Consider the following 113,583-nt stretch of genomic DNA (forward strand, 5'->3'; position numbering starts at 1 on the left):
GCGCTGCCGCGGCCGTAGGCGGTGTGGCCGTCGCCCTCGTAGGTGAGGAGGCGGGCCGAGGAGAGCTGGCCGGCCAGGGCCTCGGCCCAGCGGTACGGGGTGGCCGGGTCCCGGGTGGTGCCGACCACGACGATCGGGGCCGCGCCCTTCGCCTCGATGCGCCGGGCCTCACCCGTGGCTCGCACCGGCCAGTACGCGCAGTTCAGCGAGGCCCAGGCGAGGCCCTCGCCGAACACCGGGGACGCCTTCTCGAAGGCGGGGAGCGCGCGCCGCACCTCGTCCGGGGAGTCGAAGGCGGGCGGGAGGTCCAGGCAGTTCACGGCGGCGTTGGCGAACATCAGGTTGCTGTAGTCGCCGTGCGCGTCACGTTCGTAGTAGCTGTCGGAGAGGAGGAGGAGTTCGGCGCCGTCGTTCTCCTTCATCGCGGCCGTCAGCGCCTCGCGCAGTTGCGGCCAGGCGCCCTCGTCGTACATCGCGGCGATGACGCCGATCGTCGCGAGCGACTCGGTGAGCCTGCGGCCGTCGGCGTCACCGGTGGGGATCGGCCGGGCGTCGAGCTTCTCGAAGAACGCCCTGAGGTTGTCGCCGGCCCGCCCGACGCCGGTGCTCCGGCCGCCAAGCGGGCAGCCGCTCCGCCGCACGCAGTCCTTCGCGAAGGCGGCGAACGCCGTGTGGAAGCCCTCCGCCTGCTCGAGGTTGAGCCGCCGCGCGGGCAGCGAGGGGTCCATCGCGCCGTCCAGCACCAGCCGGCCCGCCCGGTCCGGGAACAGCCCGGCGTACGTCGCGCCGAGGAAGGTGCCGTACGAGGCGCCGACGTAGTTCAGCTTCCCGTCGCCCAGCGCGGCCCGGACGATGTCCATGTCCCGGGCCGCCTCGACGGTGGACACGTGGCGCAGCAGCTTCGGTGCGTCCGCCCCGCAGCCCTCGGCGAACCTCTTGTACGACGCGACCAGCGCTCCGGTCTCCTTCGCGTCGTCCGGCGTGACGTCCGTCCGCGTGTACGCGTCCATCCCGGGCCCGTCCAGGCACTCGACGGGGGAGCTGCCGGCGACGCCCCGCGGGTCGACGGCCACCACGTCGTAGCGGGCGCGCACGTCGGCCGGGTAACCGATCCCGGCGTACGCCTGCACGTAGCCGACCGCCGAGCCGCCCGGGCCGCCGGGGTTCACCAGCAGTGAGCCCAGTCGCTTCCCGGGGCCCGTGGCCTTCTTGCGGGTGAGGGCGAGGCGCACGTCGCCGGCCGTCGGTTCGGCGTAGTCGAGCGGGACCTTCAGCGTGGCGCACTGGAAACCGGGGACCCCGCAGTCGCGCCAGGCCGGTTTCTGCCGGTAGTACGGCGTGAGGGCCGCGGGTGTGGAGCGGGGCAGGGGGGCGAGGACCCCCGCCGCCTCCCCCGCCGCCGCGCTGGCCGTACTCGGGCTGTTCCCCGAGGAGCAGCCCGCGATCAGCAGTGCGGAGGCGGCGAGCAGAGCGGCTGCGGTTCCGGTACGGGTCCTGCGGTGGGTGCGCCTTGTGTGCATACCGCGAGCGTAACCGTGTGCGACGGCACGAGTGCGCTGCGCGCACGTCGTGCCTCGTACGGGTGACCGTGTCGGGCCGCTGGGCGGACGCCCTCGGTCAGCCCGCCCTGAGGGCCATCGTCATCGCCTCCACCGCGAGCAGCGGGGCCACATTGCGGTCCAGGGCCTTGCTGCACGCCGCGATCGCCTCGATGCGGCGGAGCGTGGACTCCGGGGAACTGCCGCGGGCCATGCGCTCCAGGACGTCCTCGGCGTCGCCGTTGGCGATGGCGACGCGCGAGCCGAGCTGGAGCGCGAGGACGTCGCGGTAGAAGCTGGTCAGGTCGCTCAGCGCGATGTCGAGGGTGTTGCGCTGCGTGCGCGTCCTGCGACGCTTCTGGTCGGCCTCCAGGTCCTTCATCACGCCTGCCGTGCCGCGTGGCAGTCGGCCGCCCTGGGCCGCGCCGAGCGCCGCCTTGAGTTCCTCGGCCTCCTTGCCGTCCATCTCCTCGGCGAGCTGCCTGGCGTCCTCGGCGGCGGCGTCGACGAGTTCCTGGGCTGCCTTCAGCGCGCCGCCGACGTCCTCGACCCGCAGCGGCAGTTTCAGCACGGAGGCACGGCGTGCGCGGGCGGCCGGGTCGGTGGCCAGGCGACGGGCCCGGTCGACGTCGCCCTGGGTGGCCCGGGCGACGGCGGCGGCGACGTCCGGCTCGATGCCCTCGCGCCGTACGAGCATGTCGGCGACGGCGGCCACCGACGGCGTGCTCAGGTTGAGGTGGCGGCAGCGGGAACGGATCGTCGGCAGGACGTCCTCGAGGGAGGGGGCGCACAGCATCCAGACGGTGCGGGGGGCGGGCTCCTCGACGGCCTTGAGGACGGCGTTGGCGGACTTCTCGTTCAGCCGCTCGGCGTCCTCGACGAGGATCACCTGCCAGCGGCCGTTCGCCGGGGCGGTGAACGACTTGCGGACGGTGTCGCGCATGTCCTTGACCAGGATCTCCGAGCCGACGGCGGCGACCGAGCTGACATCCGCGTGGGTGCCGATCAGCGCGGTGTGGCAGCCGTCGCAGAAGCCGCAGCCGGGGACTCCGCCGAGGGCGCGGTCGGGGCTGACGCACTGGAGCGCGGCGGCGAAGGCACGCGCGGCCTGGTTGCGTCCCGCGCCGGGCGGGCCCGTGAAGAGCCAGGCGTGCGTCATCCTCGACGCCTCGGGCGGGGGCGCGTCGGTGGCCGCCGCGGTGACGAGCGCGTCCGCGTCGCGGGCGGCGCCGGCGAGCTGCTCGCTCACCCGCTCCTGCCCGACGAGGTCGTCCCACACGGTCATGGGTCAGCCCGTCCTTCCGTCACGTCTGCCTTGCCGCATCCATTGTGCGGGTGGGCACCGACAACACCCGCACGACGGACCGGCCGGTCAGCGCCGACGGCCCCGGCGGCCCCGGCCACCGTCCTCGTCGTCACCGTGCCCGTCCTCGTGTTCGCCGTCGCGCGGGCCCAGCAGCTCGTCGGCCAGCGTCGGCAGGTCGTCCAGCGGGGTCTCCTCGGCCCAGTCCGAACGCTGCCGGCGGCGGGGCTCTCCGGGGTCGATCCGGGGCAGCTCGCGCGTGCGGTCGTCGGGGCCGTCGGCTCCCCCGGGTCCGCTCGCCGGGCGCTCGTCCCGGAAGTAGCCCGACGGCGCCCGCCGGTCCGCGGGGCCCTGCTCGTCCCCCCGCACCGGAGGCAGCACCGCCGTCTCGTCCGCCGCGCCCGGCAAAACCGGCGGCTTCGGCAGTTCGGTCGTCACCTCGGCGTCGGACACCCCGGACCGGCCGCCGGAGCGCCGCCCCGCGTCCTCGTCCGGCACCCGGGGCAGCACGGCGGTCTCGTCGACCGGTCCGCCCGACGCGTTCGTCGGCGTCACCACGGGCGTCGGCACGGTCGCCGCCTCGTCGACCGGCCGCCGGCCCGCGGCGCCGGGCGCGGCCGTCGTCTTCGGCCCCGCCTCCGCCGCGGCCGCCGCCTGCTCGGCCAGTCGCCGGGCCTGCTCCGCGCGCAGCAGCGCCTCCTCGGCCTTGCGCTGCTTCTCCAGGCGCAGCGCCTCGGCCTCGGCGCGCAGCCGCGCCTCCTCCTCGGCCTGCTTGCGGCGGCGTTCCTCCTCGGCCTTGCGGCGGGCCTCCTCCTCGGCGCGCGCCTTCTCCTCGGCGAGCAGCCGCTGCCGCTCCTCCTCCGCGCGCCGGTGTGCCTCCTCGGCCCGCTGCCGGGCCTCCTCCGCCTGCCGTTCCGCCTCGCGCCGCTGCGCCTCCTCCAGCTCGCGCCGCTTGCGCTCCTCCTCCTCGGCGCGCAGCCGGGCGAGCTGCTCCTCGCGCTCGCGCTCCAGGCGCTCCTCCTCGGCCTTGCGGGCCGCCTCCTCCTCGGCCTTGCGGCGGGCTTCCTCCTCGGCCTTGCGGCGGGCCTCCTCGCGGGCCCGGATCTCGGCCTCGGACAGCGGCAGCACCTGGTCGAGGCGGTGCCGGATCACCGTGGTGACCGCCTCCGGTTCCCGGCCCGCGTCGACCACCAGGTAGCGGCCGGGGTCGGCGGCGGCCAGGGTGAGGAAACCGGCCCGCACGCGCGCGTGGAACTCGGCGGGCTCGGACTCCAGCCGGTCCGGCGCCTCGGTGAAGCGCTCCCGCGCGGTCTCCGGGGCCACGTCCAGCAGCACCGTCAGATGCGGGACCAGCCCGTCGGTCGCCCAGCGGTTGATGCGGGCGATCTCGGTCGGCGACAGGTCGCGTCCGGCGCCCTGGTAGGCGACGGAGGAGTCGATGTACCGGTCGGTGATGACGACGGCGCCGCGCTCCAGGGCGGGCCGTACGACGGTGTCGATGTGCTCCGCGCGGTCCGCGGCGTACAGCAGTGCCTCCGCGCGGTGCGAGAGGCCGGCGCTGGAGACGTCCAGCAGGATGGACCGCAGCCGCTTGCCGACCGGGGTCGCCCCGGGCTCGCGGGTGAGCACGACCTCGTGCCCCTTGGCCCTGATCCACTCGGCGAGGGCCTCGGCCTGGGTGGACTTCCCGGCGCCGTCGCCGCCCTCCAGGGCGATGAAGAAGCCGGAGGCGGCGGACGCCTGCTCGGGGTCGCTGCCGCCGAGCAGCGCGTCGCGCAGGTCCTGCCGCAGCGGCACCCCGGAGCGGTCGTCGACCTTGGCGAGGACCAGCGCGGCCACCGGCAGCAGCAGCGCGCCGAGCAGCATCAGCGTGAAGGCGGCGCCGCCGTGCGCGAAGACGAACCGGCCGTTCTCCAGCCGGTGCGGGCCGATGACCGCGGCGACCAGCGGGGCGATCACCGCGCCGAGCGCCACGAAGACCCGGACCACCGCGTGCAGGTGCTCGGTCGTGCGGGCCCGCCGCTGGTCCTCGGTCTCCTGGTCGAGCAGCGTGTGCCCGGTGTTGGCGGCGAGCCCCGCGCCGACACCGGCCAGCGCCATGATCAGCACCACGCTGGTGACGTCCGGTACGAGTCCGGCGGCCAGCAGCGCGACGCCCGTGAAGGCGAGCGTGAGCGCGAGCAGCCGGCGCCGGGACAGGGCCGGCAGCAGGGCGGGCGCCGTGCGGATGCCGACGACGACACCGCCGGTCAGCGCGCCCACCAGCAGGCCGTACAGCACGGGACCGCCGCCCAGGTCCTTGGCGTGCAGCACCGACACGGCGACGGCGGCCGACACGGCGGCGGCGACGGACGCGGACGCGAGCACCAGCAGCGGCAGCGCGCCGGTGCGGCCCCTGTCGGCGCCGGCGGCGCTCTTCGGGCGGCGCAGTCCCTCCAGCGGCGACCGGGCGCGCGGGGTGCGGGTGCCGGGCAGTTCCAGGACGGTCAGGACGGACAGCGACGCGGCGAACAGTCCGGCCGCGACGTACGAGGCGAGGGCCGCCTGGTGCGCGCCGAACCAGTCGATCCCGGTGCCGAGCAGGTTGTTGAGCAGGGCCGCGACGACGAGCGTGACGGCCGCGAGCGGTATCGCCACGAAGCCCGTGCGCAGCGACAGGCGGCGCAGCGCGTCCATGTGGTCGGGCAGCGGGCGCACGGTCGCGCCCTCCGGCGGCGGGCCGGGCAGCAGCGAGGGTGCGGCGCTCTCGCGGCACACCGTCCAGAACCGCTCGGCGACTCCGGTCACGAAGGCGGTGACGAGGAGGACGGCCAGTGCGTTCCCGGGTGTCCAGTCGATCCATAGCGGCGCCACGATGAGCAGCGCGGCGCGCAGCCCGTCGGCGCCGACCATGGTCCAGCGGCGGTCCAGCGGTCCGTCCTGCGAGGTGAGCGACGTGAGCGGGCCGAGGAGTACGGCGCCGAACAGCAGCGTCGCCAGGATGCGTACCCCGAAAACGGTCGCCACTGCGAACGCCGCGCCCCGGTAGCCCCCGCCGAAGGATCCCTCGGCGACCGCCGCCTGAAGGGCCAGGAGGACCAGCACCAGGAGGGCGAGGACGTCACCGACCCCGCCCACGAGCTGTGCGCTCCACAGCCGTTTCAGCTGCGGTCGGCGCAGCAGGGCGCGGACGGCACGCTCGCGGGAGTCCGCGACAAGGGTGTCGTCGGGGGCCGGCTGTGGGGCCGTTGGCTGCTCGGCTCGCGTCATGCGTTCAGCCTATCGGCCCGAGCCGACAGCCTGGCGCGACGCGCCTGACATGCCCACGCCCCGACACCGAAGTGTTGCCGGGGCGTTCGCATTCCGAACCCTTGGCGAAGATCGACACGGGTCCGGCGCAGGTCCGCGACCCCTGGCGTCTACCCCCGCGCGGAGGACTCAGTCCTCCGCCGCGTTCGAGGCGGTCGCCTTCTTGGCGGCGGTCGCCTTCGCCGTCGTCTTCTTCGCGGCCGTGGTCTTCTTCGCCGCGGTCTTCCTGGCGGCCGTCGCCTTCGCCGGCGCCTTCTTGGCCACCGCCTTCTTGGTGGTCTTCTTCGCCGTCTTCTTGGCGGGGCCCTTCGCCCGCTTCTCGGCGAGCAGCTCGAAGCCGCGCTCCGGGGTGATCTCCTCGACGCTGTCGCCGGAGCGCAGCGTCGCGTTGGTCTCCCCGTCGGTGACGTACGGACCGAAGCGGCCGTCCTTCACCACGACCGGCTTCTCGCTGACCGGGTCGGTGCCCAGCTCCTTCAGCGGCGGCTTGGCCGCGGCCCGGCCGCGCTGCTTGGGCTGGGCGTAGATCGCCAGCGCCTCCTCCGGCGTGATCGTGAAGAGCTGCTCCTCGGACTGCAGCGACCGCGAGTCGGTGCCCTTCTTCAGATACGGCCCGTAGCGGCCGTTCTGCGCGGTGATCTCCTGGCCCTCGGCGTCCGTGCCGACCACCCGCGGCAGCGACATCAGCTTCAGCGCCTCGTCGAGCGTCACCGTGTCCAGGGACATCGACTTGAAGAGGGAGGCCGTACGCGGCTTGACCGCGTTCTTGCCGGTCTTCGGGGTGCCCTCGGGGAGCACCTCCGTGACGTACGGGCCGTAGCGGCCCTTCTTGGCGACGATGTCGTGACCGGTGTCCGGGTCGGCGCCCAGGACACGGTCGCCGCTCGGCTCGGCGAGCAGCTTCTCGGCCAGGTCGAGGGTCAGCTCGTCCGGCGCCAGGTCGGTCGCGATGTCGGCGCGCTGGTGCTGCTCGGTGTCCTTCTCGCCGCGCTCGATGTACGGGCCGTAGCGCCCGACCCGCAGCACGATGCCGTCGCCCACCGGGAACGACGACACCTCGCGCGCGTCGATCGCGCCCAGGTCGGTCACCAGCTCCTTGAGACCGCCGAGGTGGTCCCCGTCGCCGTTGCCGGCGTCGGCCGCGTCACCGTTGCTCGCGCCCTCGCCGAAGTAGAACCGCTTCAGCCACGGCACCGCCCGCGCCTCGCCCCGCGCGATGCGGTCGAGGTCGTCCTCCATCCGGGCGGTGAAGTCGTAGTCGACGAGCCGGCCGAAGTGCTTCTCCAGCAGGTTGACCACGGCGAAGGAGAGGAAGGACGGCACCAGGGCCGTGCCCTTCTTGAACACGTAGCCGCGGTCGAGGATCGTGCCGATGATCGACGCGTACGTCGACGGGCGGCCGATCTCGCGCTCCTCCAGCTCCTTGACCAGCGACGCCTCGGTGTAGCGGGCCGGGGGCTTGGTGGCGTGCCCGTCGACCGTGATCTCCTCGGCGGTGAGGGCGTCGCCCTCGGCGACCTGCGGCAGCCGGCGCTCGCGGTCGTCCAGCTCGGCGTTCGGGTCGTCGGCGCCTTCCACGTACGCCTTCAGGAAGCCGTGGAAGGTGATCGTCTTGCCGGACGCGCTGAACTCGACGTCCCGGCCGTCGGCCGCCGTGCCGCCGATCTTCACGGTGACGGAGTCGCCGGTGGCGTCCTTCATCTGCGAGGCGACGGTCCGCTTCCAGATCAGCTCGTAGAGCCGGAACTGGTCGCCGGTCAGCCCGGTCTCGGCGGGCGTACGGAAACGGTCGCCCGAGGGACGGATCGCCTCGTGCGCCTCCTGCGCGTTCTTGACCTTGCCCGCGTAGGTGCGCGGCTGCGGGGGCAGGTAGTCGGCGCCGTACAGCTGCGTGACCTGGGCGCGGGCGGCGGCGACCGCCGTCTCGCTCAGGGTCGTCGAGTCCGTGCGCATGTAAGTGATGTAGCCGTTCTCGTACAGCTTCTGGGCGACCTGCATGGTCGCCTTGGCGCCGAAGCCGAGCTTCCTCGAAGCCTCCTGCTGCAGCGTCGTCGTACGGAACGGGGCGTACGGCGAGCGGCGGTACGGCTTGGACTCGACGGAACGCACGGCGAACCGCGTGTTCTCCAGGGCGGCGGCCAGGGCGCGGGCGTTCGCCTCGTCCAGGTGGAGCGTGTTCGCGCTCTTCAGCTGTCCCAGGGAGTCGAAGTCGCGGCCCTGCGCGATCCGCCTGCCGTCGACGGTCTGCAGGCGGGCGACGAGGGACGACGGGTCGCTCGCGTCCCCGGCCCGGCCGGTCGCGAAGGTGCCCGTCAGGTCCCAGTACTCGGCGGAACGGAACGCCATGCGCTCGCGTTCCCGCTCCACCACGAGCCGGGTGGCGACGGACTGGACCCGGCCGGCGGACAGCCGGGGCATGACCTTCTTCCACAGGACCGGCGAGACCTCGTAGCCGTAGAGGCGGTCGAGGATGCGGCGGGTCTCCTGCGCGTCGACCAGCTTCTGGTTGAGCTGGCGCGGGTTGGCCACGGCCGCGCGGATCGCGTCCTTGGTGATCTCGTGGAAGACCATCCGCTTGACCGGGATCTTCGGCTTGAGCACTTCCTGCAGGTGCCAGGCGATGGCCTCGCCCTCGCGGTCCTCATCGGTGGCGAGGAAGAGTTCGTCGGACTCCTTGAGCAGGTCCTTGAGCTTCTTGACCTGGGCCCGCTTGTCCGCGTTGACCACATAGATCGGCTGGAAGTCGTGGTCGACGTCCACGCCGAGGCGGCGCACCTCGCCGGTGTACTTCTCCGGCACCTCGGCGGCGCCGTTGGGAAGGTCGCGAATGTGCCCGACGCTCGCCTCGACGATGTAGCCAGGGCCGAGGTAGCCCTTGATCGTCTTCGCCTTGGCAGGCGACTCGACGATGACGAGTCGGCGGCCGCCCTTCGCGGTCTCGCTGGTCGGGGACAACTTCGCTCTTCTCTCCGGTCGACGCTTGGGGCTCCCCAGGCGGTCTCCCCCGGGGTCGGGTCATGGTGACGCTGCGGAGTGTGACGGTACATCCCGCCCCCGTGTCAAACGGGAAAAGCCCGCAACGGCCACTCGAACGGTAACCCGACTACCACCGTTCCTGCCGCCCGGAGTGTCCAGACTCCGCCCGCGCTTATGCGGAGTGCGATCTACCGGTTACTGGAGGCCGCCGGGGTTCCGCGCCCCTCACAGGCGGGTCAGACACCATGCGCCGAGGGCCAGGGAGATCATCGCGACGAGTCCCGCGACGGTGATCGATGCGACGGGGCTCACACCCTGGGCGACGGGACGGCGCTGCCGCGCGCGGGTCACGGTCCAGGCCAGCAATCCGCCTCCGAACAGGCAGAACACCATCCCCGCGAAGATCGCCGGTCCGCTCTCCATGGTCGCCCGATGCCCTCTTTCCCGTCCGCCGGTACCGGCCCCGGAGTGACGCTGCCACGCCCGGGCGGCGGGCAGGCGAAGCGGAGGTGAACGCGAGGGCCACGGGCCCGGTCACGTGTCCGGGGACCGGTCCGGGGAACCTTTCACGGACATTCCGGATCGACGGGAAAGAGCCGGGGCGGCGGCCGCGACAGGCGTGAAAGATGCGACAGGAGACAGTGACGTGACTCATGGGGCGACCTGCCGGGGTGCCCCATGGGACCGCTCGGGAGACCGCCGCCGCTCGTGTCAGCCGACGGGCTCCAGGAAACCCTGCTCCACGAGCAGCCGGATCTGGGCCGGCGTCCGGTCGCGCAGCAGTACGGGATCCTCACCGAGGAGCTGGGCGATGGCGTCCAGGATCCGGCCCGCGCCCATGGTGCCGTCGCACACGCCGGCGAAGCCCGCACCGATCGTGTCCACCTTGGTGGCCCGGCGCATCCCGCGGTTCTGCCGCAGTACGACGTGCTCCGGGTCCTCGGCGCCGGGCAGTCCGACCTGCTCCTGCACAACCTCGGCGGCCAGCGCGAAGCGCGCTTCGAGGAGCGCCGCGTCGTCGTGCGTCCGCAGGTAGTCGAGCCGGTCGAAGTGCGCCCTGACCGTCTCGCCGAGCGGTTGCTCGACCGGGTGCGGCCACTCCTCCACCGTGATCGACTCCGCGGCGGAGCCCGACTTGCGCAGGGTGATCCAGCCGAAGCCGACCGCCCTCACCTTGCGCGCCTCGAACTCGTCCAGCCACGCGTCGTACCGCGCCCGGTACTCGTCCCGGTCGCCGCGGTGGTCGCCGGCGTCCCTGAGCCACAGCTCGGCGTACTGGGTGACGTCCTGCACCTCCCGCTGCACGATCCAGGCGTCGCACCCGCGGGGCACCCATGACCTGAGTCTGTCCTGCCAGTCCTCCCCCTCGACGTGCTGCCAGTTGGCGAGGAACTGCGCGAACCCGCCCTCGTTCAGCCGTTCCCCCGCCTCCTGAACGATCGTGCGGCACAGATCGTCCCCGCCCATCCCGCCGTCCCGGTAGGTGAGCCGGGCGCCCGGCGAGATCACGAAGGGCGGGTTGGACACGATCAGGTCGTATGTCTCGTCGTCCCGGACCGGGGCGAACAGCGAGCCCTCGCGCAGGTCGGCGGCCGGGACCCCGGAGAGGGCCAGGGTGAGCGCGGTGATGTGCAGGGCGCGCGGGTTGACGTCGGTGGCCGTCACGCGCGTGGCGTGCCGGGCGGCGTGCAGCGCCTGGATGCCGGACCCGGTGCCGAGGTCGAGCGCGGAGGCCACGGGCGTACGGACGGTGATGCCGGCCAGGGTCGTGGACGCCCCGCCGACGCCGAGCACCACGCCTTCGTCCCGGCTGCCGATGCCCCCGGCGCCGCCGACCGCGCACCCGAGGTCGGACACGACGAACCAGTCCTCGCCGCCCGGCCCGCCGTACGGCCGTACGTCCACGGTCGCGGTGAGGTCGCCCGCGCCGGCGCGCGTCAGCCACCCGCTCTCCAGGCAGACGTCGACGGGCAGGACGTCCGCCACGCGCGCGTGCGGCACGGGCTGCTGCAGCAGGAACAGCCGTACGAGCGTCTCCAGCGGTGTGTCCCCGCGGGTGGCCCTCAGGGCGGGCACCGTCTCGCTGCGGGCCAGCGCCGCGTAGGCGGGGGCGCCGAGCAGTTCGAGCAGTCCGTCGGCGGTGAAGGAGGCTCCGAGCAGTGCGTCCCGCAGCCGGGCGGCGGCTTCGGGGCGGTCGGACGAGGGCAGGGGCGGCAGGCTGGCGTCACTCACGCCCTCCATTGTGGCCGCCGCCCCCACCCGGTGCGTCCCGCGGTGTCAGCTCTTGGCGGTCCCCGCCGTCGCGGTGGCCGTCCGGCAGCTGGGCTGCCGGGACATCGCCTCGCCGACCTCGCCCTCCTCCAGCGTGCTGAGGGCGTTGCTGCCGCTCTTGCCGAGCTTGTCCAGCTCGGCGGCGATGTCCTTCAGACCGTCGGCGAACTCCGCCTGGTCGCCCGTGTCGAGGCCGTCGACCTGCTTCTTCAGCGAGGCGTACGACGCGGAGATGCCGTTGAGCTCCTTGACCGCGTCCTTCTGCTTCTTCTCCCCGTCCTCGACGTCCGGCGCCCCGGCCTTGTTCACGGCGGCGCCGATCGCCTTGTAGGCGTCGGACATGTCCTGGAAGGCCTTCGAGTCGGCCTTCTGGACCTCTTCCGGCGTGCTGTTGTCCGAGGTCTCCTTCTGGATCGCGGCGTTGGCCGACTTGATCTTCGCGGCCTGCGGCTGCACCGCGTCGCAGACCTGCTTCGCCCAGGCGTCCAGCTTCTCGTTGCCGTCGTCGCCGCCGCATCCCGTCAGCGCCAGTACCAGTACCGCACCGCCGGACAGTGCGGCCGCGAGCTTCTTGTTCACCGGATTGGTCCCTTCCATGGCCTTCGGCCCCGGAACATACACGCCGGATGGCCTACACCCACCCGCCGAACATCCGGTAAGGGACTTTTGAAGCCATTTGCACCACGCGAGAGAAGGCTCACGGCATGGACCCCGCGGGCGGAAAAAAGAGGGCGGGCGGCGCGTCAATACGCGCCGCCCGCCCTCACCTTGATCCGGTGTCCGCCGCCCGGCGCTAGGAAACCACCGCCGGATCGGTGGACTTGGGTTCCGGCTCGGCGTCATCCTCGTCCTCGTCCTCCACCGCGATGCCGCGCCGCTTGGACACGTACACCGCGCCGACTATCACGAGCAGCGCCAGGACCGCGACGAGCACCCGCAACCCGACGCTCCTGTCCGCGCCGTAGGAGAACTTGACGACCGCGGGCGCGATGAGCAGCGCCACCAGGTTCATCACCTTCAGCAGGGGGTTGATCGCGGGTCCGGCGGTGTCCTTGAAGGGGTCGCCGACGGTGTCGCCGATGACGGTGGCCGCATGGGCCTCGCTGCCCTTGCCGCCGTGGTGGCCGTCCTCGACGAGTTTCTTCGCGTTGTCCCAGGCGCCACCGGAGTTGGCGAGGAAGACCGCCATCAGGGTGCCCGCGCCGATCGCGCCCGCGAGGAAGGCGCCCAGGGCGCCGACGCCGAGCGTGAACCCGATGAAGATGGGCGCCGTCACGGCGAGCAGTCCGGGCGTGGCGAGCTCGCGCAGGGCGTCCTTGGTGCAGATGTCGACGACCTTGCCGTACTCCGGCTCCTCGCTGTAGTCCATGATCCCGGGCTTCTCGCGGAACTGCCGCCGCACCTCGTAGACCACCGAACCCGCCGACCGCGACACCGCGTTGATCGCCAGCCCCGAGAAGAGGAAGACGACCGCCGCGCCCGCGATCAGACCGACGAGGTTGTTGGGCTGGGAGATGTCCATCATCAGGCTCATCGGCGCGCCCTCACCGCTGAGCCTCTCGCCCACGTCCCGCGCGCCGGTGGTGATGGCGTCCCGGTAGGAGCCGAACAGCGCCGCCGCCGCCAGTACGGCCGTGGCGATCGCGATGCCCTTGGTGATGGCCTTGGTGGTGTTGCCGACCGCGTCCAGGTCGGTGAGCACCTGGGCGCCCGCGCCCTCCACGTCGCCGGACATCTCGGCGATGCCCTGCGCGTTGTCGGAGACCGGGCCGAAGGTGTCCATCGCGACGATCACACCGACCGTGGTGAGCAGTCCGGTGCCGGCCAGCGCCACCGCGAACAGCGCCAGCATGATCGACGTGCCGCCGAGCAGGAACGCCCCGTACACGCCGAGGCCGATCAACAGGGCGGTGTAGACGGCGGATTCGAGACCGATCGAGATACCGGAGAGGACGACGGTGGCCGGGCCGGTGAGCGAGGTCCTGCCGATGTCCCGCACGGGACGCCGGGTGGTCTCGGTGAAGTAGCCGGTGAGCTGCTGGATGAGGGCGGCGAGCACGATGCCGATGGCCACCGCGACGAGCGCGAGGATCCGCGGGTCGCCGTCCCTGCCCAGGATCGCCTCGTCGGTGACGCCGTCGAGATCGGCGTACGACGACGGCAGATAGACGAACACGGCGATCGCGACCAGGACGAGCGAGATCAGCGCGGAGATGAAGAACCCCCGGTTGATCGCGCTCATGCCGCTGCGGTCGGCGCGCCTCGGGGCCACCGCGAAGATGCCGGCCATCGCGGTGAGGACACCGATGGCGGGCACCAGCAGCGGGAAGGCGAGCCCGGCGTCGCCGAACGCCGCCGAGCCCAGGATCAGCGCGGCCACCAGGGTCACGGCGTACGACTCGAACAGGTCGGCCGCCATGCCCGCGCAGTCGCCGACGTTGTCGCCCACGTTGTCGGCGATGGTCGCGGCATTGCGTGGATCGTCCTCCGGAATGCCCTGCTCGACCTTGCCGACCAGGTCGGCGCCGACGTCGGCGGCCTTGGTGAAGATGCCGCCGCCGACCCGCATGAACATCGCGATCAGCGCGGCCCCGAGACCGAACCCCTCGAGCACCTTCGGGGCGTCGGCCGCGTACACCAGCACCACGCAGGAGGCGCCCAGCAGGCCGAGACCGACGGTGAACATGCCGACGACACCGCCCGTACGGAAAGCGATCTTCATCGCTTTGTGCGAGACGGCGGTGAGATCCTTTTCCGGCTCGCCCTCGGCCGGAGTCGCTTCGCGCGCCGCCGCCGCGACCCGTACATTGCTGCGCACGGCGAGCCACATGCCGATATATCCGGTGGCCGCCGAGAACGCCGCTCCGATCAAGAAGAACACCGACCGTCCGGCACGCTGGCTCCAGTCGTCCGCGGGCAGCAGCATGAGCAGGAAGAACACGATGACGGCGAATACGCCGAGGGTGCGCAGCTGACGGGCCAGATAGGCGTTCGCGCCCTCCTGGACCGCTGCCGCGATCTTCTTCATGCCGTCGGTGCCCTCGCCGGCCGCGAGGACCTGGCGCACCAGGACGCCCGCGACCACCAGTGCCGCCAGCGCGACGACGCCGATGACCACCACGAGCAGGCGGTTGTCGTCGGTCAGCACGGCGGCCGCGAGGGATGCGGACCGGTCCGACTCTTGTATGAGGGAAAGCCCCGCCATTCGTCCTCCTTGACGCTTGGGCTGAGCTCAAGATGTGGACGGGATTGTAGGTAACGGAAGCCGATCAAAACAGAGCGCGTGAAATGTGAATGTCTTGCACGCACTCTTCCATAATGATCGCCGGATGGCCGACGACCGGAAATCGGTAATGCCTTTGAGGCATTCACGTGATCGCATTTCCATGGCACGGCCGGTCGTGAACGAATTCACGCGATCAACCGCTCGAGACCACTGTAAGCGCGGGCGTCGGCACCCGCACACGACGAAGGGCCCCACGAGGGGGCCCTTCGGAAAAACAGTCGCCGTCCGGGTGAAGCGGTCAGGCGAGGAGAGCGGCCGGCGGCGCGGTGGGCCACCTCATGCGGATCGATCCGCCGTGCTCCCCCGCGCTGACCTCGACGTCGTCCACGAGTCCGCTGATGACCGCGAGGCCCATCTCGTCCTCCTCGGTCTCCGCCGCGTCACCCGGCACCTCACCGGGCGCCCGCTCACCGGGAACCGCATGGGGCGCCTCGTCGCCGACCTCGATGGAGAACTGCTTCTCCTCCTCGATCAGCAGCACCTTCACGGGTGCCGAGATTCCGACGTTCCGGTGCAGTCCCACGGCACGGCTGCAGGCCTCGCCGACGGCGAGTCTGACCTCGTCGAGGACGGCCTCGTCCACTCCGGCCCTGCGCGCCACCGCCGCCGCCACGAGCCGGGCGGTCCTGACGTGCTCGGGCAGCGCGCTGAAGCGGAGTTCGACGGTGGCCATGCATCCCCCTCGCGACTACGGGCGTGCTGTGGAGAGGCCGGGCCGTCACGAGCCCGGTCTCTCCTCTTGATTCTCTTCCGGCTCCCGGGCACGCGGCCCGGGAGCGGGGTGGTCAGTCGGTGGCCGCCACCGCTTCCTCCACCGAGGTGTGGATCGGGAACACCTTGGTGAGGCCGGTGATGCGGAAGATCTTGAGAATACGCTCCTGGTTGCACACCAGGCGCAGTGAGCCCTCATGGGCACGGACGCGCTTCAAGCCGCCGACCAGCACGCCGAGTCCGGTGGAGTCGAGGAAGTCCACGCCTTCCATGTCGACGACAAGGTGGAAACTGCCGTCGTTCACCAGCTCGACCAACTGCTCGCGCAGCTTGGGCGCGGTATATACGTCGATTTCGCCACCGACCCTGACGATCGTGCGATCGCCCATGGTCTCGGTCGACAGGGACAGGTCCACGGATCCTCCAGCACCTAGCTATCGAGCGGTCGCCCTTGGGGCATCTCGGCTCAGCCCCCGGGACGGTTCGCCAGCCGCGATGGCATTCAATCACTTACCGGCAGGCGTGCACGACGCCTTGGCCCCATTGTCCGTCACGCCAGTGACACACTCGGTGCCGATGGCCAAGAATCACCGATCCGATCGACCCCCGACGGACCACCCGTCCGGGCCCGCCCCGGGCGCGGTCCTGGACCGGCTCGCGTCCGGACCGAGCCGGGCTTCGCGCATCACTCATACGGAGCACTTGCCCCCGCGCGAGGGTCGCCATGCCGTTTGGCCGGACCGGATCCGTCCGGAGGTCCTCGCCGCCGTGCGGGCCGCGGGCATCGAACACCCCTGGTCCCACCAGGCACGCGCCGCCGAGCACGCCCTGGACGGCGAGTCCGTCGTGGTCGCCACCGGCACCGCGTCCGGCAAGTCCCTGGCGTACCTCGTGCCCGTCCTGTCCGCGCTGCTGGACGGCGCACAGGCCCCGAACGGCCGCGGCGCGACCGCCCTGTACCTCGCGCCCACGAAAGCCCTCGCGGCGGACCAGTGCCGATCCGTGAAGGAACTTTCACAACCACTGGGCCATTCGGTGCGCGCGGCCGTCCACGACGGCGACACGCCGTTCGAGGAACGCGAGTGGATCCGCCAGTACGCCAACTACGTGCTGACCAACCCGGACATGCTGCACCGGGGCATCCTGCCGTCCCACCCCCGCTGGTCCTCCTTCCTGAAGTCGCTGAAGTACGTCGTCGTCGACGAGTGCCACACCTACCGGGGCGTCTTCGGCTCGCACGTCGCCCAGGTGCTGCGCCGGCTGCGCCGCCTGTGCGCCCGTTACGGCGCCTCGCCCGTGTTCCTGCTGGCCTCCGCGACCGCCGCCGAGCCCGCGGTCGCCGCCCGTCGCCTCACCGGCCTGCCGGTCGTGGAGGTGGCCGACGACGCCTCACCACGCGGTGAACTGGTGTTCGCCCTCTGGGAGCCGCCGCTGACCCAGCTGCACGGCGAGAAGGGCGCACCGGTCCGCCGTACGGCCACCGCCGAGGCCGCCGACCTGCTGACCGACCTCACCGTGCAGGGCGTCCGCTCGGTCACCTTCGTACGCTCCCGGCGCGGCGCCGAACTCATCTCCGTGATCGCCCAGGAACGCCTCGCCGAGGTCGACCGCTCGCTGGCCGGGCGGGTGGCGGCGTACCGGGGCGGCTACCTCCCCGAGGAGCGCCGCGCCCTGGAACGCGCCCTGCACTCCGGCGAACTGCTCGGCCTCGCCGCGACAAACGCCCTCGAACTCGGCGTGGACGTCTCCGGCCTGGACGCCGTGGTGATCGCCGGCTACCCGGGCACCCGGGCCTCCCTGTGGCAGCAGGCCGGGCGCGCGGGGCGGTCCGGGCAGGGCGCCCTCGCCGTCCTGGTCGCCCGTGACGACCCCCTGGACACCTTCCTCGTCCACCATCCCGAGGCCCTCTTCGACCGGCCCGTGGAGTCCACCGTCCTCGACCCCGACAACCCCTACGTGCTCGCCCCGCACCTGTGCGCGGCGGCCGAGGAACTACCGCTGACCGAGGAGGACCTGGCCTTGTTCGGCCCTGCCGCCGAGGACCTGCTCCCGCAGCTGGAGGCCGCGAAGCTGCTGCGCCGGCGGACCAGGGCCTGGCACTGGACCCGTCGCGAGCGGGCCGCCGACCTGACCGACATCCGGGGGCAGGGCGGCCGGCCGGTCCAGGTCGTCGAGGCCGGTACGGGCAGGCTGCTGGGGACGGTCGACGCGGGCGCGGCACACACGAGCGTCCACGAGGGCGCGGTGCACCTGCACCAGGGCCTGACGTATCTCGTCCGCTCGCTCGACCTGGAGGACTCCGTCGCCCTGGTCGAGCGGGCGACCCCGACGTACACCACGGTGGCCCGGGACACGACGTCGATCTCCGTGCTGGAGACGGACACCGAGGTCCCGTGGGGCGACGGCCGCCTCTGTTACGGCTCCGTCGAGGTCACCAACCAAGTGGTCTCCTTCCTGCGCCGGCGGATCGTCACCGGCGAGGTGCTGGGCGAGACGAAGCTCGACCTCCCTCCTCGTACGCTGCGCACCCGCGCGGTGTGGTGGACGGTCACCGAGGACCAGCTGGACCGGGCCGGGATCGTCCCGGAGATCCTCGGCGGTGCGCTGCACGCCGCCGAGCACGCCTCGATCGGCATGCTGCCGCTCTTCGCGACCTGCGACCGCTGGGACATCGGCGGTGTCTCGATCCCGCTGCACCCCGACACGCTGCTGCCCACGGTCTTCGTCTACGACGGCCACCCGGGCGGCGCGGGCTTCGCGGAACGCGCCTTCCACACCGCCCGCGCCTGGCTCACCGCCACCCGTCAGGCCATCGCCTCCTGCGAGTGCGACGCCGGCTGTCCCTCCTGCATCCAGTCCCCCAAGTGCGGCAACGGCAACGACCCTCTGCACAAACGGGGCGCGGTACGACTCCTCACGGTGCTGTTGGAGGGCGCGCCGGCGGAGAAGCCGGAGGACGCGGGGGGCGCTGCCGGGGCACAGCGGGGGCCGGCGCCCGGGGCGGAGGTTCCGCCGGGCCCGCCCGGGCCCTGATCTCCGCCGTGAACGGCCCCCGGCCCGAAGCCACCGACACGTCCGACACCTCGCCGGTGATCACGCACCGTACGAGCCGCGCGCCCTGCGCCCGGGCCACCCGGTCCGCCCGGTCGCAGGCCGCCGTACCGCCCTCCGTCCAGTGGTCCGCCGCCGCGAGCGCCGCCAGGTCCGCGCCGCCGGCCGCCCGGTGCCGGACCACGACGGCGTGCCCCAGGGCGAGGACGACGCCGAACACCACACACAGCACGGCGATCGCACCGACGCTCCAGACGGTCGCCGACCCCCGGTCGGAGCGCCGCGCGCGCCGCCACCCGTCCGTCGGCCCCCGCACCCGGAACCGGGCCCTCACGTCGCCGCCCCCGCCGTCTCCTCCGCCGCGGCGACGGCCTCCTCCCGCAGGTCGAAGGGCAGTCCGCGCAGGACCGGGAGCCTGGCCTCGACGACCACCCGGACCTGCTCGGCCTCCCGGCTCACCGTGACTCTCGCGCCGGGCGGCGCCGCCGCGCGGGTCACCTCGAGGACGGCGTCAGGGGGATCCTGCCGAGCCGCCGCGCGGGCGCCCGCGCGCGCCGCGTCCACGCACCGGATCTGCGCCGCCACCACCAGCAGGCCCCAGACCAGCGCCATCGCGAACATCACCAGCACGGGCAGCACCATGGCCGACTCCGCCGTCACGAACCCGCGGTCCGCACGCCGCTCACATCCGGCCATCGAGCGCCTGCTGCACGATGTTCCGCAGCGCCGCGCCGACCGGTCCGCTGGTGACCACCTTGTAGAGCACGACGGAGAACGCCACCGCCGCCACGATGCCCATCGCGTACTCCGAAGTCACCATCCCGGCGTCCCTCCGTGCCGTACGCACCTTGCACACCAGGGCACGCAGTCGTGCCCGTACCGCCTGATACATCTCGACCTCCATAAGAAGAAACCGCATTGACCTCATGGTTCGTGTCGCTTCCGTCAGTCGTCTCCCGTCAGGCGCCGCCTCCTCCCAGCACCCCGCCCGCGAGCCCGATCACCACGGGCAGCACGCCGACCGCGATGAACGCGGGCAGGAAACACAGCCCCACCGGCGCACTGACCATGACGGCCGCCCGCCGGGCCCGTGCCGTCGCCGCGCGGGCCCATTCCGCACGGGCCTCGGCGGCGAGCCGGGCAGCGGGACCGGCCAGGGGCAGTCCGGAGACATCGGCCCGTTCCAGCAGCCGGGCCAGAGGCCCGGCGCCCGGTACCGACGCCAGCCGGCGCCACGCCGCGGCCGGTTCACCGCCGAGCCGCACCTCCGCCGCGCCCCGCGCCAGCGCCTCCCCGACCGGCCCGCCCAAGGTCTCTCCGACGGCCTGCGCGGCGGCTACCGGGCCCGCGCCCGCCGCGATGCACGCGGCCAGCAGATCCGCGGCGAGCGGCAGTTGACGTTCCGCCCCGGCGGTTTTGGGCTCCCGCGTCTGCGGAGCGGCCGCCGTCCGCCGCAGACGCCACCACCACAGTCCGGCCGCCACGGCCGCCCCCGTCACCGCTCCGGCAGGACCGCCCACCAGCACCCACCCGGCACCCGCCACGCCCGCGTACGGCAGCCGGCTCCGCGCGGCGCGCAGCAGCGTGAGGTGGGGGACGGCCGCCGTCCGTTCCAGGGCCAGCGCCTCGGCCAGCCGCCGCCGCACTCTCCGTCCTCGCCGCGCACGGCTCCACCACCCCGCCGGCCAGACGAGCGCGGACACCGCCCCCACCACTGCCCCCAGCCCCTGGACGAGGTCTCCGCTCATGCCGCCGCCTCCTCGGCGCCCCGCACGATCCGCAGTGCCCACCACAGCCCCAGGCCCTCCAGCACTCCGCCGGCCGCCAGACAGACCAGTCCCGACGATGTGTGCAGCAGGATGTGCAGCGGGTCGGCGCCGAGCGCCGCACCGAGCGCCAGGCCCACGACCGGCAGCCCGGCGAGCAGCACCGCCGTCGCGCGGGCGCCGGCCAACTGGGCGCGCAGGTCGGCCCGCTGGTCCCGTTCGGCGCGCAGCGCCGCTTCCAGCCGGTCGAGCCCGGCGGCGAGCCCGGCTCCCTGGTCCACCGCCACCCGCCAGCACGCGGCGAGTCCCCTCAGCCCTTCGGCGCCCGGCTGCCGTGCCGCCTCCGCGAGCGCCTCCGGGACGTCCCCGCCGAAGCGCGCCGCCGCCAGCACCGTCGCCTGCATGTCGCCGAGCCCGCCCGAGTCCCGCGCGGCCGGCAGCAGCGCCTCTCCCGGCTGCCGCCCGGCGCGCACCTCCCCGGCGAGCGCCCCGCACAACACGATCACCGCGTCGCCGCGGCCCTCCCGTGCGCGACGTCGCCCGGCGGCCCGCCGCACCCGCCGCAGCAAGGGCACCCCGGCCGCCCCCGCGACGACCGGCAGCGGCGACGCACCCAGCACCGCCAGCACCAGCCCCGCGGCAAGCGACCACCACTCGGCCCGCAACCGTCCGCACGTCCGTCCCCACGCCCGGGCCACCCGGGGCCACCCCGGCGGCCCGCCGCCCACCGTCTCTCCGCCGGCCAGCAGCAGTCGCGCCCGCCCGGCCCCGGCACGCCCGCCGCCCAGCAGCCAGGCCGCGGTCCCCAGGCACGCCACGGCCGCGCCCGTCGACACCTCGGTCGTCCCGTTCATCCCCCGACCCCCTCGCCCGGTCCGCCGGTGTTCGCGTTCCGGAGCAGCTCCCGCAGGCGCTGCCATCCCCGCTCCCGGGTGAAGGCCTGCGGGCCCCAGCGCAGCGCCGGCACCGTCCGCACCAGCCCCGTCGGGTCCCGCTCCAGCACGTGCACCTCCGCGATCCGCCGCCGCCCGCTCCGGTCACGCACGAGGTGCAGCACCACCGAGAGAGCTGCCGACACCTGGCTGTGCAGGGCGAACCGGTCGAGTCCGGCGGCCGTACCGAGCGCCTCCAGCCGGGCCGGCACGTCGGTGGCGGCATTGGCATGGACCGTTCCCGAACCGTCGTGGCCCGTGTTGAGGGCGGCCAGCAGATGGACCACCTCCGGGCCGCGCACCTCACCGACGACCAGCCGGTCCGGCCGCATCCGCAGCGCCTGCCGCACCAGGTCCTCGAGGGTGACGAGGCCCGCGCCCTCCTGGTTGGCGGGTCTGGTCTCCAGGCGCACGACGTGCGGATGATCGGGCCGCAGTTCCGCGGAGTCCTCGGCCAGGACGATGCGCTCGTCCGGCCCGGCCAGCCCCAGCAGCGCGCTCAGCAAGGTCGTCTTGCCACTGCCGGTGCCCCCGCTGACGAGGAACGACAGCCGCGCGGCCAGCAGCGCCCGCAGCACGCGGTCCCCGCCCGGCGGGACCGTCCCGGCCGCCACGAGCTCGTCGAGGGTGAAGGCGCGCGGTCGTACGACCCGTAGCGACAGACAGGTGCAGCCGACGGCCACCGGGGGCAGCACCGCGTGCAGTCTGGTCCCGTCGGGCAGCCGCGCGTCGACCCAGGGCCGGGCGTCGTCCAGGCGCCGGCCGGCCACGGCGGCGAGCCGCTGGGCGAGGCGCCGGACGGCCGTCTCGTCGGGGAAGGCCACCTCGGTCAGCTCCAGCCCGCCGCCCCGGTCCACCCAGACCCGGTCCGGCGCCGACACCAGCACGTCGGTCACCGAGGGTTCGGACAGGAGCCGCTCCAGTGGTCCGCTGCCGACCAGCTCGGACCGCAGTTGCTCGGCCGCCCCGAGTACTTCGGCGTCGCCGAGCACCCGCCCCTGGTCCCGCAGCGCCTGCGCGACCCGCGCGGGCGTCGGCTCGGCCCCGCTCTCGGCCAGCCACCGCCGGACCCCGTCGAGCAGACCGGGAGGCATGACCGCCGCACTCGTCGCCTGCCTCCTCATGCCGCCCTCGCCTCCACCAGCACCCGCTCCCAGAACTCCCTGCAGAAGCGGGCCAGCGGTCCCCGGCCCGAGGCCCCGGGCGGCCGGCCCACCTCGTACGGGCGTCGCAGGGCGGGTTCGCCGGGCACGTCCCCGGCGAGGGGCAGCCCGAGCAACCGGGCCACCTCACGGTCGTCCAGTCCCGGCGCGTACGGCCCGCGCACCGCCACCCGCAGATCACGCAGGACCATGCCCACGGCGGAGGCGACGCGGCCCGCCGCCGCGACGGCACGCAGCTCCGCGGGGACCACGAGGAGCCCGAGGTCGAGCTGGGCGAGTACCTCGGCGACCCCGTCGTCGACGCGGCGCGGCAGGTCGACCACGACGACGCCGCCCCCGCGCCGCGCCGCGGCGAGCACCGCGCGTACGGCCCTGGGCGGTACGGCGAGACAGTCGCCGCGGTCCCAGCTGAGTACGCGCAGCGAGTGCAGCTCCGGCAGTGACTCCTCCAGGGCGCCGCCGCCGACCCGGCCGTGTGAGGCGGCGAACGCCGGCCAGCGCAGCCCTTTGGCCGTCTCGCCCCCGAGGGCCACGTCGAGTCCGCCGCCCAGCGGATCGGCGTCCACCAGGAGGGTGCGCAGTCCCTCACGCGCGGAGGCGACGGCGAGCGCGCACGCGAGCGTGGACGCTCCGGCACCGCCCCGGCCGCCGATGACGCCGACCGTCAGGGCGGGCCGTCCGACGCCTTCCGCCACGTCGGCGATGCGATCGACCAGCCACTGCTCGCCGTCGGGCAGCATCAGGACGTGGTCGGCGCCGATCTCGACGGCCCGCCGCCAGACCCCGGGATCGTCCTGATCGCGGCCGACCAATACCACTCCCGGCCGGCGCGCCGCCCCTCGCACCCGTCGCGCGGCGTCGTCCCCGACCAGGACGAGCGGTGCGGTCTCCCAGCCGCCCCTCGGCTCCGGCACCGTGTGATGGACCTCCGGCGTGGCGCCGGCCGCCGCGCACAGGCGCAGCAGGTCGTCGAGGAGCCCGGCGTCCTCGGTGACGATCAACGGTGCGCCCGGCCGGCCTCCTCCGGTGACCGGCGGCGGATCGTGGGTGATGGTTCCGGACATGTTCGTCCCCTTTGCCGCATCTTTCGCGCAGCCCCTGCGGCCCCGCGATTCCCAGACGTGTGAAGAGCCGACAAGCGGCCTCCCTTTGCGCGGCCGACGGAAACCGGCCACAGGCGACCCGGCAAACGGAACCGGATGTGAACTCACGGCGAGCGGGACGCGCTGGAATCACGATGCGGCGATGCGGAAAACCATGTGGATCTTGGTCAATAACTGTGGACGAGGTGGAGGCTGTGAATATCGCGGCCACTCATACCGGTGACTCCCGCACACCCCCTGTGCGGCTCCCGCAGAGCAGTCCGACAGCTACCATGAGTAACATCTCATGCGCATGACAAACAAGAATGCGCCCGACGCCGGTGAGGTGCGCCCACCACGAAGAGAAAGAGGAAAACCCACCCGGACATGCGACGACCCCCGCCGGGGGGGAGAGCGGGGGTCGTCCCCACGGCCGACTCGGGGGGGGAGGAGTCGGACCGGGTTAGACACGGTCGCGAACGATCCGTGACTTCCATGGTGTACCCGAGAGCCCTCTCAGGCAAACCCACACGCCCCACCTTACGCCGAATGGGCTGCGCCTATGCTCAGGGACGTGGAAAACCACTCGATGCCCCGCACAGCCGCCTTCTTTGACCTGGACAAGACGGTCATTGCGAAGTCGAGCGCGCTCACGTTCAGCAAGTCGTTCTATCAAGGCGGCCTGATCAACCGCAGGGCCGTCCTGCGCACCGCGTACTCCCAGTTCGTGTTCCTGGCCGGCGGCGCCGATCACGACCAGATGGAGCGGATGCGCACGTACCTGTCCGCGCTGTGCCGCGGCTGGAACGTCCAGCAGGTCAGGGAGATCGTCGCCGAGACGCTGCACGACCTGATCGATCCGATCATCTACGACGAGGCCGCCACCCTCATCGAGCAGCACCACACCGTGGGACGCGACGTCGTGATCGTGTCCACGTCGGGTGCCGAGGTGGTCGAGCCGATCGGCGAACTGCTCGGCGCGGACCGAGTGGTGGCCACCCGTATGGTCGTCGGCGACGACGGGTGCTTCACCGGCGAGGTGGAGTACTACGCGTACGGCCCGACCAAGGCCGAGGCGGTCAGGGAGCTGGCCGAGTCGGAGGGCTACGACCTGGCCCGTTGCTACGCCTACAGCGACTCGGTGACCGATGTGCCGATGCTGGAGTCCGTGGGCCACCCGCACGCCGTGAACCCGGACCGCGCACTGCGCCGGGAGGCCCTCGCGCGGGAGTGGCCGATCCTCGACTTCCACCGGCCGGTACGGCTCAAGCAGCGCTTCCCCGCGTTCTCCGTACCGCCGCGCCCCGCCCTGGTCGCGGCGGCCGCCATAGGCGCCGCGGCGGCCACCGCGGGCCTCGTCTGGTACGCGAGCCGGCGCCGCACGACGGCGGCCTGACCGCCCCCCGCGCGAGCCGCTCGCCCGTCGGCGGCCGCGCCCCCGTCGACGCCCGTTCGACACGCCTTCGAGCACGGAAGCAAAGAAACGGTGCGAGGACTTCCTCTTGCTCCGAACCCGGAGTACAAAGGACTTAACGGCCCGCGAGACCAAGGGCATCCGCGAGGATCACCTTCATCAACGCATGAGTGGCCCCACGGACCGAGCATGAACACCGGGAACCCACGCGACGTCGACCCGTCGATTACGGGCCAGCCGCACCAGGTGACGGGCGAAGTCCCCGACCTGATGGGCACATATCGAGGACGCTTGGTAACGCGGTGGACGTGCCAGCGGCGGTACGAGTACTCGTACCGCCGCATTCACGCCCGGTTCCCGTCCGGCCCCTTTTACGCGGCCCCGCGCTGGAGCGCCTCGCACACGGCCGTCGATTCGCGCGCGCCCAGCTCGACCGCGCGCCCGCAGTGGGCGATCCAGGCCGCCACACCCTCGGGAGTACCGGAGACGTAACCCTCCAGCGCCTTCAGATAGGCCTCCCGGCCCAGATCGGCGTGGCCGACCTCGGCCGGACAGACCGACTTGGGGTCTAGACCGCTGCCGACCAGGACGATGCGTTCGGCCGTACGCGCGACCAGACCGTTGTGGGAGGTGAAGGGACGCAGTGCGAGGAGTTCGCCGTGCACGACGGCGGCCGTCACCAGCGCCGGGGCGGAACCGCCCGCGATGATCAGCTCGGACAGCCCGTCCAGCCGGCCGTGCGCCTCCGCCGCACTCGGCGGATGACCGGCTCGCCCTCCTGGCGGGGCCGTCCGACCCGCTCGGCCTTGTCGGCCGCCGCGACCAGGTGCAGCCGGGCCAGGACCCGCAGCGGCGACTGTCGCCAGACGGACAGCAACTGCCCCGCCTCGGCGGTCAGCCGCAGCGCCGCGCCCATCGTGCGGGCGCCGTCGTCGCCGCTGAAGTCACTGCGCCGCCGCACCTCCTCGAGGGCCCAGTCCGCACCCGACAGCGCCGCCGAGCCACGGGCGCCGCGCAGCGCCGCTTCGGAGGTGATCTCGTTGCTGCGCCGCCGCATGACCCGGTGTCCGTAGACCCGGTCCACGGCCTTGCGCACGGACTCCACGGAGTCGGCCACCCCGGGCAGGGAGCCCAGGGCGGCGAGCGGGTCGGCGGTCGCGCCTGTCGTACTCATGAGTACGACACTACGCACCCCCGGCACCCACCCCACGAAGGAGTGGTCTTCTTCACGTCCGACTGCCACATGCAGCGATCACTCCATTACGCTTGGTGAACATGAAAATTGCTTTCGTGGGAAAGGGCGGCAGCGGAAAGACGACCCTGTCCTCCTTGTTCATCCGTCATCTCGCGGCCGCCGGAGCCCCGGTCGTCGCGGTGGACGCCGACATCAACCAGCACCTCGGGGCCGCGCTGGGCCTGGACGAGGCGGAGGCCGCCGTGCTGCCCGCGATGGGCGAGCACCTGCCGCTGATCAAGGACTATCTGCGCGGCACCAATCCGCGCATCGCGTCCGCCGAGGTGATGATCAAGACCACTCCACCCGGTGAGGGCTCCCGGCTGCTGCGGGTGCGCGAGGACAATCCGGTCTACGACGCCTGCGCGCGTCCGGTGGAACTCGACGGCGGGACCGTCCGCTTGATGGTCACGGGCCCCTTCACCGACGCCGACCTGGGGGTCGCCTGCTACCACTCCAAGACCGGGGCGGTGGAGCTGTGCCTGAACCACCTGGTGGACGGCCCCGGCGAATACGTCGTGGTCGACATGACGGCCGGCTCGGACTCCTTCGCCTCCGGCATGTTCACCCGCTTCGACATCACGTTCCTGGTGGCCGAGCCGACCCGGAAGGGGGTCTCCGTCTATCGCCAGTACAAGGAGTACGCCCGCGACTTCGGCGTCACCCTGAAGGTCGTCGGCAACAAGGTGCAGGGCCCGGACGACCTCGACTTCCTCCGCGCGGAGGTCGGGGAGGACCTGCTGGTGACGGTGGGGCACTCGGACTGGGTCCGCGCCATGGAGAAGGGCCGGCCGCCCCGGTTCGACCTCCTGGAGGAACCCAACCGGCACGCGCTGCGCCAGCTGCGCTCGGCCGCCGACGCGACGTACGCGTCGCGCGACCATGAGCGTTACACCCGCCAGATGGCGCACTTCCATCTGAAGAACGCCCGGTCGTGGGGCGACGAGCGCACCGGGACCGACCTGGCGGCCCAGATCGACCCCGGTTTCGTGCTCGGCGAGAACGTCACGGCGTCCGCCTGACGCTCATCCCTTCCCGGCCGGGGCCCCGGGCGCCCCCTTGGGGGCCGGCGCGGAACCACCGGCCAGGAAGGCCTCCCAGCCCTTCTTCGGAGCCTCGCCGACGCCCAGCGTGCGCAGTTTCGCCAGGGTCTCCGGGTCCTGGGCGTCCAGCCAGTCCACCAGCTGCCGGAACGAGACGCAGCGCACCTCGGACTTGGTGCACACCTCCTCGATGACCTCCTCGACGGCCCGCATGTAGGTGCCGCCGTTCCAGGACTCGAAGTGGTTGCCGATGATCAGGGGCGCCCTGTTGCCCTCGTAGGCCCGCTCGAAGCCCTGGAGGAGGCCGTCCCGCATCTGGTCGCCCCACATCCCGTGCTTGGCGGGGTCGCCCTGGGTGGTGGTGCCCGACTGGTTGACCATGAAGTTGTAGTCCATGGTGAGCTGCTCGAAGGAGTGCCCGGGGAAGGGCACGAGTTGCATCGACAGGTCCCACAGACCCTGCTTCTTCTTCGGCCACACCTGGTTGTCGACCCCGCTGGTGTCGTAACGGAAACCCAGGTCGCGGGCGGCCTTCATGAAGTTCTCCCGCCCTTCCAGGCAGGGGGTGCGGGCGCCGATCAGCTCCTTGTCGTAGTCGAAGGGCAGCGGGGCCGAGTCCTTCATGCCGGTGTGGGTCTTCCAGGTCTTCACGAAGTGCTTGGCCTGGGCGATCTCGTCCTTCCAGTCCGCCACCGACCATTCGCCGACGCCACCGCCGCTGCCGCAGAAGTGCCCGTTGAAGTGGGTGCCGATCTCGTTGCCCTCGAGCCAGGCGAGGCGCAGCTGCTTCACGGTGTCGGCGATGCCCTCCCGGTCGTTGAAACCGATGTCGGAGCGACCCGGGGAGTGCTGCGGCGGGCGGTACAGATCGCGTTTCCCCTCCGGCAGCAGGTACACGCCGCTCAGGAAGTACGTCATGGTCGCGTTGTTCTCCTTGGCGACCTTGCGGAAGTGCGAGAAGAGCTTCTGGCTGTCCTCACCCGCGCCGTCCCAGGAGAAGACCACGAACTGCGGGGGCTTCTCGCCGCGCTTCAGCCGCTCGGGCCGGGGCAGGTGCGGCTGTGCCCCGGTGTACGCGGTGGAGCCGTCGCCGATCAGCCGGACGACGTTCTTCGGCGCCGGGGCCGGCTTGGCCTTCTCCTGGTCACGCGCCCGCTCGCCGGTGCCGTCGGCGCCGCTCCCGCAGCCGGCGAGCGAGGCGGCGCAGAGCGCGGCGATCACGGTGCCCGTGGCGATTCTGTGGGTGGCGGCCATCCGCCCACCTTCTTCCTTCTCTCGGGCCGAGCTCGATGAGGGCTTTGCGTGGTGCTGTGCCGGTCCACGCCGACAGCGCCGTCAAAGTCGCATGGAACGAAGAAGGAATTAATACGACAAGCCGATGAAATAGCTACATCACTCCCTGGAGTGACTTATTCACCCATTCACCCGGAAAGTCTATGCCATCCCTTTACTCTCGATTACGATCCGTTTACGGATTGTTGATAGGTGAGAGAGGGGAAACCATGTCAGCCTGCGTTCCCGCCCGCGCCGTCGACTCGGATCGGACCGAACGGGCCCACCCTCCCCACAGCCCGCCGGCGCGCCCCCCGCGTCCGCGTCTCGCGGGAGCCGATCTGTCGGCCTCGATCGCGGTCTTCCTGATCGCCCTTCCGCTGTCCCTCGGCATCGCCCTCGCCACCGGCGCGCCGCTCCAGGCCGGCCTGGTCGCCGCCGCCGTGGGCGGAATCGTCGTCGGGCGGATCGGCGGCTCCCCGCTCCAGGTGAGCGGTCCCGCGGCCGGACTCACCGTCGTCACCGCCGACCTCATCCAGCAGTACGGCTGGCGGACGACCTGTGCCATCACCGTCCTCGCCGGAATCGCCCAGCTCGGCCTCGGCTGTCTGCGCGTGGCGCGCGGCGCGCTCGCCGTGAGCCCCGCGATCGTGCACGGGATGCTCGCCGGCATCGGGGTCACCATCGCCGTCGCCCAGCTGCACATCGTCCTCGGCGGCACCCCGCAGAGTTCCGTCCCCGACAATCTCCTCGCCCTTCCGGCCCAGCTGGCGAACCTGCATCCCGCGGCCCTGTCGGTGAGCCTGCTGACCCTGGCCCTGCTGCTGCTCTGGCCCCGGCTCCCGGGCCGCGCCGGACGCGTTCTCCGTATGGTTCCGGCAGCGCTCGTCGCCGTCGCCGGAGCCACCGCGGTCGCCTCCGCGGCCGGCCTCGTCCTGCCCAAGGTGGATCTGCCGTCCTGGCGCAACCACGCCCTGGCCGGGCTGCCCGAGGGGCCCGTGCTCGGCCTCGCCGCCGCCGTGCTCACCACGACGCTGGTGTGCAGCGTGCAGTCGCTGCTCGGCGCCGTGGCCGTGGACAAGCTGGTGTCCGGCCGTCCCGGTCCCGGCCATGTCGGGCGCTCCGATCTGGACCGTGAACTGCTCGGTCAGGGCACGGCCAACATCGTCTCCGGCTCGCTCGGCGGACTCCCGGTGGCCGGAGTGGCGGTCCGCAGTTCCGCGAACGTCAAAGCGGGCGCCGTGAGCCGGAACTCCACGATGCTGCACGGCGTTCTCGTAGTGATCGCCGCGCTGCTTATGGTTCCGCTCCTGGAGCTCATCCCGCTCGCCTCGCTCGCCGCCCTGGTGATGGCCGTCGGCATCCAGATGGTGTCCCTGCACCACATCCGCACGGTGACCCGCCACCGCGAAGTCCTGGTCTACGCCGCGACCACCCTCGGCGTCGTGTCCCTCGGCGTCCTGGAGGGCGTGGCGCTGGGCATCGCCGTCGCCGTCGGGGTGGCACTGCACCGGCTCACCCGCACCCGGATCACGCACGCGGAGCAGGAAGGAGTCCATCACGTCCACGTACGAGGCCAGTTGACGTTCCTCGCGGTGCCACGGCTCAGCCGGGCCCTGCACCTCGTCCCCCAGGGCGCCGACGTGGTCGTGGAGCTGGACGGCTCCTTCATGGACCACGCGGCGTACGAGACGCTGCAGGACTGGCAGAGCACGCACACCGCCCGGGGCGGCACCGTCGAGATCACCGGCCGCCGTGCCGGGGTCCGGATCGCCGAGCCCGCGGCCCTCGTCTCCGGGCACCCGTCCGACGGGATCGAGGAGACCGACGCGTCCGACGCCGGCTGCCGCTGCCGGCCCTGGACGGCCTGGCGCAACCACCAGTGCGAACGCCCACGCCCCCTGCCGGGCGACGTCCCGCGGCCGGACGGGACCGGCGGAAGGAGGAGAGCGGACGGAACGGACGGAGCCGTCGAAGGCGAGCCGGAGCCGGCCGACACCGGCGGCCACGAACTGATCCGCGGCATCAGCGCGTTCCAGCGCCACACCGCCCCCCTGGTCCGCGGTGAGCTGGCCCGGCTGGCGCGCGAGGGGCAGCGGCCCGCACAGCTGTTCCTGACCTGTGCCGACTCCCGGGTGGTCACCTCGATGATCACGGCCAGTGGTCCGGGTGACCTGTTCGTGGTGCGCAACGTCGGCAACCTCGTGCCACCGCCCGGCACGGAGAGCGGCGACGACTCCGTGGCGGCCGCGATCGAGTACGCCGTGGAGGTGCTGGCGGTCCGGTCGATCACGGTGTGCGGGCACTCGGGGTGCGGTGCGATGCAGGCGCTGCTCGGCACCGAGCCGGACGGCGCACGCACCCCGCTGAGACGCTGGCTGCGACACGGCCGGCCGAGTCTGGAGCGCACGGGCGACGGCAGCGGGCCCCCGCCGCGGCTGGCCGGGCGGGCGCCCGCCGACGCGGTCGAGCAGCTCTGCCTGACGAACGTGGTGCAGCAGCTGGAGCATCTGCGCGCCCACGAACCGGTGGCCCGTGCCCTGAAGGACGGCGCCCTGGAGTTGCACGGCATGTATTTCCACGTGGGTGAGGCCCAGGCGTATCTCCTCACCGAACGGAAGGAGGAGAGCGTGTTCGACCGGGTGCGGTCCGCGGACCTGGCGAGGTGAGGGGACCCGTCCGGGTGTGAGAGGCGTTACACACCTTGAACCGGCTCACTCCGGGCCCCGTGGGAAGGGGTGTCGCACGTCGCACCACTCCACCCGACAGGTCTAAACCAATTTCCCGTCGGCCCTTGTCAGCGCACCCCCGGGTCTGATGAGCTGTGGCCTGGGACACAACGGACACCCTGGGAAAGGCAGATGCCGTGAGCAATGAAAGCCTGGCCAACCTTCTGAAGGAGGAGCGTCGCTTCTCGCCCCCCGCCGACCTGGCCGCGAACGCCAACGTCACGGCGGAGGCGTACGAACAGGCCAAGGCTGACAGGCTCGGCTTCTGGGCCGAGCAGGCCCGCCGGCTGACCTGGGCCACCGAGCCCACCGAGACCCTGGACTGGTCGAACCCGCCGTTCGCCAAGTGGTTCAAGGACGGCGAGCTCAACGTCGCCTACAACTGCGTGGACCGGCACGTGGAGGCCGGGCACGGCGACCGGGTCGCCATCCACTTCGAGGGCGAGCCGGGCGACAGCCGCGCCATCACCTACGCCCAGCTCAAGGACGAGGTCTCCAGGGCCGCCAACGCCCTGCTGGAACTGGGGGTCCGCGCGGGCGACCGGGTCGCCGTCTACATGCCGATGATCCCCGAGACCGCGGTCGCGATGCTGGCCTGCGCCCGCATCGGCGCCGCGCACTCCGTCGTCTTCGGCGGCTTCTCGGCCGACGCGCTCGCCACCCGTATCCAGGACGCCGACGCGCGTGTCGTCATCACGGCCGACGGCGGCCACCGGCGCGGCAAGCCCTCCGCGCTCAAGCCGGCCGTGGACGAGGCGGTCGCCAAGGCCGGCACCGTCGAACACGTCCTCGTCGTCCGCCGCACCGGCCAGGACGTCGCCTGGACCGAGGGCCGCGACGTGTGGTGGCACGACCTGGTGGAGCGGCAGAGCGCCGAGCACACCCCTCAGGCGTTCGGGGCCGAGCACCCGCTGTTCATCCTCTACACCTCGGGGACGACGGGTAAGCCGAAGGGCATCCTGCACACCTCCGGCGGCTACCTGACCCAGACGGCGTACACGCACTGGTCCGTGTTCGACCTCAAGCCGGAGACCGACGTGTACTGGTGCACGGCCGACGTCGGCTGGGTCACCGGGCACTCCTACATCGTCTACGGCCCGCTCGCCAACGGCGCCACCCAGGTGATGTACGAGGGCACACCGGACACCCCGCACCAGGGCCGCTTCTGGGAGATCGTGCAGAAGTACGGCGTGACGATCCTCTACACGGCGCCCACCGCGATCCGCACGTTCATGAAGTGGGGCGACGACATCCCCGCCAAGTTCGACCTCGGCAGCCTGCGGGTGCTGGGCTCGGTGGGCGAGCCGATCAACCCCGAGGCGTGGATCTGGTACCGCAAGAACATCGGCGCGGACCGCACCCCGGTGGTGGACACCTGGTGGCAGACCGAGACCGGCGGCATCATGATCTCCCCGCTGCCGGGCGTGACCGACGCCAAGCCGGGCTCCGCCCAGACCCCGCTGCCCGGCATCGCCGCGACCGTCGTCGACGACGAGGCGAACGAGGTGCCCGACGGCGGCGGCGGCTACCTGGTCCTCACCGAGCCGTGGCCGTCGATGCTGCGCACCATCTGGGGCGACGACCAGCGGTTCATCGACACCTACTGGTCGCGCTTCGAGGGCAAGTACTTCGCCGGCGACGGCGCCAAGAAGGACGACGACGGCGACATCTGGCTGCTCGGCCGGGTCGACGACGTGATGCTGGTGTCCGGCCACAACATCTCCACCACGGAGGTCGAGTCCGCGCTCGTCTCCCACCCGTCGGTCGCCGAGGCGGCCGTGGTCGGTGCGGCGGACGAGACGACCGGGCAGGCGATCGTCGCCTTCGTGATCCTGCGCGGTACGGCGGCGGAGAGCGAGGACCTCGTCGGCGAGCTGCGCGGCCACGTGGGCGCCACCCTCGGCCCGATCGCCAAGCCCCAGCGGATCCTGCCGGTGGCCGAGCTGCCGAAGACCCGCTCCGGCAAGATCATGCGCCGTCTGCTGCGGGACGTCGCGGAGAACCGCCAGCTCGGCGACGTCACGACGCTGACGGACAGCACGGTCATGGATCTCATCCAGACCAAGCTGCCCCAGGCGCCCGGCGAGGACTGAGCGGACCGCACCTGACCGGGGCATCCCGCGCGGCCGTGCGCGGGGTGCCCCGAGGTGTTCCTGGTGCGCTTCGCGGCACGTTAGATAAACTAAGGAAAAGCTGTTTCATGGGGCGCCGGGAAGTCTGGTCGGCATGCGATTCGTGCTGCCCATCGACCAGAGGACCTCCCCGTGACCGCGCCCCGCACCCCCACCCCCCGCAAGGCCTTCGGCCGCCTCTCCCTGCCCGAGCGGTCCTACGTCGCGGACGCGCTGCGCACCGAGACCGTCGGCGGCGTACTCCTGCTGCTGGCCGCCGTCGTCGCGCTGATCTGGGCGAACGTACCCGCGCTGCACGACAGCTACGAGAGCGTCAGCGACTTCCACTTCGGGCCCGGCGCGATCGGGCTGGACCTGTCCGTGGCGCACTGGGCCGCCGACGGGCTGCTCGCGATCTTCTTCTTCGTCGCGGGCATCGAGCTCAAACGTGAACTCGTCGCCGGTGACCTCCGCGATCCCAAGGCAGCCGCACTCCCCGTCGTCGCCGCCCTGTGCGGCATGGCCGCACCGGCGCTGGTCTACGTGCTCACCAGCGGCGCGGGCGGCGGCTCCCTGGCCGGATGGGCCGTGCCCACCGCCACCGACATCGCCTTCGCACTCGCCGTGCTCGCCGTCATCGGCACCTCCCTGCCGAGCGCGCTGCGTGCCTTCCTGCTCACCCTCGCCGTCGTCGACGACCTGTTCGCGATCCTGATCATCGCGGTCTTCTTCACCGCCGACCTGAACTTCGCGGCGCTCGGCGGCGCCGTCGCCGGCCTGGCCGTCTTCTGGTTCCTGCTGCGCAAGGGCGTGCGCGGCTGGTACGTGTACGTGCCGCTCGCGCTGGTCGTGTGGGCGCTGATGTACAACAGCGGCATCCACGCCACCATCGCCGGTGTCGCCATGGGCCTGATGCTGCGCTGCCACCGCCACGAGGGCGAGGAGCACTCCCCCGGGGAGCACATCGAGCACCTCGTCCGGCCGCTCTCGGCGGGCCTCGCGGTGCCGCTGTTCGCCCTGTTCAGCGCGGGCGTGGCGATCTCCGGCGGCGCCCTCGCGGACGTGTTCACCCAGCCCGAGACGCTCGGCGTGGTGCTCGGACTCATCGTCGGCAAGACGTTCGGCATCTTCGGCGGTACGTGGCTGACGGCACGCTTCACCAGGGCCTCGCTCAGCGACGACCTGGCCTGGGCGGACGTGTTCGCGGTGGCGACCCTCGCCGGGATCGGGTTCACCGTCTCGCTGCTCATCGGTGAACTCGCCTTCGAGGAGAACGCCTCGATGACGGACAGCGTCAAGGCCGCCGTCCTCACCGGCTCGCTCATCGCCGCCGTCCTCGCGACCGTGCTGCTCAAGATACGGAACGCCAAGTACCGCAGGCTGACCGAGGACGAGGAGCGCGACGAGGATCTCAGCGGGATTCCGGACGTGTACGAGCAGGACGACCCGGCGTACCACCTGCGCATGGCGGACATCTACGAGCACAAGGCCGCCGAGCACCGACGGCTCGCCCGGGAGAAGGCCGCCGCGCGTGACGCGCTTGCCGAAGTGACCGACGGGGCAAGCGAGGACCACGACGGTCCGGCATGATCTGACGAGACGGTACAAAGACGGAACCGCACGCGCAGGCATGCAGAACGCACGCAGAAGAGGGAGACCGCGATGAGCGCACCCGACGGCAGCCCGGTCGGCGCCGAACGCAGCATCGGCCAGCTGTTCGCCTCGGCCACGGCGGACATGTCGGCGCTGGTGCACGACGAGATCGCGCTGGCGAAGGCGCAGCTCAAGCAGGACGTCAAACGGGGCGCGACCAGCGGCGGCGCGTTCACGGCGGCCGGCCTGCTGCTCCTGTTCTCCCTGCCGATGCTGAACTTCGCCCTGGCCTACGGCATCCACACCTGGAGCGGCTGGAACCTCGCGGTCTGCTTCCTGCTGTCCTTCACGGCGAACGTACTGATCGCGCTGCTCCTCGCGCTGATCGGCGTCGTCTTCGCGAAGAAGGCGAAGAAGGGCCGGGGCCCGCAGAAGGTCGCCGCCTCGATGAAGGAGACGGCGGGCGTGCTGCAGAAGGCCAAGCCGCACCCCCGCCCCGAGCTGCCCGAGGACCGGGGCCCCCGGTCCATCGAGGCTGTGGCACGCTCGTCTTCATGACGGATCCCGCCACCTCTCCGGCGCAGCCCGCCTCGGTCGTACGGCTCGACATCCCCGGCGGCGCCGGACTGACGCACCGGGACGTCGCCGCCAACGGCGCCCGCTTCCACATCGCGGAGCTGGGCGACGGCCCCCTGGTGCTGCTGCTGCACGGCTTCCCGCAGTTCTGGTGGACCTGGCGGCACCAGCTCACGGCGCTCGCCGACGCCGGGTTCCGGGCCGTCGCCATGGACCTGCGGGGTGTCGGCGGCAGCGACCGCACACCGCGCGGCTACGACCCGGCCAACCTGGCGCTGGACATCACCGGGGTGATCCGCTCCCTCGGCGAGCCGGACGCCGCGCTGGTCGGCCACGACCTGGGCGGGTACCTGGCGTGGACGGCCGCGGCGATGCGGCCCAAGCTCGTACGGCGGCTCGCGGTCGCGTCCATGCCGCATCCGCGGCGCTGGCGCTCGGCTCTGGTCTCCGACGCCAGGCAGTCGGCCGCCCTGTCCCACATCTGGGGGTTCCAGCGGCCCTGGATCCCGGAGCGCCGGCTCACCGCGGACGACGGGGCGCTGGTGGCCGAGCTCATCCAGGACTGGACCGGGCCGCACCCGCCGGACGAGAAGGCGCTGGAGAACTACCGGCGGGCCATGTGCATCCCGTCCACGGCGCACTGCTCGATCGAGCCGTACCGCTGGATGGTGCGCTCCCTGGCCCGTCCGGACGGCATCCAGTTCAACCGCAGGATGAAGCGGCCGGTGCGGGTGCCGACGCTGCATCTGCACGGCTCGCTGGACCCGGTCGTGCGCACGCGCAGCGCCGCGGGGTCCGGGGAGTACGTGGAAGCGCCGTACCGCTGGCGGCTGTTCGACGGGCTGGGGCACTTCCCGCACGAAGAGGATCCGGTCGCGTTCTCCACGGAACTGATCAATTGGCTGAAGGATCCCGAACCCGACCGGTGACCGGGTCGAGCACTCGTCCGACGACCGGCCAATTGCCCGGCGCATAAGCCAATTGAGTGCGCGTGAGGCGGTTATCGACCTTGGGGCGGGGGCAGACGTCGGGGTATGGGCTGGACGCACGACTACAGTGACGCAAGCCGTGACCGCCGCTCGGCGGGCGGTATGGGTTCCCACCAGCGAGGCGGTGCACCACAGATGGCAGGTACGGACCTCAAGGTGGGAATCCCGCACATCCTCCGCCGCCGGGCCCGCTGGGTCTCCGTCCGCCTGCGCCACCCACGCGGCTGACGGCCCGTACGACCGTACGACTCTTCTCCGGCACCAGGGCCCCTAGAGCGCGCAGTTGTCGCTGTCCACCTGCTGGTTCGCGGCGCGGCCCTTGGCGATGTCCTCCTGGATCTCGTCCGCGGTGAGCGCGTAGCCGGTCTCCGCGTCGTCCCTGGACTTCGCGAAGATCACGCCGTAGACCTCTCCCTCGGGGGTCAGCAGCGGGCCGCCGGAGTTGCCCTGACGGACGGTCGCGTACAGGGAGTACACGTCGCGGCGGACCGTGCCCCGGCGGTAGATGTCCGCACCGTTGGCCGTGATGCGTCCCCGCACGCGCGCGGAACGGACGTCGTACGACCCGTTCTCCGGGAAGCCGGCGACGATCGCGCTGTCGTTGCTGCTCGCGTCCTCGCCGGTGAAGCGCAGCACGGGCGCCTTGATGTCGGGCACGTCGAGGACGGCGATGTCACGCTTCCAGTCGTAGAGGACGACCTTCGCGTCGTACTTCCTGCCCTCGCCGCCTATCTGCACGGTCGGCTCGTCGACGCCCCCCACGACGTGCGCGTTGGTCATGACGCGGCGCTCGGCGAAGACGAAGCCGGTGCCCTCCAGGACCTTGCCGCAACTCGGGGCGGTGCCCATCACCTTGACGATGGAGCGCTGCGCGCGGACCGCGACGGGGCTGCCCGCCAGGGCCGGGTCCGGGGGCCGGACGTCGGTGATCGGCTCACTGGCGAAGGGACTGAAGACCTGCGGGAAGCCGTTCTGCGCGAGGATGGAGGAGAAGTCGGCGAACCAGGTGTCGGCCCGGTCGGGCAGCGCCCGGGAGACCCCGAGCAGCACCCTGGAGCCGCGGACCTCCTTGCCGAGCGTCGGCAGCGTCGTGCCGGCGAGGGCCGAGCCGATCAGCCAGGCGACCAGGAGCATCGCGACGACGTTGACCAGTGCGCCGCCCGTCGCGTCCAGCGCGCGGGCCGGCGACCAGGTGATGTGGCGGCGCAGCTTGTTGCCGAGATGCGTGGTCAGGGCCTGGCCGACGGAGGCGCAGACGATGACGACGACGACCGCGACGACGGCGGCCGTCGTACCGACCTCGGAGTCGTCCGTCAGGGCGTCCCAGATGACGGGCAGCGCGTAGACGGCGGCGAGACCGCCGCCCAGGAAGCCGATCACCGACAGGACGCCGACGACGAAGCCCTGGCGGTAGCCGACGACCGCGAACCACACGGCGGCGACGAGCAACAGGATGTCCAGCACGTTCACCGCTTCACGCCTCGCCTCGTCCGACCCAGCACGGCGCCCACCCTGTCATGACCGCCAGTCCAGCGGGACCCGCCTGTCCCGGTCCCAGGGCCGCTCCCATCCCGCGAAGTGCAGCAACCGGTCGATGACCCCGGCGGTGAAGCCCCACACGAGGGCCGACTCGACCAGGAACGCCGGACCCTGGTGACCGCTGGGGTGGACCGCGGTCGCACGGTTGTCCGGGTGGGTGAGATCCGCCACCGGGACGGTGAACACCCGCGCGGTCTCGTTCGGGTCGACGACCCCCACCGTGCTGGGCACGCGCCACCAGCCCAGCACGGGGGTGACGACGAAGCCGCTGACCGGGATGTAGAGCTTCGGCAGGACGCCGAACAACTGGACGCCGGACGGATCGAGCCCGGTCTCCTCCTCGGCCTCGCGCAGGGCCGCCCGCAGCGGACCGTCGCCGTGCGGGTCACCGTCCTCGGGGTCGAGGGCGCCGCCGGGGAAGGACGGCTGCCCGGCGTGCGAGCGCAGTGAGCTCGCGCGCTCCATGAGCAGCAGCTCCGGGCCGCGCTCGCCGTCGCCGAAGAGGATGAGGACGGCGGACTGGCGCCCCGTGCCGTTCTCCGGGGGCAGGAAGCGGCTCAGCTGTCCCGGCCGGACCGTCTCGGCCGCGCGGGCCACCGGGTCCAGCCAGGAGGGCAGCCCCTCCTGGCTGAGCGTCACCGGACCGCCCCGGGCACCACTCGTCCGCGTCACCGCCACCCCCGTCGTCCGACCGCGTCCCACGGGTCCAACGCCCGGCGGCCCCGAGATCGTTCCGCGGGCCGCCGCGCACGCCGCTCCGTCATCCGGCCCCCAGCGGCGGGGCGGGCCTGCCGCCGGCGTCCAGGTAGGCCTGCGGAGGCTTCAGACGCTGGCCCGGGAAACCGCCCTTCTCGTACTTCAGCAGCTTCTCCGCCTTCTCCGGGTCCGTCTCGCCCTCGCCGTACGCCGGACAGAGCGGCGCGATGGGACAGGCGCCGCAGGCGGGCCTGCGGGCGTGGCAGATGCGGCGGCCGTGCCAGATGACGTGGTGGGACAGGTCGGTCCAGTCGCTCTTGGGGAAGAGCGCGCCGACGGCCGCCTCGATCTTGTCGGGGTCGGTCTCCTCGGTCCACTTCCAGCGGCGCACCAGCCGCTGGAAGTGGGTGTCCACGGTGATTCCCGGGCGGCCGAAGGCGTTGCCGAGCACGACGAAGGCGGTCTTGCGGCCCACACCGGGCAGTTTGACGAGATCCTCGAGCCGGCCGGGCACCTCTCCGCCGAAGTCCTCCGCCAGCACCTTGGACAGCCCGATGACCGACCTGGTCTTGGCCCGGAAGAAGCCGGTGGGGCGCAGGATCTCCTCCACCTCCTCGGGGTCGGCGGCGGCCAGGTCCTCGGGGGTGGGGTACTTCGCGAAGAGGGCGGGGGTCGTCTGGTTGACGCGCAGGTCGGTGGTCTGGGCCGACAGCACGGTGGCGACGACGAGTTGGAAGGGGTTCTCGAAGTCCAGTTCCGGGTGGGCGTACGGGAACACCTCGGCGAGCTCGCGGTTGATCCGGCGCGCGCGGCGCACCAGCGCGGTGCGCGACTCGCTCCCGGCCGGCTCGACGGCGGCCCTCGCGGGGGCGGACTTCTCGGCGCCGGCCGCCCTCTTCGCCCCGGCCGCCCGTCGCTTCGCCGCCGGTTTCCCGGCCGCGGCCTGCGCCGGCTTCTCCGCCGACGTGCCCGTCCCCTCGGCCGCCCCGCTCGCGCGGACCACCGGTTCCTTCTTCAACGGTGACCTCTTTGCCGTCTTCGCCGTTTCCCTACCGCCATCGGAGCCCTGTTCGCCCACAGCGGAATCGCGACGTACACCCACTCGCGCAGCTCCCTCCGCCCGTGCTCTCACCGGCGATTTGGACACCCGGCCAGCCTACGGCCCGGCACCGACATCCGCCCCGGACCCCGAGGACCGGCGTCCAATCGGACCCCTGCCGCTTACCCCCACCGGCCCGTACGGCATCCTTGTGACAGATCACACTGTTTGGACCGTCCGGCAAAATGGGAACCACGGTCCCCTGGTACGTGGGGGAACAAGATCCCCTGAGCAGGCCGACAAGGAGAGAACTCGTGGACGACGTTCTGCGGCGGAACCCGCTCTTCGCGGCGCTCGACGACGAGCAGGCCGCCGAGCTTCGCGCCTCCATGAGTGAGGTGACCCTCGCACGGGGCGACTCCCTGTTCCACGAGGGCGACCCCGGCGACCGCCTGTACGTGGTCACCGAGGGCAAGGTGAAGCTGCACCGCACGTCCCCCGACGGCCGCGAGAACATGCTCGCCGTGGTCGGTCCGGGCGAGCTGATCGGTGAGCTGTCGCTCTTCGACCCGGGCCCGCGCACCGCGACCGCCACGGCGCTCACCGAGGTCAAGCTGCTCGGCCTGGGCCACGGCGACCTGACGCCCTGGCTGAGCGCCCGCCCCGAGGTGGCCACGGCGCTGCTGCGGGCCGTCGCGCGCCGGCTGCGCAAGACCAACGACGCGATGTCGGACCTGGTCTTCTCGGACGTCCCGGGCCGTGTCGCCCGCGCCCTGCTGGACCTCTCCCGCCGCTTCGGCGTGCAGTCCGAGGAGGGCATCCACGTCGTGCACGACCTCACGCAGGAGGAGCTGGCCCAGCTGGTCGGCGCGTCCCGCGAGACGGTCAACAAGGCCCTGGCGGACTTCGCCCAGCGCGGCTGGCTCCGCCTGGAGGCCCGCGCGGTGATCCTCCTGGACGTCGAACGCCTCGCGAAGCGCTCCCGCTGACACCCGGCACCGGAGCCCCACTCCCTGGGGAGTGGGGCTCCGCCGTGTCCGCGCACCCCGCGGGCTCGGGGGGTGGGCTAGATGAGCCCGTGCTCCCGGAGGTACTCCAGCTGGGCGCGCACCGAGAGTTCCGCGGCCGGCCACAGGGAGCGGTCGACGTCGGCGTAGACGTGGGCGACGACCTCGGAGGGGGTGCGGTGGCCGTCCTCGACGGCCGTCTCGACCTGGGCGAGGCGGTGGGCGCGGTGGGCGAGGTAGAACTCGACGGCGCCCTGGGCGTCCTCCAGGACGGGCCCGTGCCCGGGCAGTACCGTGTGGACGCCGTCGTCGACCGTGAGCGACCTGAGCCGGCGCAGCGTGTCCAGGTAGTCGCCGAGGCGGCCGTCGGGATGGGCCACGACGGTCGTGCCGCGGCCCAGGACGGTGTCGCCCGTGAGGACCGCCCGGTCGGCCGGGAGGTGGAAGCACAGGGAGTCAGCCGTGTGCCCGGGGGCCGGTACGACCCTCAGCTCCAGGCCCCCGACGGTGACGACGTCCCCGGCGGCCAGCCCCTCGTCGCCGAGCCGCAGCGCCGGGTCCAGTGCCCGCACCTTCGTGCCCGTCAGCTCGGCGAAACGGGCGGCGCCCTCGGCGTGGTCGGGGTGACCGTGCGTCAGGAGGGTGAGCGCGACGCGCTTCCCGGTCCGCTCGGCGGTGCCGACGACGTGCCGCAGGTGTCCGTCGTCCAGCGGGCCGGGGTCGACCACGACGGCGAGGTCGGAGTCCGGTTCCGACAGGATCCAGGTGTTGGTGCCGTCCAGGGTCATCGCCGAGGGGTTGGGAGCCAGCACGTTGACGGCACGCGCGGTGGCGGGCCCGGAGAGGACCCCGCCCCGCGGCTGGCCGGGAAGGGTGCTCGCGTCCGTCATGCGGGGGCTCCCCCGGTCGGGATGTGCTGGGTGAACTCGTCGTGTCCCGGCCAGGAGAGCACGATCTCGCCCCCCACCAGGCGCGCGGTGGCCAGGACCGGCGTGAGGTCCCGCGCGGGAGCCGCGTCGAGCGCCTCCGCGGCCGTTCCGTACGCCGCGAGCCGGCGCAGCGTCGCGATGGTCGGCGGCATCATCAGCAGCTCGCCCCGGTCGTACGCCCCGGCCGCCGCGCGCGGTGTGATCCACACCGTGCGGTCGGCCTCCGTGGAGGCGTTGCGGGTGCGCTGGCCCGCGGGGAGCGCGGCGACGAAGAACCAGGTGTCGTAGCGGCGGGGCTCGAACTCGGGGGTGATCCAGCGCGTCCACGCGCCGAGCAGGTCCGAGCGCAGGACCAGCCCGCGGCGGTCCAGGAACTCCGCGAAGGACGTCTCCCGCGCGACGAGCGCGGCACGGTCCGCCTCCCAGTCGTCGCCGGTCGTGTCGCCGACCACGGAGTCGGGGGTGGGTCCGGCGAGCAGGACGCCGGCCTCCTCGTACGTCTCCCGCACGGCCGCGCAGACGATCGCCTGGGCCTGTGCCCCGTCGACGCCGAGCCGGTCCGCCCACCACGCGCGCGAGGGGCCCGCCCAGCGGACGTGCCGGTCGTCGTCCCGCGGGTCGACGCCGCCGCCGGGGTAGGCGTACGCGCCGCCCGCGAACGCCATGGAGGCACGCCGGCGCAGCATGTACACGGCGGGCCCGTCACCGGTGTCCTTGAGCAGCATGACGGTGGCCGCGCGCTTCGGCACGACCGGCGTGAGGCCGCCGTCCGCCAGCGCACGGATCCGCTCCGGCCACTCGGGCGGGTACCACTGCCCGCCGGCCTGCGCATTCACCATGGCCGGAGGCTATCCCGTGACGGGCGGATGTTCGAGTGCCCGCGGAGGACGGCGGAACCGGGGAACGACACGGCGGTCCGGCGGACCGGACACGGCGGTGGCCGCACGGCTCACGCCCGGCGCCCGGAACCGCGGTCCCCCGGACGAGCCGCGCACGTCCCGCACGAGACCGAGGGGGACGGCACACGCCCCCGCCCCCGCCCCGGACGCGGGCCCCCGCGCCGGGTGCCGGGGACTCGTAGGCGTGCCCCCACAGCGCGCGCCCGGACCCCGACGCCCGCACACCGGGCGCCCACGCCCGCCGGGGCACGCCGTCGGGCCGCGCACCGGCGCCCCGGCGCCCCGGCGCTCGCGCGCCGCAGGCGCCACCCGGACGACGAGGCGCGGGAGCGGCAGGGCCCGAAGCGCCAGGAGCCGCCGTCACCAGGAAGTGCCCTCACGCCGGGCGTCGGTTCCAAGGCGCCGCGCGCCGGGCCCGGCCGTCGCGCCGGACGCCGGGGCCTCGGCATCACCGGGTCCCGCGCCTCGCGGGCCCCGGCGGCGCGGATCACGCCTCGGTGAGTTCCACCTGGATCTCGACCTCCACCGGGGCGTCCAGGGGCAGTACCGCGACGCCCACCGCGCTGCGGGCGTGGACGCCCTTGTCGCCGAGGACCTCGCCGAGCAGTTCGCTCGCGCCGTTGAGGACGCCCGGCTGGCCGGTGAAGTCCGCGGCGGAGGCCACGAAGCCGACGACCTTCACCACGCGCGCCACGCGGTCCAGGTCCCCGGCGACGGACTTGACCGCGGCGAGGGCGTTCAGCGCGCAGGTGCGCGCCAGCTCCTTCGCCTCCTCGGCGGTGACCTCCGCGCCGACCTTTCCGGTCAGCGGAAGCTTGCCCTCCACCATGGGCAGCTGGCCGGCGGTGAAGACGTACCGCCCCGACCGCACGGCGGGCTGGTACGCGGCCAGCGGCGGGACGACCTCCGGCAGGCTCAGGCCCAGCTCGGCCAGTCTCGCCTCGACGGCGCTCATCCCTGCCTCTCCCGCTTCAGGTAGGCCACCAGCTGTTCGGGGTTGTTCGGCCCGGGCACGACCTGGACGAGCTCCCAGCCGTCCTCGCCCCAGGTGTCCAGAATCTGCTTCGTCGCGTGGACGAGCAGTGGCACAGTCGCATATTCCCACTTGGTCATGCGGCCGACTCTAGCCCTCGCCCGCGCGGGACGCGGCCCCCGCACCGCCCCCTCGCGCGGGGCGCGACGGCCGGGAACCGCCACCCGGATCCGACGGGGCGCGGGAAGAGCATTTAGTCTCGAAGACGTGAGCAGGCTCCAGGTCGTCAGTGGCAAGGGCGGAACCGGCAAGACCACGGTGGCCGCGGCCCTCGCGCTGGCCCTGGCCACGGAGGGGAAGCGGACGCTCCTCGTCGAGGTCGAGGGCCGCCAGGGCATCGCACAACTCTTCGAGACGGAGGCACTGCCCTACGAGGAACGGAAGATCGCCGTCGCTCCGGGAGGCGGCGAGGTGTACGCCCTCGCCATCGACGCCGAGCTGGCCCTCCTGGACTACCTCCAGATGTTCTACAAGCTCGGCGGCGCCGGCCGGGCCCTCAAGAAGCTCGGCGCGATCGACTTCGCCACCACCATCGCCCCCGGCGTGCGGGACGTCCTGCTCACCGGCAAGGCGTGCGAGGCGGTGCGCCGCAAGGACCGGGACGGGCGGTTCGTCTACGACTACGTCGTGATGGACGCCCCGCCGACCGGCCGCATCACCCGCTTCCTCAACGTCAACGACGAGGTCGCCGGGCTCGCCAGGATCGGCCCGATACACAATCAGGCGCAGGCGGTCATGCGGGTGTTGAAATCGCCGGAGACGGCCGTGCACCTGGTGACGCTGCTGGAGGAGATGCCCGTCCAGGAGACCGCCGACGGCATCGCGGAACTGCGCGCCGCGCGGCTGCCGGTGGGGCGGGTCGTGGTGAACATGGTCCGGCCGGAGGTGCTGGACGGGGACGGCCTGGAACTCGCGGCGGCGGTCCCTCGTTCCTCCATCGCACGGGCGCTGTCGTCCGCCGGCCTCGGTGGCGCGCGGCGCGGAGGACACGCCGAGCGGCTGGTGGAGCCGTTGCTCGCACAGGCCGAGGAGTACGCCGAGCGGTACGCGCTGGAGACCGAGCAGCGCGCCGTGCTCACGGACCTCGACGTGCCGTTGCACGAGCTTCCGCTGCTCGTGGAGGGCATGGACCTGGCCGGCCTGTACCAACTGGCCAGGCGACTGCGCGAACAGGGCGTGTCATGAGCGGCCGCGCCCGCACGGTGCGGTCCCGAGGCGACCGCCGCCGTACCGGCCCCGTCACGAGTCGGAAGCACCGGAAGCAGGGGATGTCATGAGTCGTCGTCCGGAACCGGCGCAGGACCAGGACCCGGCCCGTCACCACCTCTCCCCCACCCGCGCCCTCGACATCGACCCGCTGCTCGAGGACCCCGCCACCCGGATCGTGGTGTGCTGCGGCTCGGGCGGGGTCGGCAAGACGACCACCGCCGCGGCGCTCGGCCTGCGCGCGGCCGAACGGGGACGCAAGGTGGTGGTCCTCACCATCGACCCGGCCCGCCGGCTCGCCCAGTCCATGGGCATCGACTCGCTCGACAACACCCCGCGCCGGGTGAAGGGCATCGACGACTCCGCGGGCGGCGAACTGCACGCGATGATGCTCGACATGAAGCGCACCTTCGACGAGATCGTCGAGGGGCACGCGGACCCCGAGCGGGCCGCCGCGATCCTGGGCAACCCCTTCTACCAGTCGCTCTCCGCGGGCTTCGCCGGCACGCAGGAGTACATGGCGATGGAGAAGCTGGGCCAGCTGAGGTCCCGGGACGAGTGGGACCTCATCGTGGTCGACACCCCGCCGTCCCGTTCCGCGCTGGACTTCCTGGACGCGCCCAAGCGGCTCGGGTCCTTCCTCGACGGCAAGCTGATCCGCGTGCTGCTGGCCCCGGCGAAGGTCGGCAGCCGGGCGGGGATGAAGTTCCTGAACGTCGGCATGTCGATGATGACCGGCACCCTGGGCAAGGTGCTCGGCGGTCAGCTGCTGAAGGACGTGCAGACGTTCGTGGCCGCGATGGACTCGATGTTCGGCGGGTTCCGCACGCGCGCGGACGCCACGTACAAGCTGCTCCAGGCGCCCGGGACGGCGTTCCTGGTGGTGGCGGCCCCGGAGCGGGACGCGCTGCGCGAGGCCGCGTACTTCGTGGAGCGGCTGGCGGCGGAGGGGATGCCGCTGGCCGGTCTGGTCCTCAACCGGGTGCACGGCAGCGGCGCGGACCGGCTGTCGGCCGAGCGGGCGCTGGCCGCCGCGGAAAATCTTGAGGACTCCCGCATTGTGGATCAGGAGGGCGGGAAAGCTGGACTTCGTAACTCTCCCGAAACGTACGGCGGTTCAGACCCATCCGGTTCATCCCCCGCTTCCGGGACACCGGTTTCGGACGTCCCCGGCACAGGCTCCCCCGCCCCTGCCGACGACATCGGAGGCGCGCGCACGAAGGACACCGGAGCGGACGCGAACACGGACGCGGACCGGTCCGTCGACCTGCTCACCGCGGGCCTGCTGAGGCTGCACGCCGAGCGGATGCGGCTGCTCTCGCGCGAGCAGCGCACACGCGACCGCTTCACCGCGCTCCACCCCGAGGTGGCGGTGACCGAGGTGGCCGCGCTGCCCGGCGACGTGCACGACCTCGCGGGGCTGCGGGACATCGGCGACCGGCTCGCGGCCGACCGGCCGGAGCTGCCCGAAACGCCCTGACGACACCCTGGACCGGAACCGGGCGGGACCGAGAACCCCCGAGGGCCCTCAGCCCACCGCCGCGTAGTTCTCGTACACCTCGTCGTCGAGCGGTACGAGACCCGACCCCCGCTCGTACTCCGAGCGCGCGGTCTCCAGCAGCCTGCGCCAGGAGGTCACGGTCGGCCGCCGGCGCAGCAGCGCACGGCGCTCACGCTCCGTCATGCCTCCCCACACGCCGAACTCGACGCGGTTGTCGAGCGCGTCAGCCAGGCATTCGGTGCGTACCGGACATCCGGTGCACACCGCCTTGGCCCTGTTCTGCGCTGCTCCCTGAACGAACAGTTCATCCGGATCGGTAGTGCGGCAGGCAGCCTGCGCACTCCAGTCGGTAACCCAGCCCATACCGGCGCCGTCCTCTCCCGAATCGAGGCTCCCCCACGGCGGCAGCGGCATATTCACCGCCGCCAGTTGAGGACGTTACGGAAGGTGGGCACGGCGCAACACCCCCAGCGGGCCCAATCTTGAATGGTCCGAACGGACTATGGGTAAGCGGCAGATCACCCGGGGGAGTGAGGGGGCGACATGCGTGACGAACCCGGCATTCCAGGTCAGTTCCCTTGCGTCACAACGGGCACCGCATGACACACGAGGCGGATCCGGACACGAACTCAACACCCCTCGGCACACACGCGTACGAAAAAAGTCGAGGAGATCCGGAACGATTCGGGGTCGCCGGACGTATTGATACGTGGCCTCACTGCTGTGACAGTTGAGAGCAGCTTAGGCCAAGGCATATACGCTTGTCCGGCGAATGAGAACGTAGGCTGCTCCCATGCCAAAGAAGCGCTCGGGCGGTGGTCTGTCCTCCACGCAGCAGGCCGTCAAGTTCCTCGGTGTCAGTGTCCTCGCGGGGGCCGTCATGGCCGGCATCGCGCTGCCCGCCGTGGGCGCGCTCGGCCTGGCGGCCAAGGGATCGGTCGAGAGCTTCGACGAGCTCCCGGCCAACCTCAAGACGCCGCCGCTGAGTCAGCGCACCACCATCCTCGACGCCGACGGCGGCCAGATCGCCACCGTCTACTCGCGCGACCGCACGGTGGTCGACCTCAAGGACATCTCTCCGTACCTGCAGAAGGCGATCGTCGCGATCGAGGACTCGCGCTTCTACGAGCACGGCGCGGTCGACCTCAAGGGCGTCCTGCGCGCGCTCAACAAGAACGCGCGCAGCGGCGAGGTCTCCGAGGGCGCGTCCACCCTCACGCAGCAGTACGTGAAGAACGTCTTCGTCGAGGAGGCGGGCGACGACCCGACGAAGGTCGCGCAGGCCACCCAGCAGACCATCGGCCGCAAGATCGCCGAACTGAAGTACGCGATCCAGGTCGAGGAGGAGCTGGGCAAGAAGAAGATCCTCGAGAACTACCTGAACATCACCTTCTTCGGCCAGCAGGCCTACGGCGTCGAGGCCGCCGCCCGGCGCTACTTCTCCAAGTCCGCCAAGGACCTCAACCTCCAGGAGTCCGCCCTCCTCGCCGGCCTCGTCCAGTCGCCGAGCCGCTACGACCCGGTCAACGACGAGGCCGAGGCGAAGAAGCGGCGCAACACCGTCCTCCAGCGGATGGCCGAGGTCGGCGACGTCTCCCGGGAGGAGGCCGCCGAGGCGGCGAAGACCCCGCTGGGCCTGAAGGTCAGCAAGCCGAAGAACGGCTGCATCACCGCGGTCGACGACGCGAGCTTCTTCTGCGACTACGTGCGCGAGGTGTTCCTGAGCGACCCGGTCTTCGGCAAGACCAAGGCCGACCGGGCGAAGATCTGGAACCAGGGCGGCCTGACCATCCGCACGACGCTCGACCCGCAGGCGCAGGCGTCGGTGCAGCAGTCGCTGGAGGACCACGTCAACCAGTCGGACTCGGTCGCCGCGGCGTCCACGCTGGTCGAGCCCGGCACCGGCAAGATCGTCGCGATGGGCCAGTCGAAGCCGTACGGCTACGACAAGAACGAGACGGAGATCAACTTCTCGGTCGACTACGCCATGGGCGGCTCCAACTTCGGCTTCCCGACGGGTTCCACCTTCAAGCCGTTCGTGGCGGCGGCGGCGCTGGAGGAGGGCAGGCCGGCGACCCAGACCTACTCGGCCCCGTACCAGATGCCGTACCCGTCGTCCGTGCGCGGCTGCGAGAAGCCCTGGGTGAACGACAGGGGCTACAAGCTGGAGAACGAGAACGAGTCCGAGGTGGGGCCGTACGCGCTCAAGGAGGCGATGGCCAAGTCGGTCAACACCTACTTCGTGCAGATGATCGAGGACATCGGCATGTGCCCCGTGGTGACCATGACCGACAAGCTCGGCATCGTCCAGGGCAACGGCAAGAAGATCCCCGAGGTCCCCTCCTCGATGACCCTCGGTTCCACCGGCCTCTCGCCCCTCACGATGGCGAGCGCGTACGCCGCCTTCGCCTCCCGGGGCATGTACTGCACGCCGATCGCCATCGAGGCGATCACCCAGAAGATCGGCAAGGAGCAGAAGTCCCTCGAGGTCCCGAAGTCGACGTGCTCGCGCGCGATGAGCGAGAAGACCGCGGACGCGGTGAACACCCTGCTGCAGGGTGTGGTCGACTCCGGTACGGGCCAGGCGGCCGGCCTCAGCGACCGCGCCAACGCCGGTAAGACGGGTACGACCGACGAGCGCAAGAACGCCTGGTTCGTCGGCTACACGCCGAACATGTCGGGCGCCGTCTGGGTGGGCAGCGCGAGCCAGGAGGTCGAGATGAAGAACATCACGATCGGCGGCCAGTACCACGCGCTCGTCTTCGGCGGCGCGGTCCCGGGCCCCATCTGGAAGGACGCCATGACCGGCGCCCTGTCGGGCAAGGAGTCCCCGTCCTTCAACCTCGTCGACATCCCGGACGCCCAGAACCGTGACCGCGGCGACGGCGACGGCGGCGGCAACCGTGACGACGACGGCGACAACGACGACGGCGGCGACGGCGGTCTCATCGGCGGCCCGGTCGGCGGCGGCAACGCCAACGGGGGCGGCAACGGAGGCGGCAACAACGCGGGCGGCGGCGACGCGGGCGGCGGCGAGCCGGACCCGACCTTCTCCCTCCCGGGGGGCTTCTTCCGGGGAGCGGGCGACGGCCCCGGCGGACGCGGCTGACGGCCCCGGCCGGACACGCCGAACGGCCTCCCCCTCCGCTGTCGGAGGGGGAGGCCGTTCGGCGTCGTACGACGCGCCCGCGATGCGCGGGGAGCGGACCGGACCGGCCGCACACCGCCCGTCGCACCCGGCGCGGGAACCGCCGGTCAGCCGGCCAGCAGCTTCTTCACCGCGGCGGCGACCCGGCCGCCCTCCGCCTGCCCGGCCACCTTCGGGTTCACGATCTTCATCACGGCGCCCATGGCCCGCGGCCCCTCCGCGCCCGCCGCCTTCGCCTCCTCCACGGCCTGGGCGACGATCGCGTCCAGCTCCTCGTCGGACAGCGGCTTGGGCAGGTACCGTGCCAGCACCTCGCCCTCCGCCTTCTCGCGCTCGGACTGCTCGGGACGGCCGCCCTGCGCGAAGGCCTCCGCCGCCTCACGGCGCTTCTTCGCCTCGCGGGTGATCACCTTCTGCACCTCGTCGTCGGAGAGCTCGCGCTTCTCCTTCCCCGCGACCTCCTCCTTGGTGATCGCGGCGAGCGTCAGCCGGAGCGTCGAGGAGCGGAGCTCGTCACGCTCCTTGATCGCGGCGTTGAGGTCTTCCTGCAGCTTCGACTTGAGCGTGGTCATGGCTAGATTGTCGCAGGTGCGCGCGGCGGAACGCCTGCTGATTTAAAGGCCACCGCGCCCACGGGCGTGCGGGGCGCCCGCCCGGGTCTGACACGATGGACGCATGCGCGCGCGATACAAGATCCCCCTGGGAATCACGGCGGCCGGCGCCGCCGGGCTGCTGTACGCGGCGGGCTTCGAGGCCCGCTCCTTCCGCCTCCGACGGGTGACCGTCCCCGTCCTCCCGTCCGGGATGCGCCCCCTGCGCGTGCTCCAGGTCTCCGACATCCACATGGTCGGCGGCCAGCGCAAGAAGCAGCGCTGGCTGCGCTCCCTGGCGGGCCTGCGCCCCGACTTCGTGCTCAACACGGGCGACAACCTGTCCGACCCCGAGGGCGTGCCGGAGGTCCTCGACGCGCTCGGCCCCCTGATGGAGTTCCCGGGCGCGTACGTCTTCGGCTCCAACGACTACTACGGCCCCACCCTGCGCAACCCCGCCCGCTACCTGGTCGAGAAGGTCCAGGGACGGCACGGTCTGAACGGCAACGCGCAGGCGGTCGGCGTGGTCCACAACCCGTGGGAGGACCTGCGGGACGGCTTCGACGCGGCGGGCTGGCTGAACCTGACGAACACCAGGGGCACCCTGAAGATCGAGGGCGCGTCGATCGAGCTGACCGGCCTGGACGACCCGCACATCAAGCGCGACCGGTACGCGGAGGTCTCGGGCGGCCCGTCGGACGCGGCGGACTTCTCGATGGGCGTCGTCCACGCCCCGTACCTGCGTGCCCTGGACTCCTTCGCGGCCGACGGCTACCCGCTGATCATGGCCGGCCACACCCACGGCGGCCAGCTCTGCATCCCCTTCTACGGCGCCCTGGTCACCAACTGCGACCTGGACACGGACCGCGTGAAGGGCCTGTCCACGCACACCTCCGAGGGCCGCACGTCCTACCTCCACGTCTCCGCGGGCTGCGGCGCCAGCCGCTACACCCCGGTCCGCTTCGCCTGCCCCCCGGAGGCGACGCTGCTGACCCTGGTGGGCCGCGAGCAGAGGGCCCTCCGGTAACCCGAACGGCTCACCCGCGTCGCCCCGGACCGGACGTCCGCCCACGCTGGGGTGCATGACCGCCCCGATACCCAGGGACCTTCCGGACATCCCCGCCCTGCCGCGTACGCATCCGGCGTCGGCCGCCCTCTTCGCCCCCGCCAGAGCCGTCGTCCCCCTGGTACGCCGCCCGCTGACGGCGGCGTACCGCCTGCTCCTGGCGCTGCTGGCGGCGGGGGCGGTGCTGGTGGAGGCCCTCCTCGGCGGCCCGGCGCGGGCCCTGAGCCACTTCACGGTCCAGAGCGCGCTCCTCCTGGCCCTGGTCATGCTCGCCTCGGCCCGGCGCGCCTGGGGCGCCCGGCACCCCTTGCCGGGCGCTCTCACGGGAGCGGCCCTGCTCTACGTGATCATGGCGTCCCTGACCCACCACGTCCTCCTGGCGGACGCGCCACCGCCCTTCCCGACGGCGGACGCGGCCGCCGGGATGGGCCGGCTGGAACCACTGGCCGCCCACACCCTGCACACGGTGCTCCCCGTCGCCGCGGTACTGGACTGGCTCCTCCTCTCCCCGCCGGCCCGCCTCCGGCTCCGCCAGACCGCCACCTGGATGCTGTACCCCCTGGCCTATCTGGCCTTCACCCTGGTCCGGGGCGAACTCCTCACCGGCTCCCCCGCCCGCTACCTCCACCCCTTCTTCGACGTCGCCCGGCACGGCTACCGGAACGTCCTCGCCGACGCCCTCCTCATGGGCCTCGCCCTCTACGCCCTGGCCGTCCTCCTGGTGGCCCTGGACCACGCCCGCCCGAACCCGGTCCGCCACCCCCCGAAAACCGGATTTCGCCTCCGGCTCCCAGTGGGCTAAAGTAAACGTCGTCGCCGCGAGAGCAGCGACGATCGGGGTGTAGCGCAGCTTGGCAGCGCGCTTCGTTCGGGACGAAGAGGTCGTGGGTTCAAATCCCGCCACCCCGACAGTGGAGTAACAGGTCGGCCACCTACTCATATGAGTAGGTGGCCGACCTGTTTCATCTGCGTGACTACCGGTTCCCGCGTGTCCACGGCCGCCGCGGACCAGCGCCGAAGATCCTGTCCATGACCACGGCTCCCGTCTGGATCACGGGTCGACTCTGCTTCCGGTAGACCTTCTCGGCCACCGCCGTCCCGGGGTGCTCGACGAGCCGGGCGATCACTTCCAGCGGGATGTCATGGTCGGACGGCAGGGAGGCGCGGCCCTGCTTCAGGGATCCCGGCGGCAGTACAGCAAAGGCCGAGGGTTCCGCAGAGGAGCGCGGGGGAGTATCTGCCGTGCGGCCAGTTCTTCCGGCTTCACGAAGGGTCATCATGGGTGCCAATTGGGCAGGGTTGTTAATCGCCGTGGTGGGCGTGGCGGGAACGCTGGGGGCCGCGCTGCTGACCCAGAACCGCGCGGACCGGACCAAGCGCATGGAGCTCCGGGCCGCCGCTGAACAGCGGCACGAGGAGCGCGGTCATGCCGAGGAGTTGCTCCGGGCGGAGCAGGCCAGGCAAGAGCAGCGCGAGAGCCTTGAACGGCGGCGTACCTGCTACATCACCCTGAACACTGCCTCACGCCAGTACCTGACGTCGATGACCAATTACCTCTACGCACTTCAACGTGGTGAGGACGTCGACACGTCCCTGAAGGAGCTGGAGGCGTGCAGGCTGGCCTATCGGGACAGCTACGCGGAGTCCCAGATGGTTGTCCCGGACACGGTGCTGCGTTCCTCCGGCACGGCGAAGAAGCGTTTGAACTCCGCGTACGGCAAGCTCAGGAAGTACGGAGCGGCACCCACCACATACGCAGATGAACTGGCGGCGCTGGAAGGTGAACTCCACGACGAGGTCTGGCCTTATCTGGGGGCACTGAAGCAGTCCATGCGCGCTGATCTGGGTGTCGCCGAGTAGTTGTGGCCGGTCAGTCCCTCACCGCAGCCGCACCAGAGCGGGCGAGGAACAGCGGTAAATCACGGTGAATTCAGGTATTACCACCATGGTCGCAATCCAACCGTTCGCCCGGTTCAGGGGCTGATTCGGCCCTACATGATCGCAGCTTCCCAAGCTGATGGCGCCTTCGGGCAAGAGGCCGCCCCTCAGCGCCCACCCTGCCTGTTCCGCGAGTAAGCCGGCCTGTCAGTGCAGTATGAGGGGCCTTGGCCCAGGGCCCGTTCGCCGGCCGTCATCCAGCCTCGTCACGCCCAGCGGCTACCGCAGGATCCGCGACCGCGCCCACGCGACGGGTACCGACGGGCATGCTTGCCCACATCATCGGACGCATGCTCGGCTACTTGGACACGGAGCGCCCCGACCCGGCGAGTGCGGCCGTGCCGGCCAACCGCGACGGTCAGTACCTACACCTGGTCGGCCACTCCTTCGGGTGCCGTTTCCTGTGTGAGGCCGTTCCATGGGCAGCGGACGCCACGCTCGACCACTCTGGCGCCCTGGACGGGGGCGGTCCGTCCGCCGTACATCGGCATCGTCCCGGCTCCCCTTGCCCAGCGAGAACGAGAGGTGCCCCGTGAGCGCTGCTCACGGAGCCGGTCAGGGTGCATAAACCGTGTGGCTGCCGGATTCGCGGCGCCGGTATCGTCCGGGTCTCCGGGCCGTCGTACCGGCGGCCCGCGTACAGAGAGTGACGTGCATGACCAGTCGGCAGGCAACGACGATCCTGTGGCGCCCCACCGGCCCCAAAGAGCTCGATCTGGTCCGGGAGTTGAATTGGCGTGCCTGGCCGCCCCGGCTGCCCGAGCAGCCGATCTTCTACCCGGTCCTCGACGAGGACTACGCGATCAGGATCGCCCGGGACTGGAACGTGAAGCACGACGGCGCCGGTTTCGTCACTCGTTTCGAGGTCGAGACGGAGTTCTTGAGCCGGTACCCCGTCCAACAGGCCGGCGGGCGGACGATCCTCGAACTCTGGGTCCCGGCCGAGGAACTGGACGACTTCAACGCCCACATCGTCGGCGAGATCCAGGTGGTCCACGAGTTCCGCTGAGGCGGGGAGGGCTGCCGGCGGGGCGCCCTCCGGCGTTCCCCGTCTCAGCCCTTGAGGTCGATCATGCGAGCCGGCTGCCCGGTGGTGCGGGCGATGGTTTCGAAGTCGCGGTCGTGGTGCAGCAGCGTGAGTCCCGCTTCTTCCGCGGCCGCGGCCACGAGCAGGTCGACGGCCCTGGCATTGCGGTGCTCACCCTTGGCGGTGAGCTCACGCTGGACGACACGGGCACGCCGGTGGACACCGTCGGGCATGGGGCACCGGGTGAAGCGCGTGCGCGATCGGGTGAGGGGACGGGAAGCTTCCGGCGTGGGGGCCCGGTGAGCCGTTACGCGCCTTCGGCGCTGCGGCTCGGGCGGAGACGCAGCAGCACCGCCGCGCACCCCACCACGGGTACGGCGACGGCGGGCACGGTCCACCACGGGATGCCGGTCCACACCGCCGGCAGGCCCACCCCGAAACAGACCGCGGTGATGGTGAGGAGCAGCCGCCTGCCGTACGGGTCCCAGGTGAAGGGTTCGTGGTCACGGGGCCTGGCCAGACGCACCGCGCCGAACACGAAGAGCTGAGCCGCGACGAGTCCGGCGAGCACGCCCACGGCGGCGTTCATCTGGAGCTCGTCACGGGGCGCCTCCGAGGTGTTCTGCCGTACACCGTCCTTGCCGAGCACCACGATGTCGCCGCGCCAGGCGATGGCCTCGACCCGGTCGCCGGACTCGAGCCGCTCCAGGAGCGGGCCGGAGTCGCCGAAGGACACGGTTCCGCGCCAGGAGTCCTGGTACGTCAGGGTCGCCCGGTAGGAGGAACCCTTCCCGGCGGCCTCGTTCACCGTCTCCTCCACGGTGAGGTGCCAGGTACTCAGGCAGTCCGTCCACCCCCGCTCCATCGCGTGGGAGGAGCACGGCTCGGCCGCGCGGTAGTCCCGGTAGCGCTCGCCGTCGGAGGGCAGCCACCGGACGAACACCCAGTGGCAGGCCGCCGCCGACATCAGGGACAGCAGGATCAGCAGCACGCCCGTGAACCGCGTCCGGCCCGGCGACCGCCGGCCGGCACGGCCCTCGTTCGGTGGCCTGCCCGTGCTGTACGCCGTACTCCTCGCCCGTGTCGTCATCCCCTGCCTCCTCCGCTCCAGCCTTCACCAGCCGGAAGCGGGAACACCACGAGGCCGGACGGCAGTCCGGGAGAGGCCGTGCCTTCCGTGTTCCGGCAAGCACGGCCGCGAGGGGGCCTTCCGGGGGGAGCCGGTCGGCGCCGGGACGGAGGGGCGCCGTTCCCGGCTGCGGGCCCGGGGGTGGCGGGCGCGTGAGAAGCGCGCTGACGGGCCGTCTCCGGCTCTTTTCCGGGGCGGTGTGTCGTCGTGGGGCGTGTATTACCGTTCGGGAGTACGCGGGATCCTGTTGGGGGAGAATCGGTGAGCGCTCGGATTCTGGTGGCCGAGGACGACGAGAAACAGGCTCGGCTGGTCCGGATCTATCTGGAGCGGGAAGGCAACGCGGTGCAGGTCGTGGGTGACGGCCGGGCGGCGTTGGAAAAGGCCCGTTCGGTGAAACCGGATCTCATCGTTCTCGATGTGATGCTGCCGCTGGTCGACGGACTCGACGTGTGCCGCATTCTGCGGACCGAATCGGATGTTCCCATTCTCCTTCTCACCGCCCGCACCACCGAGGAGGACATGCTCCTCGGCCTCGACCTGGGCGCCGACGACTACCTCACCAAGCCCTACAGCCCCCGCGAGCTGACCGCGCGGGTGCGGGCGCTGCTGCGCCGGTCGAGGAAGGCCGCCGGTGCGGCGGAGCCCGCGGTGCTGCGGGTCGGCGCGGTGGTGCTGGACACCGCGCGCTTCGAGGTCCGGGTGGCGGGGCGGCCCGTGGCCCTGACCGCCAAGGAGTTCGCCGTCCTGGAGGCGCTGGCCCGGGAACCGGGCAGGGTCTTCACGCGTGCGCAGATCATCGAGCGCGTCTTCGGCTTCGACCACGGCGTGCAGGAGCGGACCGTCGACGCCCATGTGATGAACCTGCGCCGGAAGCTGGAGGCGGACCCCGGGCGCCCGCGCCACCTGGAGACGGTGTACGGCCGGGGCTACCGCCTCAACGACGGTCCGGGCCCGGCGTCCTCCTGACGTCCGCCGCCCGAAGCCGCGGGCAGCGCGATGGTGAACGTGGTGCCCGCCCCGACCGTGCTGCGCACCTCGATCGTTCCCCGGTGGTCGGTCACGATCTGGCGGGCGATGGACAGGCCCAGACCGCTTCCCCCCGTCGCCCGGCCCCGGGACGCGTCCGCCCGCCAGAAGCGGTCGAAGAGGTGCGGCAGGTCCTCCTCCGCTATCCCCTTGCCGGTGTCCCGCACCTCCACGACGGCCAGTTCGCGCCGGGGGGCCAGGGCCAGGGTCACGCTGCCGCCCGCCGCGGTCGCCCGCAACGCGTTGCCGACCAGGTTGCCGACGACCTGGCGCAGGCGGTCGGGGTCGGCGGTCACGAACACCGGTCCGTCCGCCTCCAGTTCGAGCCGGACGCCGGACGCCTCGGCCTGGGCGCGGTGGGCCGTGCGAGCGGCTTCCAGCAGTTCCCCCAGGTCGACCTCGGTGGGGTGGTAGGTGAGCGCGCCGGCCTCCGCCAGCGCGAGGTCCTGGAGGTCGTCCACGATCCGCTGCTGCAGCATCGCCTCCTCGTGCAGGGAGGCGAGCAGTTCGGGGGTCGGTTCGACGACGTCGTCCCGCAGGGCCTCCAGATAGCCGCGCAGATTGGCCAGCGGGGTGCGCAGTTCGTGCGCGATGTCGCCGATGAGGCGGCGCTGGCGCTCCTCTCCGGCCTGGAGGGAGTCGGCCATGCGGTTGAAGGCGCCGCCGAGTTGCGCGATCTCGTCCCGGCCGGAGACGGGGACGCGGCGCTCCAGGTCGCCTTCGCCGAGCCCTTTCGCGGCCAGCGTCATGGCCCGGACGGGGCGCAGTACGGCCCTGCTCAGCAGCAGGGCGCCGAGGATCGCGGCGAGGGCGACCCCCACCGCGACGGCCACGGTGGGCGCGGCGGCCAGGGTGGGGGGTGACTCGTCGCGCACGCCCAGACGGATCTCCAGGCGGGGCGGGGCGACGGAGGCGGTCCGTTCGTTGAACACCCGTTGCAGGCAGGCGGTGGGCCGCCGGTCGGTCCCGCACGGCTGGACCGCCTCGACGTCCTGCGGCGTCGGCGGGTTCGCCCCCGGCTTCGGCTCGTCGCACCGCGCGGGCCTCCGGCCGGGGCTGATCCGGGGCGTCCCGACGTCGTCCGCGACGGCCGTCGGCTCCGCTCCGGCCCGGGTCAGGCAGGTCGCGTACGCCACGGCCGCGCGGTAGTCGGCGATCGCCGTGGCGGTGAGTTTCACCGAGGTCCGCGGTTCCCGGACCGCCGGGAACCGCAGGACGGGGCGCGGGTCGACCAGGACCGCGGGCCGGCTGCCCGGCGCACGGGGGTCCCGGCCGGCGAGGGCGTCGGAGTCGGCGAGCAGGACGTCCGACTCCGTGACGACCCGGATGCGCTGGCCGGTGTCCCGGGCGAGTTCGGCCACCGTGGGCGAGAGCCCCTCCCAGGTGCCGTGCGCGAACCCGTACGCGCGCAGGGCGCCGGTGATCCGGGAGACCTCCTGCTCACCGGCGGTGACGGTCTCCTGGACCTGACGGTTGGCCTGGCGCAGCGTCAGCCACGCGGTGGCGGCGGTGGCGGCCAACGCCACCAGCATGAGCATGCCGAGGACGCGGAACCGGAAGCTCACCGTGCCTCCTTCATTCGTTTCCGGATTTCAAGAGGGCGTCATGGGCCAACATCATCAGGAAATGGCCCATTTCTTTCACTTTGATGTTTTCCGGCCCCTTGGGAACGAAAAGCGGCCACTCACTGACGGAAGCATTTCTTCACCTTATTTCGGGTGTGATCGTACATAAGGCCGCTCGCGTCCCTGCGGATACGGGCGCCGCCGCTTTCGCTCCGGCGCCGTCCGGCAGGCGAGTGCGGCACTGGCACACGACAACATGGGGGTTCATCATGAAACGACTCGCGGCACTCGCACCCGTGCTCGCGGCCGTCGCCGTGGCGGTTCCGCTGTCGCTGGCGACGCCGGCCGCCGCGCACGCCTCGTGCGGTACGAACGTCTCCGACAAGGACGGCAGTTCGTGGGGGAAGACGGCCAACGGGGCCAACGAGCGCAGTGGTTCCAGCACCGGCTGCACGATCAAGGGCGTCGCCTACAACACGCAGGCGCTGGACTACCACTGCTACACCGTCGGCAACGACGGCTACACGTGGACGTACGTCAGGAACGACGCCACCGGCGTCACCGGCTGGATCCGTGACGACCTGCTGAGCGACGGCGGCAGCTTCGTCCACTGCGGCTTCTGACACTCCCCTCGCCGTACTGAGCACCACGCGGTGACACGCGCCGCCGGGCGGCCCCGACCGGGGACGCCCGGCGGCGTTCATGTGCCGGACAGCGCCTCCGTCGGGGACAGCCTGCTCGCGCGGACCGCCGGATACAGGCCGGCGATCGCGCCGATGGCCAGGGTCGAGGCGATGCCCGCCAGGCTCGCCCACGCCGGTACCACCGTCGGCCAGTCGCGGCTGAGGGCGTATCCCGCCGTGATCAGCGTGCCGAGGACCGTTCCGCCCAGGCCGCCGATGAGGGACAGCAGCAGCGACTCCGTCACGAACTGGGTGCGGATCTGGCCCTTGGTCGCCCCGAGGGCACGCCGGAGACCGATCTCGGGGCGCCGTTCCAGTACCGAGATGACCATGGTGTTGCCCACGCCCACGCCGCCGACGAGCAGTGCGACCCCGCCGAGACCGAGCAGCAGCCCGGTCAGCGCCGACTCGGTGGCCTCGCGGGCCGCGAGCGCGTCGGAGGGCCGTGAGATCCGCACCTCGCCCGGCTTCTCCGGGTACGCCGTGGCCGGGAGCACCGCCCGTACCGCCGCGACCCGGCTGTCCTGCGCGCGGACGTACACCGTCGACGGGTGACCGTCGAAGCGCAGGTAGGTCCGGGCCGCCGACCAGCCGACGAGGGCGGCGCCGTCGAGTTCCGGCGCCAGCGGCACCGGATCGAGCACGCCGATCAGCGAGAACCAGCGGCCCCCGAGCCAGACCCGGGTGCCGGGCGTGTACACGTCGAGCCGCTGGGCGGCGGTGGCGCCGAGCACCACCGCCGGGTACGCGTCGGTCGCGGAGTCCAGCCAGCGTCCCCTGCGGACCTGCCCGCCCACGGCCGGCAGGAGGTCGGCGCCGGCCGCGAGCACGGTCAGGGAACCGGTCCGGCCGATGGCGATGTGGTCGTTGCGGTAGACGTGCGCGTCGGTCGCGCCGGTGGCGGCCACCTGCCGCACCGGCGGGATCCGGCGGACCATCGCGACGGCCTCGTGCGGCAGCCGGGCCTTCTCGCCCGTCAGGGACTCGCCCGGAGCCACCCGCAGCAGGTTGGTGCCGAGGGCGTCGAGCCGCCGGTCCACCTCCGCCTGTCCGGAGCCGGAGATGCCGACCACCGCGATCATCGCGGCGACGCCGATGGCGATGCCGAGCGCGGAGAGGAAGACCCGCAGCGGACGCGTCCGCAGACCCGTCCCGCCGAGCCGTACGACGTCCGCGGGCCCGAGCCGGGCGGCCCGCAGCCGGTCCCCCGGGTTCCTCCCGGGGGAATCAGGGGTTCGGTCCGTCAACGGGTCACCCCGATCGACGGGCCGGACGCCGGGCCAGACGACGGGCCGGACGCCAGGCCGGACGCCGGGCCGGACGCCGGGCCGATCGGCGTGTCAGTCGCCGTGTCGGTCGGCGGTCCGGACGCCGGACCGAACGATGGGCCGGTCGCCGTGTCGGCGACCAGGCGTCCGTCGCGCATCTCGATGCGGCGTGGCAGCCGCGCGGCTATCTCACGGTCGTGCGTGATGACCACGACGGTGGTGCCGGCCGCGTGCAGTTCGTGCAGCAGGGCGAGGACGGCCGCGCCCGACGCGGAGTCGAGGTTGCCGGTCGGCTCGTCCGCGAGCAGGACCGAGGGTCCGCCCACCACGGCACGGGCCACGGCGACCCGCTGCCGCTCACCGCCGGAGAGCTGGTGGGGCAGGTGCCGGACGCGGTGGCTGAGCCCGACCCGGGCCAGTGCCGCCGCGGCCTCGGCCCGGCGCCGCCGCAGCGGGACGCCCGCGTAGAGCAGTCCGTCCGCCACCGAGTCCAGGACGGGGACGCCGACCGTGAGATGGAACTGCTGGAAGACGAAGCCGATCCGGGTGGCCCGCAGCGCGGAGACCTCGCGGTCGGACAGTCCGGCCACGTCGTAGCCGTCGATCAGGACCCGGCCCGAGGTGGGCCGGTCGAGGCTGCCCATGAGGTTGAGCATGCTGGACTTTCCGGAGCCGGACGGGCCGACCACCCCGACCAGTTCCCCGCGTCCGATCCGCAGGCTCACGTCGCGGACCGCGGCCACCGGGCCCGGATACGTCTTCGAGACGGCGTCGAACTCGACGACGGCCTCGGATCCGCCGCTCATTCCGGAATCCTCACCTTCAGTCCCGCGCGCACCGCGGGACCGCTCACTTCCACCTTGCCGTCGGCGAACAGTCCGGTCCTCACGGCGACGAAGCGGCCGTCCGCCGTCTCCAGCCCGTGGCCGCCCTCCGCGAGCGCCACCAGCGCGGCGACCGGGACGGTCAGCACGTCCCTGGCCTCGCGGCCGACGTACTCGACGGTGACGGGACCGCTCTCCAGCCGCCCCACGGACTTCTGGTCCTTGATCGTGACGGTCACCGGCACGGTCGCCCCGCCCTGCTGCGCACCGCCCTCGCCGGAACCGCCCTCGGGCGCACTGGCCTGCCTGCCCACCGACGCCACCTCGCCCCGTACGGTCCTGTCGTCGGGCAGCCGGACTCGGACGGCCGTGCCGCGCACGGCCCAGGAGGCGTCGGCGGCGGAGGCGTCGACGACGACCTTGCGGGCCGTCCCGGTGTACGTGAGGGCGTTCTCGGCGACGGCTTCGCCGAGCCGGACGCCCGGCCGGCCGATCCGCACCTTGCCGGCGGAGTAGATGACGTCGCCGATGCCGACCGTGCCGGTCTCGGGCATCCCGAGCGACTTCTGCCACCGTTCGACGGCGTCGGCGGTCTTGGCGGTGAACGTCTCGTCCACCGTGAAACCGGTGTAGCCGAGGGCGGCCAGGTTCGTCTCGAACTGCAGGACGTCCATGCCCTTGAGCTCCGTCACCGTGGCGGCCCCGGCCCCGGTCCCGGTCGGCGCCGGCGACGCGGAAGGGCCCGCGGCGGCGGCGTCGCCGGTCCCGCCGTCCGGCTTGCCCGCTCCGGAGGCCGCTTCCCCGGACGCGGTACCGGCGCCGGTCCCGGACGCGGCGGTGGTCAGTCCCAGGTCCCGGTACATGGGCAGCGACCCGTACAGCAGCACCACCGGGCGGTCGTCGACGCGCAGCAGCGTGTCGCCGCGCTTCACCGTGGTCCCCGCCTCGGGCAGCCCGGTCACGGTCCCGGTCGCCTTGACCGGCAGGGGTATCTCCGCGCCGTACCCCAACTGTCCGTCCACCTGGGTGCGTTCGGTCAGCGTGGCCCGGGTCACCGGAACCAGCGAGCCGGCCCGGGGCGGCGCGCTCGGGCCCTCGTCCCCGCCGCCGCCGAGCCCCAGGGCGCCCACCACGGCGACCGCCGCCACGACGAACACGGCCAGGGCGATCAGCGCCGTGCGCCGCCCCCGTCCGCCGCGCGGCGGTTCGGACACCGCCTCGGGCCCGTCATCGATCCGCGTCACCGTGTCCGCCACGGTCAGCCCTTGCCGGGGCCCGCGGACTCCGGAACGCCCACGATCGGCCCGCAGATCCGGATGGCCCGCTTCGCACCGGCGGAGCTCTGGTCCCAGTCGCCCTGCCCGAGGCCGTCGGGGCCCGGGTCGGGGAAGTCGGCGGCCCCGTTCTCCTGCATGCACTTCGCGTACCGCTGCTTCACCTTGATCTGCTCGTCGGTGAGCTTGGACTGGTTGTCCTTCTCGATGCTCTCGGGCACGGCCGCCAGGAGGTCGGCGCACTTCTCCGTGGCGGCCTGGAACTTCGCGTCCTTCTTCAGGGCCCGGTTGTCACCGAAGTCGATGGTTCCCTTGTCGTCCGGGTCCGGAGCGTCGACCCCGTTCTCCCGCAGGCACTTCACGTACGCGCGCTGCGCCCGCACGTAGGCGGCCACGTCGTCCCCGCCGCCCTGCGCGTCCGAGCCGGCGGACCGCGTGGTCGCGCCGCCGCTCGCGGCCGTCGGGATGTCCGACTCGCCCTCGTCGCCCCCGCAGCCGGTCGACGCCAGCGCCATGACCGAGGCCACCGCGGCCAGCAGTACCCGATTCGCCCTCACCGGTTCTCCCGCTCTCCGTCGTACCCGTCCGCGGACGCGGCGGGCAGACCGACCGTAGGACGGAGCCGATGAAGAACTCTTGAAGAACCTGTCAGCCGGCCGTGCGGCCACGGGCGGATCGCGGCGGCGGTGGCGGTGTCGGTACGCTCACAGCCTTGACGCGGGCCAACGGGCCGTTTCCTGGGGGGAATCATGAGGATCCTGTCGTTCGGTTCCGTGCCGCGCGGAGTGACGGGAGCGGTGTCCGCCGTCGTGCTGTTCGCCGGGGGAGCGGTGGCCTGCGGAGGGGACGGCGGGAGTGATCCCGCGCGGGGGGAGCCGTCCGGGGTGACGCCCGCGACGGCCGTGGCGAAGGCGGCGGCGCACTCCGCGGACATCGTGTCGCTCCACTACCGGATCACCGGGACCGTGCCGGAGGAGGGCCGGCTGGAGGCCGACGCGTTCATGAGGACGGACCCGCCGGCCATGAGCATGGAGCTGAGCACGGCCGGCCGGAGTGGGAACGGCCGGCTGCCGGTCCGGTTCGTCGACGGGGTGATGTACGTCGGCGGGGCGGCGAAGGGCAGGAGCTGGTTCCGGGCGGACCCGGCCACGTGGGGAGGCCTCACCGTGGACAACGACTCCTACGGCGTACTGCCCCGTCAGCTGGAGGGCAGCCCGGTCGTCCAGTCCACCCTCCTGACCGGGTCCGAGGACGTGCGGAGGGTCGGGACCGAGACGGTCGACGGCGCCAGGACCACGCACTACAGGGGAACGGTCACCTTCGACGGCCTGCGCGCCGCCCGCGACGCCGCCCCGGACGAGGCGACCCGGGAGCGCCGGGTCGAAAGCCTCGACCAGTTCATGGGGCTGCGCGTCTCCGACACCCTCACCATGGACCTGTGGGTCGACGGCGACGGCCGCGCCAAGCGGTTCCGCTGGCAGGCCCGGACCGACGGCGCGCGGGGCGGCACCGGCGGCGGACCGCTCGACCTGACCGTCACCTTCCTCGACGTCGACCGGCCCGTGACCATCGAGGCCCCGCCGGCCGAGGACACCGCCGCCCTCGTGGAGGACGCGCGGGAGGTGCTGGACTGAGCCCGTGGGCCTCCGGTCCGGGAACGCCTCCGGCCACGGCGGCCGGGGCGGCCGCGGTCAGCGCACGACGCCGAGCTCCGGCGCCGGTTTCCGCATGCTGAGCGCGTCGGTCGCGCCCCCGTCGGCCGGGGCGACGGCGGCGGACAGCACCCGCGCCCTGCTCAGGGGGGTGCGGGTCCGGTGGACGGCATCGGCCTGCCCGGCGATCCCCGCCATCCCCTCTCGCACGGCCCGGCCCCGGTGTACGGCGTCCGCCCTAGGCGTCCGCGCCCTCCCCCACCTCCTCGGGGGCCGCCCACTCGACGAACCGGACGACGATCCCGTTGGGGTCGGTGACCTGGAAGAGCGTCTCGCCCCACGGCTCCTTGCGCAGCGGCAGGGTGATGGCCGCGCCCCGCTCCCGCAGCCGCCGTTCCTCGTCCTCGATGCCGGTGACCGTGAAGGCCAGGACGGCTCCGGCGGCGTGCGGGCCGCGCCGGCCGGCGGGCAGGGCCTCGGCGCCCCGGCGCAGCAGGACGATGTCGACCGCCGCGTCGCCCCGGGTCAGTGAGGCGAAACCGTCGGCGGCGGCGATCTCCTCGTAGCCGAGGTGGGTGGTGAAGAACCGCCGTGAGGCGGTCACGTCGTCGACGGTGAGCGACACGGTGGAGACGGTGATCCGCACGGTTGTCTCTTCTCTCTTCGGGGTCGGGCGGGGCGGCTGTGCGACGAGCCCGCCTCACCATCGGCCTGCGGCACATCGTGCCGACGCGGGGGGCCGGCGCGCTTGTGCGGGGTGCGGCAGTGTTGCGGCCGGTCACGTTGCCGACCGCGGTCACCGTCTGGTGTGGTGGTTCGGGGGGCCGAGGCCCGGGAAGGATCGACGACATGATCATTTTTGGCACCAAGGGGTACCTGCACCAGCTGGCGATACTGACGCTGGTGTGCGCGCAGTGCGGGAACCCCGCCGCGCACACGCTCAGGAAGCGGGTCACCAAGTTCACCCTGTTCTTCGTGCCGCTGTTCCCGGTCTCCACGAAGTACGCGACGCAGTGCACCTTCTGCGGCGCGGAGCAGAAGGTGACCGGGGAGCAGGCCGAGCAGCTCCAGGCGCAGGCCCTCGGCGGCGGGCAGGGGTACGGGCAGCAGTCGCAGCAGCAGCCCTACCGGTCGTAGCCGGTCACGGTCGTAGCCGGTCGCTGTCCTAGTAGGGCTTGATCAGGTTCGTAGGGGTGTGGGTATGTTGCGGTGGCAGGTGGGGCAGGCGCCGGTCCATGTGGCGAGGAGTGTCTGGAGCTCGCGGACGACTTGGTAGAGGCTCAGACCTGCGCCGGATCTTTTGGGTGGCGGGCCAGTCGTTGCAGGGTGCAAAAGGCATGGGCGGCGGAGACGAGGGTGACGTGGTGGTGCCAGCCGGCCCAGGTGCGGCCCTCGAAGTGGGCCAGGCCCAGGGCCTGTTTCATCTCGCGGTAGTCGTGCTCGATGCGCCAGCGGAGCTTGGCCAGCCGCACCAGGGTGGCCAACGGCATGCCGGAGGGCAGGTCCGACAGCCAGAACTGCACCGGTTCGCTCTCGGTGGCCGGCCACTCCGCCAGCAGCCACCGCTCGGGCAGCTCCGGATCATCGGCGGCCCTGCGGATGCCGCGTCCGGCCGGGCGGATGCGCAGGGCGACGAAGCGCGAATACATGCGCTTGACGCCGCTGCGGCCCTTGCCCGGACGGGAGCCCTCCCGCCAGGACACCGGCCGGGCCGCTGCCTTCCCGGCCGCGATGACCAGGTCCTTCACGGTCTGCGCAGGCTCGGGGTACTGGGCTTTCGGCGGACGCCCGGTGCCCGCGTAAGCGGGCTGAACGGGCCGGGCCTCGGCCGGATGAGCGGTGTGACGGGAGGAGATGCCCACCGCATAGGTGAGGCCGCGTTCCTCCAGCCCGTGTCGGAAGACGGCGGCATCGCCGTAGCCGGCGTCCGCGACCACCAGCGGGATGTCGATGCCCCACGAGAGGGTCTCGTCGATCATGTCCAAAGCGAGCTGCCACTTCTCCACATGCCCCACCTGGTCGGGAATCCCGCAGCGAGTGCGACGGGCGACCTTGTCCGCATCGGCCTGCGGCGAGGCCGGGTCCCAGGAGGCGGGCAGAAACAGCCGCCAGTCGATCGCGGCCGAGGCACGGTCGCAGGCCAGGTGCACCGAGACGCCCACCTGGCAGTTGGTGACCTTGCCCGCGGTGCCGGTGTACTGCCGCGACACACACGCCGAGGCGTCTCCGTCCTTCAGGAACCCGGTGTCGTCCACGATCAGCGCCTCCGGACCGATCGCCTCGTGCATCCTCCAGGCCAGCCGGGGCAACCGGTAAGCGTCGACCCGTGTTCCGTAGCGTTCCTGCCATGCCGGGTCCATCGACGCGCGCATCCAGTCGGGCACGGCCGTAGCGAGTGCCTCCGGTGTCGCCCGCAATGTCTCGCCGATGAACTCCAGGCGGTTGAGGCTGCGGATCGCGGCCAGGATATGCGTGGCTTCCGTGCGCTGACGCCCGCCGGGGGCGACCATGCCCATCTCGGCCAGCCGTTCCAGAAGCAGGTCCAAGATCCTTTCCTCCAGTCCGTGCGCCAGCAGCCGTTCCCGGAACCCGGTCAGCACGGTGTGGTCGAAGCCGGGGTCGGTCAGCTCCAGACCGAGCAGGTACTTCACGTCGATCCTGGCCCGCACCGCGTGCGCGGCCTGGCGAGCGGTCAGGTTCTCGGCGAACTGAAGGATGCTGACCAACGCCAGCCGGCCGGGCGGGATGCCAGGACGCCCCCGAACCCCGAAGGCCGCTCTGAACTCCTCGTCCAGGAACAGCGGACCGAGACTGTCCCGGATCCTCATCGCCAGACACCCCTTGGGGAACGCTGCCCGGGCGACATCCCGTGTCACCGCGGGAACCTCCACCTCCGAGCTCGACCGCATCGTCACAACGCCACCCCCGATTTCCGCAGCCAGAAGCCCAGTTCACGCCCTCGAAACCGCCTGCACCACACACTCGCGAACCGGAATGCCACGCGGCAGGCGATCACGACAGCTTCACTCAATTGGGCAACAGGGTCATCGACGGTTTCTACAACCCCCGCCGCATCCAGAAACGGCTCGGCTACCTCAGCCCGATCGAGTACGAGGAGAAGCATTACGCCGACCAGGCAGCGGCCGAACAAGTGAACCTGAAACCACGTCAACCCGATCTGACCTGCTAGTCAGCCACTCCCGCGCAGCGGGAGAACCTAACTGACGATGATCGACTATGCCTTGGTTGTGGTCCGTATAGGAGGACCTCGGCTTGACGGTCAGACGGGGTAAAGGGCACGGCGTCGCGTGTCAGCAGGCGCAAGCGAATCGTTCGCACTTCCATGTCTCACTACAGATGCAGCGCGATAATTTGCGGTTAACCGGATGGCTTTTTTCAATTACCCAGCGGTTTGGGATGCGTTACAGTTACAGCAACCACAAGAGGGCCTTCTGAGCCAAAAGGCGATTCCCTGTCATCATTCTTCAGCCACTCCGCACACCTGCGCCACAGCCGTCCGTAGGATCCCTCACGAATCCCGCACATCTATGCGGGTGTCCTGAGTGTGCGCGAGGGAGAGAAATTGATGAATCGTCACGTCCGGCGGCTGTCCTCATTAGCAGCCTCGCTGGCAGCAGTAGCCTCTCTTTCCTTGGCAGGTAGCGCCAAGGCTGCTGACGAAGCCCAGCAGTCGGAGAACAGACAGTAGGCGCTCGGTGTCGCCAAGACCATTGACCTGCCGACGGAGCCTGAGCGTGGCCAGGCAATGGTTAGTATCGAGGAATCGTGTTCTCCCGTCGCCGCCTCCGAACGTGCGGCCTTAGGTGGCGCGGTCAAGGCGTGCGTCGGGACAAGGCCGACGAAGGAATCCAGCACCGTAACGGCGCGGACTGCCGAGGAGGCCGACACTGTCGAAGCCTGCGACATAACCAAGCCGGGCAAGTGGACCTGGGAACGAACTAAAGGCATATGCCTGAACGGCAATGAGGTGACCTTCACGCTCAGCGACGAACAGGGCGCCGTCCTGGGTACTGCTCTAATAGACGTCAAGAGCAGCATGAACCTCAGGTACGACAGCCTCACCTGGAACGAACTGATCACCGTCAAGGTGACCAAGGCGACCAATGCCGTAAGCAACGTCAATATCAAATTCGACGTGGACTGCACCTCGAGTTGTTCCCCGACCAACAACCGCCCCTGGACTGGGACAAAAACCCTCGGCCAGGGCGCAGAGGCATCCGGATCGGTCACCTACACCAGCAATGTGGCTTCCGGTATGCGGGACAACATCCGCACCAAATACCACATGTACATCACCGCGACGGGCACCACCCCCACCAAGCCGAACGTCAGTTGGGAGCTCCCGTACCAGGCCAATCTTCGCTGCGACGCCGAGCTCACCACACCCGGCTGCGTCTTCTCCGACATTCGCGCCAGCCTCAAATACTCGCTGTCCGACCCGAAGCACGCCGCAGCTTCGGCGGCTTACAGCTTCGCTCAGGGCCGCCTGCGCGACTGGGCCCCGCTGACTCGGGCGGACGGCCTCAACACAGCCAACCGGAAGCGGACCTGCGAGGAGGGAAGCAGCGACCCGTTCGTACATATGTACGATGAAGTTCCGGGGGACACCTGTGACGAGTTCCCCTTCGCCGGCTCCCTCGAGGGAGGGACCAACGGCGCTCTGTGCGCCGACATCATCCCGCGGTACGAGGACGGGGCATGGTGGATCTATCCGGCTCGGACTGACAAGCCGTTCACCTACGAAGAGCCGTGCGTGCGTGCCCATGTCTCCGGGGAGGCCAATTCGTCTGCCGGCGGCAAGTATGGTGCGCTCGTGAAGAGCGCGCGCATCCTCGACATCGAGAAGTACAACGTCTCCGTCATCGAGTAACAGAGGAGACAGCAGCACTACGCCGGGGCCCCGAAAATGATGCTCGGGGCCCCGCCCGGCAAACCCGAAGGAGCCCCAGTGAAAAACTCCACCACCGGGCCATGGGCATGGGCCGAGGATCCGCGCGCCGTGATGTGGTGCGTGACCATCACCTACGGCATCACTCCTGAAGAAGTGCTCGCCCGCTACGGAGCCGACGCCCGCACCGCCCGGCTTCTCACCCGGCAGCAGGCCGCCCAGCTGGCCGGTGACGACCTGCCGGAGGGTTCGGTACTGCGGGCAGGGCGGACGGGTGACTGGTCGTTCTGCTTTGAGGACTACGGGGTCATGGGATGCATGTCCGGCCCGTTGTCCGCGCTGTCCCGCGGCACGGAGACCTTCAGCGTACTGCGAGGCGGGGACGGTATGAACGGCTTCGCGTACTGGCGGGACGGACAGTGCACCGAGCGGTTCGAGCCGGGCGCCACCGGCACCAAACCTCGTCCTCCACACCCCTGGTGGGATGCAGTGCAGGGGCGGCTAGACGCATCGAGCGAAGAATTCCCCGGCCTCGTCCCGGTACTGGAAGCGACAGCGCGCCACACCAGAGCCGTACTCGACACGGGCATCCTCGACGGGCCGCTGCTCACCCTGCGGCTCGATGACAGCGACCTCACCCCCGCCCCTCAAACTCCCCAGCAAGCACCACGGCCTCCCAAGGGCGTGAGGGGCGTCCCCGCCCGGCCTGGACCACCCCCGCCACCCACCATGAGGCAAGCCATCAACGTCCCCGTCACCTGAGGTCGGCAGTCGCCCGTGCTCTGGACCATGTAGGGCTCGGGCGGCCCTCCGGCTTCACCCACGAGGTGGTGTTCCGGCGGTGCCCTGACTGCCAGGAGCACAACATCGTGCGCGAGGACGACTTCGTCTGCGTCTTCTGCGGCAGCGATCTGCCGGAGACGTGGAACGTGGATCCCACCGCGTAATGGCCGAGGGTCACAGCCACTCGTTGATGGCAGCGACGAGGACAGTCGCCTCGTAGCGGACCGCGAGCTTGTCGTATCGCGTGGCGACAGCGCGGTGCCTCTTGAGGCGATTGATCCCGCACTCGACCGCATGGCGCTCGCGGTAGTCGACCGGGTCGAAATGCGGTGGCCGGCCGCCGCAGGAGCCGAGCTTCTGGCGGTTGCGTGCCTGGTCGGCCTTGTCCGGGATGGTGCAGCGGATTCCGCGGCGGCGCAGGTAGGCGCGGTTTCTGCGGGAGGCGTACGCCTTGTCTGCGCGGACCCGATCAGGGCGGACGCGTGGCCGGCCCGGTCCGATGCGGGGCACGCGGACTTTCTCCAGTACGGGTTCGAACTGCGGCGAGTCCCCGCGCTGCCCTACCGTGATCACGATCGACATGGGCTTCTGGCCTTGCTCGACGGCCAGGTGCAGCTTGGTGGTGAACCCGCCGCGCGAGCGTCCCAGTCCGTGATCGCCGGGCTCGGTGAAGACACCGCCTGGTGGTTCCTTCTGCAGGTCACCCTGCTTGCGAGCCCCGGCCGCATGCTGATGGGCGCGGCACACGGTTGAGTCGACGCTCAGATCCCACGTGATCAAACCCTTCGCGTCGGCCAGGGACTGGAGCCGGGTAAGGATCCGCTGCCAGGTGCCGTCCCGCTGCCATCGGCGGAACAGGTCGTAGATCCGGCCCCACGGACCGTACTCGACGGGCACGTCCCGCCACGGCACACCGGTCCGGAACCGTATGCCGTCGATCAGCAGCCGCCGGGACCAGAGGGGCGGCCGCCCCGCCTTCGCCCCCTTCGGCAACAACGGCTCCAACACCGCCCACTGCTCATCCGTGAGATCTCCCCGACCCATGAACCGTGATCATTCACAGCTCAAGATCTACTTTCGGTACACGGCCTAGCCGCTCCACGCCTCGTCGTACGGGTCCTGCGGGACCGGGACCGGTACGGCGCGGGTGACCTCGAAGTACGGGACCGGTCCGTCGTTGACGGGATCCTCGGTGCGGCGCGGGGTGTAGCGGCCGGTGACCTCCAGCCAGGTGTCCGGCCGCAGGACCGGAGGGACCGCGCCGGTGAGGGCGATCTTGACCGGCTGGGCGTCGGCGGCACAGCAGTTGAGGCCCATGCGGACCAGGTACGGGGTGCCGGCGCCGTCCAGGGCCACGAAACCGGTGATGCCGATGGGGCGGTCGCGCAGGTGACGGCCGTGGTCGTAGACCGCGCGGGCCGCGTACTCCCCGACTCCCAGGCGCAGGGGGCCCCGCTCGGGCAGCTCCGGATAGCCGAGGGGTTCCCGCAGGGCCGTACCGGTGTGGGTGGCGCTGTAGGAGCCGAGGGCGGGCGGGGCGACCAGGATCAGGGCGAAGAGCGGGAGCGTGAGGAGCCAGGAGACACGGGGTTCCCGGTGCGCCTCCCGCGTGCGCGGCCCGCGGCGCCGGGTGTACCGGACCGTCGCCGCCGCCGTCGCGATCAGCACCGCGCCCGACAGCAGGAGCAGCGGGCGCAGGCCCGCCTTGACGTACCGCAGGTGGAGGTCGGTCAGTCCGGCGTGCAGCACGGTCGCGCCGAGGAGGAACAGCAGGGCCGCCTGGGCCTGGTGGTCCAGGTTCGACTTCACAGCAGCACCGCTCCCGTCAGGGCGGAGACGGCCACCGCCAGGGCGAAGGTGGCGGGGGCGAAGCGCAGGGCGAAGGCGCGGCCGAACGTGCCCGCCTGCAGGGCGAAGAGCTTCAGGTCGACCATCGGCCCCACGACCAGGAAGGCCAGCCGGGCCGTCGGCGAGAACGGGGTGAGCGACGCCGCCACGAACGCGTCCGCCTCCGAGCAGATCGACAGCAGCACCGCCAGGACGGCCAGGACCAGCACCGACAGCACCGGACTGCCGGCCGCCGCGCGCAGCCACTCCGCCGGGACCACCGCCTTCAGCGTGGCCGCCGCCACCGCGCCGACCACCAGGAAGCCGCCCGCGTGCATCACGTCGTGCCGTACCGAACCCCAGAACGCCGCGCCCCCGCCCTGACCGTCGTACGACGAGCGGGCCGGCGGGCGCAGCAGGTCCGTGCGGCCCAGGCGCTGCCACAGCCAGCCCATCGCGCACGCCACCAGCAGGCTCGCGACGAAACGGGCGAGGACCATCTCGGGCGCGGCGGGGAAGGCGACCGCCGTCGCCGTCAGCACGACCGGGTTGATCGCGGGGGCGGAGAGCAGGAACGCCAGGGCGGCGGCCGGCGTCACCCCCCTGCGCACCAGCGCACCCGCCACCGGCACGGACGCGCACTCGCAGCCCGGCAGCACCGCCCCCGCCGCGCCCGCGACGGGTACGGCCAGCGCGGGGCGCTTCGGCAGGGCGCGGACGAAGAACGACGGCGGGACGAACACCGCGATCGCCGCCGACAGCAGGACGCCGAGCACCAGGAAGGGCAGGGCCTGGAGGACCACCGCCACGAACACCGTCATCCAGCTCTGCGTCACCGGCGCGGCCAGGGCGCGGCGGACGGGGTCCTGGAACATCACGGCGGTGAGGAGGACGAGGGTGAGCAGGAGGGGGGAGGTGAGGTGGCGGGACGCCTCGTCGTGCGTCCTGTCCTCCCGGCCGTCCTCCGGTCCCTCCGTCCCGTTCGGGGGTGATGTGGTGGTGGTCACGGGCCGGGTGCACCTCCGGTGTGCGCGCGTGGGCGGGCGGGGCCGCGCCCGGGCCCCTCCCCCTCGGTACGGAGGGCGGGGCGCGGCCGTTCAGGCGCACTCTGGAACCACCCGCCACGATGAGGCAGTCTTCTCCCCTGTGGTGAGCCTCCTTCCCAGCCCGGCCCTGCCCGGCGACCCGTCGGCGCACATGGTGGTGTGCGGGGACGACGGGCTCGCGCACCGGCTCGCCGCCGAACTGCGCGGCGTGTACCGCGAGCAGGTGACCCTCGTCGTGCCGCCGGTCGGACGCGGCGTGCGGCAGCCGATGGCCGGGCGGGCCCGTGCGGCCTCCGCGGCCCTGATCGACCGGGTCGTGACCGCGGTCAACCGGGGCAACGGCGGGTCCGACGACACCTTGGCGCCCGGTGAGCGGGTCGTGGAGGCCGCCGAGCCGACCGAAGCCGTGCTCGCCGGGGCCGGGGTGGAACGCGCCGCCGCGCTGGCGCTGGTGTACGACGACGACGAGACCAACATCCGTGCCGCCCTGACCGCCCGCCGGCTCAACCCCCGGCTGCGGCTCGTCCTGCGGCTCTACAACCGGCGGCTCGGCCAGCACATCGAGGAACTGCTCGACCAGGCGGCCGGGTTGGCGGGACGCGGTGGGGCCGGTGGGGTCGGCGGAGCCAGTGGGGTCGGCGGAGCCGGTGGGGCCGACATCTCCACGACCGTGCTGTCCGACGCCGACACGGCCGCGCCCGCGCTGGTCGCCACCGCGCTCGTCGGCAGCGGCAAGGTCGTCGACGCGGAAGGGCTGCTGCTGCGGGCGGTGGAGCGCCGCCCGCCGGGCCCGGGCGAGGTGGCCGACCCGGGACTGTGCACCCTCGCGCTGCTCTCCGCGACCAGCAACGACCCCGCCGGGGAGGATGGTTCGGAGGACAGCGGCGAGCAGGGGCCGCAACTTCTGCCCGATGCCGCGGCGGTGGCGGCGGCGACCGGGCGGGGGACGGTGGTGCTGGAGCAACTTTCCTACTCCGGAACCCCGTTGCCGGCCCGGCGGGGCGGTCCGCCGTTCGCCTCGCTGTTCTCGCGACGGCTGCGGTGGTCGCTGGCGGGGCTGGTGGCGGCGGTGATCGCGCTCGCCGTCGCGCTGACGGTGGTGACCCGGGACGACCCGCTGCACGCCACGTACGTCACGCTGCTCGACCTCTTCGCGATCAACGAGCCCGCACACCACGAGACCACCGGGCGACAGGTGCTGCAACTGCTGTCCATGCTGGTGGGGTTGCTGCTGCTGCCGGTGTTGCTGGCGGCGGTGCTGGAGGCGCTGGGGACGTTCCGCACGGCGTCGGCGCTGCGGAAGCCGCCGCGCGGGCTGAGCGGGCACATCGTGCTGCTCGGACTGGGCAAGATCGGGACGCGGGTGCTGACGCGGCTGCGGGAGCTGCACATCCCGGTGGTGTGCGTCGAGGCCGATCCGGAGGCGCGCGGCATGGCCGTGGCGCGGCGGCTGCGGGTGCCGGTGGTGCTGGGGGACGTCACGCAGGAGGGGGTCCTGGAGGCCGCGAAGATCCATCGTGCGGACGCGTTGCTGGCGCTGACCAGCGCGGACACGACGAACCTGGAGGCGGTGCTGTACGCGCGGTCCGTACGGGCCGACCTGCGGGTGGTGCTGCGGCTGTACGACGACGACTTCGCGAAGGCGGTGTACCGGACGCTGCGGACCGCGCACCCCTCGGCGCTGACGCGGAGCCGGAGTGTCTCGCATCTGGCCGCGCCCGCGTTCGCCGGGGCGATGATGGGGCGGCAGATCCTGGGGGCGATCCCGGTGGAGCGGCGGGTGCTGCTGTTCGCGGCGGTCGTCGTGGGCGGGTGCGCGCCGTTGGAGGGGCGGACGGTGGGGGAGGCGTTCCGGGCGGGGGCCTGGCGGGTGCTGGCGCTGGACACGGCGGGGTCCGCCTCGGGCGGGGAGGGGGTGCCGGGGTCCGGGCTGGTGTGGGACCTCCCTGACACGTACGTGCTGCGCGCCGAGGACCGGGTGGTGCTGGCCGCCACCCGGCGGGGGCTGGCGGAGTTGCTGGGGCGGCGGGCGCGGAGCGCGGCGGGACGCTTGCCGCTGGGGGGTGGGCGCTTGCCGCTGGGCGGGGGGGGGCTTCACTTGCCCGCGTCCGCGGGGTGCCGCTGCGCCCACCCGTGCCGCCCCAGCGGCACGACTGCCCGCAGCTACGGGTAGCGGGGCGGGGCGGCGCGGGTGGGCGGGGTTATGCGGGGAGGTGTTCGGCGGCGAAGGCGAGTTCCAGGCGGACCTGCTTGATGCGTTCGTCGACCACCAGGGAGCCGTGGCCGGCGTCGTAGCGGTAGACCTCGTGGACCGCGTCGCGGGACTCGAGGCGTTTGACGTAGTTCTCGATCTGCTGGATGGGGCAGCGGGGGTCGTTGACGCCCGCCGAGATGTAGACCGGGGCCTTGACCCGGTCGACGTAGGTGATCGGGGAGGACGCCTCGAAGCGCTCGGGGACCTCCTCCGGGGTGCCGCCGAGCAGCGTGCGGTCCATCGCCTTCAGCGCTTCCATCTCGTCGTGGTACGCCGTGACGTAGTCGGCGACCGGAACCGCCGCGATGCCCACCGCCCACGCGTCGGGCTGCGTGCCGATGCCGAGCAACGTGAGGTAGCCGCCCCAGGAGCCGCCGGTGAGGATCAGCCGGGCCGGGTCGGCGAGACCGGAGGCGACCGCCCACTCCCGCACCGCCGCGATGTCCTCCAGCTCGATCAGGCCCACCCGGTGCTTCAGCGCGTCGGTCCAGGCGCGGCCGTAGCCCGTGGAACCCCGGTAGTTGACGCGGACCACCGCGTAGCCGTGGTCGACCCAGGCGGCCGGGCCGGCCGCGAAGGAGTCGCTGTCGTGCCAGGTGGGGCCGCCGTGGATGTCGAAGACCGTCGGGAGCGGACCGCTCGCGCCGGCCGGCTTCTGGACGAGCGCGTGGATGCGCCCGCCCGGGCCCTCCACCCACACGTCCTCCACCGGCACCGATCCGGGCGACTTCATCCCGGGCGGGTCGAGGACCACCCCGCCCGTCGTGGACCGCACCGCCGGCGGCCGGGCCGCCGACGACCACAGGTACTCCACGCTGCCGTCGGGCCGGGCCGTCGCGCCCGAGACCGCGCCGCGCGGGGTGTCGATCCGCACCAGCCGGCGTTCGGCCAGGTCGTAGCGGAACAGCTCGCCGCGGGCCTCGAAGCCGTGCACGACGAGCAGCCCCGTGCCGTCCGGGTACCACTCGGCGCTCACGTCGCCGGGCAGCTCCAGCGCGAGGTCGGTCTCCTCCCCCGTCGCCACGTCCCACACCAGGGGCTCCCAGCGTCCGCGCCGCTGGTGCCCGATGAGCAGCCGGGTGTCGCCCGCCACCGGCGCAAAGCCCAGCACCTCGAGGCCCAGCTCCCGCGTGCCGCCCTCGGTGTCGTCGAGCTCGGCGACCGTCGTGCCGTCGGGCCGCAGCACCCGCAGCGCGGAGTGCATCGCGTCACCGTGCTCGGTGTGCTCCACCGCGATCAGCGAACCGTCGTGGGAGAGGTCGCCGACGCCCGCCGACTCGCGGTGCCGGTAGATCTCCACGGGTCCCTCGCCCGTGCGGGCCAGGTGGATCGTCGTGCCGTCCTCGTCCGTGGAACGGCCCACGACCGCCGTGCGGCCGTCCCGGCCCAGCGCGAGGCCCGCCGGGTACGAGGGGTCGAGGCCCGGCGCCGCGAGTTCGTCCTCGCCGCCCGCGAACCGCTGCCGTCGCCACACGCCGAACTCGTCGCCGTCCTTGTCGTCGAACCACCAGATCCACTCGCCGTCCGGCGAGAGCACGCCGTCCGTCGTGCCGTTGGGCCGGTCCGTCACCTGCCGCTGCTCGCCCGTCGCCCGGTCCCAGGCGTACAGCTCGTACGTCCCCGTCGCGTTCGACACGAACAGGGAGCGGTCGGGGGCGTCCTCCGCCCAGTCGGGCAGGGACACCCGGGGCGCCCGGAAGCGCTTCTCCCAGTCGGGCATGCCCGCGCCCTGTTCCACTCGCTCGGTCTGGTGGTCCGCCCGGCCCGGCGCGTCGAACGCGTTGCTCTCAGTCATGACCCCATACTGCCCGTCCCGGAGGGCATCGCGCCGCCGAGCTCCCCAGCCTGTGGACAACTTCTTCCCGATCTTTCACCGGCCCCCCGTGGGGATGCCCGTGGGAACGGCCCGCCACGCGGCGACCCCGCGGGACGGGAACCGCCCGCGGGCCCGTACCGTTGAGGGCGTGTACCGGTTTCTGCTGACGCCCCGCTGGTGGGGGATCAACGTCTTCCTGCTGCTCTCCATCCCGTTCTGCGTCTTCATGGGGTCCTGGCAGTTGGGCCGGTTCGAGGACCGGGTGGACAGCCACCGCGACGCCGAGGCGCGGATCGCCACGGACAAGCGGGAGGCGGCCAGGCCGCTGGACGACCTGCTGCCCGTGACCAAGGCCACCTCCGGCAAGCAGGCCACCGCGAGCGGCCGGTACGACACCCAGCTGCTGGTGCCCGACCGCACGCTGGACGACCGGGACGGCTACTACGTCCTGACCCTGCTGCGCACCGACACCGGCCGCGCGCTGCCCGTCGTCCGGGGCTGGCTGCCCGGCACCCCCGACCCGGCCGAGGCGCCCGCGGCGCCCACCGGTGAGGTCACCGTCACCGGCGCGCTCCAGGCGTCCGAGACCCCGGGCAGCAACGGCGTCAGCGCCCGCGGCGGACTGCCCGAGGGGCAGACGGGAGCGATCAGCTCGGCGTCGCTGGTGAACCTCGTGGACTACGACGTGTACGACGCCTGGGTCACGCTCAACCAGGGCGACGCGGGGATGCGGGCGGTGCCGGCGACCGCGCCGGGCGGCACCGGGCTGGACCTGAAGGCGTTCCAGAACCTCGGCTACACCGCCGAGTGGTTCGCCTTCGTCGGCTTCGTGATCTTCATGTGGTTCCGCCTGCTCCGCCGCGAGGTGGAGCTGGCCCGCGACGCGGAACTGGGCCTGGTCCCGGACGGGGACCGGGACGGGAACCAGGACGAGGCCCCGGACGGGGAGCGGGAACCGGAGCGGTCGAGTCCGTCAGCGGTCTGACAGCGGTCCGGGGCGGGCGGTCCGGCGGTCCGGGGCGGGCGGTCCGGCGGCGGAGCCGGGGCCGCCCCGTCACACCCCCGTCAGCAGCCCCGTGTAGTACACCGTGCCCGCGCACGCGTTGCTCACCGTCGCGGTGGCCGGGCCCGAGCCCGTGGGCGGCGTGTACGTCACCGCCACACTGCCGTCCCCCACGCCGTCCTCCCTGACCAGCTGGGCGACCGTGCCGCCGTCGGTGCCCGTGGACGCCCCGGCCGCCCCGGACGCCCCGGCCGTCGTGGTCGGGGTGCCGGTCGGGGTCGGGTCGGGCGAGGGCCCGCCGGTGCCGCCGCCCGTGCCGTCGCCCGGAGCCGTACAGGTCTCGGAGGGCACCCAGGCGAACCTCACCTCGAACGCCGCACCCGGCTTGAGCACCAGCCGCGCGGCCTCCAGCGACGGGTCGGGCAGTCCGACCGCCGCGTCCCCCGCCACATGCCGCGCCGAGCCCACCTTGGCGGTGTCGGCGGCGCCCTGCGGGGCCGCGTTCACGGAGCCGGCGGCCTCGACGGCACAGCTCGCGGTGGAGACGTTGACGACCCGGAACGAGCCGTAGACCGCGCCCGTGGAGTCGGGGGCGGCGCTGGACGCCGTCGCCGGGCCGAGCTGGGCGGCGGTGCAGGCGGACAGTCCGGCGGCGGCGCTGGACGAGGGGTCGGCCCCCTCCGTCGACCCCGCACCGGAGCCGGTGCTCGCCCCGTCCTCCTCCTCGTCCTTCTTGTCGCCCTTGTCGGTCCCCTCGACCTGGTCCGAGGTGCCGCCCGCGGTGCTCTCGCCGCCCTCCGGGTCCTTGCCGTGGCCGGTGCCGCCCTGCGCCTGCGCGGCGTGGCCGACGGCGGAGGGGTCGGCGTCGGAGCCGGCGGCGCCGGAGACGTGGACGAGGGCGGGGACGGCGGTGCCGAGGAAGAGGGCGGCGGCTGCCATGCCGACGAGGGCCTGACGCTTGCGGGCCCGGCGGGCGGGGACGGCCCGCCGCAGGTAGTCCAGGGTGCCGTCGCCCGGCTCCACCTCCCGCACCGCCTGCCGCAGCAGGGTGCGCAGTGCCAGCTCGTCCGCGTCGAGCCCTTCGGAGCTCTGTCCGTCCAAACCGTCGTTCACAGTTCCGTTCCCCGCGTGCGTGTGCTTCGGTTCGTTCCCGTCGCCGGATTCCCCCGCGCCCTCGGACTCCCGCGCGGCGCCGGACGGGCGGGAGGCTCCCGGGTCCTCCGGCCCGCGGTCCTCGCGCCGCGCGCCCTCGCCGTCGCTCATGCCGGCGCCTCCATGGCCAGCCGCAGCGCCGCGATGCCGCGGGAGCCGTACGCCTTCACTGAGCCCAGCGAGATGCCGAGGGTCTCGGCGACCTGCGCCTCGGTCATGTCCGCGAAGTAGCGCAGCACCAGCACCTCGCGCTGGCGGCGCTGCAGGTTCTTCATCGCCTTGATGAGGGAGTCGCGCTCCAGTTGGTCGTAGGCGCCCTCCTCCGCGCTCGCCATGTCGGGCATGGGCTTGGAGAGCAGCTTGAGGCCGAGGATGCGGCGGCGCAGCGCGGAGCGGGACAGGTTGACGACCGTCTGGCGCAGATAGGCCAGGGTCTTCTCCGGGTCCCGGACGCGTTTGCGGGCGGAGTGGACGCGGATGAACGCCTCCTGCACGACGTCCTCGCAGGAGGCGGTGTCGTCGAGGAGGAGCGCCGCGAGGCCCAGCAGCGAGCGGTAGTGCGCGCGGTAGGTCTCGGTGAGATGGTCGACGGTGGTGCCTGCCGCCATGACGTCGTCGGCGCCGTCACGCTGACCTGGTATGCGGGCGGGGCGCGCTGCGGGCATGGGCGCGATCACCGGCATGCCGCCGGACGCGCCGGACGCGCCGGACATGCGGGGTCGGCGAGCCTGGCGGGGCGGCCGGAGGGCCGTGCCGCGCGGCGCTGTGAAATCGAGTACCTCAGCCACGCCAGTTGGACACGCTTCCCCTGGTAAGGGTTGTACGCGCCGGGCGTCACTTTTGCGGCGGACGGTGCGGTCGGCCGGTCGCCCGCGTCAGGCAGCACCACCGACAGCACATCAAATGCCCTCATGCGTCCCGCTCTTCCCCTGTGTCCCATGTGAACGGACGTCCCCACGCCCGGTTTCCGGACGTCCCCACGTCCGGAGAGCAGCGCCCTCACGCCCCTGGTAAGGGTGACCGCAAAGACGCTCCCCGCCCTCCGCGCGGTTGCGGAGAACGGGGAGGTGAATCCTCGTACAAGCCTCGCTCAATCCTCGGTTGCCGGAACGTGCCGATCAAGAGGCTCCGGCCGGGAATCCGGCTCACAAGACTTCCACAGATCCTACAAACGAACGCTGTGCGATCCAGACCTTTTCACCGTTCAACCGCTACGAGTTCGGCGACCTGCGCGGTGTTCAGCGCCGCTCCCTTGCGCAGGTTGTCCCCGCACACGAAGAGCTCCAGCGCGGTGGGGTCGTCCAGGGCCCGCCGTACCCGCCCGACCCAGGTCGGATCGGTGCCGACGACGTCGGCGGGGGTGGGGAACTCCCCCGCGGCCGGGTTGTCGAACAGGACCACGCCGGGCGCCGTGGCGAGGATCTCGCGCGCCTTGTCGACGGTGACCTCGCCCTCGAAGCGGGCGTGCACGGTGAGGGAGTGCGTGGTGACCACCGGGACGCGTACGCAGGTGACCGCCACGGGCAGGTGGGGCAGGCCGAGGATCTTGCGGGTCTCGTCCCGCACCTTCATCTCCTCCGAGGACCAGCCGTCCTCGCGCAGCGACCCGGCCCACGGCACGACGTTCAGCGCGACCGGCTCCGGGAACGGCCCGGTGTTGTCCCCCACGGCCCGCCGTACGTCACCGGGGTGGGTCCCCAACTCCGTGCCGGCCACCAGGGACAGCTGTTCGCGCAGGGTCCGCACGCCCGCGTGTCCGGCCCCGCTGACCGCCTGGTACGACGAGACCACCAGCTCGCGCAGGCCGAACTCGGCGTGCAGCGCGCCCAGCGCGACGATCATCGACAGGGTGGTGCAGTTCGGGTTCGCGACGATCCCGCGCGGACGCCTCCGCACGGCGTGCGGGTTGACCTCGGGGACGACGAGCGGCACGTCCGGGTCCATCCGGAACGCGCCGGAGTTGTCGACCACCACCGCGCCCCGCGCGGCGGCGACGGGCGCCCACCGCTCGGCGACCTCGTCGGGTACGTCGAACATCGCGACGTCGACCCCGTCGAAGGCCTCCTCGGTGAGCGCCACGACCTCGGTCTCCTCGCCGCGCACGACCAGCTTGCGGCCGGCCGAGCGCGGGGAGGCGACCAGTCGGATCTCGCCCCAGACGTCCGCCCGCTGGGACAGGATCTGGAGCATGACCGCGCCGACGGCCCCGGTCGCTCCCACGACCGCGAGCGTCGGCCGCCCGGAACGTCCGGGTCCCGCGGTTCTTGCCATCAGCGGCCGGTGCCTCCGTAGACCACGGCCTCGTCGCTGTCGGAGTCGAGCCCGAATGCGGAGTGCACGGCGCGGACGGCCTCCGGCACGTCGTCCTTGCGGGTGACGACCGAGATGCGGATCTCGGAGGTCGAGATCAGCTCGATGTTCACGCCCGCGTTGCTGAGCGCCGTGAAGAAGTCGGCCGTGACACCGGGGTTGGTCTTCATCCCCGCGCCGACCAGGGAGATCTTGCCGATCTGGTCGTCGTAGCGCAGGGAGTCGAAGCCGATGGCGCCCTTGTTCTTCTCCAGCGCGTCGATGGCCTTGCGGCCCTCGGTCTTCGGCAGGGTGAAGGAGATGTCCGTCAGGCCGGTGGACGCGGCGGACACGTTCTGCACGACCATGTCGATGTTGATCTCGGCATCGGCGATCGTGCGGAAGATCGATGCGGCCTCGCCGGGCTTGTCCGGCACACCGACGACCGTGACCTTGGCCTCGGAGGTGTCGTGCGCGACACCGGAGATGAGAGCCTGCTCCACCTGCTTGTCCCCTTGCTTCATCGGCTCGCTGCTGACCCACGTGCCCTGCAGTCCGCTGAAGGACGAGCGGACGTGGATCGGGATGTTGTACCGGCGGGCGTACTCCACACAGCGGTGGAGCAGCACCTTGGACCCGGAGGCCGCCAGTTCGAGCATGTCCTCGAACGCGATCCAGTCGATCTTCCGGGCCTTGCTCACCACACGCGGGTCGGCGGTGAACACACCGTCCACGTCCGTGTAGATCTCGCACACCTCGGCGTCGAGCGCGGCGGCGAGGGCGACGGCGGTGGTGTCGGAGCCGCCGCGGCCGAGCGTGGTGATGTCCTTGGTGTCCTGGCTGACGCCCTGGAAGCCGGCGACGATGGCGATGTTGCCCTCGTCCACCGAGGCCTTGATCCGGCCCGGCGTGACATCGATGATGCGGGCTTTGTTGTGGACCGAGTCGGTGATGACACCTGCCTGGCTGCCGGTGAAGCTCTGGGCGTTGTGGCCCAGGTTCTTGATCGCCATGGCCAGCAGGGCCATGGAGATCCGCTCTCCGGCGGTCAGCAGCATGTCGAGCTCGCGTCCGGCAGGGATCGGGGAAACCTGCTCGGCGAGATCGATCAGCTCGTCCGTCGTGTCGCCCATCGCGGAAACCACGGCGACCACCTGGTGGCCGTTCTTCTTGGCTTCCACGATCCGCTTGGCGACGCGCTTGATGCCCTCGGCATCGGCTACGGAGGAGCCTCCGTACTTCTGCACGACAAGGCCCACGTGCGCTCCTCGCTCAATCCGTCGTTTTCCACAGTCCGCACACATATGTGTCCGCTGCGGTCGGCTCAGTCTATCGAGCGTCCGAAAAACCCCTCTGCGATATCGCATGATGAGACATCCGGCCACTCGTGCAGGGGGGCTCCTGCCCATCCCGACCCGGCCCACTCGGAAAAGCGACCCGCGTCACACGCGGGTTCAGTCGACGAGGTCCTCGAGGGGTCCGGTGTCGAGGGTGATGTCCACGGGGTCGGGGAGCTCCACGGAGGCGCCGAAGGGGAGTTTCTCCTGGTGACGGTAGCGGCCGTCCTCCGGCTGGTCGAACACGACGACCGAGCGGTCGTCCCGGTCGATGAGGAGGTAGACGGGGATGCCTGCGGCGGCGTAGCCGTCGGGCTTCTCGACTCGGCCGCGCTGGTGGGTGTCGGAGTCGTGCGACGTGACCTCCACGGCCATGAGCACGCCCTCCGCCCCCGACCAGTCCCCGTGCCCCTTCGCGAATCCGAAGGGAGCCAGAACCCCGTCGGGGCGAGCCCTGCCCTTGCGGTAGGCCTCGACCTTCATGCCACGGTCTCCGTAAAGCCACAGCTCCGGACGGTGCTGCATGCACAGCCTCTGCAACCAGGCCACGATCTGGTCGTGGTTGCCGTCGGTCGCCGCCTTGACCCGGACCTTCCCGTTGATGAACTCCCGCCGCACGGTCTCCGGGGCATGGCGCTCCAGCTCCTCGAACTCCTCGACGGACATCTGCGGCCGGTGCTCGATCGCGGGGGTCATGGCGTCGCCTCCTCGACACCATGGCGCCCCGACCGGCACCTCCCGCACGCTCACTTCCAGCGCCTGGGCGGGAGGCCGTTCGCGATGCGGTCGCGGTTGTCGCGGTAGTGGTAGAAGACACGGTCCTCGATGGGCACGGGGCGGAACGTGTCGGGCACGGGGCCGCCCGTGCTCCGCTCCAGCTTCTTCCGCAGGAAGTACGCCGACGTGGTGCCCAGGTGGGCGATCTCCTCGAAGCCCTTGATGACGTCCTCGTCGGACATCGGGGCGGCCTCGTTCTCCCTGCGGCAGTCCTCACAGATGCCCCGGTCGATCTTCACCGTGCGTTCGTCCTGATCGCAGGTGGCGCAGGCCATGATCGCGCGGGTCACCTTCGCACGGGGTTCCTTCTTCTGCGGCGGCATTTTCGTCTCCAGTCGTCGGCGGGCGAATCCGCCCGGGTTGCCGACCTCGGGCGGAAGTCCTTCGGTCAGAGCGCGGGTGATGTCCTTGGGGGTCGCCCCGCGGGACAGCCACTCCTCGGTGAGCGGTTCGAGGGAGCGGCAGTCGCCGTCGCTGAGCGGCATACGGGGGTCGGCGGCACACAGGCCGGTGAGGACGCGGTACGCGGCACTCTCCGGCTCGGGCTCGTCCGGTACGGCAGGCTGCTCGGCTGGGGTCTCCACGGCGGCCGGCTGCTCCTCGACGCGGGCGAGGCCCGGCTGGTGGTCCCGGGTCACGTCCTTGCCGTGGCGCTCCCGTGCGAACCGCGCCCACCACTCGGCCGACCTGCGGGTACGCGACCAGTACGTACGCGTGACCCACCGCATGGTGCCGTCCTCGACGGTGATGTGCTCCTTGATCCAGCGCAGGTGGCCGGCCTCGGTGATCCGGGTCAGGGAGGTGCGCATCGCCTGCTGGCCGTAGCGGGGGTGTTCGACCGCGAGCACCTTGTGGCCCATCGCGTGGCCGGTGTCGAGGTGGTCGATGAAGACGGCGATCTCGGCGTCGCGCGGGAGCAGGTGTGCGAAGTCCGGGTCGGCGTGCGGGTCCTCGTCACCCGCGTGACGCTTTCCGTACCCCGTATTGGCCATGGGGTGGGACGGGGAGGGGAGGGCAGGACTAAGGTTGGCGTAGGCCACCATCGAAGGGTCTCGATTCGATGTGTCGGTCAGGCCCCGGATTGGTGTTCGCTCACCGCCGGGGCCGACTCATTTGCTGGTCGTTTGCTGCGAACCTAGAGCCGCGTGACACAGCGACGCAAGCCGATCACGGAACGTCACTCTTACGAGGTACGCCGACTCAACTCACGTTCAGACTTGGTTGGTTGGGTATTTCAACCAAACCAGTGAACCCAGGGGAAGAGCTCGGAGCCCGAAGCTCAAGCTCCGGGCTGAACTGCGGAAACGAACGCCGACCAGGCAGGCGCGGCGATACGGAGTTCGGGGCCCGCGAGGTTCTTGGAGTCACGGACGTGGACGGCACCGCAGTGGGCGACCTCGACGCAGGCGCCGCCCTCGCTGTCGCTGTGACTCGACTTGAACCACGCCAGTGCGACCTCGACGCAGTTGCCGCCCTCGCTGTCGCTGTGACTCGACTTGAACCACTTCAACTGGTCGCTCACGGCTGATTCACCATCCGCTCGATGAGGCGGACCGACTCGTCGGGGTCGAGGGCCCGCGTGCGGATCATGCTAAGCCGCTCGGTCACACGGCTGACAACCCCTGGTTCGGCCGAAAGCTCGCTGACGAACGCGCCCTCCGTGAAGGCGAACCGCTCGTGGTCGTGCCCCTCCACCAGCACCATGGGACCCTCCAGCGCATTCGCGAACGCCCGCTCGAAGGGCAGCACCTGCACCACGACATTGCGCAGCCGGGAAACCTCCAGCAACCGCTCGAGCTGCTCCGCGTCCACCAACGAGCCGCGCAGGACGGCCTCGTAGAGGACGAAGCTCAGCCCGACCGGCGGCTTGCGCTCCGTGAGGATGGCCTGCCGTTCCATCCGGGCCGCCACCCGTTCCTCCACCGTCTCCTCGTCCAGCGGCGGAATGCGGTTGTCGATGAGCGCCCGCGCGTACGCCTGGGTCTGCAACAGACCGGGGATCAGCGTGACTTCGTACGTCCAGAGGCTCGTGGCCTCCCGCTCCCGCTCGATGAAGTCCACCGCCCGCGTGGAGTACCGCTCCCTGCGCACGTACTCCTTCGCCGCACTCAGCATCCCCTGCGCGCCGCACAGTTCGTCCGCCACGTCGAGCACCCTGGGCGACGGCATCCGCACGCCGCGCTCCATGGACGCGATGGTCTCCGGGGCGTAGTTGGCCGCGGCGGCCAGCGCCTCACGGCTGACGTTGGCCATGGTGCGCCAGCGCTTCAGCTGGTTCCCGCTGTAGCACCAGGCCGCGGGTGGCTGGGAATTGCTGTTCGGGACCGGCACGACGCCCACCTCCGACTGGTACACCACGGCACGAGTCTCCACGGTGGCCACCGAGCGTAGACCGTGCGACATCACCGTGTGACCGCGACGAGTGCGATTCACCGTCCCGTATGAACGACCGCCTCCGTCACCGGCCACGAGGAGAACCGCCTCCCGCCGGGGGTCGAAGACGAACAGGATCCGCACCTCGGTACTTCCTGAACTGCCCGGCCGCGGGTCCGCCGACCGCGAGCATGCCGATCGCCGTTTCCATGAGGTCCGCGGACACCGGATCCTCCTCCGACAGCTTGAGCAGCCACGACTCCACCGAGGGATGGAGGTTGCTCTCCCCGTTCACGCCTCGCATCCGAGCATGGAGCCCGGGCCGACATAAGGAAATCCTTATACCTCCAGCTCAACGGGTGAAAACACCCGTACGGCGCGGTGTGCGGAACTCGCCGTTACTGGACCGGGCGCATGCCCAGGGGGGTGCCGATCTCCTCGGCCATGACCTTGCCCGCCTCGAACTCCAGGGTGTCGTCGCCCATGCCCTGGTCGGTGTCCAGGCCGTCGAGTTCGGCGAGGGGCTGGTTGAGGCGGACGTGGGCGACCACGGACTGGAGGGCGCGCAACGCCGCGGACGCCGTGGAGCCCCAGTTGGAGAAGTAGGAGAACTGCCACCACCACAGGGCCTCCGTGACGCGGCCGGCCTTGTAGTGGGCCAGGCCGTGGCGGAGGTCGGTGATGACGTCGGTGAGGTCGTCGGAGATGCGGGCCGGGACCGGGGCCCTGCGGGGCTCGTAGGGGTCGAAGACCTCCGAGTAGACGTCGATCGGGTCGAGCATGCGGGCGAGGTTCTCGCGGAGTTCGTCCACGTCGGCCTCGGGGCCCAGGTCGGGTTCGTAGCGCTCCTCGGGGACGATGTCCTCGTGTGCGCCCAGGCGGCCGCCGGCCAGGAGGAGCTGGGAGACCTCCAGGAGGAGGAAGGGGACGGCCGAGTCCGGCTCGTCGCCCTTCGCGACCTCCGTGACGGCGACCAGGAAGCTCTCGATCTGGTCCGCGATCTGGACCGCGAAGTCGTCCGGGTTCTGGTCCGTCGCGTGCAGCGTGGCATCAGACATCTAGGAGTCGTCTCCCCTCGAAGGCGCGGCCGAGGGTCACCTCGTCCGCGTATTCCAGGTCGCCGCCCACCGGGAGGCCGCTGGCCAGGCGGGTGACCTTCAGGCCCATGGGCTTGATCATGCGGGCGAGGTACGTCGCCGTGGCCTCGCCTTCGAGATTGGGGTCCGTGGCCAGGATGAGCTCCGTGACCGTGCCGTCGGCCAGGCGGGCCAGGAGTTCCCGGATGCGCAGGTCGTCCGGGCCCACCCCGTCGATGGGGCTGATCGCGCCGCCGAGGACGTGGTAACGGCCGCGGAACTCACGGGTCCGCTCGATCGCCACGACGTCCTTGGGCTCCTCCACCACGCAGATGACGGACGGGTCGCGGCGGGTGTCGCGGCAGATGTTGCACTGCTCCTCCTGCGCGACGTTCCCACAGGTCGCGCAGAAGCGGACCTTCGCCTTGACCTCCATCAGCGCGTGCGCCAGACGCCGTACGTCCGTCGGTTCCGCCTGGAGGATGTGGAAGGCGATCCGCTGCGCGCTCTTGGGACCGACGCCGGGCAGCCGCCCCAGTTCGTCGATGAGGTCCTGGACCACGCCTTCGTACAACGGACTGCCGTCCCTTCCTGGTGTTGCTTCAGTACGTACGGTAGAGGCCCGCGGGCCGTCCTCGAAAGGTTCGAGGAGTTCAAGAGGTCAGAAGGGGAGGCCGGGAAGACCGCCGCCGCCCAGCCCCTGGGCCAGCGGGCCGAGCTTCTGCTGCTGGAGGGCCTGCGCGTTCTCGTTGGCCGCCTGGACCGCCGCGACGATCAGGTCGGCGAGGGTCTCGGTGTCCTCCGGGTCCACCGCCTTCGGGTCGATCACGAGGCCGCGCAGCTCGCCGGAGCCGGTGACGGTGGCCTTCACCAGGCCGCCTCCCGACTGCCCGTCGACCTCGGTCCTCGCCAGCTCCTCCTGGGCCCTGGCCAGGTCCTGCTGCATCTTCTGGGCCTGCTGGAGCAACTGCTGCATGTTCGGCTGGCCACCACCGGGGATCACGATTGGGCTCCTTGGTCGGTCCGTCGGTAAGGGTTTTACCGTTCGGCACGAGCCTACGTGGTCGCGGGGGCCGTTGCCCCGGCACTCTTTCGAGTGACTCCCGGTGGGGCCCTATACCTGATCACGGCCCTCTTCCGGGCGGAAAAGAGCCCGAACCCCCGGCGTCGCCACCCATTGGGCGGTAAGAAGGGCCAGGCGCTTGAGCACCTGGCGTCACACTTCGTGGACGGAACGTAAGCGGAGTCGGCAGGGGCAGTAGGGAGATACCGGGTGGGTCAGCCGGAGATGCAGCCCGAGGGTCGGCCTCAGGACGGGCGGGGCGAAGAGGCGGCCGGGCTGTGGCCGGGCGACCTGGAGGGGCGGGAGTTCCCGCTCGGGGACTGGGGCGAGCCGGCGGCCCGGCTGGACGAGCTGTACCGGTGGATGGAGCGCGGCGCGCTGGACACGGCCGCCTGGTACCTCGCGGAACGGCTGTGGAAGCGGCGGTGCGCGTGGGCGCTGCGGGCCGGGACGGCCGGGGGCGCGCTGACCGGGGCCGCGCTGCCGCTGCTCGATCTGACCGGGGTGGCCGACGGGGCCGCGCCCTGGGGGTATCTGGCGCTGCTGCTCGGGGCGGCCTGTGTGGCCGGGGACCGGTTCTTCGGGGTGACGTCCGGCTGGATGCGGGACGTGGCGACCGCGCAGGCCGTGCAGCGGCGGCTGCGGGCCTTCCAGTTCGACTGGGCGTCGGAGTGCGTGCGTGAGGTGCTCGGCCCGGCGGACGGCACGGCGAGCGAGGCGGCGGAGCGGTGCCTGTCGGTGCTGCGGCGGTTCTCGGAGGACGTCACGGAGCTGGTGCGGGTCGAGACGGCCGACTGGATGGTGGAGTTCCGCACGGGCGGCGCGCCGCTGGGCGTCCGGACGGCGGTGGCGGGTGCGGGGCGTCCGGAGGGCTCCCTCCCGCACGGCCGCCTCCCGTCCCCGCAGGGGCCGGCCCGCCCCAACATGCCGCGGCAGCGTCCGCCCGAGCCGCGCTGAACGCTCTCGTCACGGCGTGTTCCGTGCGCACAGTCCCATCCCCGCCGGGGTCCAGCACGGCAGGTGGCCGTGGGTGCGGATCACGTCCTGTCCGTTGCCGCGCGTGAGGTACGTCAGGAAACTCGACACCAGTGAGTCCGCCGGCGGCTGTCCGTAGGTGTAGGCGTACTCGATCTCCCGGTACGGGTAGGGGCTCGTCCCGTGCTCGATGGCGTCGACGGACGGGGCCTCGCCGTCGAGGTCCAGCCTGCGCAGGCCCTTCGCCCGGGAGGCGCCGGCGTGTTCGCTGTAGCCGATCGCGCCGGGGACGTCGGCGACGGTCTCCAGCACCTGCTCGGTGGAGTCGAGTTCGCAGCGGATGACGGGGGCGGTCGGGTCGTCCTTGTGCACGCAGTCGACGGAGGAGTGGGCGATCTCGCCCCGGCCCAGCACGCGGCGCTGGAAGACCTGTCGCGTGCCCGAGTTGGCGTCCCGGCTGACGAGGTGGACCGCCAGGTCCGGGCCGCCGAGCTCGCTCCAGTTCGCGATCTCGCCCCGGTACAGCCGTCGTACGTCCGTCGTCGACAGGTTCCGCAGCCGCACGTCCTCGTTCACCACCAGCGTGAACACCGAGACCGCCACCCGGTTCTCGCGCAGTTCGGGCAGTCCGCCCGGCTTGGGCCCGTCCGACAGGACCACCAACGGCGGCGAGCCGTGCTCCGCCTCCGCCCCGGCCGCCGCCAGGTCCCGTATCCCGGCCGTCGACCCGTGCGGGTCCACCCTGACGCGCGGGCCGTCGTCCGCGCAGTCCCGCTCGTACTTCTCCGCGACCTCCCGCAGCACCGGCGCGAACGCCGTCGATCCGGTGAGGGTCAGGGTGCCGCTCCGGCAGCCGATGGGGGGCGGGCTGTCGTCCTGGGCCACGACGATCACCGCCAGGGCCACCACGCACAGCGTGAGCGTGATGGTGATCAGCCGGGCCGCCCGGCTGAACAGCGGGGCCTTGTCGTCCGGGGTGGCGCTCCGGTTGCGGTGCACGTCGCCCTCGCTGAGGTCGCCGCTCAGCTGGATCCCGTCGCCCACGCGGCCGCCGGAGAGCAGCACCAGCAGCTTGTAGTAGGCGCCCCGGTTCAGCGGGACGCGCGGGAGGCGCAGGGTGCCGTCCTGGTAGCCGAAGCCGCGTTCCCGGGTGAAGTGCTCGAGGAGGTGGCTGGTCTCCGAGGGCTGGGTGACCGAGACGCCGAGGATGGTGCGCTCCCTGAACTCCACGGTCAGGCCGTGGTCTCCCGGGCTCTGGTAGTCGTCGCGGCCGATGGCCTGCGAGCCGTCGTTCTCGATGCGCAGCAGCACCATGCTGGCGTGCGTCATCCCCGCCGCCGCCGTGTCGAACCAGCCCTCCCGCCGGCTGGTGCGGCTCGCCCGCTGGCCGTCGCCGATCGGGACGTCCAACTGCACGCGGTACCCGAGTCGTTTGCGGCGCGGCACCCGCCGCTCGTACCAGACCATGACGGCGGAGGCGACCACACCGAGGATCGCCGTCGCCACGGCCACCAGGTTCTCCGCGCTCAGCCACTCCATCGTGCCGCCCCCGTCGCTGCCCGCCCGTCCGACCGGGCAGTCACCGTACGGCCGTACGAGGCGGCCGGCGGGGTCCGTCCGCGGGAGTTCGCCGAACGTTCAACGGCCGTGTTCGGTAAGGGTGTCAGTCCCGCGTGTAGGTGAGCTGTTCGCCGTTGCCGGTGTTCAGGCGCTGGAGGGAGCCGCCGGGGAGCAGGGTGACCTCGCTGGCGGAGCCCGGGGTGCAGGCGCTGCGCGGCTGCCCGACCGTCACGGAGGACGGGCCGAGCTCCAGGCGGTCGCCGGAGCCGGCGGTGAGCCGGGCCTCGAAGACGCAGTGGTAGGCGCCGTCTCCGGTGGGCCCGTCGGCGACGAGGGACATGACCGTGTCACCGATCCCGCCCTGCCGGAGGGTCAGCCTGCGGGTGTGTTCGCCGCTCGCGTTGTCGATGGTGGCGGACCAGCTGCCCAGGTAGTCGGCGGGGACGGCCCCGTCCGCGGGGGCGGAGGCGCCGGGCCGCCGCGTTTCGTCGGCCGGGGTGGTGGGGGCGGTGCTCGGGGGCGCGCCGCCGGGCGACGGGGGTGCGGTGGGGTCGCCGCCGGTGCGGTGGTCGAGCTCCCCGCCGTTCATCAGCGCGTACACGGTGCCGCCGGCGGCGAGCGCGACGACCAGTGCGATCACCACGAGCAGCGCGGTGGACCGGTTGTCCCGGCGCGGTGCGGGCGCCGTCCCGAACGGAGGTGGCCCGTAGGGCGGGGTCCGGCCGGCGGGGTGCCCGTTGTAGTTGTAGGGGTGGCCGTAGGCGGGCTGCTGGGGGTGCCCGTAAGGGCCCGGCGACGGGGGCTGGGCGGGGGTGCTCTGTCCCGCCACGAGGGTGGGCGGGTGGTTCACCCCCGGCGGCCCGGGCGGGGGCGGGGAGGCCGGGCCGGCCGCGGGCGGCCCGGCGGAGTCGTCGGCGACCCGGGCGTGCTCGGGGGTGCCGGCGTGGCGCCCCGCCCCGGGCGGCACGGACGGCCCGGCGGACGCACCGGGATGCGCCGTCCCCGGCGGCACGTGGTGCCCGCCGACGGGCGCCCCCGGCTGCCCGGCCGCCGGCACGGCGGGACCACCGGACTGCCCCGCGACACCGGCCGCACCTCCCTGCCCGGCGACGGGCGCGCCGGGGTGCGCCGATCCCGGCGGCACCGGCTGCCCGGCCGCCGGTGCCGTAGGCGTGCCGGGCCGGCCGGCGGGATCGGCCGCGTCGGCGGGGCCGCCCTGCGCGGGCGTGCCGGAGCCGGGCGGCCCGAAGGACCACGCTGCCGCCGCCGGAGCGGCGGCGGGACCGGGCGGTACCGGTGGCCAGGCCGTGGGAGGCGTGCCCGCCGGGGCGGGGGGCGCCGGGGTTTCCGGGTCCTCCGCGTCCAGGAGGCGGACCGCGTGGCGGCCGAGCTGGGCCACCAGGGCGCCCGGCAGCCAGGGGTCGCGGGAGCGGCCGCCGACGACGGTGTCGTCCGCGCCGGTGCGGTGCAGGACCTGGTCCAGCGTGGGCCGCGCCGCCGGGTCCTTGCGCAGGCAGTCGCGTACGAGGTCGGCGAGCCCCTCGGGCACCCGCTCCAGGTCGGGCTCCTCCTGGGCGATGCGGAACATCAGCGCGTGCACACCGCTGTCGGCGGTGCCGAACGGGAGCGCGCCGGTCGCGGCGTAGGCGAGCACCGAGCCGAGGCAGAACACGTCGCAGGCCGGTGTGATGCGGTCGCCGCGCACCTGCTCGGGCGCCATGAAACCGGGCGAGCCGACGAGCGCCCCGGTGCGGGTGAGCCCGCCGTCGGTCACCGTCTCCAGCGCCCGCGCGATCCCGAAGTCGATGACGCGCGGACCGTCGATGGTGACGAGCACGTTGGACGGCTTGAGGTCGCGGTGCACGATGCCGGCGGCGTGGATGTCCTTCAGCGCGTGCGCGAGACCGGCGCCGAGGATGCGCACCGAACGCTCGGGCAGCGCCCCGTGGTCGTGCCCCACCACCTGCTGGAGACTGGGCCCGGCGACGTACCCGGTGGCGACCCACGGCACGGGCGCCTCCGTGTCCGCGTCGAGGACCGGCGCCGTCCAGTCGCCGCCGACCTGCCGCGCGGCGTGCACCTCCTGACGGAAGCGCGCCCGGAACTCCTCCTGCCGCGCCAGTTCCTCGCGGACCAGCTTCACGGCGACGGTGCGCCCCCGGTCGGAGCGGGCGAGGTAGACCTGCCCCATGCCGCCGGCCCCGAGCCGGGCCAGCAGCCGGTACGCCCCGATTCCCTGTGGATCCCCGGGCCCGAGCTTGTCCATCGCCGCGCCGCCTCCCCCCGATGAGCAACATCCCGAGGATAGTGCGGGGCCGGTGACCGGTGCGCCGGGCGACCTCTACGGTTCCGTAACAGGCGGCCCGAGGGCGCCCAGCACCGTGGACAGGGGTTCCGGCGCCCGGACCGCCCGGGCGGGTTCCGCCTCACCGTACGCCGCTCCGTACGCCTCCGCCGGCCGCTGCGCGAAGGCCGCGTGGCCGGGGCCGACGCGGTACGACGGCTTCCCGTCGGCGGTCGCCTTCGACACCCTGTCGCGGAAAGTCCCCCGCCGCAGACAGGCCGCCGATGTCGCGGCCCCCCGGCCCGGGCCTACCCTCGGCGGCATGACCCCTCAGCCGAATCCCGAGGTCGGGGCCGCCGTCAAGGCCGCCGACCGTGCGCACGTGTTCCACTCCTGGTCCGCGCAGGAGCTCATCGACCCGCTCGCCGTCGCCGGGGCGCGGGGATCGTACTTCTGGGACTACGACGGCCGGCGCTACCTCGACTTCACCAGCGGCCTCGTCTACACCAACATCGGTTACCAGCACCCGAAGGTCGTCGCCGCGATCCAGGAGCAGGCGGCGCGGATGACGACGTTCGCGCCCGCGTTCGCCGTCGAGGCGCGGTCGGAGGCGGCGCGGCTGATCGCCGAGCGGACCCCGGGGGACCTGGACAGGATCTTCTTCACCAACGGCGGCGCCGACGCCGTGGAGCACGCCCTGCGCATGGCGCGGCTGCACACCGGCCGCCCCAAGGTGCTCTCCGCGTACCGCTCGTACCACGGCGGCACCCAGCAGGCGGTCAACGTCACCGGCGACCCGCGCCGCTGGGCCTCCGACAGCGGCACGGCCGGGGTGGTGCACTTCTGGGCGCCGTTCCTGTACCGCTCCCGCTTCTACGCCGAGACCGAGGAGCAGGAGTGCGCGCGGGCGCTGGAGCACCTGGAGACGACGATCGCCTTCGAGGGACCGTCGACCGTCGCCGCGATCGTCCTCGAGACCGTCCCCGGGACGGCGGGCATCATGCCGCCGCCCGCCGGTTACCTCGCGGGCGTGCGCGAGATCTGCGACAAGTACGGGATCGTCTTCGTCCTGGACGAGGTCATGGCCGGGTTCGGGCGGACCGGGACGTGGTTCGCGGCGGACCTGTACGACGTCGTCCCGGACCTGATGACCTTCGCGAAGGGCGTGAACTCCGGGTACGTGCCGCTGGGCGGCGTCGCGATCTCCGGGGCGATCGCCGACACGTTCGGCAAGCGGCCCTACCCGGGTGGGCTGACGTACTCCGGGCACCCGCTGGCCTGCGCCGCCGCCGTCGCGACGATCGGCGTGATGGCGGAGGAGGGCGTCGTCGAGAACGCGGCGGCGCTCGGCGCGTCCGTCGTCGGTCCCGGGCTGCGGGAGCTGGCCGAGCGGCACCCGAGCGTGGGCGAGGTCCGCGGGACCGGCATGTTCTGGGCGCTGGAACTGGTGCGCAGCCGGGAGACCCGGGAGCCGCTGGTGCCGTACAACGCGGCCGGCGAGGCGAACGCCCCGATGGCGGCCTTCGCCGCCGCCGCGAAGGAGGCCGGCGTCTGGCCCTTCGTGAACATGAACCGGACGCATGTGGTGCCGCCCTGCAACGCGAGCGAGGCGGAGCTGAAGGAGGGCCTGGCGGCGCTGGACGCGGCCCTGTCGGTGGCGGACGGCTACGTGGAGTAACCGCGCCGGAAGGCCGACGCGAGCGGGCGCGAGGGGGTCTCCCCTCGCGCCCTTTCGAACACCCGGGGCCCGTCCGAACGCGTAAGGTGACGTGCTCGCGCACATCCGCGTGCACGTCACTCGAACGCGACGAGGGAGACGCCCCGACCATGCCCGGCTTCAGCGGCGGCGCCGTGACCCGCAGCACCCTGCGGCAGCAGATCGCGGACGCGCTCCGTGACGAGGTGCTGGCCGGGCGGCTCCAGCCGGGGCAGGAGTTCACCGTCAAGGAGATCGCCGATCAGTACGGGGTGTCCGCGACCCCCGTCCGGGAGGCGCTGGTCGACCTGTCGGCACAGGGGCTGCTCGACGCCGACCAGCACCGGGGTTTCCGGGTGCACGCGTACTCCGTCGACGACTTCCGGGGCATGATCGAGGCCCGCGCCCTGGTGACCGACGGGATGTTCCACGCGCTGACCGACGGGCCCATGGCCCATCTCCAGCCGGACGCGCCCCCGGTCACCGCCGCCCTCGCCGGGGTGCGCAGACGCGGCGAGGAGGCGCAGCGCGCGGCCCTCGCCGGGGAGGTCACCGTGCTGATCGGCTACGACCTGCGCTTCTGGCGCGAACTCGGGTCCGTGTTCGGCAACCCGTACCTCACCGACTTCCTGCACCGGCTGCGCGTGCAGACATGGGTGTGTGTGGTGCAGCGTCTGCGACGGCTGCCCGACCTGCGCGGGCGCCTATGGGCCGCACACACCGATCTGGTCGATGCCTTGGTGTCCCGGGACACCGATGCGGCCCGCGCGATCGTCGAGTCGTACGACGCGCACGCGCTCTCCCTCGTCGAGGGGCTGACGGACGGTGGTGCGGGTAAGGGACCCGCACCGGGGTCCGCACAGGGGGAGCCGCCCGCGCCGGGCGCCGATACGCTTTCCTGACCACGAGGACCACCCGACGACCGTGCTGTGTGAGGAGCCTTCTTTGGCCTGTGACCTGTGGCTGGTACCGCTCGTCGACGTGTTGTGCCACACGCCCGACAATCCGTTCGCCGAGGAACTCGCGCAGTACAACGCGGTGCTGGCCGAAGCGGGCCTGCCACCGGTGCCGGTCTACCAGTACATGCCGGGGCTGACCGGCGAGGTCGCCCCGGTCGCGGGTTTCGACTACGACGCGCTGCACTTCCTGCGACGGGTGTACCTGCTCCAGGTGTGCGGGCTGCCGGTCACGCCGGTGGACGAACTGGGCGGCGACTACGAGCAGTTGCTGGAGATGTTCGAGACGACGGCCCAGCAGTCCCACCTGGTCTGGCACTACGACCACGCGGGCGCGTACGTCCCCGTCGACTTCCCGCACCCCCTCGCCAACGACGAACTCCTCGCGGGCGGCGGCCCTCTGGGCTCCTCCCACGCGCTGCTGCGGGAGCTGGAGCTGATGGCCCCGTCCCTCGGCATCGACCCGATGAACCCTCCACCGGCGCCCGAACCCCCGCGCGCCCCGACCGAGTTGGAGGAGCCGGCCGTTCCCGCCCCGTACGACCCCAGCCCCTTCGCCCGCGAACGCCACGTCTGGCTGGGCCTGCACGCGGCGGCGACCCGGAGCCTGGCGCAGGGATCGATGATCGTCTTCAGCTGACGGCCACCGCATCACGGAGAGCCCCTTCCGCAGGCCCTCCGCGTCATCACCGGGACCGTCCCGGCCTCGGCGTTCGGGCGGGTGAGGAACGGCTCGTCGGCGGGTCCGAGCTGTCCTGCACACCGAGGACCGGTGGAGCCGTCCGCCGGCCGGAGCCGCTCCAGGGGCTCCTTCATCGGCTCGGACGGCCTCCCGCTGCGGACGACTTCGTTCGCCTCCTCCGTCTCCTTGCCCGCCTCGGGCAGCACGCGCATCGCACCCGCCTTCTTCCGGCCGGCACGCACACGCGCTGAGGACTTCGGGCCATGCCCGTTCGCGGCGCGTCTCCCGGTGCGACCGGAGGCTGTCTCCCGCCCGGGCGGGAGACAGCCTCCGGTCGCGTACGGGTGCCTCAGAGGAACGAGTTGATCTCGATCGTCTCGTCGCGGCCCGGGCCCACGCCGATGGCGGAGATCGGGGCGCCGGACATCTCCTCCAGGGCCTTGACGTAGGCCTGGGCGTTCTTCGGCAGGTCGGAGAAGGACTTCGCCTTGCTGATGTCCTCGCTCCAGCCCGGCAGCATCTCGTAGACCGGCTTCGCGTGGTGGAAGTCGGACTGCGAGTACGGCAGCTCCTCGACGCGCTTGCCGTCGATCTCGTACGCCACGCAGACCGGGATCTGCTCCCAGCCGGTGAGGACGTCGAGCTTGGTGAGGAAGAAGTCGGTGAGGCCGTTGACGCGGGTGGCGTAGCGGGCGATCACCGCGTCGAACCAGCCGCAGCGGCGGTCACGGCCGGTGGTGACACCGCGCTCGCCGCCGATGCGGCGCAGCGCCTCGCCGTCCTCGTCGAACAGCTCGGTGGGGAACGGGCCGGCGCCGACGCGGGTCGTGTACGCCTTCAGGATGCCGATGACCCGGCTGATCTTCGTCGGGCCCACGCCCGCGCCCGTGCAGGCGCCGCCCGCGGTCGGGTTCGACGAGGTGACGAAGGGGTACGTGCCGTGGTCGATGTCGAGCAGGGTGCCCTGGCCGCCCTCGAAGAGGACCACCTTGTCCTGCTCCAGCGCCTGGTTCAGCACCAGCACCGTGTCGGCGACGTACGGGGCGAGCTTGTCCGCGTAGCCCAGCAGCTCCTCGACCACCTGCTCCACGGCGATCGCGCGCCGGTTGTAGAACTTGGTGAGCATCTGGTTCTTCACGTCGAGGGCCGCTTCGACCTTCTGGGTGAGGATCGACTCGTCGTACAGGTCCTGGACCCGGATGCCGACGCGGTTGATCTTGTCGGCGTAGGTCGGGCCGATGCCCCGGCCCGTGGTGCCGATCTTGCGCTTGCCGAGGAAGCGCTCGCTCACCTTGTCCACCGTCACGTTGTACGACGTGATGATGTGCGCGTTTCCGCTGATCAGGAGCTTGGACGTGTCGACGCCTCGCTCGTTCAGACCGCTCAGCTCGGAGAGCAGGACCGACGGGTCGACGACGACTCCGTTGCCGATGACCGGCGTGCAGCCGGGAGACAGGATTCCGGAAGGGAGCAGGTGGAGGGCGTACTTCTGATCACCCACGACTACCGTGTGGCCGGCGTTGTTGCCGCCCTGGTAGCGCACCACATAGTCGACGGAACCACCGAGCAGGTCCGTCGCCTTTCCCTTGCCTTCGTCACCCCACTGAGCACCGAGCAGCACAAGTGCGGGCACGCGCGTACACCCCTTCCGGGCGGGGCATGTCCAAGGTCAGGGGCGCGCGCGGAGGATCACCGTCGCGTGCACCGCGACCACCGTTGGCCGCCAACCGTCGGACCGGATGCCCCGGAATAGACGAAGCCCCTGGCGCAATAGCGCAAGGGGCTCTTGCACAAAGATGCTACCCGAGGAAGCGAGGCATGGCCGAGGTGGCGACTTCCAGGACCTTTTCCGCGACGTCCGATCAGCTCCTGGTGGTCGTCGATCCGGTCGCCCGGCGGGCGGACGGCGAATCCGTCCGGATCGCGAAGGACGTGCTCAGCGCGGGTGCGGCGGGCGCCAAGGTGTGCCTGCCGGACGGGCCGGAGGAGTTCGCCCGGGCGCTGGCGCGGCGCGGGTCGCGGCGGCCGGTGGTGGTCGGCGACGACCGGGCCCTGGTGCGGGCGGTGACGCTGCTGCACCGGCGGCGGGAGCTGGCCGACTGCGCGCTGTCCCTGGTGCCGGTGGGGGGCGCGCTGTCCCTCGCCCGGTCGCTGGGGGTGCCCATGGGGGCGGTGGCGGCGGCGCGGGCCGTGCTGGACGGGACCGAGCGGCGGATGGACCTGCTGGTGGACGACAGCGACGGGGTGGTGCTCGGCGCGCTGCGGATCCCGCCGGCCGGGGGCGTCACCCGGGCGCGGGAGGGGGCCGAGGGGGCGGGACGTCCCTGGCTGCGGACCTGCCGGTCCCTCATACACACGCTGGCGCCCGCCCGGCCGTCCAGGGCCGTCTCCGACCCCGAGGCGGGACCGGCGCAATTGCGGGTGGAGGTCGACGGGGCGACGCTCGTCGACCTGCACCAGCCGGTGGAGTCCGTCTCGGTCGCCCCCGACGCCTCCGGAACGGCCCGGGTGGAGGTGCGCCCGGCGGCGGAGGCGGCTCCGCTGCTCGCGCAGGCCCGCACGGTGACCGTCTCGGGCGCGCACTTCCGCTACCGGGCGGACGCGACGGTGTCGGGACCGGTGCGGACGCGGACGTGGGTGGTGCGGGAGGGGGCCTGGGGGCTGACGGTGCCGGCGCGGTAGCGCGACCACGTCTCACCCCCGCCCGAACCGCTCCTCCCGATGCGCCCGCCAGCGCTCCATCATCGCCTCGACCTCCTTCTCCACGAACTCGAAGAAGGCCAGCGTCTCCGCCAGCCGGCGGCCCGCCGGGGTGTCCGCGCCCAGACTGACGACACCGTCCCGGAGGGCGTCCTCCCAGCGCTTGAGGACGGTCTCGCGGTTGGTGAGGGCCTCGTACCACTGGTCGCCGTGGACCCGGTACCGCTCCCGGCGCGAGCCGGGCTCACGCTCGCGCGACACCATGCGCACCTGGGACAGGTAGCGCACCGCGCCGGACACCGCGGCCGGGGAGATCCTGAGCTGTTCGCCCAGCTCGGCGGAGGTCAGGACGCCGGCGTCGGAGGCCAGCAGGGCTACGAAGACACGGGCGGGCATGCGCGGGAGCCCGGCTTCCACGAGCTGCGCCGCGAAGTGCTCCACGAACCGCGAGACCACCTCCGGGTCCCGGCCCGTCCCACTCGGCTCCGCCATGATCCGATCATCTCCCCTGCTCAGACGCCATGGATCAGTCTAGTCGCAGGTTTATACGCTTCCTTAACTTCACAAATTTGTGAACAGAGCGTACGTTCCGAAGCATGACGAAGGCCATCACCGTGTCCGGTCTGCACAAGTCGTTCGGCCGGACCCACGCGCTGGACGGTCTCGACCTGAGCGTCGGGTCGGGCGAGGTCCACGGCTTCCTCGGCCCCAACGGCTCCGGGAAGTCCACCACCATCCGCGTCCTGCTCGGCCTGCTGCGCGCCGACTCCGGTGCGGCGCGGGTGCTCGGCCGGGACCCGTGGACGGACGCCGTGGAGATCCACCGCCGCATCGCCTACGTCCCCGGTGACGTGACGCTGTGGCGCAACCTCTCCGGCGGTGAGGTCATCGACCTGTACGGGAGGCTGCGCGGGGGCCTGGACCCGCGCCGCCGCGCCGAGCTGGTCGAGCGGTTCGAGCTGGACCCGACGAAGAAGGGCCGCACGTACTCCAAGGGCAACCGGCAGAAGGTCGCCCTGGTCGCCGCGTTCGCCTCCGACGTCGACCTGCTGATCCTGGACGAGCCGACGTCCGGCCTGGACCCGCTGATGGAGGAGGTCTTCCGGCGCTGTGTCGCCGAGGAGCGGGAGCGCGGGCGGACCGTGCTGCTGTCCTCCCACATCCTCAGCGAGGTGGAGGAGCTGTGCGACAGGGTCAGCATCATCCGCAGGGGGCGGACCGTGGAGAGCGGTTCGCTCGCCGAGCTGCGGCATCTGACCCGGACGAGCGTGAGCGCCGAACTCGCCGGGCCGCCCGACGGGCTCGCCGGACTGCCCGGCGTGCACGACCTCGACGTGCGGGGGCGCAGGGTGCGGCTCCAGGTGGACACCGACAAGCTCGACGCGGTGCTGCGCTCGCTGAGCGAGTCGGGCGTGCGGTCGCTGACGTCCACCCCGCCGACGCTGGAGGAACTCTTCCTGCGGCACTACCAGGACGAGGTGACCGCCCGATGAGCGCCGCGGCCCTCGCCGTACGGCCCACGCGTTCGCGCCAATTCGCCGGCACCGGGATCCTGCTGCGCTTCGCGCTGCGCCGGGACCGGGTGATGATCCCGGTGTGGGTCGCGGTGAACGCCCTCATGGTGCTCTCCATGCCGAACACGCTGGAGGGCCTGTACGGCACTCCCGCCGAACGCGCCGACCTCGTCGCCCAGATGGCCGGCAACTCCTCCCTGCGCGCCATGGTCGGCCCCGTCCTCGGCGACTCCCTCGGCGCGCTGACCGCCTGGCGGGCCGGGGTGTACGCGGGGGCGCTGGCCGCCGTGGCCGGACTGCTGGTCGTCGTACGGCACACCAGGGACGAGGAGGAGAGCGGGCGCCAGGAGCTGGTCGCGTCCGGGATGGTCGGGCGCCGGGCCTCGCTGACGGCGGCACTGCTCGCGGCGGCCGTCGCGAACGGGGTGCTGGCACTGCTGGTGACGGCGGGACTGGCCGGGCGGGGCGCGGCGGGCGCGCTCGCGTTCGGGCTCGGCATCGGGGGCGTGGGCATGGTCTTCGCGACCACGGCGGCGATCATGGCCCAGCTGACGGAGAGCGCCCGGCTCGCGCGGGGGCTGACGGCGGCGGTGCTCGGGGCGGCGTTCGTGCTGCGGGCGGCCGGCGACTCGGTGACGGACGACGGTTCGTCGCCGCTGACCTGGGCGTCACCGCTCGGCTGGCTGACGAACCTGCGGGCCTTCGCCGGTGAACGGTGGTGGGTGCTGGGCCTGTTCGCGGGGGCGGTGCTGGTCCAGGGAGCGGTGGCGTACGCGCTCGCCGGACGCCGGGACCTCGGCATGAGCTTCCTGCCGAGCCGTCCGGGGCCGGCCGCCGGGCGGCTGGGGAGTGCGGGGGCGCTGGCCTGGCGGTTGCAGCGGGGCGGGGTGCTCGGCTGGAGCACCGGGTTCCTGCTCGCCGGGCTGGTGTACGGCGGGATGGCGAAGGGGGCGGCCGAGCTGGTCGGCGACAACGAGGGCGCCCGGGAGATCTTCCGGCGGATGGGCGGGCAGTCGGGACTGACGGACGCGTTCCTCGCGGCGATGGCCGGGATGCTGGGGCTGGTGGCCGCGCTGTTCATCGTGGCGTCGGTGCTGCGGCTGCACGGCGAGGAGACCTCGGGGCGGGCCGAACCGGTCCTCGCGGGGGCCGTCGGACGGCTGCGGTGGGCGGCCGGGCACCTGGCGGTGGCGTTCGGCGGGGCCGTGGTGCTGATGCTGCTCGCGGGGGCGGGCCTCGCCCTCGGCCACGGTGAGCGGGCGGGAGCGGTCCTGGGCGCGTGCCTGGTGCAGGTCCCGGCGGTGTGGGTGGTCGGCGGGGTCGCGGTCCTGCTGTACGGGCTGCTGCCCCGGGCGGCGACGGCGGCGTGGGGCGTGGCCGGTGCGGCGCTGCTGATCGGCTGGGTCGGTCCGGCGCTGGACGTACCGCGGGCGGTACTGGACCTGTCCCCCTTCGGTCATCTGCCGAAGCTGCCGGGCGGGGGGATGGAGTGGCCCCCGGTGCTGGTCCTCACGGCTCTCGCGGCGGCTCTGGTGGCGGCGGGGCTGGCCGGGCTGCGGCGGCGGGACATGACGACGTGACCGGGGCCGTCAGTCCATGTACGGCTTGAGCTCCTCGGTGTCGAATTCGATGCCGACGGGCTCCGGAAGCACGACCCTCTTGCCCAACTGGCGCTTCTGGACGTTCCGGTAACCGACCTCTGGGTCCGGGTCGCTGTGCACGAGGACCGAGCGAAGGTCGCGGTCGATCAGCAGGTAGACGGGGATCCCGGCTTCGGCGTAGGCCTGGGGCTTCTCCACACGGTCGCGATCGTGCGTGTCCGAGTCGAAGGAGGTGACCTCCACCGTCATCAGCACACCCTCGGTGTCCGCCCAGTCCCCCTGCCCCGCGAAGTGGGCGACAGGGGCGAGCACCGCGTCCGGCCGGGCCCGGCCCTTGCGGTAGGACTCCACCTTCAGCCCCTGCACCGGGCTGAGATCGAGTTCGGGCCTGGCCCGCATGCACTGACGGACCAGCCACATGATGATCGCACCGTGATTGCCGTTGGTCACTTTCCTGAGCCCGATCCGTCCGTTGATGAACTCGAAACTGACGGTCTCGTCCTCACGCTCGGCGAACTCGGCGATCCGCTCGAACATGTCCACCGACAACCGGGATGACGCGCGTTCTGCCATAACCGTCATGGTGCCCTCCTTCGCAGGCGCTCACCAGCCTGCCGGACCGCGGACGAGCGCCCGGGCGGATCGGCGACATGATCAGCCGAACGGGTGATCACCCCACCTCCACGGCCAGCCCCTCCAGCCCTCTGATCACGAAGTTCGGCTTGCGCCTCGGCTCCGCCGCGAGCCGCAGCGTCGGCGCCTTCTCCAGCAGGGCCGTCATCGAGGCCGCCAGTTCGATGCGGGCCAGCGGGGCGCCGATGCAGTAGTGGATGCCGGCGCTGAAGGAGATGTGCGGGTTGTCGCGGCGGGTGAGGTCCAGGCGTTCCGGGTCGGCGAAGACCGCCGGGTCGTGGTTGGCGGAGCCGAAGAGCATCGCGATCTCCGCGCCCCTCGGGATCACCTGCCCGTCGATCTCGATCTCGTCGAGGACCCAGCGTTCGAAGAGCTGGAGCGGGGTGTCGTAGCGCATCAGCTCCTCGACGGCGAAGGGGACGAGGGAGTGGTCCGCGCGCAGGGCGGCGAGCTGGTCGGGGTGGCGGAACAGGGCCCACCAGCCGTTGACCGTGGAGTTCACGGTGGCCTCGTGGCCGGCGTTCAGCAGCAGGACGCAGGTGGAGATCATCTCCTGCTCGGTGAGCCGGTCGTCGTCCTCGTCGTGGGCGGCGATCAGGCCCGAGATCAGGTCGTCGCCGGGGTTCTTCCGGCGCTCGGCGATCAGGCCGCGCAGGTAGTCCGAGAACTCGACCGACGCCCGGACCGCCCTCGCCGCCGTCTCCTGCGACGGGTTCAGCTCGTACATCCCGCAGATCTCCGCCGACCAGGGGCGCAGCGGCGCCCGGTCCGCCTCCGGGACGCCCAGCATCTCGGCGATCACCGCGACCGGCAGCGGCTCGGCGACGTCCGTGAGCAGGTCGCCGCCGCCCGCCTCGACCAGCCCGGACACCAGGTCCCGCGCGAGCCGCCGGACGTACGGCCCGAGGCGCTCCACCGTGCGCGGGGTGAACGCCTTCGACACCAGGCGGCGGATGCGGGTGTGGTCCGGCGGTTCGAGGTCGAGCATGCCGTGGTCGTTGAGGGTGTGGAACGGCTCGTGCTCCGGCGGCGGGGCGGTGCGGCCGAACTCCTCGTGGGTGAAGCGGTGCCGGTACGTCCGTCCCAGGCGCCGGTCGCGCAGCAGCGCCGAGACGTCCGCGTGGTGCGCGACCAGCCACTGGTCCGTCGGCTCGAAGTACCGCACCCGGCCCTGTTCCCGCAGCTCGGCGTAGGCGGGGTACGGGTCGGCGACGAACGCGGGGTCCCACGGGTCGAACGCGGGGCGGGGATGGGCTGTCATGGGCGGACGGTAGCCCGGCGCCCCGCGCCCTGACCAGGGTCAGCCGGGGGTGACCAGCCGCGCCTCGTACGCGAACACCGCCGCCTGGGTGCGGTCCCGCAGGCCCAGTTTCACCAGGATGCGGCTGACGTGCGTCTTGATCGTGGACTCGGCGACCACCAGCCGCCCGGCGATCTCCACGTTCGACAGGCCCTGTGCGATCAGCACCAGCACCTCCGTCTCCCGCTCGGTCAGATCGCCGTACGCCGCCTGCGCGGACGGCATCAGCCGCGGGCCCCCGGACAGCTTGGAGAACTCGGTGATCAGACGTCTGGTCACCGAGGGGGCGAGCAGCGCCTCCCCCGACGCGACGATCCGCACCCCTTCGGCGAGCCGGCGGGCGGAGGCGTCCTTGAGGAGGAAGCCGGAGGCGCCCGCGCGCAGCGCCTGGTAGACGTACTCGTCGAGGTCGAAGGTGGTGAGCACCAGCACCTTCGCCGCGCCGTCGGCGGCGACGATCTCCCGCGTCGCCTCGATGCCGTTCAGCTCGGGCATGCGGATGTCCATGAGGACGACGTCGGGGGCGAGTTCGCGGACCCGCTCGACCGCCTCCCGGCCGTTGACGGCCTCGCCGACGACCTCGATGTCGGGCATCGCGCCCAGCAGCACCGAGAAACCCTCGCGCACCATCATCTGGTCGTCCGCGATCAGGACACGGATGGTCATGCGTCACCTTCGTTCACCGTGGCGACCGGCAGGAACACGGCGACCTCGTAGCCCCCGTCGTCCGTCGGTCCCGCCGTCATCTCGCCGCCCAGCATGGCGACCCGCTCGCGCATGCCGGTGAGGCCGTGGCCGGCGCCGGGCGAGGGTTTGACCAGGCTCGGGTGGGGCGCCGGACCGTTGACCACGCGCACGCCGAGTCCGCCGAGGACGTACCCGATCTCGACGCGGGCGCCCGCGCCGGGCGCGTGCCGCAGGCTGTTGCTCAGCGCCTCCTGCACGATCCGGTACGCCGACAGCTCCACCCCCTGCGGCAGCTCCCGCACCGCGCCGGTCACCACCTTCTCCACCTCGAGGCCGGCGCCCCGCACGTTGACGAGCAGGGCGTCCAGGTCGGCGAGGGTGGGCTGCGGGGCGTCCGGGGCCTCGTAGTCCTCGGCGCGGACCACGCCCAGGATGCGGCGCAGTTCGGTGAGGGCGGCCACCGCGTTCTCGCGGATGGTGGCGAAGGCGCGCTCCAGCTCCGGCGGCGGGTTCTCCACCCGGTAGGGCGCGGCCTCGGCCTGGATGGCGACCACCGACATGTGGTGGGCGACCACGTCGTGCAGCTCGCGGGCGATGGTGGTGCGCTCCTCCAGCGCCGTGCGCCGGGAACGCTCGTGCGCGGTGACCGTCTGCTGGGCGGTCACCTCCTGCTGGGCGTTACGGCGGACGTGCCAGAGACAGACCACGAGCAGGGCGAACGCGGACGTCACCATCATGGGCCCGCTGTTGGTGTAGTAGTACGACCCGCCGAAGAAGACGTCCGAGAGGAAGGCGTACGCGGCGGTCAGGACCCACATCCAGGCGGCGGTGCGGGGCCGGGTGCGCAGCGCCACGACGACCAGCACCGCCAGGTGGCAGACGAACGCGCCGGGCATCCACGGCCAGTCGTCGTCACCGCTCTTGACCAGCGCGACCACCGGGGTCACCGCCAGGGACAGCCAGAACGCGCCGACCGGCCGGACCAGCGTGGTGAGCACCGGGAGCGCGCACAGCAGACCGATCAGCAGGGCCACCACATCCCCGCCGGGCAGGCCGCTCGACAGCGCGCCGGCCAGCAGGGCGATCAGCGCCAACGCCCCCACCACCGCGTGCGGGAGGTGCTGCGCGGCCGACCGCGGCCGGGCGGGCAGCCGGCGGACGAACGGGCCGTCCGGGCGCCGGGGCGGCAGCGGGCGGTAGGCGAAGGGTTCGCGGAACAGGTCCTGGCGCAGCCCGCGCAAGGTGTTCCGGACCGCCTGGTACTCCGGGCTGCGGGTCCCGGCTCCGGCCCCGCGCGGGGCGGCCGGGGGCTGCTGGTGCGTCGTCTCGGTCACGCTCACACGGTAGGCCGACCGGGTGGTCGCGGTCGTCCCCGCTGAGAGGGGTTCCCGGGCGTCCGTCTCAGGTACTACGCGGGTCACGAGGGGACGTTCCTCAGTATCCCGAGGGGCGGACCAGCCCGGACTCGTACGCGAACACCGCCGCCTGGGTGCGGTCCCGCAGCCCCAGTTTCACCAGGATGCGGCCGACGTGCGTCTTCACGGTCTGCTCGGCCACCACCAGCCGGACCGCTATCTCCGCGTTGGACAGGCCCTGCGCGATCAGCGCGAGCACCTCCGTCTCGCGTTCGGTCAGCTCCCCCACGCGCTGTCTGAGCGGGGTGCGAGGGCGGGCGTCCAGCCGGGAGAACTCGGCGATCAGCCGGCGGGTGATCCCGGGCGCGAGCAGGGCGTCCCCGGCCGCCACCACCCGTACCGCCTCGGCGAGCTGGTCGGCGGAGGCGTCCTTCAGCAGGAAGCCGGAGGCGCCCGCGCGCAGCGCCTCGTACACGTACTCGTCGAGGTCGAAGGTGGTCAGGACGAGGACCCTGACGTCCGGGGTGGCGGCGGTGATGCGGGCGGTGGCCCCGATGCCGTCGAGTTCGGGCATGCGGATGTCCATCAGAACGACGTCCGGGGCGAGTTCGGCGACCCGCGCGACCGCGTCCGCTCCGTTCACCGCCTGGCCGACGACCTCGATGTCGGGCTGCGTGTTGAGCAGCACGGTGAAGCCCTGCCGGACCATCTGCTGGTCGTCGGCGATCAGTACGCGGATCATGCGGTGCCGTCCTGGGGAGAGGGTGCGGAAGCGTGCGGGGAGGGGGCCGGGAGGTAGGCGTCGACCTTGTAGCCCCGGCCGGACCAGGGGCCGGCCGTCAGCCGGCCGCCCAGCATGACCGCGCGTTCCCGCATGCCGAGCAGCCCGTGCCCGGCCCCGGCGGACGGCGGCGCCTCCCGGGTCGGGCCGGTGTCGACGACCTCCACCCGCAGTCCCCGCGGATCGTAGGCCAGGGCGACGTGCGCGGTCGCGCCGGGCGCGTGGCGCAGGACGTTGCTCAGCGCCTCCTGCACGATCCGGTACGCCGACAGCTCCACCCCGGGCGGCAGCGGGCGCCGCTCGCCGGTGATCTCGGTGGTCACGGTGAGTCCGGCGGCGCGGGTGTTCTCCACCAGCGAGTCGAGCCGGTCGAGGGTGGGCTGCGGGGCGTGCCGGGAGGTGTCCGGGACGTCCGCGCGCTCGCCGGGGGCGGGGTGCTCGGAGCGCAGTACGTCCAGGACGCGGCGCAGTTCGGTGAGCGCCTCGACCGCGTTCTGCCGGATGCCGGCGAGGTTCTCCTTCAGCTCGTCGGACGGGTCCCGCACCAGGTGCGGGGCGACCTGCGCCTGGATGGAGATGACCGACATGTGGTGGGCGACCACGTCGTGCAGCTCCCGCGCGATCCGGCCGCGTTCCTCCAGGAGGGTGCGGCGGGCGCGTTCCTCGGCGGTGAGGGTGGTCTGCCGGCCGAGTTCGGCACGGGCCTCGCGGCGGCCGCGCAGGGCGGTGCCGAGGACGACGGCGACGGCGAACAGGACCACGGCGGTCTGGCCGGTGGACGAGTAGTTCCACGCCCCCCAGAGACCCTGGAGCACGTAGGTGAGCAGGGCCGTCACGGCCAGCGCCTCGACGGAGACGCGGGTCGGCACGCGCAGGGCGAGCAGCAGCAGGACCAGCAGGTGGGCCACGATCCCCCAGGTGGGCCAGGGCCACGGAAATCCGTCGATCTGGCCGGCCATCAGCATGCGGCGCAGCAGGACGGCGCCCGCCAGCGTGGCGGTGAGCGACAGCCACAGCGCCGGCACCGGACGCCGCAGCGCGAGGACGATCGCTCCGCACTGTCCGACCGCGACCAGCAGGGAGTGACCGGGGCCGAGTTTCCCGTCCCCCTGGAGCTGGTTCAGGTCGCCGAGGAGGATGCCGACCGCGGCCAGGCACACGAACCCGTGCGGCACCCAGCGCAGCCACACCGACGGCGGCAACGGGTCCGCGCGGGCCGTCAGCAGGTCGTCCCGCAGCACGCCCAGCCACCGCCGGACGAGTCCCGCCCCCTTGTCCGTCACGCGGTTCAGCCTAGACATGCCGTACGTCCTCCGTCGTCGGCCGGTGGGTGCGGACCACCCGGGACCGTCCGTGCCGCCGCCCGCCCCCGCCCCGCTCCCACGACCGGAACGCGGACCGGCAGACCGCGAGGGCGAGGACGAACACCGGCAGCCACACCAGCCGGGCGGCGACCCAGCCGAGGCCGTCGGGGGCGGTGTGCAGGCCGGGGAGGCGGCCGGCGAGGAGGCCGGTGGCGGTGGTCGCCATCAGGGCCGTCTGGTGCCAGAGGAAGACCGTCATCACGGAGAGGTTGACCAGCGCCACCGCCGCCCACGCGACGGGACGCCGCATCGCCGTGCGCAGCCGGTCCCGCAGCAGCAGCGCCAGCCCGCACTGGGCGAGGCCGAAGGTGACGGCGGCCAGCGTCGGCGGGTTGAGGTTGGACACCCCGGCGCCCGGGACGCCGACCATCGACGCCGGGTAGCCGGCCCAGGCGACGAGCGCGGCCGTGGCGGCCGTACCGGAGAGCAGGAGGATCCAGCCGGACCTGCGGCGTTCCAGATCTCCGCGCGTCCAGGCCGCGCCGAGGGCGTACGGCACCAGCCAGCCGGCCGCCAGGTTCAGCCAGCCGAGCGCGTCGGGGGCGCCGAGGCCGAAGCGGAGCAGGTCGACGTGGAGGACGACGGCGAGCGGCCACAGCGGGTGGAGCCGGGCGACGAGCGGGGTCGCGGCGGTGAGGGCGGCGAAGACCAGCAGGAACCACAGCGGCGACAGGGCCAGCTTCACCAGCGTGCGGACGGTCGCGTACTCGGCGCCGGAGACCAGCAGGACGGCGGTGACGGCCGTCCACAGGAGGAGGACGGCGGCGACCGGCTTGAACAGCCGGGCCAGCCGGCCGTGCAGCCAGCGGCGGTACGGGATGCCGCGGGCGCGGGACGAGGCGTACCCGCGCGTCGCCACATGGCCGCCGACCAGGAAGAACACGGCGAGGGTCTGGAACGCCCAGGACACGGGCGCCAGCCACGGCAGGTGCTGGAGCGGGCTGGCGGCGCGCAGGGTGCTGCCGTCCGTGACGAGGGCGGTGACCAGCCAGTGGCCGAGGACGACCCCGAGGACGGCGCCGGCGCGCAGGGCGTCCACGGCACGGTCGCGGTGGTCCGGGGTGGCCGCGTCGACGCGGCCGGCGGCGTCGCGCACCGCGGCCGCGAGGCGGTTCACGAGGTCACCGCCGAGGTCTCGCCGAGGACGATCCGGGTGAGGTTGGCCAGGGAGGCGGAGCCGGGGGCGAAGTAGTCGCTGTGGCCGCCGTCGCCGGCCGCGAAGACCCGGGCGCCGAAGGCCGGGGAGACGGGGTCGGCGCCGAAGCCGACGGTGGTGCCGAGGAGGTCGGCGCTGAGGTGGGGGACGTTCCCGATCCAGTCGTCGGCGCCCCGGGCGGCCCAGATCCGGGCCCGGGTGCGCAGGGCGGCGGCGGTGTCGGCGCCGGTGCCGGGGCTGCCGAGGAGGGCGATGTCGTCGACGTCGAGTCCGTCGGCGGCCTCGGCGCAGACGACGGAGCCGTAGGAGTGGCAGAGGAGGGAGATGCGGGCGCGCGGTCCGGCGACGGCCCGCACGTCGCTCACCGCCTTCCGCAGTCCGGGGGCGGCGTCCTCCGCCCGGTCGGTGGTGGCGACGGTGGTGCTGACGGTGCCGGGGGTCGCGTAGCCGAGCCAGGCCACGACCGCGGCACGCCCGCCGAGCCGCTCGTGCAGCGCGAGGGCGGTGGCGCGGAACCGGCCGTAGGTGTCGATGCCGGTGTCGGAACCGGGGACGAGGACGGCGACGCGGTCGGCGTGCGCGAGGTCCCCGAGCACCTCGGTGACCAGCCCGGGCCCGCGCCCGTCGAAGTACAGCAACCGCCGCCCGGCGAGAGCCCGGTCGGCGGCGGCCCGCCCCCGGTCCCCGTACGCGTCGGCCATCCGGGCCGCCTCCAGGGCGTTGGCCCGGTGGGCGGCGTAGACCGCGTCGAGGGTCGCCGCGGAAGGCGCCGCGAGCACGGCGGGCCCGGGCGCGGGCACCCGCGCCCGGGCCGCCCCGGCGAGCGGCACGACCACCGCACAGGCCACGAGCGACGCGAGCACGCCACGCCACCACCGCGCCCCGCGACCGCTCCCGCGGGCGGTCGTGCCTCCCCCAGTGCCTTGAAGGCCTGGGAGGCACCCCCAGGGCGAGGGGGGTCCCCCCGCCCGTGCGAAGCCGAGAGCGGGGGAGGGCGGGCGCGACGGCGCCCCGCAGGCGTCGGGCCGCGCGAACCCGCCCCCGGCCCCCGCCCTCGCCGGCTCCCCCTCGCGCTCGCGCACCATGCTGGTCGTACCTCCCCATCCGCCCGGCCATCGGGCTTACCGAGAAGGGAAGTTACGGAGTGCGACGAGTAATCCGCGTCCCACCGGGGGACTCACCTGCGGGGTAGCTCTCAGGTACTACGGGTATGACCGAACAACACTCGCAAGGGGGTTGCTCACCAGGCGAGTTGAGCGATCTCCTCCGCCACCACCGCACACGCGTCCGCCCCCGGATCGACCAGCGGGAAGTGCCCGACGTCCTCCAGCAGCGTCACCCCCACCACCTCCCCCGCCTTCGCCGCCGCCTCCGCGTACGACTCGGCGACCGCCTGCGGAACCACGACGTCGGTACGCCCCTGCACCAGGGTGGTGGCGATCCCGGTGGGCAGCAGCAGCCCGGGGTCGGCATACGGCCGACGCTCGGCGAAGTGGTCGTCACCGCCCAGCAGTTGCCGCACCGCACCCCCGCACACCGCCAGCTTGTCGGCGACCTCGAGGTCCGCGACCGGCGCGAGGGCGACCACCCCGCGCAGCGGCGCGGGCCCGTCCGTGCGCCAGGGAGAGCCCGCCGGCAGGACGTGCCGCGCGGCGGCCCACAGCGCCAGGTGCCCGCCCGCCGAGTGCCCGGTGAGCACGATCCGCCGCGGGTCGGCCCGCGGCACGCACTCCCGCACCAGCCCCGGCAGCGCGTCCACCGCGGCGGCGACGTCGTCGAAGGTGTCGGGCCACCGCCCCGCGACCGGAACGCCACCGCCCGGCTCCCCCGCCCCGCGCCGGTACTCGACGCTGGCCACGGCGAAGCCCCGCCCGGCCAGGAAGGCCGCGAACGGGCTGACGTGCCGCCGGTCGTACGCCGTGCGCCAGGCGCCGCCGTGCAGCACGACCACCACCGGCGCGGGCCCGCCCTCCCCGCGCGGCGCGTAGAAGTCGATCAGCTGGTCCGGGTCGTCGCCGTAGGCCGCCGTGGCGTCGGGCTCCACGGGCGGACGGGAGAGGGCCGACTCCTCCTCGGCGGCGGACCGGGCGGCTGCGGCGTCGTCCGTCATTGCTCCAACCTCTCAGCTACAGAACGCGGGTGACGGACCGGTGGGAACGCGGCCGTTCGGCCGGGACGGTACCAGCACGCCCACGTGCCCCGACATGGGGATGTCACGCTCGGTCAGCGGGCCCGGGGGCGGCCCCGTACGACGTCGCCGCCCCCGGCCCCGCCTACGCCAGCTCCTCCGCCAGCACCCGCGCCGCCCGCTCCACGTCCGCGAAGCCGACGTACAGCGGGGTGAAGCCGAAGCGCAGCACGTCCGGCCGGCGGAAGTCGCCGACCACCCCCCGCTCGATGAGCCGCTCCATCACGTCACCGGCGTCCGGACAGCGCAACGCGACCTGGCTGCCCCGCTCCCCGTGCGCACGCGGCGTCACGCACTCCACCCGGCCCTCGGGCACGTACTCCTCGACGCACTCCAGGAAGAAGTCCGTCAGCGCGAGGGACTTGGCCCGCACCGCGTCGATCGTCACCCCGTCCCAGACCTCGAGGGCCGCCTCCAGGGCGAGCATGGAGAGGATGTCCGGGGTGCCGACCCGCCCGCGCACCGCGCCCGCCGCCGGTTCGTACTCCGCCCGCATGCCGAAGGGCTCCGCGTGGGAGTTCCAGCCGGGCAGCGGCGAGTCGAAGCGGTCCTGCAGATCCGCGCGCACGTACAGGAACGCCGGCGCACCGGGGCCGCCGTTGAGGTACTTGTAGGTGCAGCCGACCGCCAGGTCCACGCCGTGCTCGTCCAGGCCCACCGGCAGCGCGCCCGCGCTGTGGCACAGGTCCCACACGACGTACGCCCCCGCCGCGTGCACGGCGGCCGTCAGCGACGGCAGGTCGTGCAGCCGGCCGGTGCGGTAGTCGACGTGGTTGAGCAGCACGGCGGCGGTACGGTCCCCGAGCGCGTCCGTGACCTCGGACGGGGGCACCGGACGCAGCGTGCAGCCGGTCATCCGGGCCGCCGACCCGGCGAGGTAGCCGTCCGTGGGGAAGGTGGTCGCGTCGACCACGATCTCGTCCCGCCCAAGGCCCCCGCCGTCCGCCTGCCGTGCCAGCCGTACCGCGCCCACCAGCGCCTTGAAGACGTTGACGCTCGTCGAGTCGCCGACCACGACCTGCCCGGCCGCCGCGCCGACCAGCGGCGCGATCCGGTCGCCGATCCGTTCCGGCGCCGTCCACCAGCCGCCCTCGGTCCAGGACCGGATGCGCAGCTCGCCCCACTGCCGGCGCACCACGTCCTCGACCCGGCCGGGGACGGCGGCGGGCAGCGCGCCCAGCGAGTTGCCGTCGAGGTAGACGACGTCGTCCAGGACGAACTCGGCCCGCTTGGCGGCCAGTTCGTCGGCGGCGTCCAGCTTCTCCGCCTTCCTCGTGAGTTCAGACATGCGACCGCGCCGTCCACAGCTCGGGGAACACGCTCTTCTGCGCCCGCTTCTCCAGCCAGGCCACCCCGGCGGAGCCGCCCGTGCCGGTCTTGGCGCCCATCGCGCGGCGGGTGGCGACCAGGTGGTCGTTGCGCCAGCGCCACACCAGCTCGGCGACATCGGTCAGCGCCTCGCCGAGCCGGGCCACCTCGTCCCGCTCGTCACCCGAGTAGACGGCCGTCCAGACCGCCTCCACCTCGGCCGACGGCTCGTACCGCCGGGTCACGTCGCGCCGCAGCACGTCCTCGGGGACCGCGTGCCCGCGCCGGGCCAGCAGCCGCAGCACCTCGTCGTACAGGCTCGGCTCGTGCAGCGCCTTCTCCAGCTCGGCGTGCACGCGCGGCGCGCCCCGGTGCGGGACCAGCATGGACGCGGACTTGTCGCCGAGCAGGAACTCCAGGCGCCGGTACATCGCCGACTGGAAGCCGGAGCCCTCGCCGAGGGCGCCGCGGTAGGAGTTGAACTGCGCCGGGGTGAGCCCGCCCAGCGGCTTCCAGGAGGCGTTCAGCGCCTCCAGCTCCCGCACGGACCGCTTCAGCGCGTCGACCGCGGTCGGGACGTCGTCCTCGCGCAGCGCCTTCGCCGCGGTCTCCCACTCGTGGACGACGACGGTGAACCACAGCTCCATGACCTGGGTGGTGACCAGGAAGACCATCTCCCCGGGGTCGTCGGAGAGGAGGTGCTGCAGGTGGGTGAGGACGTCGGCCTTGACGTAGTCCTCGTAGGGGGTGGTCCCCCGGAAGTCGAGATGCGGGGTCTCGGGCTCGTGAGCCTCGTGGGACATCGCTGTCTCCTGTACGTGTACTCCGGGTAGCGGTCCGCCCCTGCCGTTACCGGCACGGGGGCCCCGGTCCCCACGGTGCATCCTGCGCAATCGTCCCCCACGACCGCAAGGCCCGCCCGCCGGCGGGCGGGCCCCGAGGACGTCACGGGTCAGCCGAGGACCTGGGCCGCCGTCGGCGAGGAGTCCTTCAGGAACTGCGCGCAGCGCTCGTACTCCTCCTGCTCGCCGATCGCCTGCGCGGCGCGGGCGAGGGCGTGCAGGGCGCGCAGGAAGCCGCGGTTCGGCTCGTGCTCCCACGGCACCGGGCCGTGGCCCTTCCAGCCGTTGCGGCGCAGCGCGTCCAGTCCGCGGTGGTAGCCCGTACGGGCGTACGCGTACGACTCCACGACGCTGCCCCGCTCGAAGGCCTCGTCGGCCAGCCGGGCCCAGGCCAGCGAGGAGGTGGGGTACTTCGCGGCGGCGTCGGCGGGCGTGCCGCCCGACGCGAGCAGCTCGCGCGGGCCCGGGTCGTCGGGAAGGTGGGTCGGGGGCGGGCCCCCCAGGAGGTTCTCGTGAATCGACATGGGTCCAGTCTCGTACATCAGCGGGCCCCGCTCCCGCGCTCCTCCCCCGGTTCCGGTTCCGTCTCCGGCTCCAGCGGGGGCACCGCCACGCTGCCGTGGGTGTGGCACTCGGGGTGCCGGCAGTCCGGCGCCGGGCGGCGGACGGTCGCGAAGGCGAGGGCGGAGCCCAGCACCAGGACGCCCGCGCACAGGACCATCGCCCGCCGGAACGCGTCGTCGAAGGCGCCGGGGAGCCGGTACGCCTCCGGGCCCATCCCGGCGAGCAGCGGCAGCGCCGCCACCGCCACCAGGCCGGCCGCGCGGGCGGCGGCGTTGTTGACGCCGCTGGCCAGGCCCGCCCGCGCGGTGTCCACGGAGGCGAGGACGGTCGCGGTGAGCGGAGCCACCAGGGTGACCATGCCG

The 113,583-nt window shown here is 72.4% G+C and carries 102 protein-coding genes, 1 tRNA gene and 5 pseudogenes (2 of these 108 only partly in view); 35 read left to right on the forward strand and 73 right to left on the reverse strand.

Annotation, left to right across the window (positions count from 1 at the left end; all coding sequences use genetic code 11):
- The 10 genes from ADK41_RS08495 to bldG form a co-directional block, all read right to left on the reverse strand.
- Positions 1-1,520 carry the 5' portion of an alpha/beta hydrolase gene (locus tag ADK41_RS08495; RefSeq protein WP_030828013.1) on the reverse strand. The gene continues 73 nt to the left of window position 1, outside the view, so only the first 1,520 of its 1,593 coding nucleotides appear in the window; the start codon lies at positions 1,518-1,520; its stop codon lies off the left edge, out of view.
- A gap of 97 nt (positions 1,521-1,617) precedes the next feature.
- Positions 1,618-2,823 (reverse strand): DNA polymerase III subunit delta', encoded by a 1,206-nt coding sequence (locus ADK41_RS08500; protein ID WP_030828011.1) that lies wholly within the window; start codon positions 2,821-2,823, stop codon positions 1,618-1,620.
- An 87-nt stretch (positions 2,824-2,910) separates the two neighbouring features.
- Positions 2,911-6,090 (reverse strand): dTMP kinase, encoded by a 3,180-nt coding sequence (gene tmk / locus ADK41_RS08505; RefSeq protein ID WP_030828009.1) that lies wholly within the window; start codon positions 6,088-6,090, stop codon positions 2,911-2,913.
- A 168-nt stretch (positions 6,091-6,258) separates the two neighbouring features.
- Positions 6,259-9,084: a type I DNA topoisomerase gene (topA, locus tag ADK41_RS08510; protein WP_030828008.1), complete on the reverse strand. Its 2,826-nt coding sequence runs from the start codon at positions 9,082-9,084 to the stop codon at positions 6,259-6,261.
- 246 nt (positions 9,085-9,330) lie between these two features.
- Positions 9,331-9,528 carry a hypothetical protein gene (locus ADK41_RS08515; RefSeq protein WP_030828006.1) on the reverse strand — a complete coding sequence of 66 codons (198 nt, stop codon included), beginning with the start codon at positions 9,526-9,528 and terminating at the stop codon, positions 9,331-9,333.
- A 288-nt stretch (positions 9,529-9,816) separates the two neighbouring features.
- Positions 9,817-11,346: a DUF7059 domain-containing protein gene (locus ADK41_RS08520; protein WP_030828004.1), complete on the reverse strand. Its 1,530-nt coding sequence runs from the start codon at positions 11,344-11,346 to the stop codon at positions 9,817-9,819.
- Between the two features lie 36 nt (positions 11,347-11,382).
- Entirely contained in the window at positions 11,383-11,973 is a 591-nt protein-coding gene (locus tag ADK41_RS08525) for a hypothetical protein (protein ID WP_030828001.1), read from the reverse strand.
- Between the two features lie 196 nt (positions 11,974-12,169).
- A complete protein-coding gene (locus tag ADK41_RS08530) occupies positions 12,170-14,581 on the reverse strand; it encodes a sodium-translocating pyrophosphatase (protein WP_030827999.1) in 2,412 nt (803 codons plus the stop codon).
- Between the two features lie 319 nt (positions 14,582-14,900).
- Complete coding sequence (locus tag ADK41_RS08535; protein WP_030827997.1) at positions 14,901-15,335, reverse strand: ATP-binding protein; 435 nt, start codon at positions 15,333-15,335, stop codon at positions 14,901-14,903.
- 112 nt (positions 15,336-15,447) lie between these two features.
- Positions 15,448-15,789, reverse strand: a complete 342-nt coding sequence (bldG, locus tag ADK41_RS08540; RefSeq protein ID WP_003991900.1) for an anti-sigma factor antagonist BldG — start codon at positions 15,787-15,789, stop codon at positions 15,448-15,450.
- A 79-nt stretch (positions 15,790-15,868) separates the two neighbouring features.
- Between bldG and ADK41_RS08545 the strand changes: the two genes are divergently transcribed.
- The gene (locus tag ADK41_RS08545) at positions 15,869-18,406 is read left to right on the forward strand and encodes a DEAD/DEAH box helicase (RefSeq protein ID WP_234318835.1); all 2,538 of its coding nucleotides are present in this window, start codon (positions 15,869-15,871) and stop codon (positions 18,404-18,406) included.
- Here ADK41_RS08545 and ADK41_RS38935 read toward each other — a convergent pair.
- From ADK41_RS38935 to ssd, 7 genes are all read right to left on the reverse strand, one after another.
- Positions 18,288-18,740 carry an Rv3654c family TadE-like protein gene (locus tag ADK41_RS38935; RefSeq protein ID WP_158717681.1) on the reverse strand — a complete coding sequence of 151 codons (453 nt, stop codon included), beginning with the start codon at positions 18,738-18,740 and terminating at the stop codon, positions 18,288-18,290. The two genes, ADK41_RS08545 and ADK41_RS38935, sit on opposite strands and share 119 nt — an antisense overlap.
- A 14-nt stretch (positions 18,741-18,754) precedes the next feature.
- Entirely contained in the window at positions 18,755-19,120 is a 366-nt protein-coding gene (locus tag ADK41_RS08550; RefSeq protein ID WP_030827990.1) for a TadE family type IV pilus minor pilin, read from the reverse strand.
- Positions 19,107-19,316 (reverse strand): DUF4244 domain-containing protein, encoded by a 210-nt coding sequence (locus ADK41_RS08555; protein ID WP_030827987.1) that lies wholly within the window; start codon positions 19,314-19,316, stop codon positions 19,107-19,109. The genes ADK41_RS08550 and ADK41_RS08555 overlap by 14 nt, the downstream gene beginning before the upstream one ends.
- Before the next feature lie 67 nt (positions 19,317-19,383).
- Positions 19,384-20,172 carry a type II secretion system F family protein gene (locus ADK41_RS08560; protein ID WP_030827984.1) on the reverse strand — a complete coding sequence of 263 codons (789 nt, stop codon included), beginning with the start codon at positions 20,170-20,172 and terminating at the stop codon, positions 19,384-19,386.
- On the reverse strand, positions 20,169-21,044 hold the full coding sequence (locus ADK41_RS08565; protein WP_030827981.1) for a type II secretion system F family protein: 876 nt from the start codon (positions 21,042-21,044) through the stop codon (positions 20,169-20,171). Before ADK41_RS08565 ends, ADK41_RS08560 begins: the two co-directional genes overlap by 4 nt.
- Positions 21,041-22,246 carry a TadA family conjugal transfer-associated ATPase gene (locus ADK41_RS08570; protein WP_030827979.1) on the reverse strand — a complete coding sequence of 402 codons (1,206 nt, stop codon included), beginning with the start codon at positions 22,244-22,246 and terminating at the stop codon, positions 21,041-21,043. Before ADK41_RS08570 ends, ADK41_RS08565 begins: the two co-directional genes overlap by 4 nt.
- On the reverse strand, positions 22,243-23,349 hold the full coding sequence (gene ssd / locus ADK41_RS08575; RefSeq protein ID WP_030827976.1) for a septum site-determining protein Ssd: 1,107 nt from the start codon (positions 23,347-23,349) through the stop codon (positions 22,243-22,245). The genes ADK41_RS08570 and ssd overlap by 4 nt, the downstream gene beginning before the upstream one ends.
- A 580-nt stretch (positions 23,350-23,929) precedes the next feature.
- Between ssd and ADK41_RS08580 the strand changes: the two genes are divergently transcribed.
- Positions 23,930-24,763: an HAD family hydrolase gene (locus ADK41_RS08580; protein ID WP_030827973.1), complete on the forward strand. Its 834-nt coding sequence runs from the start codon at positions 23,930-23,932 to the stop codon at positions 24,761-24,763.
- 389 nt (positions 24,764-25,152) lie between these two features.
- Here ADK41_RS08580 and ADK41_RS08585 read toward each other — a convergent pair.
- A pseudogene (locus ADK41_RS08585) lies at positions 25,153-25,955 on the reverse strand (oxidoreductase).
- Positions 25,956-26,056: 101 nt separating this feature from the next.
- Between ADK41_RS08585 and ADK41_RS08590 the strand changes: the two are divergent.
- Positions 26,057-27,037, forward strand: coding sequence for an ATP-binding protein (locus tag ADK41_RS08590; protein ID WP_030827970.1), 981 nt, complete (start codon positions 26,057-26,059; stop codon positions 27,035-27,037).
- A gap of 3 nt (positions 27,038-27,040) precedes the next feature.
- Here the strand turns inward: ADK41_RS08590 and ADK41_RS08595 are convergent, their stop codons facing one another.
- Positions 27,041-28,312 (reverse strand): polysaccharide deacetylase family protein, encoded by a 1,272-nt coding sequence (locus ADK41_RS08595; RefSeq protein ID WP_030827967.1) that lies wholly within the window; start codon positions 28,310-28,312, stop codon positions 27,041-27,043.
- Between the two features lie 248 nt (positions 28,313-28,560).
- On the opposite strand from ADK41_RS08595, the gene ADK41_RS08600 reads away from it, so the two are divergent.
- From ADK41_RS08600 to ADK41_RS42965, 6 genes are all read left to right on the forward strand, one after another.
- Positions 28,561-30,999, forward strand: a complete 2,439-nt coding sequence (locus ADK41_RS08600) for a SulP family inorganic anion transporter (protein WP_030827963.1) — start codon at positions 28,561-28,563, stop codon at positions 30,997-30,999.
- 197 nt (positions 31,000-31,196) lie between these two features.
- Entirely contained in the window at positions 31,197-33,152 is a 1,956-nt protein-coding gene (gene acs / locus ADK41_RS08605; RefSeq protein ID WP_030827960.1) for an acetate--CoA ligase, read from the forward strand.
- 171 nt (positions 33,153-33,323) lie between these two features.
- Positions 33,324-34,760 carry a Na+/H+ antiporter NhaA gene (gene nhaA, locus ADK41_RS08610; RefSeq protein WP_030827958.1) on the forward strand — a complete coding sequence of 479 codons (1,437 nt, stop codon included), beginning with the start codon at positions 33,324-33,326 and terminating at the stop codon, positions 34,758-34,760.
- 72 nt (positions 34,761-34,832) lie between these two features.
- Complete coding sequence (locus tag ADK41_RS08615) at positions 34,833-35,321, forward strand: phage holin family protein (protein ID WP_030827955.1); 489 nt, start codon at positions 34,833-34,835, stop codon at positions 35,319-35,321.
- Positions 35,318-36,268, forward strand: a complete 951-nt coding sequence (locus ADK41_RS08620; RefSeq protein WP_030827952.1) for an alpha/beta fold hydrolase — start codon at positions 35,318-35,320, stop codon at positions 36,266-36,268. The genes ADK41_RS08615 and ADK41_RS08620 overlap by 4 nt, the downstream gene beginning before the upstream one ends.
- Before the next feature lie 105 nt (positions 36,269-36,373).
- A complete protein-coding gene (locus ADK41_RS42965; RefSeq protein WP_078661982.1) occupies positions 36,374-36,556 on the forward strand; it encodes a hypothetical protein in 183 nt (60 codons plus the stop codon).
- 42 nt (positions 36,557-36,598) lie between these two features.
- On the opposite strand, the gene ADK41_RS08625 is transcribed toward ADK41_RS42965, so the two are convergent.
- The 3 genes from ADK41_RS08625 to nth all read right to left on the reverse strand — a co-directional run bounded on the left by ADK41_RS08625 (position 36,599) and on the right by nth (position 39,641).
- Positions 36,599-37,798: a MarP family serine protease gene (locus ADK41_RS08625; protein ID WP_030827949.1), complete on the reverse strand. Its 1,200-nt coding sequence runs from the start codon at positions 37,796-37,798 to the stop codon at positions 36,599-36,601.
- 45 nt (positions 37,799-37,843) lie between these two features.
- Positions 37,844-38,539 (reverse strand): NUDIX hydrolase, encoded by a 696-nt coding sequence (locus ADK41_RS08630; RefSeq protein WP_030827947.1) that lies wholly within the window; start codon positions 38,537-38,539, stop codon positions 37,844-37,846.
- An 88-nt stretch (positions 38,540-38,627) separates the two neighbouring features.
- Positions 38,628-39,641, reverse strand: a complete 1,014-nt coding sequence (gene nth / locus ADK41_RS08635) for an endonuclease III (RefSeq protein WP_051843201.1) — start codon at positions 39,639-39,641, stop codon at positions 38,628-38,630.
- Positions 39,642-39,916: 275 nt separating this feature from the next.
- On the opposite strand from nth, the gene ADK41_RS08640 reads away from it, so the two are divergent.
- Positions 39,917-40,591, forward strand: coding sequence for a Crp/Fnr family transcriptional regulator (locus ADK41_RS08640; protein WP_006132548.1), 675 nt, complete (start codon positions 39,917-39,919; stop codon positions 40,589-40,591).
- 77 nt (positions 40,592-40,668) lie between these two features.
- On the opposite strand, the gene ADK41_RS08645 is transcribed toward ADK41_RS08640, so the two are convergent.
- From ADK41_RS08645 to ADK41_RS40665, 4 genes are all read right to left on the reverse strand, one after another.
- Positions 40,669-41,499, reverse strand: coding sequence for an MBL fold metallo-hydrolase (locus ADK41_RS08645; protein WP_030827940.1), 831 nt, complete (start codon positions 41,497-41,499; stop codon positions 40,669-40,671).
- Positions 41,496-42,377, reverse strand: a complete 882-nt coding sequence (locus ADK41_RS08650; protein WP_030827937.1) for an NUDIX hydrolase — start codon at positions 42,375-42,377, stop codon at positions 41,496-41,498. The genes ADK41_RS08645 and ADK41_RS08650 overlap by 4 nt, the downstream gene beginning before the upstream one ends.
- A 547-nt stretch (positions 42,378-42,924) precedes the next feature.
- Positions 42,925-43,392 (reverse strand): RidA family protein, encoded by a 468-nt coding sequence (locus ADK41_RS08655; RefSeq protein WP_030827934.1) that lies wholly within the window; start codon positions 43,390-43,392, stop codon positions 42,925-42,927.
- Positions 43,389-43,550, reverse strand: a complete 162-nt coding sequence (locus ADK41_RS40665; RefSeq protein ID WP_106979478.1) for a DUF4177 domain-containing protein — start codon at positions 43,548-43,550, stop codon at positions 43,389-43,391. The genes ADK41_RS08655 and ADK41_RS40665 overlap by 4 nt, the downstream gene beginning before the upstream one ends.
- A 127-nt stretch (positions 43,551-43,677) precedes the next feature.
- Here ADK41_RS40665 and ADK41_RS08660 point away from each other — a divergent pair, with 127 nt between their 5' ends.
- Positions 43,678-44,655 carry an ArsA family ATPase gene (locus ADK41_RS08660; protein ID WP_030827931.1) on the forward strand — a complete coding sequence of 326 codons (978 nt, stop codon included), beginning with the start codon at positions 43,678-43,680 and terminating at the stop codon, positions 44,653-44,655.
- Between the two features lie 88 nt (positions 44,656-44,743).
- On the forward strand, positions 44,744-46,156 hold the full coding sequence (locus ADK41_RS08665; protein ID WP_030827928.1) for an ArsA family ATPase: 1,413 nt from the start codon (positions 44,744-44,746) through the stop codon (positions 46,154-46,156).
- A 48-nt stretch (positions 46,157-46,204) separates the two neighbouring features.
- On the opposite strand, the gene wblA is transcribed toward ADK41_RS08665, so the two are convergent.
- Positions 46,205-46,540, reverse strand: coding sequence for a transcriptional regulator WblA (wblA, locus tag ADK41_RS08670; RefSeq protein ID WP_030827925.1), 336 nt, complete (start codon positions 46,538-46,540; stop codon positions 46,205-46,207).
- A gap of 430 nt (positions 46,541-46,970) precedes the next feature.
- On the opposite strand from wblA, the gene ADK41_RS08675 reads away from it, so the two are divergent.
- The gene (locus ADK41_RS08675) at positions 46,971-49,286 is read left to right on the forward strand and encodes a transglycosylase domain-containing protein (protein ID WP_030827922.1); all 2,316 of its coding nucleotides are present in this window, start codon (positions 46,971-46,973) and stop codon (positions 49,284-49,286) included.
- A gap of 146 nt (positions 49,287-49,432) precedes the next feature.
- On the opposite strand, the gene ADK41_RS08680 is transcribed toward ADK41_RS08675, so the two are convergent.
- Positions 49,433-49,897, reverse strand: coding sequence for a GatB/YqeY domain-containing protein (locus ADK41_RS08680; RefSeq protein ID WP_030827919.1), 465 nt, complete (start codon positions 49,895-49,897; stop codon positions 49,433-49,435).
- 103 nt (positions 49,898-50,000) lie between these two features.
- On the opposite strand from ADK41_RS08680, the gene ADK41_RS08685 reads away from it, so the two are divergent.
- From ADK41_RS08685 to ADK41_RS08705, 5 genes are all read left to right on the forward strand, one after another.
- Positions 50,001-50,942, forward strand: a complete 942-nt coding sequence (locus ADK41_RS08685; protein ID WP_030827916.1) for a metallophosphoesterase — start codon at positions 50,001-50,003, stop codon at positions 50,940-50,942.
- Positions 50,943-50,997: 55 nt separating this feature from the next.
- Positions 50,998-51,783, forward strand: coding sequence for a Pr6Pr family membrane protein (locus tag ADK41_RS08690; protein ID WP_030827913.1), 786 nt, complete (start codon positions 50,998-51,000; stop codon positions 51,781-51,783).
- A 33-nt stretch (positions 51,784-51,816) separates the two neighbouring features.
- Positions 51,817-51,890: transfer RNA gene (locus ADK41_RS08695), tRNA-Pro, on the forward strand.
- A gap of 369 nt (positions 51,891-52,259) precedes the next feature.
- The gene (locus ADK41_RS08700) at positions 52,260-52,841 is read left to right on the forward strand and encodes a hypothetical protein (protein WP_030827911.1); all 582 of its coding nucleotides are present in this window, start codon (positions 52,260-52,262) and stop codon (positions 52,839-52,841) included.
- A 733-nt stretch (positions 52,842-53,574) separates the two neighbouring features.
- Complete coding sequence (locus ADK41_RS08705; RefSeq protein WP_030827908.1) at positions 53,575-53,928, forward strand: hypothetical protein; 354 nt, start codon at positions 53,575-53,577, stop codon at positions 53,926-53,928.
- A 44-nt stretch (positions 53,929-53,972) separates the two neighbouring features.
- Here ADK41_RS08705 and ADK41_RS08710 read toward each other — a convergent pair.
- Together ADK41_RS08710 and ADK41_RS08715 are read right to left on the reverse strand one after the other, a co-directional pair.
- Positions 53,973-54,194 (reverse strand): annotated as a pseudogene (locus tag ADK41_RS08710) (PIN domain nuclease); the annotation flags it as partial.
- Positions 54,195-54,253: 59 nt separating this feature from the next.
- Complete coding sequence (locus ADK41_RS08715; RefSeq protein ID WP_030827901.1) at positions 54,254-55,036, reverse strand: hypothetical protein; 783 nt, start codon at positions 55,034-55,036, stop codon at positions 54,254-54,256.
- 300 nt (positions 55,037-55,336) lie between these two features.
- Between ADK41_RS08715 and ADK41_RS08720 the strand changes: the two genes are divergently transcribed.
- Positions 55,337-56,044: a response regulator transcription factor gene (locus tag ADK41_RS08720; protein WP_030827898.1), complete on the forward strand. Its 708-nt coding sequence runs from the start codon at positions 55,337-55,339 to the stop codon at positions 56,042-56,044.
- On the opposite strand, the gene ADK41_RS08725 is transcribed toward ADK41_RS08720, so the two are convergent.
- On the reverse strand, positions 56,005-57,669 hold the full coding sequence (locus ADK41_RS08725; protein ID WP_051843200.1) for a sensor histidine kinase: 1,665 nt from the start codon (positions 57,667-57,669) through the stop codon (positions 56,005-56,007). The two genes, ADK41_RS08720 and ADK41_RS08725, sit on opposite strands and share 40 nt — an antisense overlap.
- Before the next feature lie 269 nt (positions 57,670-57,938).
- On the opposite strand from ADK41_RS08725, the gene ADK41_RS08730 reads away from it, so the two are divergent.
- The gene (locus tag ADK41_RS08730; protein ID WP_234318833.1) at positions 57,939-58,292 is read left to right on the forward strand and encodes an SH3 domain-containing protein; all 354 of its coding nucleotides are present in this window, start codon (positions 57,939-57,941) and stop codon (positions 58,290-58,292) included.
- 77 nt (positions 58,293-58,369) lie between these two features.
- Here ADK41_RS08730 and ADK41_RS08735 read toward each other — a convergent pair whose 3' ends face one another.
- Genes ADK41_RS08735 through ADK41_RS08750 form a run of 4 tightly spaced genes read right to left on the reverse strand, consistent with a single transcriptional unit; the run spans position 58,370 to position 62,275 of the window.
- Positions 58,370-59,599: an ABC transporter permease gene (locus ADK41_RS08735; RefSeq protein ID WP_078661980.1), complete on the reverse strand. Its 1,230-nt coding sequence runs from the start codon at positions 59,597-59,599 to the stop codon at positions 58,370-58,372.
- Positions 59,596-60,426, reverse strand: a complete 831-nt coding sequence (locus ADK41_RS08740; protein ID WP_051843199.1) for an ABC transporter ATP-binding protein — start codon at positions 60,424-60,426, stop codon at positions 59,596-59,598. Before ADK41_RS08740 ends, ADK41_RS08735 begins: the two co-directional genes overlap by 4 nt.
- On the reverse strand, positions 60,423-61,706 hold the full coding sequence (locus ADK41_RS08745; protein ID WP_106979483.1) for a peptidoglycan-binding domain-containing protein: 1,284 nt from the start codon (positions 61,704-61,706) through the stop codon (positions 60,423-60,425). Before ADK41_RS08745 ends, ADK41_RS08740 begins: the two co-directional genes overlap by 4 nt.
- Complete coding sequence (locus ADK41_RS08750; protein ID WP_030827880.1) at positions 61,703-62,275, reverse strand: hypothetical protein; 573 nt, start codon at positions 62,273-62,275, stop codon at positions 61,703-61,705. Before ADK41_RS08750 ends, ADK41_RS08745 begins: the two co-directional genes overlap by 4 nt.
- A 192-nt stretch (positions 62,276-62,467) precedes the next feature.
- Here ADK41_RS08750 and ADK41_RS08755 point away from each other — a divergent pair, with 192 nt between their 5' ends.
- Complete coding sequence (locus ADK41_RS08755; protein WP_234318832.1) at positions 62,468-63,352, forward strand: hypothetical protein; 885 nt, start codon at positions 62,468-62,470, stop codon at positions 63,350-63,352.
- A 57-nt stretch (positions 63,353-63,409) separates the two neighbouring features.
- Here ADK41_RS08755 and ADK41_RS38960 read toward each other — a convergent pair whose 3' ends face one another.
- Together ADK41_RS38960 and ADK41_RS08760 are read right to left on the reverse strand one after the other, a co-directional pair.
- Positions 63,410-63,580, reverse strand: a complete 171-nt coding sequence (locus tag ADK41_RS38960) for a hypothetical protein (RefSeq protein ID WP_209438641.1) — start codon at positions 63,578-63,580, stop codon at positions 63,410-63,412.
- Positions 63,581-63,608: 28 nt separating this feature from the next.
- Positions 63,609-64,016 (reverse strand): VOC family protein, encoded by a 408-nt coding sequence (locus tag ADK41_RS08760; protein ID WP_030827873.1) that lies wholly within the window; start codon positions 64,014-64,016, stop codon positions 63,609-63,611.
- A 203-nt stretch (positions 64,017-64,219) separates the two neighbouring features.
- Here ADK41_RS08760 and ADK41_RS08765 point away from each other — a divergent pair, with 203 nt between their 5' ends.
- Entirely contained in the window at positions 64,220-64,507 is a 288-nt protein-coding gene (locus ADK41_RS08765) for a zinc-ribbon domain-containing protein (protein ID WP_030827870.1), read from the forward strand.
- Between the two features lie 143 nt (positions 64,508-64,650).
- On the opposite strand, the pseudogene ADK41_RS08770 reads toward ADK41_RS08765, so the two are convergent.
- Together ADK41_RS08770 and ADK41_RS44200 are read right to left on the reverse strand one after the other, a co-directional pair.
- Positions 64,651-65,673 (reverse strand): annotated as a pseudogene (locus ADK41_RS08770) (IS701 family transposase); the annotation flags it as partial.
- A 252-nt stretch (positions 65,674-65,925) separates the two neighbouring features.
- A pseudogene (locus ADK41_RS44200) lies at positions 65,926-66,279 on the reverse strand (transposase); the annotation flags it as partial.
- Positions 66,280-66,401: 122 nt separating this feature from the next.
- Between ADK41_RS44200 and ADK41_RS41605 the strand changes: the two are divergent.
- The 4 genes and pseudogenes from ADK41_RS41605 to ADK41_RS08785 form a co-directional block, all read left to right on the forward strand.
- On the forward strand, positions 66,402-66,560 hold the full coding sequence (locus ADK41_RS41605; protein ID WP_158717680.1) for a hypothetical protein: 159 nt from the start codon (positions 66,402-66,404) through the stop codon (positions 66,558-66,560).
- A gap of 576 nt (positions 66,561-67,136) precedes the next feature.
- Positions 67,137-68,261, forward strand: a complete 1,125-nt coding sequence (locus tag ADK41_RS08775) for a hypothetical protein (RefSeq protein ID WP_158717679.1) — start codon at positions 67,137-67,139, stop codon at positions 68,259-68,261.
- A gap of 78 nt (positions 68,262-68,339) precedes the next feature.
- On the forward strand, positions 68,340-69,041 hold the full coding sequence (locus tag ADK41_RS08780; RefSeq protein WP_158717678.1) for a DUF6461 domain-containing protein: 702 nt from the start codon (positions 68,340-68,342) through the stop codon (positions 69,039-69,041).
- Positions 69,042-69,046: 5 nt separating this feature from the next.
- A pseudogene (locus ADK41_RS08785) lies at positions 69,047-69,226 on the forward strand (hypothetical protein); the annotation flags it as partial.
- Positions 69,227-69,236: 10 nt separating this feature from the next.
- Here the strand turns inward: ADK41_RS08785 and ADK41_RS08790 are convergent.
- The 3 genes from ADK41_RS08790 to ADK41_RS08800 are packed head-to-tail and all read right to left on the reverse strand — an operon-like array spanning position 69,237 to position 71,896.
- A complete protein-coding gene (locus ADK41_RS08790; protein WP_030827855.1) occupies positions 69,237-70,106 on the reverse strand; it encodes an IS5 family transposase in 870 nt (289 codons plus the stop codon).
- A gap of 45 nt (positions 70,107-70,151) precedes the next feature.
- Positions 70,152-70,859, reverse strand: a complete 708-nt coding sequence (locus ADK41_RS08795; RefSeq protein ID WP_030827853.1) for a TIGR03943 family putative permease subunit — start codon at positions 70,857-70,859, stop codon at positions 70,152-70,154.
- 8 nt (positions 70,860-70,867) lie between these two features.
- Positions 70,868-71,896: a permease gene (locus ADK41_RS08800; RefSeq protein ID WP_030827850.1), complete on the reverse strand. Its 1,029-nt coding sequence runs from the start codon at positions 71,894-71,896 to the stop codon at positions 70,868-70,870.
- Between the two features lie 190 nt (positions 71,897-72,086).
- On the opposite strand from ADK41_RS08800, the gene ADK41_RS08805 reads away from it, so the two are divergent.
- A complete protein-coding gene (locus tag ADK41_RS08805; protein WP_245174625.1) occupies positions 72,087-74,108 on the forward strand; it encodes an NAD-binding protein in 2,022 nt (673 codons plus the stop codon).
- Positions 74,109-74,136: 28 nt separating this feature from the next.
- Here the strand turns inward: ADK41_RS08805 and ADK41_RS08810 are convergent, their stop codons facing one another.
- Positions 74,137-75,984, reverse strand: coding sequence for a S9 family peptidase (locus ADK41_RS08810; RefSeq protein WP_030827843.1), 1,848 nt, complete (start codon positions 75,982-75,984; stop codon positions 74,137-74,139).
- Positions 75,985-76,153: 169 nt separating this feature from the next.
- On the opposite strand from ADK41_RS08810, the gene ADK41_RS08815 reads away from it, so the two are divergent.
- Positions 76,154-76,990 carry an SURF1 family protein gene (locus ADK41_RS08815; protein ID WP_030827840.1) on the forward strand — a complete coding sequence of 279 codons (837 nt, stop codon included), beginning with the start codon at positions 76,154-76,156 and terminating at the stop codon, positions 76,988-76,990.
- 69 nt (positions 76,991-77,059) lie between these two features.
- Here ADK41_RS08815 and ADK41_RS08820 read toward each other — a convergent pair whose 3' ends face one another.
- From ADK41_RS08820 to ADK41_RS08870, 11 genes are all read right to left on the reverse strand, one after another.
- The gene (locus ADK41_RS08820) at positions 77,060-78,271 is read right to left on the reverse strand and encodes a hypothetical protein (RefSeq protein WP_037804402.1); all 1,212 of its coding nucleotides are present in this window, start codon (positions 78,269-78,271) and stop codon (positions 77,060-77,062) included.
- Entirely contained in the window at positions 78,268-78,843 is a 576-nt protein-coding gene (locus ADK41_RS08825) for a SigE family RNA polymerase sigma factor (RefSeq protein WP_030827835.1), read from the reverse strand. Before ADK41_RS08825 ends, ADK41_RS08820 begins: the two co-directional genes overlap by 4 nt.
- Before the next feature lie 514 nt (positions 78,844-79,357).
- Positions 79,358-80,431 (reverse strand): aspartate-semialdehyde dehydrogenase, encoded by a 1,074-nt coding sequence (locus ADK41_RS08830; protein ID WP_030827833.1) that lies wholly within the window; start codon positions 80,429-80,431, stop codon positions 79,358-79,360.
- Positions 80,431-81,708, reverse strand: coding sequence for an aspartate kinase (locus ADK41_RS08835; RefSeq protein WP_030827830.1), 1,278 nt, complete (start codon positions 81,706-81,708; stop codon positions 80,431-80,433). Before ADK41_RS08835 ends, ADK41_RS08830 begins: the two co-directional genes overlap by 1 nt.
- Before the next feature lie 195 nt (positions 81,709-81,903).
- The gene (locus ADK41_RS08840; RefSeq protein ID WP_030827827.1) at positions 81,904-82,482 is read right to left on the reverse strand and encodes a Uma2 family endonuclease; all 579 of its coding nucleotides are present in this window, start codon (positions 82,480-82,482) and stop codon (positions 81,904-81,906) included.
- Positions 82,483-82,532: 50 nt separating this feature from the next.
- Complete coding sequence (locus tag ADK41_RS08845; RefSeq protein WP_030827824.1) at positions 82,533-83,555, reverse strand: hypothetical protein; 1,023 nt, start codon at positions 83,553-83,555, stop codon at positions 82,533-82,535.
- Positions 83,556-83,842: 287 nt separating this feature from the next.
- Positions 83,843-84,085, reverse strand: a complete 243-nt coding sequence (locus ADK41_RS08850; RefSeq protein ID WP_030827821.1) for a DUF397 domain-containing protein — start codon at positions 84,083-84,085, stop codon at positions 83,843-83,845.
- Entirely contained in the window at positions 84,082-84,936 is an 855-nt protein-coding gene (locus ADK41_RS08855; protein WP_234318828.1) for a DUF5753 domain-containing protein, read from the reverse strand. Before ADK41_RS08855 ends, ADK41_RS08850 begins: the two co-directional genes overlap by 4 nt.
- A gap of 398 nt (positions 84,937-85,334) precedes the next feature.
- A complete protein-coding gene (locus ADK41_RS08860; RefSeq protein WP_030827815.1) occupies positions 85,335-85,994 on the reverse strand; it encodes a DUF5063 domain-containing protein in 660 nt (219 codons plus the stop codon).
- Positions 85,987-86,586 carry a recombination mediator RecR gene (gene recR / locus ADK41_RS08865; RefSeq protein ID WP_030827811.1) on the reverse strand — a complete coding sequence of 200 codons (600 nt, stop codon included), beginning with the start codon at positions 86,584-86,586 and terminating at the stop codon, positions 85,987-85,989. The genes ADK41_RS08860 and recR overlap by 8 nt, the downstream gene beginning before the upstream one ends.
- A gap of 87 nt (positions 86,587-86,673) precedes the next feature.
- Entirely contained in the window at positions 86,674-87,015 is a 342-nt protein-coding gene (locus ADK41_RS08870) for a YbaB/EbfC family nucleoid-associated protein (RefSeq protein WP_030863093.1), read from the reverse strand.
- Between the two features lie 270 nt (positions 87,016-87,285).
- Between ADK41_RS08870 and ADK41_RS08875 the strand changes: the two genes are divergently transcribed.
- Positions 87,286-88,032: an SLATT domain-containing protein gene (locus tag ADK41_RS08875; protein ID WP_030827805.1), complete on the forward strand. Its 747-nt coding sequence runs from the start codon at positions 87,286-87,288 to the stop codon at positions 88,030-88,032.
- A gap of 9 nt (positions 88,033-88,041) precedes the next feature.
- On the opposite strand, the gene ADK41_RS08880 is transcribed toward ADK41_RS08875, so the two are convergent.
- From ADK41_RS08880 to ADK41_RS08890, 3 genes are all read right to left on the reverse strand, one after another.
- Complete coding sequence (locus tag ADK41_RS08880) at positions 88,042-89,589, reverse strand: substrate-binding domain-containing protein (RefSeq protein WP_030827802.1); 1,548 nt, start codon at positions 89,587-89,589, stop codon at positions 88,042-88,044.
- Between the two features lie 124 nt (positions 89,590-89,713).
- Complete coding sequence (locus ADK41_RS08885) at positions 89,714-91,876, reverse strand: serine/threonine-protein kinase (protein ID WP_030827799.1); 2,163 nt, start codon at positions 91,874-91,876, stop codon at positions 89,714-89,716.
- Positions 91,877-91,951: 75 nt separating this feature from the next.
- Positions 91,952-92,140, reverse strand: a complete 189-nt coding sequence (locus tag ADK41_RS08890) for a hypothetical protein (protein WP_053670220.1) — start codon at positions 92,138-92,140, stop codon at positions 91,952-91,954.
- Between the two features lie 76 nt (positions 92,141-92,216).
- Here ADK41_RS08890 and ADK41_RS08895 point away from each other — a divergent pair, with 76 nt between their 5' ends.
- From ADK41_RS08895 to ADK41_RS08905, 3 genes are all read left to right on the forward strand, one after another.
- The gene (locus ADK41_RS08895) at positions 92,217-93,572 is read left to right on the forward strand and encodes an aspartate aminotransferase family protein (protein ID WP_030827796.1); all 1,356 of its coding nucleotides are present in this window, start codon (positions 92,217-92,219) and stop codon (positions 93,570-93,572) included.
- 149 nt (positions 93,573-93,721) lie between these two features.
- A complete protein-coding gene (locus ADK41_RS08900) occupies positions 93,722-94,492 on the forward strand; it encodes a GntR family transcriptional regulator (protein ID WP_030827793.1) in 771 nt (256 codons plus the stop codon).
- 43 nt (positions 94,493-94,535) lie between these two features.
- The gene (locus ADK41_RS08905; protein WP_030827790.1) at positions 94,536-95,186 is read left to right on the forward strand and encodes a hypothetical protein; all 651 of its coding nucleotides are present in this window, start codon (positions 94,536-94,538) and stop codon (positions 95,184-95,186) included.
- Positions 95,187-95,197: 11 nt separating this feature from the next.
- Here the strand turns inward: ADK41_RS08905 and ADK41_RS08910 are convergent, their stop codons facing one another.
- Positions 95,198-95,440, reverse strand: coding sequence for a hypothetical protein (locus tag ADK41_RS08910; RefSeq protein ID WP_030827785.1), 243 nt, complete (start codon positions 95,438-95,440; stop codon positions 95,198-95,200).
- 137 nt (positions 95,441-95,577) lie between these two features.
- The gene (locus ADK41_RS08915; protein WP_030827782.1) at positions 95,578-96,861 is read right to left on the reverse strand and encodes an adenylosuccinate synthase; all 1,284 of its coding nucleotides are present in this window, start codon (positions 96,859-96,861) and stop codon (positions 95,578-95,580) included.
- Between the two features lie 185 nt (positions 96,862-97,046).
- On the opposite strand from ADK41_RS08915, the gene ADK41_RS08920 reads away from it, so the two are divergent.
- Positions 97,047-97,910 (forward strand): diacylglycerol kinase family protein, encoded by an 864-nt coding sequence (locus ADK41_RS08920; RefSeq protein WP_030827779.1) that lies wholly within the window; start codon positions 97,047-97,049, stop codon positions 97,908-97,910.
- Between the two features lie 12 nt (positions 97,911-97,922).
- Here ADK41_RS08920 and ADK41_RS08925 read toward each other — a convergent pair whose 3' ends face one another.
- Positions 97,923-98,420 (reverse strand): GbsR/MarR family transcriptional regulator, encoded by a 498-nt coding sequence (locus tag ADK41_RS08925; RefSeq protein ID WP_030827776.1) that lies wholly within the window; start codon positions 98,418-98,420, stop codon positions 97,923-97,925.
- A 104-nt stretch (positions 98,421-98,524) separates the two neighbouring features.
- Here ADK41_RS08925 and ADK41_RS08930 point away from each other — a divergent pair, with 104 nt between their 5' ends.
- Both ADK41_RS08930 and ADK41_RS08935 read left to right on the forward strand, forming a co-directional pair.
- The gene (locus ADK41_RS08930) at positions 98,525-99,421 is read left to right on the forward strand and encodes an ABC transporter ATP-binding protein (RefSeq protein ID WP_030827773.1); all 897 of its coding nucleotides are present in this window, start codon (positions 98,525-98,527) and stop codon (positions 99,419-99,421) included.
- Complete coding sequence (locus ADK41_RS08935; protein WP_030827771.1) at positions 99,418-101,022, forward strand: ABC transporter permease; 1,605 nt, start codon at positions 99,418-99,420, stop codon at positions 101,020-101,022. The genes ADK41_RS08930 and ADK41_RS08935 overlap by 4 nt, the downstream gene beginning before the upstream one ends.
- A gap of 9 nt (positions 101,023-101,031) precedes the next feature.
- Here ADK41_RS08935 and ADK41_RS08940 read toward each other — a convergent pair whose 3' ends face one another.
- The 13 genes from ADK41_RS08940 to ADK41_RS09000 form a co-directional block, all read right to left on the reverse strand.
- Positions 101,032-101,625: a Uma2 family endonuclease gene (locus tag ADK41_RS08940; protein WP_030827769.1), complete on the reverse strand. Its 594-nt coding sequence runs from the start codon at positions 101,623-101,625 to the stop codon at positions 101,032-101,034.
- Positions 101,626-101,713: 88 nt separating this feature from the next.
- Positions 101,714-102,937: a cytochrome P450 gene (locus tag ADK41_RS08945; protein WP_030827767.1), complete on the reverse strand. Its 1,224-nt coding sequence runs from the start codon at positions 102,935-102,937 to the stop codon at positions 101,714-101,716.
- A gap of 39 nt (positions 102,938-102,976) precedes the next feature.
- The gene (locus ADK41_RS08950; protein ID WP_030827765.1) at positions 102,977-103,642 is read right to left on the reverse strand and encodes a response regulator; all 666 of its coding nucleotides are present in this window, start codon (positions 103,640-103,642) and stop codon (positions 102,977-102,979) included.
- Entirely contained in the window at positions 103,639-104,997 is a 1,359-nt protein-coding gene (locus tag ADK41_RS08955) for a sensor histidine kinase (protein WP_234318825.1), read from the reverse strand. Before ADK41_RS08955 ends, ADK41_RS08950 begins: the two co-directional genes overlap by 4 nt.
- Before the next feature lie 100 nt (positions 104,998-105,097).
- A complete protein-coding gene (locus ADK41_RS08960) occupies positions 105,098-105,760 on the reverse strand; it encodes a response regulator (RefSeq protein ID WP_030827761.1) in 663 nt (220 codons plus the stop codon).
- Positions 105,757-107,100: a sensor histidine kinase gene (locus ADK41_RS08965; RefSeq protein WP_030827759.1), complete on the reverse strand. Its 1,344-nt coding sequence runs from the start codon at positions 107,098-107,100 to the stop codon at positions 105,757-105,759. Before ADK41_RS08965 ends, ADK41_RS08960 begins: the two co-directional genes overlap by 4 nt.
- Positions 107,093-108,280 (reverse strand): acyltransferase family protein, encoded by a 1,188-nt coding sequence (locus ADK41_RS08970; protein WP_030827757.1) that lies wholly within the window; start codon positions 108,278-108,280, stop codon positions 107,093-107,095. Before ADK41_RS08970 ends, ADK41_RS08965 begins: the two co-directional genes overlap by 8 nt.
- Positions 108,277-109,182: an alpha/beta hydrolase gene (locus tag ADK41_RS08975; protein WP_037804398.1), complete on the reverse strand. Its 906-nt coding sequence runs from the start codon at positions 109,180-109,182 to the stop codon at positions 108,277-108,279. The genes ADK41_RS08970 and ADK41_RS08975 overlap by 4 nt, the downstream gene beginning before the upstream one ends.
- 377 nt (positions 109,183-109,559) lie before the next feature.
- Positions 109,560-110,429, reverse strand: coding sequence for an alpha/beta hydrolase (locus ADK41_RS08980; RefSeq protein WP_030827754.1), 870 nt, complete (start codon positions 110,427-110,429; stop codon positions 109,560-109,562).
- Between the two features lie 163 nt (positions 110,430-110,592).
- The gene (kynU, locus tag ADK41_RS08985; RefSeq protein WP_030827751.1) at positions 110,593-111,795 is read right to left on the reverse strand and encodes a kynureninase; all 1,203 of its coding nucleotides are present in this window, start codon (positions 111,793-111,795) and stop codon (positions 110,593-110,595) included.
- Positions 111,788-112,618: a tryptophan 2,3-dioxygenase family protein gene (locus ADK41_RS08990; RefSeq protein ID WP_030827749.1), complete on the reverse strand. Its 831-nt coding sequence runs from the start codon at positions 112,616-112,618 to the stop codon at positions 111,788-111,790. The genes kynU and ADK41_RS08990 overlap by 8 nt, the downstream gene beginning before the upstream one ends.
- A gap of 149 nt (positions 112,619-112,767) precedes the next feature.
- The gene (locus tag ADK41_RS08995) at positions 112,768-113,181 is read right to left on the reverse strand and encodes a DUF3151 domain-containing protein (protein WP_030827748.1); all 414 of its coding nucleotides are present in this window, start codon (positions 113,179-113,181) and stop codon (positions 112,768-112,770) included.
- 17 nt (positions 113,182-113,198) lie between these two features.
- Positions 113,199-113,583, reverse strand: partial view of an MFS transporter gene (locus ADK41_RS09000; RefSeq protein WP_030827745.1) — the end only. It continues 1,103 nt past the right edge of the window; 385 of the gene's 1,488 nt are visible here — the last part of the coding sequence; its start codon lies off the right edge, out of view; its stop codon occupies positions 113,199-113,201.

The organism is Streptomyces caelestis (assembly GCF_001279005.1).
Taxonomy (GTDB): Bacteria; Actinomycetota; Actinomycetes; order Streptomycetales; family Streptomycetaceae; genus Streptomyces; species Streptomyces heliomycini.

What these genes read in the sequence shown, in the direction of transcription:
- ADK41_RS08500 (WP_030828011.1), bottom strand. Translation starts at nt 2,823, where the DNA reads ATGACCGTGTGGGACGACCTCGTCGGGCAGGAGCGGGTGAGCGAGCAG.
- tmk (WP_030828009.1), bottom strand. Translation starts at nt 6,090, where the DNA reads ATGACGCGAGCCGAGCAGCCAACGGCCCCACAGCCGGCCCCCGACGAC.
- ADK41_RS08515 (WP_030828006.1), bottom strand. Translation starts at nt 9,528, where the DNA reads ATGGAGAGCGGACCGGCGATCTTCGCGGGGATGGTGTTCTGCCTGTTC.
- ADK41_RS08520 (WP_030828004.1), bottom strand. Translation starts at nt 11,346, where the DNA reads ATGGAGGGCGTGAGTGACGCCAGCCTGCCGCCCCTGCCCTCGTCCGAC.
- ADK41_RS08525 (WP_030828001.1), bottom strand. Translation starts at nt 11,973, where the DNA reads ATGGAAGGGACCAATCCGGTGAACAAGAAGCTCGCGGCCGCACTGTCC.
- ADK41_RS08530 (WP_030827999.1), bottom strand. Translation starts at nt 14,581, where the DNA reads ATGGCGGGGCTTTCCCTCATACAAGAGTCGGACCGGTCCGCATCCCTC.
- ADK41_RS08535 (WP_030827997.1), bottom strand. Translation starts at nt 15,335, where the DNA reads ATGGCCACCGTCGAACTCCGCTTCAGCGCGCTGCCCGAGCACGTCAGG.
- ADK41_RS08545 (WP_234318835.1), top strand. Translation starts at nt 15,869, where the DNA reads ATGGCATTCAATCACTTACCGGCAGGCGTGCACGACGCCTTGGCCCCA.
- ADK41_RS08550 (WP_030827990.1), bottom strand. Translation starts at nt 19,120, where the DNA reads ATGGCCGGATGTGAGCGGCGTGCGGACCGCGGGTTCGTGACGGCGGAG.
- ADK41_RS08555 (WP_030827987.1), bottom strand. Translation starts at nt 19,316, where the DNA reads ATGTATCAGGCGGTACGGGCACGACTGCGTGCCCTGGTGTGCAAGGTG.
- ADK41_RS08560 (WP_030827984.1), bottom strand. Translation starts at nt 20,172, where the DNA reads ATGAGCGGAGACCTCGTCCAGGGGCTGGGGGCAGTGGTGGGGGCGGTG.
- ADK41_RS08565 (WP_030827981.1), bottom strand. Translation starts at nt 21,044, where the DNA reads ATGAACGGGACGACCGAGGTGTCGACGGGCGCGGCCGTGGCGTGCCTG.
- ADK41_RS08570 (WP_030827979.1), bottom strand. Translation starts at nt 22,246, where the DNA reads ATGAGGAGGCAGGCGACGAGTGCGGCGGTCATGCCTCCCGGTCTGCTC.
- ssd (WP_030827976.1), bottom strand. Translation starts at nt 23,349, where the DNA reads ATGTCCGGAACCATCACCCACGATCCGCCGCCGGTCACCGGAGGAGGC.
- ADK41_RS08580 (WP_030827973.1), top strand. Translation starts at nt 23,930, where the DNA reads ATGCTCAGGGACGTGGAAAACCACTCGATGCCCCGCACAGCCGCCTTC.
- ADK41_RS08590 (WP_030827970.1), top strand. Translation starts at nt 26,057, where the DNA reads ATGAAAATTGCTTTCGTGGGAAAGGGCGGCAGCGGAAAGACGACCCTG.
- ADK41_RS08595 (WP_030827967.1), bottom strand. Translation starts at nt 28,312, where the DNA reads ATGGCCGCCACCCACAGAATCGCCACGGGCACCGTGATCGCCGCGCTC.
- ADK41_RS08600 (WP_030827963.1), top strand. Translation starts at nt 28,561, where the DNA reads ATGTCAGCCTGCGTTCCCGCCCGCGCCGTCGACTCGGATCGGACCGAA.
- ADK41_RS08615 (WP_030827955.1), top strand. Translation starts at nt 34,833, where the DNA reads ATGAGCGCACCCGACGGCAGCCCGGTCGGCGCCGAACGCAGCATCGGC.
- ADK41_RS08620 (WP_030827952.1), top strand. Translation starts at nt 35,318, where the DNA reads ATGACGGATCCCGCCACCTCTCCGGCGCAGCCCGCCTCGGTCGTACGG.
- ADK41_RS42965 (WP_078661982.1), top strand. Translation starts at nt 36,374, where the DNA reads ATGGGCTGGACGCACGACTACAGTGACGCAAGCCGTGACCGCCGCTCG.
- ADK41_RS08645 (WP_030827940.1), bottom strand. Translation starts at nt 41,499, where the DNA reads ATGACGGACGCGAGCACCCTTCCCGGCCAGCCGCGGGGCGGGGTCCTC.
- ADK41_RS08650 (WP_030827937.1), bottom strand. Translation starts at nt 42,377, where the DNA reads ATGGTGAATGCGCAGGCCGGCGGGCAGTGGTACCCGCCCGAGTGGCCG.
- ADK41_RS08655 (WP_030827934.1), bottom strand. Translation starts at nt 43,392, where the DNA reads ATGAGCGCCGTCGAGGCGAGACTGGCCGAGCTGGGCCTGAGCCTGCCG.
- ADK41_RS40665 (WP_106979478.1), bottom strand. Translation starts at nt 43,550, where the DNA reads ATGACCAAGTGGGAATATGCGACTGTGCCACTGCTCGTCCACGCGACG.
- ADK41_RS08665 (WP_030827928.1), top strand. Translation starts at nt 44,744, where the DNA reads ATGAGTCGTCGTCCGGAACCGGCGCAGGACCAGGACCCGGCCCGTCAC.
- wblA (WP_030827925.1), bottom strand. Translation starts at nt 46,540, where the DNA reads ATGGGCTGGGTTACCGACTGGAGTGCGCAGGCTGCCTGCCGCACTACC.
- ADK41_RS08675 (WP_030827922.1), top strand. Translation starts at nt 46,971, where the DNA reads ATGCCAAAGAAGCGCTCGGGCGGTGGTCTGTCCTCCACGCAGCAGGCC.
- ADK41_RS08680 (WP_030827919.1), bottom strand. Translation starts at nt 49,897, where the DNA reads ATGACCACGCTCAAGTCGAAGCTGCAGGAAGACCTCAACGCCGCGATC.
- ADK41_RS08685 (WP_030827916.1), top strand. Translation starts at nt 50,001, where the DNA reads ATGCGCGCGCGATACAAGATCCCCCTGGGAATCACGGCGGCCGGCGCC.
- ADK41_RS08690 (WP_030827913.1), top strand. Translation starts at nt 50,998, where the DNA reads ATGACCGCCCCGATACCCAGGGACCTTCCGGACATCCCCGCCCTGCCG.
- ADK41_RS08700 (WP_030827911.1), top strand. Translation starts at nt 52,260, where the DNA reads ATGGGTGCCAATTGGGCAGGGTTGTTAATCGCCGTGGTGGGCGTGGCG.
- ADK41_RS08705 (WP_030827908.1), top strand. Translation starts at nt 53,575, where the DNA reads ATGACCAGTCGGCAGGCAACGACGATCCTGTGGCGCCCCACCGGCCCC.
- ADK41_RS08715 (WP_030827901.1), bottom strand. Translation starts at nt 55,036, where the DNA reads ATGACGACACGGGCGAGGAGTACGGCGTACAGCACGGGCAGGCCACCG.
- ADK41_RS08730 (WP_234318833.1), top strand. Translation starts at nt 57,939, where the DNA reads ATGAAACGACTCGCGGCACTCGCACCCGTGCTCGCGGCCGTCGCCGTG.
- ADK41_RS08740 (WP_051843199.1), bottom strand. Translation starts at nt 60,426, where the DNA reads ATGAGCGGCGGATCCGAGGCCGTCGTCGAGTTCGACGCCGTCTCGAAG.
- ADK41_RS08755 (WP_234318832.1), top strand. Translation starts at nt 62,468, where the DNA reads ATGAGGATCCTGTCGTTCGGTTCCGTGCCGCGCGGAGTGACGGGAGCG.
- ADK41_RS08765 (WP_030827870.1), top strand. Translation starts at nt 64,220, where the DNA reads ATGATCATTTTTGGCACCAAGGGGTACCTGCACCAGCTGGCGATACTG.
- ADK41_RS08775 (WP_158717679.1), top strand. Translation starts at nt 67,137, where the DNA reads ATGGTTAGTATCGAGGAATCGTGTTCTCCCGTCGCCGCCTCCGAACGT.
- ADK41_RS08790 (WP_030827855.1), bottom strand. Translation starts at nt 70,106, where the DNA reads ATGGGTCGGGGAGATCTCACGGATGAGCAGTGGGCGGTGTTGGAGCCG.
- ADK41_RS08805 (WP_245174625.1), top strand. Translation starts at nt 72,087, where the DNA reads ATGGTGGTGTGCGGGGACGACGGGCTCGCGCACCGGCTCGCCGCCGAA.
- ADK41_RS08810 (WP_030827843.1), bottom strand. Translation starts at nt 75,984, where the DNA reads ATGACTGAGAGCAACGCGTTCGACGCGCCGGGCCGGGCGGACCACCAG.
- ADK41_RS08820 (WP_037804402.1), bottom strand. Translation starts at nt 78,271, where the DNA reads ATGAGCGACGGCGAGGGCGCGCGGCGCGAGGACCGCGGGCCGGAGGAC.
- ADK41_RS08825 (WP_030827835.1), bottom strand. Translation starts at nt 78,843, where the DNA reads ATGCCGGTGATCGCGCCCATGCCCGCAGCGCGCCCCGCCCGCATACCA.
- ADK41_RS08830 (WP_030827833.1), bottom strand. Translation starts at nt 80,431, where the DNA reads ATGGCAAGAACCGCGGGACCCGGACGTTCCGGGCGGCCGACGCTCGCG.
- ADK41_RS08840 (WP_030827827.1), bottom strand. Translation starts at nt 82,482, where the DNA reads ATGACCCCCGCGATCGAGCACCGGCCGCAGATGTCCGTCGAGGAGTTC.
- ADK41_RS08845 (WP_030827824.1), bottom strand. Translation starts at nt 83,555, where the DNA reads ATGGCCAATACGGGGTACGGAAAGCGTCACGCGGGTGACGAGGACCCG.
- ADK41_RS08860 (WP_030827815.1), bottom strand. Translation starts at nt 85,994, where the DNA reads ATGTCTGATGCCACGCTGCACGCGACGGACCAGAACCCGGACGACTTC.
- ADK41_RS08880 (WP_030827802.1), bottom strand. Translation starts at nt 89,589, where the DNA reads ATGGAGTGGCTGAGCGCGGAGAACCTGGTGGCCGTGGCGACGGCGATC.
- ADK41_RS08885 (WP_030827799.1), bottom strand. Translation starts at nt 91,876, where the DNA reads ATGGACAAGCTCGGGCCCGGGGATCCACAGGGAATCGGGGCGTACCGG.
- ADK41_RS08895 (WP_030827796.1), top strand. Translation starts at nt 92,217, where the DNA reads ATGACCCCTCAGCCGAATCCCGAGGTCGGGGCCGCCGTCAAGGCCGCC.
- ADK41_RS08900 (WP_030827793.1), top strand. Translation starts at nt 93,722, where the DNA reads ATGCCCGGCTTCAGCGGCGGCGCCGTGACCCGCAGCACCCTGCGGCAG.
- ADK41_RS08910 (WP_030827785.1), bottom strand. Translation starts at nt 95,440, where the DNA reads ATGCGCGTGCTGCCCGAGGCGGGCAAGGAGACGGAGGAGGCGAACGAA.
- ADK41_RS08920 (WP_030827779.1), top strand. Translation starts at nt 97,047, where the DNA reads ATGGCCGAGGTGGCGACTTCCAGGACCTTTTCCGCGACGTCCGATCAG.
- ADK41_RS08925 (WP_030827776.1), bottom strand. Translation starts at nt 98,420, where the DNA reads ATGGCGGAGCCGAGTGGGACGGGCCGGGACCCGGAGGTGGTCTCGCGG.
- ADK41_RS08930 (WP_030827773.1), top strand. Translation starts at nt 98,525, where the DNA reads ATGACGAAGGCCATCACCGTGTCCGGTCTGCACAAGTCGTTCGGCCGG.
- ADK41_RS08935 (WP_030827771.1), top strand. Translation starts at nt 99,418, where the DNA reads ATGAGCGCCGCGGCCCTCGCCGTACGGCCCACGCGTTCGCGCCAATTC.
- ADK41_RS08940 (WP_030827769.1), bottom strand. Translation starts at nt 101,625, where the DNA reads ATGACGGTTATGGCAGAACGCGCGTCATCCCGGTTGTCGGTGGACATG.
- ADK41_RS08945 (WP_030827767.1), bottom strand. Translation starts at nt 102,937, where the DNA reads ATGACAGCCCATCCCCGCCCCGCGTTCGACCCGTGGGACCCCGCGTTC.
- ADK41_RS08950 (WP_030827765.1), bottom strand. Translation starts at nt 103,642, where the DNA reads ATGACCATCCGTGTCCTGATCGCGGACGACCAGATGATGGTGCGCGAG.
- ADK41_RS08960 (WP_030827761.1), bottom strand. Translation starts at nt 105,760, where the DNA reads ATGATCCGCGTACTGATCGCCGACGACCAGCAGATGGTCCGGCAGGGC.
- ADK41_RS08965 (WP_030827759.1), bottom strand. Translation starts at nt 107,100, where the DNA reads ATGTCTAGGCTGAACCGCGTGACGGACAAGGGGGCGGGACTCGTCCGG.
- ADK41_RS08980 (WP_030827754.1), bottom strand. Translation starts at nt 110,429, where the DNA reads ATGACGGACGACGCCGCAGCCGCCCGGTCCGCCGCCGAGGAGGAGTCG.
- kynU (WP_030827751.1), bottom strand. Translation starts at nt 111,795, where the DNA reads ATGTCTGAACTCACGAGGAAGGCGGAGAAGCTGGACGCCGCCGACGAA.
- ADK41_RS08990 (WP_030827749.1), bottom strand. Translation starts at nt 112,618, where the DNA reads ATGTCCCACGAGGCTCACGAGCCCGAGACCCCGCATCTCGACTTCCGG.
- ADK41_RS08995 (WP_030827748.1), bottom strand. Translation starts at nt 113,181, where the DNA reads ATGTCGATTCACGAGAACCTCCTGGGGGGCCCGCCCCCGACCCACCTT.